At 37.1% G+C, this 101,691-nt stretch carries 77 protein-coding genes (1 of these 77 cut by a window edge); 43 read left to right on the forward strand and 34 right to left on the reverse strand.

Going from position 1 to position 101,691, the window contains the following annotated elements; all coding sequences use genetic code 11:
* A protein-coding gene (locus PP2015_RS21170; protein WP_058032466.1) for a ribonuclease Z crosses the window boundary here: on the forward strand, positions 1 to 498 show its 3' portion. It extends 450 nt beyond the left edge of the window; only the last 498 of its 948 coding nucleotides appear in the window; its start codon lies beyond the left edge, outside the window; it ends in the stop codon at positions 496 to 498.
* A gap of 70 nt (positions 499 to 568) precedes the next feature.
* Complete coding sequence (locus tag PP2015_RS21175; protein WP_058032467.1) at positions 569 to 2,665, forward strand: ATP-binding protein; 2,097 nt, start codon at positions 569 to 571, stop codon at positions 2,663 to 2,665.
* 5 nt (positions 2,666 to 2,670) lie between these two features.
* Here PP2015_RS21175 and PP2015_RS21180 read toward each other — a convergent pair whose 3' ends face one another.
* The 3 genes from PP2015_RS21180 to PP2015_RS21190 all read right to left on the reverse strand — a co-directional run bounded on the left by PP2015_RS21180 (position 2,671) and on the right by PP2015_RS21190 (position 5,833).
* Positions 2,671 to 3,474, reverse strand: a complete 804-nt coding sequence (locus PP2015_RS21180; RefSeq protein WP_058032468.1) for a DUF1338 domain-containing protein — start codon at positions 3,472 to 3,474, stop codon at positions 2,671 to 2,673.
* 95 nt (positions 3,475 to 3,569) lie between these two features.
* Complete coding sequence (gene astA / locus PP2015_RS21185) at positions 3,570 to 4,592, reverse strand: arginine N-succinyltransferase (RefSeq protein ID WP_058032596.1); 1,023 nt, start codon at positions 4,590 to 4,592, stop codon at positions 3,570 to 3,572.
* Between the two features lie 35 nt (positions 4,593 to 4,627).
* A complete protein-coding gene (locus PP2015_RS21190; protein ID WP_058032469.1) occupies positions 4,628 to 5,833 on the reverse strand; it encodes an aspartate aminotransferase family protein in 1,206 nt (401 codons plus the stop codon).
* 150 nt (positions 5,834 to 5,983) lie between these two features.
* Here PP2015_RS21190 and PP2015_RS21195 point away from each other — a divergent pair, with 150 nt between their 5' ends.
* On the forward strand, positions 5,984 to 6,412 hold the full coding sequence (locus tag PP2015_RS21195) for an Lrp/AsnC family transcriptional regulator (RefSeq protein WP_058032597.1): 429 nt from the start codon (positions 5,984 to 5,986) through the stop codon (positions 6,410 to 6,412).
* Between the two features lie 73 nt (positions 6,413 to 6,485).
* Here PP2015_RS21195 and PP2015_RS21200 read toward each other — a convergent pair whose 3' ends face one another.
* Complete coding sequence (locus tag PP2015_RS21200; RefSeq protein WP_058032470.1) at positions 6,486 to 8,402, reverse strand: putative bifunctional diguanylate cyclase/phosphodiesterase; 1,917 nt, start codon at positions 8,400 to 8,402, stop codon at positions 6,486 to 6,488.
* 386 nt (positions 8,403 to 8,788) lie between these two features.
* Here PP2015_RS21200 and PP2015_RS21205 point away from each other — a divergent pair, with 386 nt between their 5' ends.
* From PP2015_RS21205 to rluF, 10 genes are all read left to right on the forward strand, one after another.
* The gene (locus PP2015_RS21205; RefSeq protein ID WP_058032471.1) at positions 8,789 to 9,112 is read left to right on the forward strand and encodes an isoamylase early set domain-containing protein; all 324 of its coding nucleotides are present in this window, start codon (positions 8,789 to 8,791) and stop codon (positions 9,110 to 9,112) included.
* Positions 9,099 to 11,081, forward strand: a complete 1,983-nt coding sequence (gene malQ, locus PP2015_RS21210) for a 4-alpha-glucanotransferase (RefSeq protein ID WP_058032472.1) — start codon at positions 9,099 to 9,101, stop codon at positions 11,079 to 11,081. Before PP2015_RS21205 ends, malQ begins: the two co-directional genes overlap by 14 nt.
* Complete coding sequence (glgB, locus tag PP2015_RS21215) at positions 11,074 to 13,293, forward strand: 1,4-alpha-glucan branching protein GlgB (RefSeq protein WP_058032473.1); 2,220 nt, start codon at positions 11,074 to 11,076, stop codon at positions 13,291 to 13,293. Before malQ ends, glgB begins: the two co-directional genes overlap by 8 nt.
* Positions 13,294 to 13,295: 2 nt before the next feature.
* The gene (glgX, locus tag PP2015_RS21220) at positions 13,296 to 15,338 is read left to right on the forward strand and encodes a glycogen debranching protein GlgX (RefSeq protein ID WP_058032474.1); all 2,043 of its coding nucleotides are present in this window, start codon (positions 13,296 to 13,298) and stop codon (positions 15,336 to 15,338) included.
* Positions 15,328 to 17,847: a glycogen/starch/alpha-glucan phosphorylase gene (locus PP2015_RS21225; RefSeq protein ID WP_058032475.1), complete on the forward strand. Its 2,520-nt coding sequence runs from the start codon at positions 15,328 to 15,330 to the stop codon at positions 17,845 to 17,847. The genes glgX and PP2015_RS21225 overlap by 11 nt, the downstream gene beginning before the upstream one ends.
* Entirely contained in the window at positions 17,840 to 19,144 is a 1,305-nt protein-coding gene (glgC, locus tag PP2015_RS21230) for a glucose-1-phosphate adenylyltransferase (protein ID WP_058032476.1), read from the forward strand. The genes PP2015_RS21225 and glgC overlap by 8 nt, the downstream gene beginning before the upstream one ends.
* 10 nt (positions 19,145 to 19,154) lie before the next feature.
* Positions 19,155 to 20,687 carry a glycogen synthase gene (locus PP2015_RS21235; protein WP_058032477.1) on the forward strand — a complete coding sequence of 511 codons (1,533 nt, stop codon included), beginning with the start codon at positions 19,155 to 19,157 and terminating at the stop codon, positions 20,685 to 20,687.
* A gap of 187 nt (positions 20,688 to 20,874) precedes the next feature.
* Positions 20,875 to 22,092: an EAL and HDOD domain-containing protein gene (locus PP2015_RS21240; protein WP_058032478.1), complete on the forward strand. Its 1,218-nt coding sequence runs from the start codon at positions 20,875 to 20,877 to the stop codon at positions 22,090 to 22,092.
* A gap of 25 nt (positions 22,093 to 22,117) precedes the next feature.
* Entirely contained in the window at positions 22,118 to 23,194 is a 1,077-nt protein-coding gene (locus PP2015_RS21245; RefSeq protein WP_058032479.1) for an ABC transporter substrate-binding protein, read from the forward strand.
* A 51-nt stretch (positions 23,195 to 23,245) separates the two neighbouring features.
* Positions 23,246 to 24,133, forward strand: a complete 888-nt coding sequence (rluF, locus tag PP2015_RS21250; RefSeq protein ID WP_058032480.1) for a 23S rRNA pseudouridine(2604) synthase RluF — start codon at positions 23,246 to 23,248, stop codon at positions 24,131 to 24,133.
* Positions 24,134 to 24,393: 260 nt separating this feature from the next.
* Here rluF and PP2015_RS21255 read toward each other — a convergent pair whose 3' ends face one another.
* Both PP2015_RS21255 and PP2015_RS21260 read right to left on the reverse strand, forming a co-directional pair.
* On the reverse strand, positions 24,394 to 27,444 hold the full coding sequence (locus PP2015_RS21255; protein ID WP_058032481.1) for an efflux RND transporter permease subunit: 3,051 nt from the start codon (positions 27,442 to 27,444) through the stop codon (positions 24,394 to 24,396).
* 2 nt (positions 27,445 to 27,446) lie between these two features.
* Positions 27,447 to 28,526, reverse strand: coding sequence for an efflux RND transporter periplasmic adaptor subunit (locus PP2015_RS21260; protein WP_058032482.1), 1,080 nt, complete (start codon positions 28,524 to 28,526; stop codon positions 27,447 to 27,449).
* 102 nt (positions 28,527 to 28,628) lie between these two features.
* On the opposite strand from PP2015_RS21260, the gene PP2015_RS21265 reads away from it, so the two are divergent.
* The 3 genes from PP2015_RS21265 to PP2015_RS21275 all read left to right on the forward strand — a co-directional run bounded on the left by PP2015_RS21265 (position 28,629) and on the right by PP2015_RS21275 (position 30,242).
* Positions 28,629 to 29,519, forward strand: a complete 891-nt coding sequence (locus PP2015_RS21265) for a LysR family transcriptional regulator (protein ID WP_058032483.1) — start codon at positions 28,629 to 28,631, stop codon at positions 29,517 to 29,519.
* Positions 29,509 to 29,817, forward strand: coding sequence for an MGMT family protein (locus PP2015_RS21270; protein ID WP_058032484.1), 309 nt, complete (start codon positions 29,509 to 29,511; stop codon positions 29,815 to 29,817). Before PP2015_RS21265 ends, PP2015_RS21270 begins: the two co-directional genes overlap by 11 nt.
* A gap of 149 nt (positions 29,818 to 29,966) precedes the next feature.
* Entirely contained in the window at positions 29,967 to 30,242 is a 276-nt protein-coding gene (locus PP2015_RS21275) for an HU family DNA-binding protein (protein ID WP_058032485.1), read from the forward strand.
* A 47-nt stretch (positions 30,243 to 30,289) separates the two neighbouring features.
* On the opposite strand, the gene ilvN is transcribed toward PP2015_RS21275, so the two are convergent.
* Positions 30,290 to 30,787 (reverse strand): acetolactate synthase small subunit, encoded by a 498-nt coding sequence (gene ilvN / locus PP2015_RS21280; protein ID WP_058032486.1) that lies wholly within the window; start codon positions 30,785 to 30,787, stop codon positions 30,290 to 30,292.
* Positions 30,787 to 32,511: an acetolactate synthase 3 large subunit gene (locus PP2015_RS21285; protein ID WP_058032487.1), complete on the reverse strand. Its 1,725-nt coding sequence runs from the start codon at positions 32,509 to 32,511 to the stop codon at positions 30,787 to 30,789. The genes ilvN and PP2015_RS21285 overlap by 1 nt, the downstream gene beginning before the upstream one ends.
* 401 nt (positions 32,512 to 32,912) lie before the next feature.
* On the opposite strand from PP2015_RS21285, the gene PP2015_RS21290 reads away from it, so the two are divergent.
* On the forward strand, positions 32,913 to 35,873 hold the full coding sequence (locus PP2015_RS21290; protein WP_058032488.1) for an immune inhibitor A domain-containing protein: 2,961 nt from the start codon (positions 32,913 to 32,915) through the stop codon (positions 35,871 to 35,873).
* A 50-nt stretch (positions 35,874 to 35,923) separates the two neighbouring features.
* Here the strand turns inward: PP2015_RS21290 and PP2015_RS21295 are convergent, their stop codons facing one another.
* The 6 genes from PP2015_RS21295 to PP2015_RS21320 form a co-directional block, all read right to left on the reverse strand.
* Positions 35,924 to 36,931 carry an isocitrate dehydrogenase gene (locus PP2015_RS21295; protein WP_058032489.1) on the reverse strand — a complete coding sequence of 336 codons (1,008 nt, stop codon included), beginning with the start codon at positions 36,929 to 36,931 and terminating at the stop codon, positions 35,924 to 35,926.
* A gap of 206 nt (positions 36,932 to 37,137) precedes the next feature.
* Positions 37,138 to 38,820, reverse strand: coding sequence for a hypothetical protein (locus tag PP2015_RS21300; protein ID WP_058032490.1), 1,683 nt, complete (start codon positions 38,818 to 38,820; stop codon positions 37,138 to 37,140).
* Between the two features lie 7 nt (positions 38,821 to 38,827).
* Positions 38,828 to 39,217, reverse strand: coding sequence for a DUF3192 domain-containing protein (locus tag PP2015_RS21305; protein WP_058032491.1), 390 nt, complete (start codon positions 39,215 to 39,217; stop codon positions 38,828 to 38,830).
* Between the two features lie 68 nt (positions 39,218 to 39,285).
* Entirely contained in the window at positions 39,286 to 40,053 is a 768-nt protein-coding gene (xni, locus tag PP2015_RS21310; protein WP_058032492.1) for a flap endonuclease Xni, read from the reverse strand.
* Entirely contained in the window at positions 40,050 to 41,390 is a 1,341-nt protein-coding gene (gene ppnN / locus PP2015_RS21315) for a nucleotide 5'-monophosphate nucleosidase PpnN (protein WP_058032493.1), read from the reverse strand. Before ppnN ends, xni begins: the two co-directional genes overlap by 4 nt.
* 14 nt (positions 41,391 to 41,404) lie before the next feature.
* The gene (locus PP2015_RS21320; RefSeq protein WP_058032598.1) at positions 41,405 to 42,946 is read right to left on the reverse strand and encodes a GGDEF domain-containing protein; all 1,542 of its coding nucleotides are present in this window, start codon (positions 42,944 to 42,946) and stop codon (positions 41,405 to 41,407) included.
* Positions 42,947 to 43,133: 187 nt separating this feature from the next.
* Here PP2015_RS21320 and PP2015_RS21325 point away from each other — a divergent pair, with 187 nt between their 5' ends.
* On the forward strand, positions 43,134 to 44,927 hold the full coding sequence (locus tag PP2015_RS21325; RefSeq protein ID WP_058032494.1) for a M61 family metallopeptidase: 1,794 nt from the start codon (positions 43,134 to 43,136) through the stop codon (positions 44,925 to 44,927).
* Positions 44,928 to 45,163: 236 nt separating this feature from the next.
* On the opposite strand, the gene hisIE is transcribed toward PP2015_RS21325, so the two are convergent.
* The 8 genes from hisIE to hisG are packed head-to-tail and all read right to left on the reverse strand — an operon-like array spanning position 45,164 to position 52,189.
* Positions 45,164 to 45,775: a bifunctional phosphoribosyl-AMP cyclohydrolase/phosphoribosyl-ATP diphosphatase HisIE gene (hisIE, locus tag PP2015_RS21330; RefSeq protein ID WP_058032495.1), complete on the reverse strand. Its 612-nt coding sequence runs from the start codon at positions 45,773 to 45,775 to the stop codon at positions 45,164 to 45,166.
* Positions 45,766 to 46,545 carry an imidazole glycerol phosphate synthase subunit HisF gene (hisF, locus tag PP2015_RS21335; RefSeq protein WP_058032496.1) on the reverse strand — a complete coding sequence of 260 codons (780 nt, stop codon included), beginning with the start codon at positions 46,543 to 46,545 and terminating at the stop codon, positions 45,766 to 45,768. The genes hisIE and hisF overlap by 10 nt, the downstream gene beginning before the upstream one ends.
* On the reverse strand, positions 46,527 to 47,261 hold the full coding sequence (locus PP2015_RS21340) for a 1-(5-phosphoribosyl)-5-[(5-phosphoribosylamino)methylideneamino] imidazole-4-carboxamide isomerase (RefSeq protein ID WP_058032497.1): 735 nt from the start codon (positions 47,259 to 47,261) through the stop codon (positions 46,527 to 46,529). Before PP2015_RS21340 ends, hisF begins: the two co-directional genes overlap by 19 nt.
* A gap of 12 nt (positions 47,262 to 47,273) precedes the next feature.
* Complete coding sequence (gene hisH / locus PP2015_RS21345) at positions 47,274 to 47,864, reverse strand: imidazole glycerol phosphate synthase subunit HisH (RefSeq protein WP_058032498.1); 591 nt, start codon at positions 47,862 to 47,864, stop codon at positions 47,274 to 47,276.
* On the reverse strand, positions 47,861 to 48,922 hold the full coding sequence (gene hisB, locus PP2015_RS21350; RefSeq protein ID WP_058032499.1) for a bifunctional histidinol-phosphatase/imidazoleglycerol-phosphate dehydratase HisB: 1,062 nt from the start codon (positions 48,920 to 48,922) through the stop codon (positions 47,861 to 47,863). Before hisB ends, hisH begins: the two co-directional genes overlap by 4 nt.
* Before the next feature lie 16 nt (positions 48,923 to 48,938).
* A complete protein-coding gene (hisC, locus tag PP2015_RS21355; RefSeq protein ID WP_058032500.1) occupies positions 48,939 to 49,994 on the reverse strand; it encodes a histidinol-phosphate transaminase in 1,056 nt (351 codons plus the stop codon).
* A complete protein-coding gene (hisD, locus tag PP2015_RS21360; RefSeq protein ID WP_058032501.1) occupies positions 49,995 to 51,284 on the reverse strand; it encodes a histidinol dehydrogenase in 1,290 nt (429 codons plus the stop codon). It abuts the gene before it with no gap.
* Positions 51,285 to 51,289: 5 nt separating this feature from the next.
* Entirely contained in the window at positions 51,290 to 52,189 is a 900-nt protein-coding gene (hisG, locus tag PP2015_RS21365; protein WP_058032502.1) for an ATP phosphoribosyltransferase, read from the reverse strand.
* A 314-nt stretch (positions 52,190 to 52,503) separates the two neighbouring features.
* Between hisG and PP2015_RS21370 the strand changes: the two genes are divergently transcribed.
* The 3 genes from PP2015_RS21370 (at position 52,504) to tsaB (ending at position 55,420) form a co-directional block, all read left to right on the forward strand.
* The gene (locus PP2015_RS21370) at positions 52,504 to 52,731 is read left to right on the forward strand and encodes a hypothetical protein (protein ID WP_058032503.1); all 228 of its coding nucleotides are present in this window, start codon (positions 52,504 to 52,506) and stop codon (positions 52,729 to 52,731) included.
* A gap of 84 nt (positions 52,732 to 52,815) precedes the next feature.
* Positions 52,816 to 54,726 carry a DNA repair helicase YoaA gene (locus PP2015_RS21375; protein ID WP_058032504.1) on the forward strand — a complete coding sequence of 637 codons (1,911 nt, stop codon included), beginning with the start codon at positions 52,816 to 52,818 and terminating at the stop codon, positions 54,724 to 54,726.
* Position 54,727: 1 nt separating this feature from the next.
* On the forward strand, positions 54,728 to 55,420 hold the full coding sequence (tsaB, locus tag PP2015_RS21380; RefSeq protein ID WP_058032505.1) for a tRNA (adenosine(37)-N6)-threonylcarbamoyltransferase complex dimerization subunit type 1 TsaB: 693 nt from the start codon (positions 54,728 to 54,730) through the stop codon (positions 55,418 to 55,420).
* A 76-nt stretch (positions 55,421 to 55,496) separates the two neighbouring features.
* Here the strand turns inward: tsaB and PP2015_RS21385 are convergent, their stop codons facing one another.
* A complete protein-coding gene (locus tag PP2015_RS21385) occupies positions 55,497 to 56,795 on the reverse strand; it encodes an alkaline phosphatase (protein WP_058032506.1) in 1,299 nt (432 codons plus the stop codon).
* Between the two features lie 161 nt (positions 56,796 to 56,956).
* On the opposite strand from PP2015_RS21385, the gene PP2015_RS21390 reads away from it, so the two are divergent.
* The 3 genes from PP2015_RS21390 (at position 56,957) to rnd (ending at position 60,779) form a co-directional block, all read left to right on the forward strand.
* Complete coding sequence (locus PP2015_RS21390) at positions 56,957 to 57,829, forward strand: alpha/beta fold hydrolase (protein WP_058032507.1); 873 nt, start codon at positions 56,957 to 56,959, stop codon at positions 57,827 to 57,829.
* 118 nt (positions 57,830 to 57,947) lie between these two features.
* Entirely contained in the window at positions 57,948 to 59,600 is a 1,653-nt protein-coding gene (gene fadD, locus PP2015_RS21395) for a long-chain-fatty-acid--CoA ligase FadD (protein WP_058032508.1), read from the forward strand.
* Positions 59,601 to 59,651: 51 nt separating this feature from the next.
* Positions 59,652 to 60,779, forward strand: coding sequence for a ribonuclease D (rnd, locus tag PP2015_RS21400; RefSeq protein WP_058032509.1), 1,128 nt, complete (start codon positions 59,652 to 59,654; stop codon positions 60,777 to 60,779).
* 52 nt (positions 60,780 to 60,831) lie between these two features.
* On the opposite strand, the gene minE is transcribed toward rnd, so the two are convergent.
* The 3 genes from minE to minC are packed head-to-tail and all read right to left on the reverse strand — an operon-like array spanning position 60,832 to position 62,610.
* Positions 60,832 to 61,095 carry a cell division topological specificity factor MinE gene (gene minE / locus PP2015_RS21405; protein WP_058032510.1) on the reverse strand — a complete coding sequence of 88 codons (264 nt, stop codon included), beginning with the start codon at positions 61,093 to 61,095 and terminating at the stop codon, positions 60,832 to 60,834.
* 1 nt (position 61,096) lies between these two features.
* Positions 61,097 to 61,906 (reverse strand): septum site-determining protein MinD, encoded by an 810-nt coding sequence (gene minD, locus PP2015_RS21410; protein WP_058032511.1) that lies wholly within the window; start codon positions 61,904 to 61,906, stop codon positions 61,097 to 61,099.
* Positions 61,907 to 61,911: 5 nt separating this feature from the next.
* Positions 61,912 to 62,610, reverse strand: a complete 699-nt coding sequence (gene minC, locus PP2015_RS21415) for a septum site-determining protein MinC (RefSeq protein ID WP_058032512.1) — start codon at positions 62,608 to 62,610, stop codon at positions 61,912 to 61,914.
* A 167-nt stretch (positions 62,611 to 62,777) separates the two neighbouring features.
* Here minC and PP2015_RS21420 point away from each other — a divergent pair, with 167 nt between their 5' ends.
* Positions 62,778 to 63,059, forward strand: coding sequence for a YcgL domain-containing protein (locus tag PP2015_RS21420; RefSeq protein WP_058032513.1), 282 nt, complete (start codon positions 62,778 to 62,780; stop codon positions 63,057 to 63,059).
* A complete protein-coding gene (locus PP2015_RS21425; RefSeq protein WP_405127370.1) occupies positions 63,052 to 64,068 on the forward strand; it encodes a lytic murein transglycosylase in 1,017 nt (338 codons plus the stop codon). Before PP2015_RS21420 ends, PP2015_RS21425 begins: the two co-directional genes overlap by 8 nt.
* A gap of 73 nt (positions 64,069 to 64,141) precedes the next feature.
* On the opposite strand, the gene PP2015_RS21430 is transcribed toward PP2015_RS21425, so the two are convergent.
* The gene (locus PP2015_RS21430) at positions 64,142 to 64,684 is read right to left on the reverse strand and encodes a GbsR/MarR family transcriptional regulator (protein WP_058032515.1); all 543 of its coding nucleotides are present in this window, start codon (positions 64,682 to 64,684) and stop codon (positions 64,142 to 64,144) included.
* A gap of 142 nt (positions 64,685 to 64,826) precedes the next feature.
* The gene (locus PP2015_RS21435) at positions 64,827 to 65,966 is read right to left on the reverse strand and encodes a Na/Pi symporter (protein WP_058032516.1); all 1,140 of its coding nucleotides are present in this window, start codon (positions 65,964 to 65,966) and stop codon (positions 64,827 to 64,829) included.
* A 290-nt stretch (positions 65,967 to 66,256) separates the two neighbouring features.
* On the opposite strand from PP2015_RS21435, the gene PP2015_RS21440 reads away from it, so the two are divergent.
* The 3 genes from PP2015_RS21440 (at position 66,257) to PP2015_RS21450 (ending at position 70,669) form a co-directional block, all read left to right on the forward strand.
* A complete protein-coding gene (locus tag PP2015_RS21440) occupies positions 66,257 to 68,197 on the forward strand; it encodes a sensor histidine kinase (protein ID WP_058032517.1) in 1,941 nt (646 codons plus the stop codon).
* Between the two features lie 83 nt (positions 68,198 to 68,280).
* The gene (locus PP2015_RS21445; RefSeq protein ID WP_058032518.1) at positions 68,281 to 70,083 is read left to right on the forward strand and encodes a DUF885 domain-containing protein; all 1,803 of its coding nucleotides are present in this window, start codon (positions 68,281 to 68,283) and stop codon (positions 70,081 to 70,083) included.
* A gap of 88 nt (positions 70,084 to 70,171) precedes the next feature.
* On the forward strand, positions 70,172 to 70,669 hold the full coding sequence (locus PP2015_RS21450; protein ID WP_058032519.1) for a YcgN family cysteine cluster protein: 498 nt from the start codon (positions 70,172 to 70,174) through the stop codon (positions 70,667 to 70,669).
* Positions 70,670 to 70,722: 53 nt separating this feature from the next.
* Here the strand turns inward: PP2015_RS21450 and PP2015_RS21455 are convergent, their stop codons facing one another.
* Complete coding sequence (locus PP2015_RS21455; RefSeq protein WP_169792737.1) at positions 70,723 to 72,867, reverse strand: tetratricopeptide repeat-containing sensor histidine kinase; 2,145 nt, start codon at positions 72,865 to 72,867, stop codon at positions 70,723 to 70,725.
* A 216-nt stretch (positions 72,868 to 73,083) separates the two neighbouring features.
* On the opposite strand from PP2015_RS21455, the gene PP2015_RS21460 reads away from it, so the two are divergent.
* The 10 genes from PP2015_RS21460 to asd all read left to right on the forward strand — a co-directional run bounded on the left by PP2015_RS21460 (position 73,084) and on the right by asd (position 86,243).
* Positions 73,084 to 74,973: a methyl-accepting chemotaxis protein gene (locus PP2015_RS21460; RefSeq protein WP_058032521.1), complete on the forward strand. Its 1,890-nt coding sequence runs from the start codon at positions 73,084 to 73,086 to the stop codon at positions 74,971 to 74,973.
* Between the two features lie 246 nt (positions 74,974 to 75,219).
* Complete coding sequence (locus tag PP2015_RS21465; protein ID WP_058032522.1) at positions 75,220 to 75,972, forward strand: DUF3450 domain-containing protein; 753 nt, start codon at positions 75,220 to 75,222, stop codon at positions 75,970 to 75,972.
* Between the two features lie 11 nt (positions 75,973 to 75,983).
* Positions 75,984 to 77,348 carry a MotA/TolQ/ExbB proton channel family protein gene (locus tag PP2015_RS21470; protein WP_058032523.1) on the forward strand — a complete coding sequence of 455 codons (1,365 nt, stop codon included), beginning with the start codon at positions 75,984 to 75,986 and terminating at the stop codon, positions 77,346 to 77,348.
* A 2-nt stretch (positions 77,349 to 77,350) separates the two neighbouring features.
* Positions 77,351 to 77,878 (forward strand): MotA/TolQ/ExbB proton channel family protein, encoded by a 528-nt coding sequence (locus tag PP2015_RS21475; protein WP_058032524.1) that lies wholly within the window; start codon positions 77,351 to 77,353, stop codon positions 77,876 to 77,878.
* Between the two features lie 20 nt (positions 77,879 to 77,898).
* Positions 77,899 to 78,309, forward strand: coding sequence for an ExbD/TolR family protein (locus PP2015_RS21480; RefSeq protein WP_058032525.1), 411 nt, complete (start codon positions 77,899 to 77,901; stop codon positions 78,307 to 78,309).
* Positions 78,310 to 78,317: 8 nt separating this feature from the next.
* Positions 78,318 to 78,923: an energy transducer TonB gene (locus PP2015_RS21485; protein WP_058032526.1), complete on the forward strand. Its 606-nt coding sequence runs from the start codon at positions 78,318 to 78,320 to the stop codon at positions 78,921 to 78,923.
* A gap of 28 nt (positions 78,924 to 78,951) precedes the next feature.
* A complete protein-coding gene (locus PP2015_RS21490; RefSeq protein ID WP_058032527.1) occupies positions 78,952 to 80,253 on the forward strand; it encodes a tetratricopeptide repeat protein in 1,302 nt (433 codons plus the stop codon).
* 241 nt (positions 80,254 to 80,494) lie between these two features.
* Positions 80,495 to 82,132, forward strand: coding sequence for a hypothetical protein (locus PP2015_RS21495; RefSeq protein ID WP_058032528.1), 1,638 nt, complete (start codon positions 80,495 to 80,497; stop codon positions 82,130 to 82,132).
* Between the two features lie 75 nt (positions 82,133 to 82,207).
* Positions 82,208 to 84,922 carry a TonB-dependent receptor plug domain-containing protein gene (locus PP2015_RS21500; protein WP_058032529.1) on the forward strand — a complete coding sequence of 905 codons (2,715 nt, stop codon included), beginning with the start codon at positions 82,208 to 82,210 and terminating at the stop codon, positions 84,920 to 84,922.
* A gap of 211 nt (positions 84,923 to 85,133) precedes the next feature.
* The gene (asd, locus tag PP2015_RS21505; protein ID WP_058032530.1) at positions 85,134 to 86,243 is read left to right on the forward strand and encodes an aspartate-semialdehyde dehydrogenase; all 1,110 of its coding nucleotides are present in this window, start codon (positions 85,134 to 85,136) and stop codon (positions 86,241 to 86,243) included.
* Here asd and PP2015_RS21510 read toward each other — a convergent pair.
* On the reverse strand, positions 86,240 to 86,746 hold the full coding sequence (locus PP2015_RS21510; protein ID WP_058032531.1) for a DUF4240 domain-containing protein: 507 nt from the start codon (positions 86,744 to 86,746) through the stop codon (positions 86,240 to 86,242). The genes asd and PP2015_RS21510 overlap by 4 nt on opposite strands.
* Positions 86,747 to 86,939: 193 nt before the next feature.
* Between PP2015_RS21510 and PP2015_RS21515 the strand changes: the two genes are divergently transcribed.
* Positions 86,940 to 88,151 carry a tyrosine-type recombinase/integrase gene (locus PP2015_RS21515; RefSeq protein WP_058032532.1) on the forward strand — a complete coding sequence of 404 codons (1,212 nt, stop codon included), beginning with the start codon at positions 86,940 to 86,942 and terminating at the stop codon, positions 88,149 to 88,151.
* 51 nt (positions 88,152 to 88,202) lie between these two features.
* Here PP2015_RS21515 and ydiJ read toward each other — a convergent pair whose 3' ends face one another.
* Positions 88,203 to 91,238, reverse strand: a complete 3,036-nt coding sequence (gene ydiJ / locus PP2015_RS21520; RefSeq protein ID WP_058032533.1) for a D-2-hydroxyglutarate dehydrogenase YdiJ — start codon at positions 91,236 to 91,238, stop codon at positions 88,203 to 88,205.
* Positions 91,239 to 91,373: 135 nt separating this feature from the next.
* Between ydiJ and PP2015_RS21525 the strand changes: the two genes are divergently transcribed.
* Positions 91,374 to 91,577, forward strand: a complete 204-nt coding sequence (locus PP2015_RS21525; RefSeq protein ID WP_058032534.1) for a PGPGW domain-containing protein — start codon at positions 91,374 to 91,376, stop codon at positions 91,575 to 91,577.
* A 27-nt stretch (positions 91,578 to 91,604) separates the two neighbouring features.
* Here PP2015_RS21525 and ppsA read toward each other — a convergent pair whose 3' ends face one another.
* Positions 91,605 to 93,983 (reverse strand): phosphoenolpyruvate synthase, encoded by a 2,379-nt coding sequence (gene ppsA / locus PP2015_RS21530; RefSeq protein ID WP_058032535.1) that lies wholly within the window; start codon positions 93,981 to 93,983, stop codon positions 91,605 to 91,607.
* A 138-nt stretch (positions 93,984 to 94,121) separates the two neighbouring features.
* On the opposite strand from ppsA, the gene ppsR reads away from it, so the two are divergent.
* Entirely contained in the window at positions 94,122 to 94,931 is an 810-nt protein-coding gene (gene ppsR, locus PP2015_RS21535) for a posphoenolpyruvate synthetase regulatory kinase/phosphorylase PpsR (RefSeq protein WP_058032536.1), read from the forward strand.
* Between the two features lie 24 nt (positions 94,932 to 94,955).
* Here the strand turns inward: ppsR and PP2015_RS21540 are convergent, their stop codons facing one another.
* A complete protein-coding gene (locus PP2015_RS21540) occupies positions 94,956 to 96,305 on the reverse strand; it encodes a class II 3-deoxy-7-phosphoheptulonate synthase (RefSeq protein WP_058032537.1) in 1,350 nt (449 codons plus the stop codon).
* Between the two features lie 2,958 nt (positions 96,306 to 99,263).
* On the opposite strand from PP2015_RS21540, the gene PP2015_RS21545 reads away from it, so the two are divergent.
* Positions 99,264 to 100,133, forward strand: coding sequence for a DNA replication terminus site-binding protein (locus tag PP2015_RS21545; RefSeq protein ID WP_058032538.1), 870 nt, complete (start codon positions 99,264 to 99,266; stop codon positions 100,131 to 100,133).
* Between the two features lie 6 nt (positions 100,134 to 100,139).
* On the opposite strand, the gene PP2015_RS21550 is transcribed toward PP2015_RS21545, so the two are convergent.
* Positions 100,140 to 101,354, reverse strand: coding sequence for a hypothetical protein (locus PP2015_RS21550; protein WP_058032539.1), 1,215 nt, complete (start codon positions 101,352 to 101,354; stop codon positions 100,140 to 100,142).
* Between the last annotated feature and the right edge of the window lie 337 nt (positions 101,355 to 101,691).

The raw sequence follows: 101,691 nt of genomic DNA on the forward strand, positions 1-101,691 counted from the left end.
GAAAAGCTTATCCCAAAAAAACTTAAAATTGAAAAGCTAACAAGAGACGGTATCAAAAGCGGTCCTCATTATAATAAATTACAAAAAGGGGAAGATGTTTTATTGGGTACACAGCTACTTCTAAGTAAAGACTACACATTTCAAAGCTGGCAAACCCGACGTGTTATCGTTTGTGGTGATAACGAAAAGCCAACGCTTCTTTCCCCATGGTGTTCTGACATTGATGTGTTAGTACATGAGTCAACGTTTACACATACTGACCTTCACAAGATAGGTTTTCACACAGGCCATTCAGATGCGAAAAGAGTGTCTGAATTTGCACAGCTTCAGCAAATCCCAACTTTAGTTTTAACGCATTTTAGTGTCCGATATCATGGGGAGCATGGGCTTGAAAGCGTAAGGCGAGAAGCTAAACACTATTATTCGGGCAATTTAATTCTGGCAGAAGATTTTTTTACTTTTTCGGTAGAAAAACAAAAGTTGCAAATTGTACAATAATTTCACTAAATTATAGCGCATTCTTCACTTTGATATATGCTTAAAGCAACATCAACCTTTTTTAGTGAATATGCCTAATTTAAATATCAAAACACGTATCTTACTGTTTGTGGTAGTTTTCGAAATATTGGCATATTCGTCAATCGTATTATTTAGTAATGTTTATTACAGTCGTGCGCTTTCAGAGGTAAAAGAACAAGAAATCATCCAAACATTTAAATCTAGCGCAAATAAAATTGATCATACTATCCTTCTGATGGAACAGAGCGCATATAACCTAGCACAACATGGGCAATCCCTTTACCTTCAACATCAAAAAGTTAATTTTGAAAAGGATGATTTAAAGCTTAAATTCAGCTCTATTTTGAAACAACACTTTACTTTCTTTGATCTTGCATTAGGTGGGGGAGTGTGGTTTGAACCTAGTGTGGTCTTTGTTGATAGTGACTACTTTGGACCTTATGTATATCGTGATAACAAAGAAATCAAATTTAGTTGGGATTTAAGTAATGCTGAATACGACTACCACAATCAAGAGTGGTATCAATTAGGAAAGCAAGCTGCAAAAAATTTACAACCAATTATCTGGACACATCCTTATATTGATGAAGCGGGTAGTTTAGCGCCTATGATGACGGTTGATGCTCCAATTATTTTAGATAGTGGTGATATGATCGGCATGGCAACGGTAGATTGGTCATTGTCATCGCTTACTGCATTTTTAGAAACAGTAAAGATTACCGAAAACTCATCGCCAATATTAATCCATAAAGCGTCAAATAAAATTATCAGCTTTCCGTTACAAACTGACTTAGTGATGCAGACAACCCCAAAAGAAAAATGGGTTTCATCATTGTACAATAGTTCATCAGTTACTCGGTTCAATACATCCAAAAATTTAACTCTCAATGGTAAGTTATATGACTTGTACTTTCTTGAAACAACCAGCGGCTTTATATTGGGCTTTTTTAGTCCTCATAAAGACATAGACAAAGAAGTCAGAGCGGTATCTCAAGTCACCTTATTTGGGGGGGCTATTATTGGTGTTACTTTTATTATTTTAATCATTTTTATAATGAAACACCTGTTCAAACCATTCGATTTAGTTCTTAGCCAAATTAAGGGGTCAATTAAACACACAGCTCAAGATAAGGTGACAGTTCAAAAAATAGTTTATGATGAGCAAAATGAATTCACGCCAATAATAACTGAACTAAATGCTGTTTACTTGCAGGTAAACACGCATATTGCTGAAATTAACCAAGCAAATGCAGCGCTCCAAAATACACAGAATGAATTAGATAAACTCAACACTGAATTAGAACGTAAAGTAGAAACGCGCACAGATGAGCTTAACAAGAAAACCAAAGAAGCTTTGAAAGCGTTGTCAGAACTTCAAGCAATTCAGAACAAATTGATTGAACAGGAGAAGCATGCGTCTTTAGGCCGGCTGGTTGCAGGTATTGCCCATGAAATTAATACTCCAGTCGGTGTGAGTATAACAGCCTCCTCTTTTGTTGATGATGAACTCAAATACCTTGAGAGTAAACTTCAATCATGTCAGTTATCAAAACAAGACTTAGTTAAAATCATTGCTGACCTTAAAGAAGGGTGCTTTATTTTAAAAAGTAATTTGCAAAGGACAGCTGAGTTAGTTGCTAGCTTTAAACAAGTCTCTGTTGACCAGTCCTCAGAGTTATTACGTAAAATTGAGCTAAATACATACCTAAGCGATGTCATTCGAACATTGCAACCAAGAATAAACAATACCTCTCACAAAGTTAGCTTTGAATCTCATCATGAGGAAATCAATATACTTTGCAGTCCTGGAGCGATAGCGCAAGTCATAACGAATATTATTGAAAATGCCTTAGTACATGCTTTTGGAAAGCATGAGTCTGGAGAGGTAAGTATCTTATTATCTAAATCAGATAAAGAAATTACCATTTTAATATCTGACAATGGAAAAGGCATGACGAGTGAAGTGTTGAGTTGTATTTTTGAACCATTTTTTACAACTAATAGAGAAAATGGTGGTAGTGGATTAGGAATGCATTTGGTTTATAACATTGTTTCACATCAGTTAAATGGCACCATAAATTGTTCTAGTATTTTGGGTAAGGGAACTCAATTCATTATTAAGTTCCCGATAAACTTAACGCAGTAAACTGACTATCGTGCGTTAGTACTTTCAAAAATTTTGTCAGCAGAAGCGGCAACAAACCCAGTATAAATCTCACCGTCAGGCTTGTTGTAACGAAGTGCAAATTCGTAGAAACAACTTGGAATTGCAAATTCACCATCAGAGAAAAGAACCTTAGCGTGATCAGCCAAAGTAGAAGATTGCTCTAAAAGAACTTCGGGTGAACCTTTGATTTCGCCACCTGATGCATTTAATTCAAAACCTGCATCTTTCAAAGATGCATTTACAGCTTCGATAGTTTCAAAGTTTGCTAAGTGATTAATACTAACTGTGAAGTGATTTGCTCTATAACCCCATGCTGACATCCAGGCCGCATATTCACTCTCTTCAAGTAGGGCTTTGTATGTTTCATTGCTTACTTGCCAGTGAGTACCAGAGTATAAGAAATTATCCGCAGTTACTGCTGCTTCATCTATTTGCTCTACCATATCTTTAACTATCTTTTGTAAAGACTCAGAGCATTTTTCAACAAGTAATTCAGAGATGAATACTTTAGGTTTAGTTGGATCAGTATGTTCGAAGTGTTTTGCATATAGTTTTTTTGCTTCGAAATGGTACTCGCCACACTCTTTATAACCTACAGCAAGGAAGTGCGCCGCAAGTTTTTCTAAACCCACTTTCTCTAAATTAAAAGTTCGCAGTGCAATATGATCGTTGATAACGTCAGATTGTTGTGTAGAACCCAGAAGTTCATGAACTTTAATTGCTGAAGGTGTAACTTCTAAATAGTTAGACCACAGGTTATCAAATAGTGTATCAACATTGTTGTGCATAATGGTTCCTTAGTTTAACGGCTTAACCGCTTAGTTTATGTATCGATTAAGCACGACACATAATCTAGTAACAAATTGATTAAAAAGATGACGTTCTATAGTGCGAAAATTCTTACTGTATCGGCATTTTCTAGGTTAAGAGCTTGAGCCTCTTTACGATTGATTTTTAGAATTTCAGCTTTTTCATCAAACAGTACGTTATCAGTAAATACAGCTCTAAAATCATTGAGCTTTTGGTTCGAAATTGCGTAAGTCTGCCCACAGTTAATAGAGTCAACAATCTCAACGGACACAATATAAGATTCTTGTACAGTTCTTATATTTTCTAGTCTCGCCTCTATTGTTGGACCTGCGTCAAACAGATCAACATAGCCTCTATGTTCAAACCCCTCTTTTTGAAGGAGTCTAAGTGCAGGTTTAGTTTTCTCATGAACATGACCAATAACGGCTTGTGCTTCGGGACTTAGTAAGTTCGCATAGATAGGATACTTAGGCATTAGTTCACTAATAAATACCTTATCACCTAAACCGACTAAATGGTCTGCTTGAGGAAATTCAATGGAAAAAAAGTGCTCTTGTAGCCATTGCCAAAATGGCGAGTGGCCTTGTGCATCACTTACTCCACGCATTTCTGCAATCACAGTATCGCTAAAGCGACGGCTTTGGTCTGCCATAAAAGCAAAACGTATACGACTTAAAAATCGACCTGCAAGACCTTTGCGATATTGTTCACGTAAAAATAAAGTACAGATTTCAGAGCGACCCGTGTAGTCATTACACATACTCAATATTTCAACAGTGTTATACACGTTTAATGTACTTGAATGGTGAACCGTTTTACCTAGATGATAGTGGTAAAGAGGGACCTGTGTTCCAACCGCTGCTTCAATCGCTGTTGTGCCAACAATTTCATTAGTCTTTGTATCTTCTAATACAAACAAATAACCTTCATCAAAAGGTGTCTCAACTTGTTTTGAGAAACTATTTTCAGAACGTGAAATTTTGTCTTGTAGTAAGTTGTCATCAACAGGTAAAGACGTGAAGCCATGACCAGACTCTATTGCGATTTGCTTTAAAGCTGCAAAGTCAGTGTTTTTTATTGGTCTTAAGATTTGCATATTAAAGTGAGGGGCCACTAGACCCCAATCCTATTTTAGCCGTTTACAACATCTGCAACTGCAAGCTCAAAACGAGCAAGACCCGCTTTAATATCGTCTTCTTCAATCACAAGTGATGGTGTGAAACGAACTACATTTGTACCAGCTACAAGTGTCATTAGTCCATGTTTCATACTTGCAACTAGGAAGTCACGTGCACGACCTTCAAACTGTTCATTTAGAACAGCACCTAAAAGTAGACCTTTACCGCGGATTTCACTGAATACATTGTATTTTGTGTTGATGGCTTCTAGTAGTTCACGGAACATGGCTTCTTTTTGCTGCACGCCAGTAAGGACAGATTCAGTATTTACTGTATTAAAAGCCGCTTCAGCAACAGCACAAGCTAACGGGTTACCGCCATATGTAGAACCATGAGTACCAATCTTAAGGTGCTTAGCAATATCAGTTGTTGTGATCATTGCACCAATTGGAAAACCACCGCCAAGTGCTTTTGCAGTTGTTAAAATATCAGGTGTCACATTTAAACCCTGATATGCATATAAATGACCTGTACGCCCTACGCCAGTTTGCACTTCATCGAAAATTAGTAATGCATTGTGCTGATCACACAATGCTCTTACACCTTCAGCAAATTCTTGCGTCGGAGAGATGATACCACCTTCACCTTGAAGCGGTTCCATCATAACTGCACATGTGTTGTCATCTATTAGTGACTTTAATGTTTCTAAATCGTTGTAATCACAGTGAACAATATCAGCAGGTTTAGGGCCAAAACCGTCAGAATAAGCTGCCTGACCACCTACAGTAACAGTGAAAAAAGTACGACCGTGGAAGCCTTTGTTAAAAGCAATAATTTTAGATTTGTGCTCACCGTAATTATCAAGTGCAAAGCGGCGAGCAAGTTTAAGTGCAGCTTCGTTAGCTTCTGCGCCTGAGTTTGCAAAATAAACTTTATCAGCGAATGTTGCATCAGTGATTTTTTTAGCAAGTCTAAGCGCAGGTTCATTGGTCATTACATTTGATAAATGCCAAATTTTTTCGCCTTGCTCTTTTAACGCATTTACAAGATTAGGGTGACTGTGACCTAAGCAGTTTACGGCGATGCCACCTGCGAAATCGATGTACTCATCACCTTTTTGGTCCCACACTCGTGATCCTTTACCTTTAACAGGGATAACTTCTGAAGGGTTATAGTTTGGCACCATGACGTGGTCAAAAAGTTCGCGGTTTACTTGCATAATACTGCCTCTAAAACTTGTGTTTAATAATTGTTTTTTACTATCGCTTGATAGTTTTCATAATTATCACTCTGATATAGTGAAATTTGCAGTGCAATATTTTTCAAATTGATAGATAATTTTGTCAATATAACCAACTTAATGGTCATTATGATAAAAATACAAGATGAAAAGTTGATAGCACTGTTAAGAGCTAATGCCAGAACGAGCATTTCAGATTTAGCACGAATGCTCGATCAGTCTCGTTCAACAGTCCAGAATAGGCTTCTAAAACTAGAGCAAGCGGGAATAATTAAAGGTTATAGTGTTGAATTTGGAGAAGAGTATTTAGAAGGACTCGTTTCTGCACATGTTTCTGTTAAGGTAAAGCAGAAGCTAACTACTCAAACAACGGTTGCCTTAAAGCATCATAGTAACGTAACCGCATTATATGCAATAAGTGGTGAATACGACATGATAGCCATTGTGGAAGCACAAAGCTTACAGCAACTTAGTAGCATACTCGATGATATTGGAGACTTGGATGGGGTAGAACGGACAAACTCTTCTGTCATTCTTGAAACGAAATTCAAACGCTAGCTATTTAAAAACACTGAAACTAATTTTCATGCAGTAAGGAAATATATATTTAAATGCATACTTTTTATGCAATTTAGTTTTTTTGTACCTCTGGCAACCAAACGCTAGTACCAGTCGTTGCAATATGATTTACGTTGCCTGTTAAAACTTTAGAGCCAACGTTATAAGATGTTTCTGGTCTGCTAACTAAATAACCTTGAACGCAACGGATCCCTAAGTTTTTTACAAGCTCAAATTGGTCTATTTGCTCTACACCTTCGGCTACAATTTTTAACCCAAGCTGGTGGCCTAGTTCACTGATTGAATTTAAGATTTTCAAATATTTTGGATTTTCGTTTGCTTGGGTAATAAAAAGCTTATCGATTTTTATAACATCAATAGGTAAATCTGCGAGTGTACTTAATGAGCTAAAACCAGTACCAAAGTCATCAATAGCAACGCTCACACCGGCCTTACGACAAGAGTCTAATTGTTGAATGATGTCTTCACTGGCAGTTATGAGTGTTGATTCTGTAATTTCAAGCATCAAAGAACTAGCAGGGAGCCCTGTTTTGTTAAGTGAATCCATTACCCAGTTATAAATGTCCCTATGCTTGAGCTGAATACCAGATACATTGACTGATATTTTTACTTTTTTCATGCCTGCGTTGTGCCAAGCTGACATTTGTCTACATGATTCAAGCAAAATCCAATCTCCCAACTCTAAGATCAGATTAGACTCTTCTGCAATAGGTATAAATTCAGAAGGTGGAATAAGTCCTTCAATTGGGTGTTGCCATCTGATTAATGCTTCAAAATAATCGATCGCACAATCTTCAACATGAACAATTGGTTGAAAAGACATATGAAAGCTATTTGAACTTATAGCGAGCCTCAACTCTTCAAGTAGGTAGTGGTAACGACGCATTTTATTCCCCATTTCTGGAGAATAAACTCTGAAGATACCTCGACCATCAGTTTTCGCTCTGTACATAGCAACATCAGACATTTGTAATAATGCTTGAGGTTGAGATGCGCTTTCAGGGTAAGAAGCGATACCAATACTGGCACCAATTTTTACAAGTTTGTTGCCAAGTACAAAATCTCGTTCTATTTCAGTTAGGATTGCCTGAGCTAGTTCAGTGCAAAACGCGGGATCTCTTATATCTGGAACAAAGACGGAAAACTCATCACCACCAAGTCGTGATAGGTTTTGATCAATGCCGTTTTGAGGGTGAAGATCTTGGATCTTAAATTGACGGACTATATCTTTTAATCGGTTTGCAACCTGTATTAAAATTTCATCGCCAAAGCTATGCCCAAATGAGTCATTTACTTGCTTAAAGCCGTCTAAATCAATAAAGAGTAAACCACATCGAAGTTTATTTTGTTCTGCGAGTTTTAGTTGCTTTTCAAGATGCTCAATGTAAGCGTGTCTATCGATTAGTTGTGTCAGCTTGTCTTGATAAACATGGTGGTCTGTTTGTTTTTTAATTGCACCGACTTGCTCACCAATTAAATTAATTGAATGTCTAATTTGAGTAACAGTGGAACCATAATTTAAACTTTTATCATCAATCTCAAAACGCGTAAGTATGTTTTTAATGTCTTTATTGATTTCTTCTAAAGCCGTTTTTTGTCTTTGTTGTTGTTTCTGATTTCGTGTAATGCTGCTGATTACAATAATAGCAATAAGTATCGAAATTAAGGCGTAGGGCGATAAGACACTTTCTAGAAATGCGTGTTCAACTTTGATTGCAACCAAGTTGTCATTGTTTCGCATGAGGACATAAGTTTTATCTTCTAATTCAATAAACTCTTGAGAAGGCAATATGAGTCTATACCAAGCTGAAGAAGGAGTAATAATTGATGATGAGCTTAGTTTTGTTATGTTTATTTTATCTTCATTTACTATATCAATTAGAGACTTCGTGAATAGCAAGTTGAATATAAATCCTAACAGGATCACACTGAGAATGAGCAGTCCTTGTAATTTAAGCTTTTTTAACATAACAGCTGGTTCCAGCAATTCCCATGCGGAGGTATTATTTCAGACTTTAGTTTTACCATAATTAAGACATTTTTTGAAATTAAGATTTTAAATTTAGCAGTAAACTGAATGGCTATGAGTAAAAGTTACTTACTTATTAAGAATATTCACTTTACAGTGTTTAAAAGTTAGTCTAATTTTAAATTCTCTCTCACACATTCATACCGCTCAACATTATGTTGAATTTGTTTAACTTGCGCATTTTTTCTTGCGCTGATGACACTGGAGTTGTCACATAAGATAAACATTCAGTTGATTTAATAGGCAAATAATCTTAAAAGCTGAAATGCAGTTTATTTCAGAAGCAAGAACTTGATGCGTAATTTCTTTAGTAATAAGGCAAGGCAATGCTAAATAAACGATTTTTCAAGACAAAATCAGAAGCTGAAATAACTTTCGAGTGTGGGTTTAAAAATGCGGATAAGATCGAACTGGTTGCAGAGTTCAATGATTGGCAGCCTGTTGAGATGAAGTTCGTAAAATCTCGTCAAGTATTTAAAAGTAAGTTCAGGTTACCTACAAACAAACAATACCAATTCAGATATCTCATAGATGGTGAAGTTTGGGAAAACGATAATCAAGCTGATGGCTATACAGCTAATGGTTTTGGTTCAGAAAACAGTTTAGTGTCTACCATAAAGGAAGTTGGTATTCAGAATGAGTCCATTTGAGCAGCTTTGTTATTTATATGGAATAGGTTCAGAGTTTACAAAATATACGGGTGAAACGGTTAATTTCTCTTATCAAGTCAGAGAAGCAGCTCTTAAAGCTTGTAATGTAGACTTTTATTCAAACGATTCAATTAATGCACTAAATTACGAGCTAGATATCAAACCATGGCATAATTTGGTACCTGCTGTTAGTCTTGTGGACGAATCTGAACCATATTTAAAGATTAAGATCAGAGACGGTGAAGATAAAGGGCTTATTTCTCTGGAAGTGCCAGAGATAGATTTCAGAGCTGAGTTATCTTTGGAAAATGCTGTAATCTGTGGTGATTATGTTGATGCTGATACACGTTACATCGAGCTGAAATTACCAATTTCTAAACACCTACCTGTAGGATACTTCTCAGCAGAGGTCACTCTGAGAGAGGAAGTGTTTATCACAGAGCTATGGGTGACACCTCAACAAGCAGTTCCTTTTTCAGAAAAAAAGCAATTAGGTATAAGTGTTCAGCTTTATACTCTTACGTCATCTTCAAATTATGGCTTTGGCGACTTTTCTGATTTACAACAGCTCATTAGAAAAAGTGCCTGTTTTGGTATTGATTTTATTTTATTAAATCCTTTACATCTGCTATTTGAAGATCAGCCTCAAAGAGCAAGCCCTTATAGTCCAAGTCATAGAGGATTGATCAATCCACTTTATATTTCTGTTAATGATTGCTTAGCGCAATCAACTTTTAGTCAATTATTAGATGAACATAAATCGGCTTTATCAATCTTACAGTCTGAGAAGCAGTCTCAATACATTGATTACGATCTGGTATCCAGAACAAAATATAAGTTATTGAAGTCGCTTTATCGTCAATTCAAACAAAATGCTAGTTTGAAGTCACAAAGGAGCTTTCGCCGCTTTTGTCAAACTAAAAGCAATTTACTAAGCGCTTTTGCAGAAGATGAACGGGCAAAATTCTGGCAGTGGCTTGCTCATGAGCAACTAAATCATTGTCAAAAGCTTTGCTTGTCTCTGGGGATGCAAACTGGTTTGATCAATGATTTAGCGGTCGGTTGTGCAAAAGATGGTCTTGAATTCTTAACAAATGAATCAGTGTTTGCTCTAAATGCTGAAATAGGTGCTCCACCTGACCCTTGGGCAGAGCAAGGACAGAATTGGGGCTTGCCTGTCATTGATCCCAAAAAAATGGCTGATAACAACTTCGCATACTTCAGGCAACTATTTAAAGAGAATATGCAATATTTCGGCGCCTTAAGAATTGATCATGTTATGTCACTCAGGCGTCTTTGGTGGTGTTTAACAGTTAATCAACAGCAAAATGGTTGCTATGTCTACTATCCATTCGAGCACCTACTGGCTATTTTAAAGATTGAATCTCACTCAAATAATACTTGCTTGGTTGGGGAGGATTTAGGGGTTGTACCTCCTGAGGTTACTTCCGCATTAGCGTCAAGTGGCATTTTTGGCAACACACTTTTTTACTTTGAAAAAAATCATATTGGTGAATTCAAACACGGCAATGATTATAGAGATAATTGTATGCTGATGCTTTCTAACCATGATGTACCACCTTTTGCAGCTTGGTGGTTTGGTGAAGATATTGATCTAAAGGTCAGTCTTTCACTTTGCTCAGATCATGAGGCAAGCAATTTAAAAGACCAAAGGCAAATTGATAAACAGCGAGTTTTAAATTGGCTCAATAAGTCTGAACTTACATTAGAAAGTGACGTAAACATATTATTCAATGAGCTAGTAAAGACACTTATACAAACTCCACCAAAGCTTTTTAGTTTGAACTTCGATGATTTAGCAAAACAAACTCTGCCCATTAACATTCCAGGTACTGATAGAGAGTACCAAAACTGGCGACGTCGGATTTTGACTACGATAGAAGATGTGTTTTCTTCACAGCAGAGTTTACTAAATGATTTAACTGATTTAAGGAAAGATAATGATTGATTCTTTAGCTCGTAAAGGAACTATTTATGACGCGCAAATAAATGCACTCCAACAAGGTAAATTTGGTGACCCTTTTTCTTTTTTAGGTTTACATTGTAATTCTGAACAGAAACTTGAAATAAGAGTTTTTATTCAAGGTGCGTATTCTGTTCAGTTAGTTACCTCTCCAGAAGTTATTGAATTTTCAAATATCAATGATTCAGGGTTATTTATTCTTACTTTGAATAAAATGATTTTCTCCACGCCTTATAGAATCAAAGCGACTTTTAGTGATGGTTCCGACTATACATATTATGATCCGTATCAGTTTAAATCTTCTTTAAACCAAGATGATATGTACCTTTTTAATGAGGGAACACTTGAGCATGCTTATCGTTTATTAGGTGCGCATTGTGTTGAACAACAAGGTTTATCAGGTGTTAGGTTTGCTGTTTGGGCACCAAATGCACAGTCAGTGTCTGTTATCGGTGAGTTTAATCACTGGAATGCTAGTCAGAGCTTCATGCGCAAACACCCTGCAAGTGGCATTTGGGAACTGTTTTTACCTGAACTTGAAACGGAACAATGTTACAAATACGCTATTACAGATTGTCATGGTAATCAGTTTGAAAAGTCTGATCCATTTGCTTTTAAAACACAACAATCTCCTGGGACAGCTTCAGTAATCCAAAGTGGAATTCCCCAAATTTCATTAGATAACCGTCAGGTTAAAAAAAACCTTAATAGGGTTGATGCTGCAATTAGTATTTATGAAGTTCATTTAGGTTCTTGGAAAAGAAGAGAGGATGAAGGTTCGCGCTACCTTACCTATCGTGAGTTAGCAGATGACCTTGTGGGTCACGTAAAAGAACTAGGGTTTACTCATATTCAATTAATGCCAATCAGTGAGTACCCTTTTGATGGTTCGTGGGGGTATCAACCAGTCGGTCTATTTTCTCCTTCAAGCCGTTTTGGTTCGGTTGGTGATTTTGCTTATTTCATTGAGTCATGTAAAAAATCAGGTCTTGGTGTTTTACTCGACTGGGTACCAGGTCATTTTCCTTCAGATCCTCACGGTTTGCATTGTTTTGATGGTACTCATCTATTTGAGCATGCCGATAAACGTCAGGGGTTCCATCCTGATTGGAATACATACATTTATAATTATAGCCGCCCTGAAGTTCAGTCTTATTTACTTTCAAACGCCGTCTATTGGTTGGAGCAATATCAATTAGATGGATTACGCGTCGATGCCGTCGCCTCAATGTTGTATTTAGATTACAGCAGAGAAGAGAATGAATGGGTTCCTAATCATTTAGGTGGGCGAGAAAACTTTGATGCTATTCATCTATTACAGAAAGTAAACACTCGAACTTACGCAAGGCAAAACGACATAATGATGGTCGCAGAAGAATCGACAGCTTGGCCTGGTGTCACAAACACTGTTGAGAACAATGGCCTAGGTTTCGGTTATAAATGGAATATGGGATGGATGAACGATACGCTAAATTATATGAAGCGTGATCCAATTCACAGGCAATATCATCATCATGAAATGACTTTTTCAATGGCCTACGCGTATTCAGAAAATTATATTTTGCCTCTCAGCCATGACGAAGTGGTTCATGGAAAAGGCTCTTTGTTATCTAAAATGCCAGGTGACGATTGGCAGCAATTTGCTAATCTTAGAGCGTATTATGGCTTTATGTATGCTCATCCGGGTAAAAAACTTCTCTTTATGGGGGCTGAACTGGCACCAAGAAATGAATGGGATCACAATTCAGGGCTAGATTGGCAATTATTAAACTCTGAGTCACACCATGGCATTTTCAAAACGATACAGAAATTAAATCAAATCTATAAAACATCACCAGCACTTTATGAATTAGATCAAACACCTGATGGCTTTAGGTGGATTGATAGCGATAATAATCAGCAAAGTATTTTCAGTTTTATTCGTTTCTCAAAAACCAGAAATGAGCATCTCGTTGTAATTTGTCATTTTACTGGACAAGTCCATCACCAGTTTAGAATGGGTGTGCCAGAAAAAGGGGTCTACCAAGTCGTTTTGAATACTGATGATAAAAGTTTGTGGGGGAGTGGCGTTAGTGCAGTTGCGCATAGCCAACAGTTAATAGAGACGCAAAACGAAGCGAGTCATGGATTCGATCAAAGCATTCAAATAACAATTCCACCTCTTTCTACTTTATATTTGAAGTTTGTAACGGGGTGAAAATGTTGAACTCGTGTAAAGGAGTAAGTTCACCCCTAGGCGCCTCCAATTTAGTTAATTCAGTTAATTTTGCCGTTTATGCGCCGCAGGCGAACGATGTTCTACTTTGTATATTCGACGAAACTGGTTTTGCTGAAATAGAACGTATTTCAATGTTCTTACATGAGGGCGGTGTTTGGTCAGTGAATGTTGAAGGCTTACCAGATTGTTGTATTTATGGTTACAGGGTCAATGGCAGTTATGACTTAATAACCGGTCAATTGCATAATGAAAATAAGTTGCTCTTAGACCCTTATGCAAAAGACCTCCATGGTCACTTTTACTGGAGTGAACGACATTTTTGCCATTTACCAGTTGGACATTTCAATGAAGCCGATAATGCGTTTGATATGCCTAAGTCTAAGTTAAGCACTCTAAAAAAATACGAGGGCATAAAGCCTAATATTGCTTGGGGTGAAACTGTGATTTATGAGTGTCATGTAAAAGGTGCAACGAAACTAAATGACAAAATACCATCACCATTGCGAGGTAAATTCCTTGGGCTTGCACATGATGATTTTATTACACATTTAAAAAATATGGGGGTGAATGCAATTGAATTGCTTCCCGTCCATAGCTTTATTAGTGAGCAATTTTTAACGACCAAAGGTTTACAAAATTATTGGGGGTACAACACACTTAACTTCTTTACTCCGCATAAAGAATACCTTGTTGATGATTGTGTTGAAGAGTTTCAACAAATGGTTGAAATATTTCATAAAGCGGGAATAGAGGTGATTATTGATGTTGTTTTTAATCATACCGCCGAAGCTGGCTTAGAAGGTCCAACCTTATCTTTCAAGGGATTAAATAACTCAGGTTATTATAGATTGCTATCAGATAGTTGTGATTACATTAATGATACAGGCTGTGGCAATACGATTAATATTGATGACCCCTATACGCTGAAGCTTATATTAGATAGTTTACGCTATTGGGTAGAGTATTATGGTGTTGATGGTTTTAGGTTTGATCTTGCAAGTATTCTTGGTCGAGGAAAAGATGGTTTTAATGAAAACCACGCTTTTTTCCAAGCAATTCATCAAGATCCTATTTTAAGCCAGTGCAAACTCATTGCTGAGCCCTGGGATATTGGGCCAGGCGGTTATCAATTAGGCGCATTTCCTTCTCCTTGGCATGAATGGAACGATAAATACAGAGATACAGTTCGTCAGTTTTGGCAAGCAAAGCAACATGTGTTACCTGATTTGGCAAAACGCATTCATGGTTCGAATGATCTGTTTGAGCATAATTTACGTGGTCCTTTAAATTCAATCAATTTTATTACAAGCCACGACGGTTTCACGCTTCGAGATTGGGTGAGTTATGAAGTAAAAAATAACCTTGCCAACGGAGAGAACAACCAAGATGGTCATAATGAAAATCACAGCTTTAATTGCGGTATTGAGGGAGAAACTCAGGATGTTGAAGTAAATGCATTGCGATTAAAACAGCAAAAAAATGCACTTATCACGTTATTCATGTCTTGTGGTGTTCCAATGATTGCTGCAGGTACCGAGCTTTGCCATTCTCAGATAGGAAATAACAACGCCTATTGCCAAGATAATAAAATTAATTGGTTAAATTGGGGGAGTCTTGAAAGTACAAAATTAGTTGACTTCATTTCAAAGTTAATTCAATTAAGAAATAAGTTTCAAATTTTCAAACATACATTTTTTATACATCAAGAAGATCAGGACTTTTCAGTACATTGGCTTGATGAACATGCTCTACCCATGGATGCCATCAAGTGGCATGACCCGACATCTCAATTTCTGATGTGTCGTTTAGACGATAACAATAAAAATACCTCGTTATTACTTCTCTTGAATGCTAGTGCGCATTCTTTGAATGTCAAATTGCCAGATACAGCTAAAAAGTGGCATCTGCAAATGACTTCTGAGCCAGCAACAAAGCTGAACCAAATAGATAAAGTATTAGATGTTTCAGCTCAATCAAGCTGGGTTTTTTCTGCTAATTTTGAAGGAAATGATTATGAGTCGTAAAAATTCAAACGGACAATTGCCTGATACAGCAAAGGTAGAAACCTTATTAGCTAATGTCAGTGAAGATCTAAACAGGCATTTTTACTACACCCTAGGGCGTGATAAGAATGTCGAGTCACGGCTCTACTTGTATCATGCTTTAGCCTTAACTATTCGTGACCGTCTAGTTGCTAAATGTAGAAAAACCAACGAGCAAAGAGATAAACAGTCTACAAGAAAGGCTGCTTATATCTCGTTAGAGTTTCTGATGGGTCGTGCACTAGGTAATGCAATACTCAATTTAGACCTGGAAGATGATGTAAAAAAAGCGCTTGAGCAATATAGTGCTGAGTTAGAGTGTGTAAGTAGTGCAGAGCATGATGCAGGTTTGGGCAATGGAGGTTTAGGAAGACTTGCAGCGTGTTTTTTAGATAGTTGTGCCAGTCTGGCACTTCCGGTTGTTGGTTATGGCATTCGTTATGAATATGGCATGTTCAATCAATCTATTGAAAACGGTTATCAAGTTGAACATCCGGACAATTGGCTACGAGAAGGGCATCCCTGGGAGCTAAGCGCACCTGAACAGTCAAAGAGAGTTAAGTTCTTTGGGCATGTTGAGTCATATGTCGATAAGCATGGTAGGACACATAGAGCTTGGGTTAATACACAGGATGTACTTGCTGTTCCTTATGATGTGCCTATTCCTGGTTATAAAAATGACATTGTCAATACATTGAGACTTTGGAAAGCCGAAGCAACAGATGAATTCAATTTAAGAGAATTCAATGAAGGCAGCTATTCAGATGCAGTTGCGCAAAAGAACTTGGCAGAACAAATTTCAATGGTGCTTTATCCAAATGACAGTAGTGAAAATGGTAAAGAGTTAAGACTTCGACAACAGTATTTTTTAACTAGTTCGAGTTTACAGGACATTATCGACGATTGGGTTACAGAGAATGATGAAAACTTTGATGATTTTGCCAAATTTCATGTATTTCAGTTAAACGACACCCATCCCAGTATTGCTGTAGCAGAACTTATGCGCTTGCTCATTGATGAGTATGAAATCGAGTGGGATAAAGCATGGGAAATCACCTCAAGTACTATGGCATACACGAATCATACATTATTACCGGAAGCTTTAGAGCGCTGGTCTGTCCCTTTATTTGAAAGACTTTTACCTCGCTTACTAGAAATTATTTACGAAATTAATGCTCGTTTCTTAGCGCAGGTTGCCATACATTGGCCTGGAGATGTTGCAAAACAAAGAGAGCTTTCTTTAATTGAAGAAGGAGATGTGCCACAAATTCGTATGGCATATTTGGCAATCGTCGGAAGTTTCTCCGTTAATGGTGTTGCTGCGCTTCATACAGAATTATTGAAAAGTGGTCTATTCAACACTTTCTATCAGCTTTGGCCTGAGAAATTTAATAACAAAACCAATGGTGTAACCCCTCGTAGATGGCTTGCGCATTGCAATCCTGATTTAAAATCATTAATCACTGATTATATTGGAGATGAATGGATTGCTGATTTTAGCAAAATTAAAGATTTGCGTCGCTACTACGATGATAAGCAGTTTCAAACTAAGTGGTTTGAAGTTAAGAAAGCGAACAAAGACAAGCTAGTTGCTTTAGTCAAAACACAATGTGGTGTTGAGTTTGATTCCGATATGATGTTCGACGTGCAAGTGAAACGTATTCATGAGTATAAACGTCAATTATTGAACATCCTTCATGTCATTCATTTATACATTCAGATTTGCAAAGGTGAAACAAAAAATCTAACACCACGATGTGTATTGATCGGTGGAAAAGCGGCTCCTGGTTACTATATGGCTAAGCAAATCATTAAGTTGATAAACAATGTTGCAGAAGTCATCAATAAAGATGAAAGGGCTAAACCTTACTTAAGAGTCGCATTTATTCCTAACTACAATGTTACAGCGATGGAGACTATATGCCCTGCAACCGATTTATCAGAGCAGATCTCAACGGCAGGTAAAGAGGCCTCAGGAACCGGCAACATGAAATTTATGATGAACGGTGCAATTACAATCGGAACTCTTGATGGTGCAAACATTGAAATTTTAGAAAATGTTGGTTCAGATAACTTCTTTTTGTTTGGTGCAAAAGCGGAAGAAACCAGTGCAATCAAGTCTAGTTATAACCCTCAGAAGGTTATTCAAGACAGTGAACATTTGAGCGCTGTATTTAAATTGCTAGAAAGTGGGCACTTTAATTTATTCGAGCCTAACATCTTTGACGACATCATTAATGCCGTTAAATGCCCAAGCGACCCTTGGTTAACAGCTCATGACTTCGATAGTTACTGTGAAGCTCAAAGTAATGCGGCTAGAGCATATCAAGACAAAACTCATTGGACACAAATGAGTATCTTAAACACCGCTGCAAGCGGAAAGTTTTCAAGTGACAGAACTATTTCACAATATAGTGAAGAGATTTGGCAGATAGAGCCAGATCTTAAACAGATTAAAGACAAGGAACAAATGGAGAAGCAACATGCCTAGTTATGAAAATCGTTATATTAGTAATTTAACCAGAGAGACTTACGCACTGATCCTTGCTGGTGGTCGTGGCTCGCGTTTGCATGAATTGACTAACTGGCGTGCTAAGCCTGCAGTGTATTTTGGAGGGAAGCACAGAATTATTGACTTTCCACTTTCTAACTGTATTAACTCTGGCATAAGACGAGTGGGTATTGCTACACAGTATAAGTCACACTCCTTAATTCGGCATGTAAATCGAGCATGGGGTCATTTCAAAAAGGAACTCGGTGAGTCTGTTGAAATATTACCCGCATCACAGCGTTATGGTGATGAATGGTATTGTGGTACTGCTGATGCAGTATTCCAAAATATGGACATTATTCGCCATGAATTACCTAAATATGTCATGATTCTATCAGGTGACCATGTTTATCGAATGGACTATGGTGCACTCCTTGCTAAACATGTTGAGACCGGTGCAGATATGACGGTTTGTTGTATTGAGGTGCCATGCGAAGAGGCTGCTAACACTTTTGGTGTTATGACTGTTGACGACAATAACCGTGTACGACGCTTTGATGAAAAACCAGCTGAACCTTCTTCAATCCCAGGTAAAGATGGCACTTGTCTAGCCTCAATGGGAAATTATGTTTTCAATACTGAGTTTCTTTTCGAACAATTAAAGAATGATGCTCAACGAGAGGGGTCAGGTCGAGACTTCGGCCATGACATCATTCCAGCAATTATAGAAGAGCATAATGTCTTCGCTTTCCCATTTAGAGAGCCAACTCAAAAAGGTCAAGCTTACTGGCGTGATGTTGGTACGATCGACTCATTCTGGGAAGCTAATATGGAACTGGTTTCCCCTGAGCCGCAATTAGATTTGTATGACCCTAGTTGGCCGATATGGACTTATCAAGAACAGCTTCCACCGGCGAAATTTATTTTTGATGACGAAGAAAGGCGTGGAATGGCTGTTGACTCAACAGTTTCTGGTGGTTGTATTATATCTGGTTCTGTGGTTCGAAAATCATTGTTGTTTTCAAATGTTCATGTTCATTCTTATTGTACAATCGAAGGCTCAGTGATTTTGCCTGGTGTTAAAATCGGTAGGAATTGTAAAGTAAGGAACGCCATTATCGATCGTAGTTGTGAATTACCAGAGGGCATTGTTATTGGTTATAACTCTAAGATTGATGAAGAAAATGGCTTTAGAGTATCAAAAAAAGGTATCGTTCTGGTGACTAGAGATATGCTTGCTGCATATAATCAGAAACAACAAGCAAATCAAGAAAAACAAAAACTTTCAGTTGTTTAAAAGGCAGGATATGCATATTTTAATGGTCGGTGCAGAAAATGACCGATTGCCAAATTGTAAAGTAGGGGGCGTCGCGGATGTAATCCGTGACATTCCCTATGCGTTAAGTGAGCATGGTTTAACGGTATCTGTTGTAGTACCAGATTACGGACAAGATAATTTGAATAGGCACTTTATAGCAGATATAGCAGTGCCATTTAGACAACATCTAGAAACTGCTAGCTTGTGGCTAGTTGAATCAGATGAAGGTGTTAGTCAGTATGTCATTTCTCACTCATTGTTTTCTGACAACGGCGGGAAGATATATTGCGATGATGGGGCAAATAGACCGTTTGCATCTGATGCAACAAAATTTGCTTTTTTTAGTGCGGCTGTATGCGAAATTATAGAGCATAGAATCATTGACGATATCAATGTAATCCATTTACATGATTGGCATGCTGCGGGGGTGTCTGTTCTTGCGAGGTTCAGTCCACGTTTCGTTTATTTGAAAACATTAAAACTTGTTTATACCGTTCACAATCTTGCACTGCAAGGGATCAGGCCATTCAATCATGATGAATCAAGTCTAGAGGCTTGGTTTCCTACCTTAAATTATGATGGGCACCAAATATGTGACCACAAATATCCACATTGCTATAACCCCATGCGAAGCGGTTTAAATCTTTGTGATGTGGTTCATGTTGTCTCACCAACATACAGTTCTGAAGTTCAAGAAACTAGCAGACCTGACGAAGGTTTTTTTGGTGGTGCAGGTTTAGAGCATGATATGCGTTTAGCCTCAAGTCAAAGGCGTCTATTTGGTATTTTAAATGGTTGTAATTACACCTCGATAGATAACTCGGCTGTCTCTTATCATACCTATTTGAATGAAGCAGAGAAATGTATATTCAAATGGATGTCAAAATCTCCTCTGGTTGAAACGAAACATTATATTGCTCATCAAAGAGTAACTAAATGGAAATCATTTGATAAAAAGCCAATTATTTCTAGTATAGGTCGGATAACAGATCAGAAGGTGCTTTTACTAATTCAAAAATCTTCAAATGGTATAGTTTTAGATGACTTAGCGTTAATTGCAGATAAATATAAGAGTAATATTGTCATTCTAGGCAGTGGTGACCCGTATATAGAGTCGCAATTTATGCAGGTTATGGCTAGAAGAGAAAATGTGTTGTTCTTGAATGGGTATGATCAAAAACTAGGTGATTACCTTTATCCTTTAGGTGAATTATTCCTTATGCCTAGTTATTTTGAGCCATGTGGTATAAGTCAAATGCTTGCAATGCGTGCTGGACAACCTTGCTTGGTGCATGGTGTCGGAGGATTAAAAGATACAGTTACTCATAACGAAACTGGGTTTGTTTTTAATGGAGATTCGCTATTTCAGCAAATCGAGCAATTAAAATCGGTATTTGAAGACGCCTTGATGTTGCAATCTAAGGACCGTAGTAAATATTTAAACATTGCTGAAAATGCTAGAACAGAACGTTTTGAATGGAAGGGAATTGCTAAACAATACATTTCTAAACTGTATAATTAACCTTCATTCAGTCGGCTGAAACTATATTCTATATTTATTTCAGCCGAACACTTCTTTGTATTTTGCTATAATTCTAAATTAAAGACTTAGTTTTTAATTATTTAGTTGGGTTTCTTTGCATTGCTATAGTGCTATTATATTAATAATTTCATATTAAGATGTTGTAATTGGGAAAAGGAGCTTTTGCTTGAAAGTTTTTGTAGCAAGACAAGCTATTTTTAATAGGAAAAAGCAGGTCGTTGCGTATGAGCTACTTTTTAGAGATGGCTCTAGCAACAGTTTTCCCGATATTGCAGAAGACAAGGCAACGGCAAAACTTATATTAGACAACCAATTAAATCTGGGTACTAGATATTTAACATCAGGGAAGAAAGCACTGATCAACATAGGTCCTGAGTCTTTAAAACAAGAGCTCGCTACTTTTCTTCCTGCCAACGATGTTATCCTCGAGCTTCTTGAAACTATTTCACCAACAAAAGAAAACTATGAGCATGTTAGAAGCTTGTTTCATCAAAACTATAAGTTAGCATTAGATGACTTTGTATATGAAGATGCATGGCAGCCATTTTTAAAGCTTGTACGCTTAATAAAGTTTGATGTGATGCAAAGCCCTCTTGATACCATTGGACCATTTGTAGAAAAATTAAAACAACAAAAAAATATAAAACTTTTAGCTGAAAAAATAGAAACTGAAGAAGAGTTCGAATTAGCTAAGAAAATGGGCTTCCATTTTTTTCAAGGTTATTTTTTCGCAAAACCACGTCTCATTGAAGAAAATGATATCGAATTTAACTACACCATAGTAATGCTCATTTACACAGAGGTGTTAAAACCAAATTTAAATATTACTAAAATTGCGCAATTATTTTCACAAGATACAGCGCTTGCTTATAAGTTACTTCGCTTAATTAATTCAGGCGTATTTCCAATAAAAAGTAAAATAGAATCAATTAAGCAAGCCTTGGTATATTTAGGATATGAACGCACAAAAAAATTTGTTGGTCTAATCATGACAGCCCATGTAGCAAAGGGCAAACCAACAGAATTAACAAGAATGAGTATAGTCAGGGCTCGTTTTTGTGAGTTAATAGGGAATAAAGTTCAACCAAACTCAGGTTCATCGTGCTTTTTGGTAGGCCTTTTCTCATTGCTTGATGCGATATTAGATAGGCCGATGATTAAACTCATAGACAAACTTCCTTTTCCTGAAGAGCTTCAAAAAGCGTTGCTAGGTGAAGCTAACTTTCATTATTACGTATTAAACATTGTTATAGCCTATGAATCTGGTAGTTGGTGGAAACTTCAAAAAGCATGTCAGTATTTAAACATTAATGATGATTGCTTACCTGAATTTCACGCCGCAGCTATCCTTTGGGCAGATATGTATAAAGATAAGGCATTTTAGAGTTAACTAAGGTAAAAGAGTATAAATGCGCTTGAAAATTAGATTGATACTTTTGATGTTATTGACCTTGCCGTTTATGACGATTGCGAAGCAAACCGTTTTATTCGTTAACCCCTCGGTTGTTGATGATCCTTTTTGGAGTAAAGTTCAATCAATTAGCCAACATGCTGCTCAACAGCTCGGTTTTAAACTAGATGTAATATATGGAGAAGGAAATCGCCATATTCAATTTCAAGAATTAAAAAAATACCTTGAATATCAAAAGACCCCTGATTATGCCATTTTAATTCTTTATCCTGGTGCCGCAGTTGAATCGTTAAAGATTCTTGAAAAATTTGAAGTACCGGCAATCACTATGGAACAAACTATTTCGGGAGAAGAAAAAAGTCAAATTGCTGGTCCAGGTGAAGATTATAAATATTGGTTAGGGGAGGTTTATCATGATAATTATCAGGCTGGATATGACCTTGCAAAAGCTTTGCATTCAGTTAGTAATAAAAAAAGCAATTTAACAGCAGTACTGATAAATGGTCATTACGGCTCTGAGTCTGATATGAGAGCGAAAGGGGCTGCGGATTATTTCTCTTCTCAAGGAATTGAAGTTGCACAAGAGGTACATGGCTCTTGGTCTGAAACCCTTTCAACGGAGCAAACATTAAAGCTTCTTAAAAGACACGCAAATATTGATATTGTTTGGGCCGCTTCTGACTTAATGGCTATAGGGGCAATGAAAGCTTGTAAAATAGCTTGCGCGGATAAACAAAATATTGTTTTTGGCGGTTTTGATTGGTTGTCTGTTGGGCTTGAAAATGTAGCTAGAGGCGATACTCATGCAAGTGTTGGCGGACATTTCATGATGGGCGCTTGGGCATTGGTCAGTTTGTTTGATTACCATCACAAACACTCATATTGGTCTGAGCACAGAGAGTTAGTAATACCAATGGGCGTTATTACCAAGCAGAATGTGAATAACTACAGTTGGATGAAAAATAGCCCCAACTGGGGATTGATTGACTATAGATTGAAAAGCCTTCATTTAACTGACCAATCACAATACCAACTTTACTTAATCCCAGAGATTTGGCAGAAAAATAAGAGATAAATTAATACTAATCCTTTAAAATACGCACAATTGAATTTTAAGGATTGTCTTTTGACTGCTACAACACGTTTAAATAAGTACATTAGCGAAACTGGTTTTTGCTCAAGAAGAGAAGCTGACAAACTAATTGATGCCGGGCGCATTAAGGTTAATGGTCAGTTGCCTGAAATGGGTGTTAAAGTGTCTGACGCCGATACAATTCTTATTGATGGTAAACCGCTCAAAGCCAAGCCTAAACGTGTCTATATTGCCTATAATAAGCCTGTTGGCGTGACGTGCACGACTGAGAAAAAAATTAAAAGTAATATTGTAAGTGCAATAGATTACCCTGAACGCATATTTCCGATTGGTCGCCTAGACAGACCTTCAGAGGGGTTAATATTTCTTACTAATGAAGGTGACATCGTTAATAAAATTCTTCGTGCTGGTAACAATCATGAAAAAGAATATGTCGTAACTGTAGACAGAAAAATTAATAAACGTTTTGTTGAAAGAATGGCTGGTGGTCTACCAATCTTAGATACGGTGACAAAGAAATGTTATGTGAAACAAACCGGTGATAATACATTTACTATCATTCTCACTCAGGGCTTAAACAGACAGATCCGAAGAATGTGCGAATATCTTGGTTATGAAGTTACTACTTTGAAGCGCGTACGTATTATGAATGTCAATCTGAATGGTTTAAGGCCTGGGCAATGGCGACATTTAACTGAGCAAGAAATGTCTGAGATAAACAAAGCAATTGAAGGCTCAGCAAAAACAGAAGAAGGTTCTGTAGATAAAAATAAGAAAATAAGAAAACCGCTAGATAAGAAAAATGAAGCCCATAGAATCGATCACTCTTCAAAAAGATATAAGCAGCAACCAAAAAAGAATTCAAGAAAACCCGCAGAAAGAAAAACAGGCACTTTAACTTTAAATCGCAATTCAAAATAAAGTAAATCGATTTAAATAAGCATGCAAATACACCATTATTTGCATGCTGTCATTTTCACTTATCTATTAGCTAGCAAGTCGTTTTGGTAGACAATAAAACAACTGTCTTAGTGTAAAATTTTCATTAAAATAAATTATATATTAAACCATATAGCTGCTATTGCCCTCTCTACTAATCAGATATCGCTTACTGTTGTTTTATTGCTTATAGAACCACAAACTTAACGAAATAGGCATAAAGTGGCCAATTAAGGCCAATTTTATTTCTGCTTAATTGAGTAAAATAAACAATAAATTACTGGTAAGACAATCAAAGTGAGTATCGTTGCAAACCCCAACCCAAACATGATGGTTACCGCCATCGATTTAAAAAATACATCAAATAGAAGCGGGATCATGCCTAAAATTGTTGTGACGGCTGCCATCGACACAGGTCTAACACGACTCACACCTGAATCAAAAACTGCTTGGTAGGGAGCTTTACCTTCACTCAGCTCTAAATTTATTTGATCAACTAAAACGATCCCGTTTTTAATAAGCATGCCTGATAGACTTAATAACCCTAGTAGCGCCATGAAGCTAAATGGTGCTTGGAAAACTACAAGGCCAGCGGTTACTCCAATAATTGCAAGTGGGACTGTTGACCAAATTACGAGGGGTTGCCTTACGGAGTTGAACAAGCAAACAGTAACAATAAACATGACTAAATACCCTAGCGGGAGCGAACCGAAAATCGCTTTTTGCGCTTTGCTAGAAGCTTCAAATTCACCACCCCAATCTAAACTATAGCCTTTTGGCAGTGAAATAGCTTCTATATCACTTTTCACTCTTGCAAAGAGCTTTGCCGGTGTTTCATTTCCAATTACATCATGATCAGCCATAACTGTAATAGTGCGTTTTCTATCTTTACGCATTATCAGTGGGTCTTCCCAAGTAACCTGAAAGTCATCTACCACAGTTGTGATTGGTACAAACACATTGAGTATTGGACTGTATATTTGTAAGTCCGACAGGTTATTTACTTGATTACGTTCATCTGCCGGAGAGCGGGCAATAATGGGAAGAAGTTCTGTACCCTCACGGTATAAACCAACAGTTTTTCCAGATACGGAGGTAAGTAAAAGGTCATCGACATCAGTTTTACTTATTCCAAGTCTTCTGGCTTTTTGTTCGTTAAACTGGGGTCGAATAACTTTAGTCCTTTGGCGCCAATTGTCTCGAACATTAAAAGCTCCTTCATCTTTATGAAGGATTTGTTTTGCTTGTTCAGCTAGCTGCCTCAAAACAACTGGGTCGCCACCGGAAAAGCGAGCTTCTATCTTTGCGCTGGTTGATGGGCCAATCTCCATACGTTTGACTTTAATTTTGCCATCAAATGGCATAGTCATTTCAAACGCTCTTAGCCTATCGATCAAAATTGCAACTGATTCACGATCTTTCACTCTGACGATAAGTTGACCATAAGCATTATATTGCTTTTCAGGTTCGTAAGTTAACATAAACCTAGGTGCGCCTTGCCCAACAGTTGTAGTTACATCTTCTACTAGTTTATCTTTTAAAAGAAAACGCTCGATTTTACCTATATTTTCGGCTGTACTTCGAATATCAGCACCTTGATAATGCCAATAATCGACATAGAACATAGGGGTGTTTGATGCTGGGAAAAACGACTGCTTAACCTGACTGAAGCCAATTATTGATGAAATTAATAGCGCAATCATGAGTATGACTGTAGAAATACGGTATTTTAGGGCTGTACTTAATAACGTTTTATAAACTGTAAAAATAATACCTTGATAGGGGTCTGCTTGCTGAACTTTGTTAGTCTTTGCTTCTTTAAACATTAAGTCAGCAAAAAATGGAGTTAAGGTAATCGCCGTTACCCAGCTCAACATTAATGAGATTAAAAGCACCCAGAAAAGAGAGCCAGCGAATTCTCCGCTTGCGTCACTGCTTAAACCTATTGGAGCAAATGCGGTGATACCAATAACTGTTGCCCCAAGTAGAGGCCATTTTGTTTGAGCGACAATATTTACAGCAGCTTGAACTTTAGTTTGCCCACGTTTTAGATTTATTAAGATCCCCTCTGTTACAACAATAGCATTATCTACCAGCATACCTAATGCAATAATCAGTGCACCTAGAGAAATTCGTTGCAAATCGATTGCAAAGAATTTCATAAATATAAATGTACCTAGAACAGTAAGAAGTAGAACTCCACCTATCAAAATACCACTTTTTACACCCATGAAAATTAGTAAAACAACAATAACAATCGCGACTGCTTCAACTAGGCTAACAATGAAACCATTGACAGATTTCTGAACTTCATTTGGTTGGTTATAGATAGTAAAAACATCCATACCATGAGGTCGTTGATACTCTAAATTATGAAGATGTTGATCAATTGCTTTACCAACATCAACGACATTTACGCCAGAATTAAATGAAATACCAAGGAGCAGAGCTTGTTTCTCATTATACTTAGTTAAGTGAGAAGGTATCTCAGCAAACTCTCTCTTAACTTTTGCCACATCTCGTAAATAAATTAATTCTTTTGCTCCTGGGCTTGAGATTAGTAAGCTTTCTAATTCTGAGACATCGTGAAACTCACCTGTTGGGTGAAAACGTATTGATTCATCACCAACACGTATTTTTCCAGCATTAGAAACATGGTTTTGAGATTGTAATAATGAAAATATCTGAGTAGGAGGTATACCAAGTTGAGACAATTTCTGAGTTGAAATTTCGACGATTACTTGAGATTGCTGAGTGCCTGCAACAGTTATTTTACTCACACCATCGACAAGGACGAGCTCACGTTTCAAATAATCAACATAATCTTTTAATTCACTGTACGAGTATCCATCGCCAGTAATGGCATACAAAACACCATAAACATCGGCAAAGTCATCAATAATATTTGGAGAAGAAACACCTTTGGGAAACCTACCAGAAAGATCATTTACTTTTCTTCTGAGTTCATCCCAAATTTGTTGAAGATGTTGCTTTCTATAAGTGCTCTTCATTTCAACTGTAATTTGTGATTTTCCAGCAGAGGATATTGAAGAAATAGTATCTACGTAGGGTAATTGTTGAATGGCATTTTCTATAACAAAAGTTACTTCTTCTTCTACCTGTTCAGGAGATGCACCTGGGTAATAGGTAATAACCATTGCCTTTTTTATTGTAAATTCAGGATCTTCTAACTGTCCTAAATCTAAATAAGACGCTGCCCCTGCAATTAAAAGTAACAGTGCGAACATCCAACTAATGACTTTATTATCAATTGACCACTTAGCTAGACTCATTATTATAAGCCTCTCTCTTTAACCCAAGGTTTCACAATTAAGCCTTCAGAGAGGTGGTAAACTCCAGCTGAAACAACTTTATCGCCTACTTTGAGGCCATCAAGCACATCAATTTGATCTTGATAAATCTTACCGACAGTAACTTTTCGTTTGGATAAAACTTGTGTTGATGGGTTATATACCCAAACGTATGAATTATTATTTAGGTGTTCTGTATCAGTCGAAAAAACGGCTGATAAAGGAACTGTTATTGTATTATTTTGCTGTTCTGTAATCTTAGAAAGGTCGATAGATACTTGTCCGGTCATCCCTTCAAATAAGTTAAAGTCGTTTGGGATGGGTAAAGAGAAAACCACTTTATAGCTCAAAGTGGCTGCGTCTGCTTGAGTATCCCATTCTTTAATTGATAATTTGTAAGTCTTATTGGGGAATCCATCGAAAGTAACAGTTGGCTGGTAATCTAATTCTCTTTTGACTCTTGCGACTAGTCTTTCAGGCACATATATTACTACGTCCATCATGTCTCTACTTTCTAAACGAAGAATATTTTGCTTAGCGACGATATTTTCGAAGTTCTTAACAAATACCTTTGCAACAGTGCCTGAAAATGGAGCTCGTAGCTCACTGTTTTCTAGGTTTGTCTTTGCTATTTTAAATGCAGACTCAGATACTTGCTTGTTAGCAAGCGCTTGATCAAATTCAGCCTTGGTCGCAATAGAGCGGTTAAATAATGATTCGACACGCTTTAGTTGCGCACTTGCAAGTTCAAATTGTGCCTTGCGTTGTTCATATTGTAATTGAAAGTCTTCAGGGTCTAATTTAGCCAGAAGATCATTTTTACGTATAGTTTGACCTGCTCTAACAGGAAATTCAATTAGTTCTCCACTCACTCGAAAAGCAAGGTAGGAACCTTGATTTGCAACAACCTCTGCTGGAAAACTTCTTACATTGTGAGCGGTAGGATCTTGGACTTCAAATAATTTAACAGGCCTAATAACGTCAACTTTTTCCGTATTCTCATTCTCTTGATTACAGCCTAATGTAAAAATAGTAAGCAGTGCGATAAAACTTAACCTCAACATGGGTTACTCCATTTATTTAGCTCTGAAAAATTTCGATAAGAATAAGAAAAAACCTGATAAAATTAAAATTATTAAAAATTGTAAAGTTTATAAGATTATTTTATGAAGTTGGCAGATCTTGAAATACTCGATGCTGTTGCAAATTCAAAGAGCTTACAAGAGGTTGCATCAAAGATGCATAAGACCCAACCGGCCATCTCTCAATCAATTAAAAGGTTAGAACAAAATTTAGGTTTTAGCATTGTTGACAGAGAAGCCTACAGGTTAAAGCTTACTGAACAAGGAAGACATTTTTATCTTGAAGCTACAAAATTACTTGCAATAAGAGATGATTTAAAAATTCTTGCTAATGAATATGCAGAAGGGAATGAAGCAAAATTTAGTATTTGCTATGAACCTATTTCTTATCAAAGTAAATACAATGAAGCAATTGGTGACATTTTTAAGGCATACAAGTCTACAGAGTTTTCTATTACCAGTGGTCCGAGATTTGAAGCTTTACAACAAGTAAACAGTGGACGAGCTGAACTTGGTATAGGTCCTTGGTTTGACTTGTTTCATGCTACAGGCGAATTAGAAACAATGAAAGTAGGGGAGATTGAACTTGGAATTGTCGCGAGACAAGGGGTTTTACCTACAACTTTAAATTATGAAGCATTAAAGTCATACCCATGTATTGCCATGTTTGAAAGCGCCTTTGCTTTTGATAGTGAAAGACTTGCATATACATTAAATACAAACCGCATGAAAGTTGATGATTTAACTTCAATGAAGTCATTTTTATTGTCTGGTTTAGGTTTTGCGTTAACAAGTCTAGCTCACTGCAAAAATGAATTAGAAAGTGGCGAACTTGAGCGTATAAGAATCTTAGACAGACAAGACAGTTTCACTGCTAATATTCATGTGTTCAGAAAACATACTCAACATCATGGGCCGGTTGCTAGAGCCATATGGGATAGATTCAAAAAGTTAGGCGAAAAATATGCAGGATGATTTCGAGTTACGTGTACATACTATAATTGGAGCAATTCCATTTGGCCGAGTTGCGACTTACGGGCAAATAGCTAAACTTGCAGGGCAAGCGAATTATGCAAGGAAAGTTGGCTATATTTTAAAAAGCTTACCAAAAGAGTCTAATTTACCTTGGTATCGAGTTATAAATTCGCAAGGAAAAATTTCATTCCCGGCACAAACAAGTAAGTTTATTGAGCAGAAAGAAAGGCTTGAAAGTGAAGGAGTGATTTTTCTTTCTAATAGGGTGCGGTTAAAAGAATTTCAATGGCTTGATTAAAATTAGCTCTAAAACTGCGACGAAGGCCTGTAAATACGGTATTTAATGCGATTTTTCATAAAAATATGTAGTAAATAGTTGCACTAAGCCGAAAAATACATAAACATAGGTTTTGCTTAGGCAAAATTACAATAAATAGGAATTAAACAATGAATAAAGCTCAACTAGTTGAAAAGATGGCAGCTGATGCTGAAATTTCTAAAGCCGCTGCAGCAAGAGCGCTTGAATCATTCACTGGTGCTGTAACAGACTCTCTTAAAGAAGGTAATTCAGTAGCACTTGTTGGTTTTGGTACTTTCTCAGTAAAAGAGCGTGCAGCTCGTACTGGCCGTAACCCTCAAACTGGTGCTGAGATTCAAATCGCAGCAGCAAATATTCCTAGCTTCAAAGCAGGTAAAGGTCTTAAAGATCAAGTAAATCAATAATATTTGCTTATATCGAATTAGGTAAAAAGGGGCTTAAGCCCCTTTTTTTATGCTTTTAACGCTTTGTCACCTCGACCTATCCCAACAGCTCCAGAACGGACTAACTCAATAATATCGCTTTCATGTCTCAACATATCTAAAAAAGATTCAATTTTTTCAGAGCTGCTTAATAACTGAAGCGTATAGCTTTGTTTTCCCATGTCTATTATCGCGCCTTGGTAAACATCAGCAATACGTGTCACTGCAGCCCGCATTTTTTCATCTCTTGCATACACTTTGACTAATAAAAGTTCTCTTTCAATATGTTGTACTTCAGTTAAGTCCTGAACTTTTAACACATCAACAAGCTTGTTCACTTGTTTGGTGATCTGTTCTACTACTCTATCGTCGCCGTGTGTGGTTATTGTTATCCGTGATAAGGTGTTATCGTCGGTAGTGCCTACGGTTAGACTATCAATGTTGTAAGCACGCTGTGAAAAAAGACCAACGATTCTGGATAATGCACCTGGCTCATTCTCTAAAAGGATACTCAAGATTCTTCTCATTACGCTTTTACTCCTTTTTTCAACCACATATCATCTACAGCTCCTAATTTTATTTGCATAGGATAAACATGCTCTTTTTCATCAACGCGGATATCTAAAAATACCAACCTGTCTTTTATTGCAAAAGCACGCTCTAATGCTTCATCAAGCTGCTCTGGTTTATCAACTTTAATGCCGATGTGACCATAGCTTTCTGCTAAGGCAACAAAATCCGGAAGAGATTCCATGTATGAGCTAGAATGACGACCACCGTATTGCATATCTTGCCATTGTCTTACCATACCTAAAGAGCGATTATTTAGAGAAATTATCTTCACTGCTAGTCCATATTGAAGACAAGTAGATAACTCTTGAATATTCATCTGAATAGAACCATCACCTGTAACGCATAGTACTTCACTATTAGGAAAAGCCATTTTGACGCCCATCGCTGAGGGTAACCCAAAACCCATCGTCCCTAGGCCACCTGAGTTAATCCATTGCCTCGGTTTTTTGAAGGGGTAGTGCTGAGCGGCAAACATTTGATGCTGACCAACATCAGAACATACATAAGCATCTCCATTGGTAATTTTGTAAACCTTTTCTATTACAGTCTGTGGTTTCAATACTTCAGTGCCTTTATCATAATCTAAGCACTTTTGAGCTCGCCATTTAGTGATTTCTTGCCACCAAGTTTCTTGTGCTGCTCGGTCGATACGTTCTGAACTTGCATTTATGGCATTAAGTAATTGATCCAACACTGTAGCAAGGCAACCTACAACTGGTATATGTGCTTTTATGGTTTTAGAAATAGATGTTGGGTCTACATCTACATGAACAATTGTAGCGTTCGGACAGAATTTTTTAACATTATTAGTCACACGGTCATCAAATCGAGCACCGAGTGCTAAAATAACATCAGCATTAGCCATTGCTTTATTAGCTTCAACATTACCGTGCATACCAAGCATACCAATAAAATTAGGGTGAGTACCGCTTATACCACCTAACCCCATTAACGTGTTTGTGATTGGCGCGTTTAAGGTTTCTACCAGTTCTTTAAGTTTCTCAGAAGTGTCAGATAAAACAACACCACCACCAGAATAGATAACTAAACGTTTTGCATTTAAGATTGCTTCAACAGCTTTTTTGATTTGCTTTCCATGACCTTTAACACTTGGATTATAGGTACGCATTTCTATATCAGAAGGCATTTTAAAACCAAACTTTAGCTGCGGATTTAGAATATCTTTTGGTAATTCTACAACCACAGGGCCAGGGCGGCCTGAATTAGCAAGATAAAATGCTTTAGCTAAAATCGATGGGATCTCATCTGCACTTCTACAATTGAAGCTATGCTTTACAATAGGTCTTGAGCAGCCAACAATATCTGTTTCTTGGAACGCGTCGTCACCTATTAGATTAGAAGGTACTTGACCTGATAAAACGACCATTGGAATTGAATCCATATAGGCAGTTGCAATACCTGTTATACAGTTTGTTGCACCTGGACCCGATGTAGCTAGAACTACACCAACTTCCCCAGTTGCTCTTGCATAGCCATCAGCCATGTGGGTAGCAGCTTGTTCATGTCGAACCAAAATATGTTCTATATCGCTTTGTTGAAACAATGCGTCATATAGATCTAGGACTGAACCACCTGGATAACCAAATATGTATTTAACCTCAAGTGCCTTTAAAGCTTTTACGACTAACTCAGAGCCGTTAAATTGCGTTTGTACCATCCTCATTCCTCGGTGCAATCGTAAAATTGAACAAAAAAAAACCCCGCATTTGCGGGGTTTCATCGTAAATCAAGTTAATACGTCCCCGCTGAGCTTATTATTAAGACCAGTACGAGTACGACATTTACAATTAAATTAGAAATCATAACTTGAAATAATATTCTATTAAAAAATTAACAAAATCATTAAAGGTTTTTTGTATGCATAAGTCAAGGTTGTTTACACTAAAGTTGCATAAATACTTCTAAAAAATCTTTATTTGTCTGTTTTGCGTGTTTTTATGGTCTATTTTTAAAGTTATAGAGAATAAACTATTTTATATTTGTTGGTTGTGCGTGTTTAAAGACGACAATCTCAAGTAGTGATACCATCTTAATAATTAAATGATTCTGGTGTTCTATATGAATTTAATGCGTTTTTCTTTACTCAACTTTGGTATTTTTTTAAGTCTACAAGTTAATGCTATGCCTGACTTGTTACGCTTAGATGAAGATAGAATTGTTTATTGGCAAGAAAAAAAACTTGGTCGTACTTTGAGTGAGTATGAAAAGCAGCAACTTTTGAATAGCTATATTTTAAAAAGTGGAAAACCAAGAGCTGAAATAATTAATTTACCATTAGACACAATAAAACCGAATTTAAAGCATCGAATGCAGTTTGTACAAAAGAGTGTGGTAGATACTTTAGAAAAAGTTAAGATTTTAGGAATACTTGTTGACTTTCCTGACCTACAAGCAAGTTCACCTGGATTGGAAACAACCGACACGGATATGTTTTACGATGATTACAGCGCAGATCATTATCGTTCACTACTTTATTCCGTTAATGGTTTTAGTGGCCCAAACGGTGAAAATTTAACAAGTGTGAGGCAATTTTACCGGAATGTAACTGGTGATAACTTTGACATAACAGGCAGTATTTATGGGTGGGTCAGAGTAAGCAATGATGCGAGTTATTACGGTGAGCAAGACGGCGATATTCGAGATAAAAATGCGACTGAACTAGTGATAGAAGCAGTAGAAAATCTTGTTAAACAAGGCGTTGATCTCTCTGATTACGACTTAACAGATTTAAACGACATTGATGGTGATGGCATCATAAATGAGCCCGACGGCATAATTGATCACATTTTATTATTTCATTCAAGTATCGGCCAAGAAGCTGGTGGTGGGTTACTTGGTGAAGACGCAATATGGTCGCATCGATTTTTCGTTACTAACAGCTCTAATCAGCCTGCTTCAGTTACAGGCTCTAATATTAAAGCTTACAATTATACTATCAATCCAATAGATGCAGGTATTGGTGTTGTTGTGCATGAGTTTGGCCATGATCTTGGTTTACCGGATGAGTATGATCTAAAAAATATTGAAATCGGTGAACCGGTTGCAAATTGGTCAGTAATGTCAAGTGGTAGTTGGATGGGAGAGATCAGAGGTTCTGAACCTGTGATGTTTAGTCCTAAAAACCTAGATTATTTACAGAATCGTTTTGGCGGTAGCTGGGTAAATCAGCAATCTGTCGAATTAAGTACAATTAATGAAAATGAAACTATAAATCTGGCTCATGCAAGTGTTTTTAGTGAAGCAACAAATCAAGTTAAAGTTAACTTGCCTCCTACACTTGAGGATTTCATTGTTCCTAATTCTGGTTCTTTTCAATACTATTCTGGTGATGGTAACAATCTAAATAATCAAATGTCATTTACGATAAAACTACCTGAATCAGAACAATTAATACTTAGAATGAAAAGTAAGTTTAACATTGAATCTGATTACGATATTTTCCAAGTTTATGTAAATTCAATCCCTTTAGCTGGAAATTCAACAAAAGCTAATCATCCAAATTATCCTAATGTGACTCATTATTTAGATGGGAGCTCAGCTTCAAGTGATGTAGAAAATTCTGATTTTGTTGATCTTACTTACGACATTTCGGCCTTTTCTAATCAACAAGTTACCATCACATTTGTTTACCAGACAGACTCAGCTGTCTCATTCTTCGGTATTGTTCTTGATGACATCAATGTCACTTCTGAAGATCAAATATTTTTAACAGATAATGCTGAAAACACTAACAGCAACAGTTTTAATGGGTTTAGAAAAATAGGGCGTTACAAGTCAGGTAATGAACATGCTTACTATCTTCAGTTAAGAAGTCACAACGGGTTAGATTCAGGGCTAAAATTATCACAGTATCCTGCAGGTTTAACTTTATGGTATTCAAATGACAACTACGAAAATAATAACACCTCAGAGCATCAAGGATTTGGTGACTTACTTATAGTAGACACAGATCAGAGGCCTATATTTAAATCTAATGGGGATGATGTTGCGAACTCTATGATACAAGTTCGAGATGCTGCTTTACGATTAAGTGAGCAATCTTCTGGGCTTGGCGATGAAGACCTTTCAGCAATTAGTGTTTTTGATGATAGCCTTGATTATTCTTTCAAAGTACAGCCTGAGTCTGGGGTGAAGATACCTAAATACGGTTTGAAAATTGAGCTAGTTGATGTATCAGATTCATTCGACAACGCAGAAGTATTAGTGAGCTACATACCAGACCAAACAAGTATCAGCTACGAAGTTGAAGATAAGCAAGTTCAGTTTTTTGCAGATGGTTTCTTGTTATCTGAAAGCGATCAATTTCTTTGGGAGTTTTCAGATGGTCAGTCGAGTGATGAATTGACCCCAACCATAGAATTTGAAAAGTATCAGAACTATTCCGTCAAATTTACTCAAAAAAAAGAAAATGGACAGATCATCACTGCTGATGCAGAAATCAACTTGAGTAAGCCCTTAGAGATCTCTGAGATAGATTTAGCGCATGCATCAGGCATACTAACAGGTGAAGTTAAAATAATTGGTGGGGTTGAACCTTACTTAATTACTTGGGACTTTGATGATGGCAACACCTTAAATGGTAGTGAAATTTCGCACCGTTATTCGATGAATGGTACATACACAGTAAAGGTTGAAGTTACAGATGATAGCGGTATTTCAATTTCTAAATCTGAACAGGTTACTTTAACGGTCCCTCTCCTTATTACGACTTCATTTACTACAAATGGTTTGCAACTTAGTGCCAATGCAATCTCATCTGGTGGGAGTGGAAATTATAATATTACTTGGGATTTTGGCGATGGGAACCAAGGAAATGGAGAAAATGTTACTCATACTTTCAATTCTAGTGGGCAATTTAATATTTCGGTAACCCTCACTGACACAGACACTAATAAAACTAAAACAGAAACTAATACATTAACAATAACACAGGCTGAAAATGAAAACTCAAATTCAGGTGGAAGTCTGTTTTTTTTATTGTTCTCTTGTATTTTCATGGCGCGTAAATTCAAATTATAAAGAAAAAAAGAGCTACCCAAGGTAGCTCTATTACAAATTCTTAAATTGAATTACAGACGATCGATCACAGCTTGTGTGAAATCTGTAGTGCCATGGCTACCACCTAAATCACGTGTAGTTCTGTCACCTGTTTTGATCACATCAGCTACAGCATTACGAATACGATCTGCTGTTTCACCCATTTCTAAGTACTCAAGCATTTGAATTGAAGCTAGGATAACTGATGTCGGGTTAGCAAGGTTTTTGCCTGCAATATCAGGTGCACTACCGTGAACTGCTTCAAAGATTGCAGCATTTTCACCAATGTTCGCACCAGGTGCCATACCAAGACCACCAACTAAACCAGCGCATAGGTCTGATAAGATATCACCAAATAAGTTAGTTGTTACGATCACATCGAATTCTTCCGGTGTCATAACAAGTTTCATACACGTCGCATCAACAATCATTTCTGCTGATTCGATATCTGGGTAACGTTCACCGACTTCACGTGCAACTTTAAGGAATAAACCTGAAGTTGATTTTAGGATATTTGCTTTGTGAACAGCAGTTACTTTTTTGCGACCTTCGCGACGAGCGAGTTCATAAGCAAAAGTTACGATTTTCTCTGCACCGTCTCGAGTAATTTTTGACATAGCTTCAGCTTCGTTACCGTCTTCAGACACAACTTGACCAAGGCCAGAATACATACCTTGAGTATTCTCACGGATCGTAATGATATCTATGTCGTCATAACGTGCTTTTGTGCCTGCAAAAGATTTTACCGGGCGTACGTTTGCGTATAAACCAAACTGCTTACGTAGTGTTACATTGATAGAAGTGAAACCTTCACCTACAGGTGTAGTTAATGGGCCTTTTAAAGTGATCTTATTTTTTTCGATTACTTCTAGCGTTTCTTTAGGTAGAAGCTCACCCGTTTTTTCTAGGGCAGTTAGGCCTGCATCAACAAATTCGTAATCAAAATCACAACCGGCAGCGTTAAGGATCTCAATTGCCGAGTCAATAATGCTTGGACCGATACCATCGCCCTTAATCACCGTGATAGTTTGCTTTGCCATTATGGTTTCCTTTATCAATATATTTTTTCACACCTGCCTCTTGGGCACTAAATATTGAGTGTAGTAAACAAAGAAGAAAGGTGTGTGTTCGCTTGAAAAATTAAGCGCGTTTTATAACAATTTATGCAGACTTATGCCAGTAAGGAATGAAAATTAGGCATAAGCACAGTTTATATTTGTCATTGATAATATTTATAGAATAAATATTACTCAATGACACACTGTGGTGACAACTCAAGTAAGGCACTATTAAATGCGTCAATACTTGACCATTCAAAATACTGTAACACGTCTGATGTTATTTGCTTCTGCCATGGTGTGGCTATATCAATGTCATATAAAGATGAAATAACTAAATATTTTATTGCAACAAACTCTTTATCTACATCGTTTAACTGACTTTTTGTTTTGATTTCTGTATTTAACAATGCTCGATGTGAAAATGATTCAGAAAAGTAATTTTCTATATATTCAGATAATGAATCATCTTGAATATCCTTAAGCCCGAATAAATGGGCAATAGAAACCGGTTTACTAGAAAACTCATCTTCAGGAGTTTGGATAAACCTCATGAGCTTTTCGGAATGATGCTCGAGTAGAAAATAAATAAAAGCAGCAAAAGGGCATAAATAAAATTCAAACTTTTCACTGTGTTTTTTGCTAATGAGTAGGGTGATAACTTTATTTATGTGTGCGTATTTGTTGATAATATCGATAGAAAAGGGGTGAGGTACATTAGAAATCATAGTTTCTAATAAAACTCGTTGGCAAAGTAGTGCCGCGGTATCTAACCCTACCATAGTTAAACTGTGTCTCAAGCTACCAGCTTTTTGAGCCTGTCTATTATATTGTTTGGTTGCAGTTCTAAGAGCATGCTCAATATGTTCAGAATCAGAAATAACTTTTTCTAATTGTTTAAAGTCAGGGTATTTCGTATTTCCAAGTTTTGCTATCTTGTCAAAGTTATTACTTACATCATCAGGTTTGGTTGATAACACGGGTAATTGTTCATTAAACCATATTTTATAAAGGAGAATTGGGTCATCAATAATCTGCGTTCTATATTCACCTAAAATAGGCTGTGATGTTCTAATAATTCTTCTTGCCTGGTTTTCAATAATTAATGCTAAGTAATGTATATTTTCATGCTTTGTTACAACCAGACATTGCTCGTTTTTGTATGTTACTGACAACCCTGATGGGTAGTTAACGAGCTGCGCACCCAGTTCAGCTAAAGCATTTTGGGCAAATTCGTTGTAACAACTTAGATAAAGTGACTTAATTGCTTGATTGATACTAAATGTTTTTATTTTGGGCCTAGGGGTGATTGCTTTTGCAATTCGCATGGCAATTGCAACAATGATGCTTGGGTTGTCATAAAGCGGAACCGCATTGATACCTGTTATTGCTGATGCGTATTTGTTTAATCGAGCAAGTACTCTTTGAATTTGTCCAGTTGGTACATTACCCTTATTAAGCATTTTAACAGCCAAGGCATGTCTATTTTGAACTAACCTTTGTGCTTGTTCAGATAGCGGCTGTCCTGCTGCTAATTTATTGGTTTCGTTTGATGTACAAATCTGATCAGAAATAGCGGCAATCACCAAAGATTCAGTTAATTCCTTATTGAACTTTAATGCCTGACACATAGCTGTGACTAGAATACATTGATTCACAACTAGATTAGTAGTGTAACCTTGATGTTTAGCATAAAAGTGAAGGTGGGCATGCAAAGCGCCTGGTTGCTGCGAATAACATTGAACAAACCTTTCTGCTAATTGCGTAATACTCGGGAATATAACAGGCCATTTTTCTTTATTGTAGTATAGCCTTAGAACCTGATGAGTATGCTCGAACAGTTTTTTTAATTGTTTAGGAGACGCTTTCACGCTTGTATTACTCTCCGTTTAATTTTGCGTATTCAAGGCTTGCATTTTCACCCCAAACTAGCAATTTTCCATTTTTAAATAAAAGCCCTGTGCACTCATCTTGGGTAGTAATTCCATCAGACTTTACCAACTGTGTTCTGTAATAAACAATCTGATAAACATTTTCACTTTTTTTTGAAACATAAGTCAGATCAGGGCTACCCAGAGTCTCAAGCACTTCTTCTAGTGGCATTACCTCAGACTCATCCAATTTTGAAATAAAGCGATTGTTAAATGCTTCCCTATCTTGCCAAATCATAGCTTGAGGATCATCTTTATAGAAATTGATTACTAGCATGACAATACTTGCATATACAGCTAGGCCAAGAATAATGTATTGCAATACTTTTTTGATCATGACAAGTCCAAAAATTAAATCTCGATCAGTATATCAAAGTCTTCGAGACTTAAAACTTTCTTAGACAATTAACGTTTAATTCGTAAATCTTGTAAGTTAAAACCCAAATGTATATCAGTTCTCAACGTAACTAGGTTCTTACTTTTTATGAAATCGTCTATGCCAGTTTGAATTTTCTTTTTTTCTGATGGTTTTAGAGAATTAGAATTCAATATAAATTCAAATTTACCATATTCGCCTAATAATTTTTGCGCTGTTTTTAAACCAATTCCAGCAATACCGGGTATATCATTGGTTTTATCTCCCGCCATTGCCCAAAGTTCAGTCAGTTGATTTTGATTTACTCCAAATTTTATTTCAACTTGCTCTTTATCAATCCAAGTCTTTTGAAAGTAATCGTATAAACGAATGTTTTGAGTAAGATGCGGTAGAAAGCCTTTATCTGTAGAGATAATGACTACATTTACGTTTGCAGTTGCCGCTTTGGTAGCAAGAGTTGCAATGATATCGTCTGCTTCATCGTGCTCAGGTTTATAAACGGGTATACCGCATTGCTCGAATGACTGTTCGATGATTTGCATATTTTCAGACAACGTAGCGGGCATTGGTTTTCTAGTCGCTTTATATTTGTCATAGTAATGATATCGCCAGCTTTCATTGCCATCGAAAACAGCTACAGCATGAGATGCTGAAGTTAAACGAAGTAACTTTATGGCGGCAGATGAAACGCGTTGAGCTGTATTGTTTACTGAGGTGATGTTTTCTTGATTTGATTCAATTGCAAAAATGCGCCGAACAAGATTCAGCGCATCGATTAGTACTAAGGTTTTACTCATTTATTCACTACATAACAAGGCGTATATTTACTGCCTGGTAACTTCATACGGCCTTGCTCTACAAATGCTTGTAACAGGGTGTCCATTTTTTCCATTAACGATGTTTCACCATGAAGCTGGTAAGGGCCATGCTTTTTGATTTCTCTAATGCCTTCATCCTTAACATTACCGGCGACAATACCTGAAAATGCTCTACGCAAATCAGCTGCAAGAAGCTCTTTATTTTGATTTAAGGATAAGTTCAAATTCGCCATGTTTTCATGAGTTGGGTCAAATGGCATTTGGAACTGGTGCTCAATTTTTAGCGTCCAGTTAAAATAATAAGCATCACCTTGAGATTTTCTATACTCTCTTACTTTAGGCATGGCCTGTTTCAAGGTCGTTGCCACCTTCTGCGGATCACCAACAATTACTTCAAACTTATTTAAGGCTTCCTCACCGAGTGTTTCTTCAACAAACTGACAAATTTCCTTGAAATAATCGGCTGAAGATTCTGGGCCAGTTAAAATAACGGGTAGGCATTGTTTTTGATTATCAGGATGTAAAAGTATACCTAATAGATATAGCAGTTCTTCTGCCGTACCTGCACCACCAGGGAAGATAATAATGCCGTGTGCTGTACGAACAAATGCCTCTAAGCGCTTTTCTATATCGGGTAAGATCACGAGCTCGTTTACGATGGGATTAGGTGGCTCAGCAGCGATAATACTTGGTTCTGTTAGGCCTAAATAACGATTGTTTGTAATACGCTGTTTTGCATGACCAATGGTAGCACCTTTCATTGGGCCTTTCATTGCACCTGGTCCACAGCCTGTACAAATATTTAAACCTCTTAAGCCAAGTTGATAACCTACTTCTTTGGTATATTTATATTCAATTTCGCTGATAGAGTGTCCGCCCCAACAAACGATCATATTTGGGTCTGTATTCACAGGTAACGCAGAGGCATTTCTAAGCATATCAAAAACCATATGGGTAATTTGAAGCTCGTCTTCAGTTGGTTCATGACGTTGATAGATAAATAACAAATCGCGTATGACTGAAAATATATGCTCGTGAATACCTGTGATAATACCACCATCAACAAATGCCGTTTCAGGTGGGTTGTCTAACTCAATCTTTATGCCTCGTTCACGTGAAATGAGCTTTACATCAAAGTCTTGATATTTATCATAAATTTCACTGCTAGAATCGGTATGACTACCAACGTTTAATACCGCTAATACACAGTTTCTAAAAAGTTTATATCTCTCTGTACTAGAAGAGGCTTGTAGTAAGTCAACTTCTAATTTTGACAGTAAATTAAGTACACCAGTTGGGTTTAGTTGGACTTGCATAGGCATTCTCCTTGTTATTTACGAATGCAAAGGCGATCTCTACCACTATTTTTTGCTTCGTAAAGTGCATCATCAGCTCTATCAAAAGCTGCCAAAGGTGTGTCACCTTTCTTAAATTGTGTCGCTCCTAAAGACACAGTTATTTGAACTTGCTTATCTTTAAACTTAAATGGAATAGCTTTAATGGTATTTCTAATTTTTTCTAATGGTGGCTGAGCATGTTGTAATGCCATACCAGGCATAAGCAGCACAAATTCTTCACCGCCGTATCGAGCAATGAAATCTGATTTTCTTATTGCTTTTTTCAAAGCACGCGCGATAACTTGAAGGGTTTTATCTCCAGCACTATGACCATATTGGTCGTTAATCGATTTGAAGAAGTCGACATCAATAACAACCAAAGTCGTTTCATTATCATGCTGCTCGAACATGTGAAATTCTTGGCTAAACCTATCATCGAATGCAGCACGATTTGGTAATTTGGTTAAACCATCAAGTAAGCTTTTGAATTGTTGTTCAGAGAGCCTTTTCTTATATGTATTAACTTTAGTCTCTAAAACATTAATACGAGAATTAATTTGATCAAAACTCTCTAGTAAATCAGCTTTATCTTTTTGCTCTAACTGTTCTCTTTTGACTAAATCTTGCCTTAATAGTTTGAGCTCACCATCAACGAGCTCTTTTAAATCAGAAATAGACGTCGCTTTTTGAGTCTGTTCATTTAGCAGCTTAATTTTAGTTTCAATTTGCTTATTTAAACCTGAAAGCTCAGCGCTCATATGCTTAGTCGAATTAGTCGTACTGAGTATTGAAGCGTGCAATTCTTCTAGTGTTTGATTAAGAGAAACTAAAAAGCCCTGTGCTGATTGACGTTCTCTAGCTATGCTATTAGCGATAATTTGTATTATCGCAATCGCACAATCAAGTAAAACATCGACTTCTGCAGATTGAGATAGTGTCGTTTTAATATCGATGACTTCTTTTGCTACATCATCTTCGAAAGTGATTTCATTGGCCAGGGTCAATAACTCGCTGGCTAGTTCAGGTTTTTGTGAAGTTGTTGAATCATGAGCTTCCTTCACTTTCGTTTTAACTGCTAAAACTTTTTGATAAATACCAATGAGCTTTTCAAAAACGGGCAAGAATTCATAACTGACATTTACTTCATTGAGTTCGTGATCTAATAAGTTGCGTAATTTACGGCGAGTATCATCTGGGATACCTTTAAGTTTTTGCAATTGTCTACCAGCATCAGAAATACTGGTCGAAAGCTTTTGATGGTTTTCTGCGTTTACAGACTCTTGATTTTTTAGGGATTGTGTAATGGTATTGATGAGGGGAGCTAAATCATCAAAACTCACTCCTTTACTCAAAGCTTGTCTGAATTTTGCTAAAAGGTTATCTAGCGCAACATCCTGACCTTTACTGCTAACCGCCAGTTTTGCAGCAAAATTACTCAATGTTTGTATTTGATCTTTATGCGCATTCTCGAGCTCAGCTCGTGCTTTAACTGCTAGTTTTAATTTTTTCTCAATTAGCGCATCTTTATTGGTCACAAATTTTGCCATCTTTAAATTCATTAACGCTTTAAGTTTACAACAATTATCTCATTTTTGAAGGCAATTTGTTTGTTACATATCATAAGAAACCTGAGGATATGCAGTTTATCTCTTTTATTAAACTTTAAATTGCGAGTTTGTTAGCCTTTCCTCATACATTCCTATGATAAGTATAAATACAAGTATGAATAAAATTACGCTTTCCCTTTTGGCTGCTTTATCAGCAATTCCCGCATTTGCAGACGTTGAGTATAAACTTTCTATAGATCAGCCAGCTCACCACCTTGGTGATGTTAAAGTTATTTTTCCAAAAACATCTCAAGCACATTTAGATATTCATTTACCTGATTGGCGAACGGGACGTTACGAAATTTTAGACTTAGCTAATGGTATTCGATTCTTTGAAGCAAAAAGTGAAAATGGCGAAAATCTTCAATGGAAAAAGATTGATAAAAATACATGGCGCATACATTTAGATGAGCCAACAGAAGTCAACGTTTCTTACCAAGTCTATGCGAATCAATTGGGTATGCGTTCTCGTCATATTGATGATAGCCATGCATTTATTGATGCATCAGGCTTTTTTATGTTCAGTGATTCATTTAGACAAGAGCCAGTAACTGTAGATCTAGATGTACCAAAAGGGTGGCGTTCAGTCTCTGGGATGGATTTTGCTGATGATAAGCATAGTTTTAAGGCGGATAACTACGATATTTTATTAGATTCTCCTATCGAAACAGGTATTAATGACTTATATAAATTTGAAGTGGATGGTCGTAAATATGAACTCGTTATTTGGGGCGAGGGTAATTACGACGTTGAATTAATGCTTTCAGATCTTAAAAAGCTCGTTAAAACAGGCAGTTTAATTTGGCATGACTACCCATATGAGCGTTATGTATTTATGGTACATGCAACCAGCGGTGCTCGTGGTGCGACAGAGCATTTAAATTCTACCATTATCCAAAGGCATAGAGATTCGTTTGCAAAGCGTGATGATTATATTGGTTTCATTGCAACGGCTGCACACGAATTTATCCATACTTGGAATGTAAAAAACTACCGTCCTGCTGGCTTAGTACCTTACGATTACATTGCACCAAATTACTCTGATTTATTGTGGTTGTCTGAAGGCTCAACCAGTTATTTAGAAAACTATTTATTGTTAAGCGCAGGTATAACAAGCAACGAAGAGTTTTATAAAGATCTGAATAAAACCATTTCGCGTCATTTAAAAACACCGGGTAGAGAAGTACAGTCAGCTGCTGAAACCAGTTTTGATAAGTGGATTAACGCTGGTGGCGATCATGGACGTAACTTCAGTACCAATATTTACTCAGAAGGGTCATTAGTGTCACTAGCACTTGATATTGACTTACTAGATAAAAGTGAAGGTAAAGTAAGTTATAGAGATGTGCATTCAGAGCTATATAAACAGTTTAAATTACCTAAAAGCTTTAATAGCCAAGATGTTCAAAATATTTTAAAGCAAATTTCTGGTCGTGATTATTCAACCTGGTGGAAAGAGAATGTTGAATCACCGCTAAGCATTGACTTTGATGCACTGCTTGCAACTGTTGGCTTAGAATATACACGCCCAGACAATAGCAAAGCCGTTGCTGGTTTGGATGTGATGGCAAAATCTAATGGCGAGCTACTTATTTTAAGTCATGTAGCGAGAGAAAGCTCTGCATGGCAAGGAGGTTTAACCGCCGGTGATAAATTGGTAGCTTTAGATGGACGTCAAGTACGTAAATCATTAAAAGATTCGTTGGCTTTGTTTGAGCCTGAGCAAGAAGTTTCAGTGAGCTTTATTAGACGTCATCAACTCATGACCACAAAAGTAAAGCTTACATCTGACTTTGATAAACCTAAAAAGGTGAAAGCAGTTAAAGCACCGACTGAACGTCAGGCTAAATTGTATAAAGCATGGACGGGTGTAGAACATCCAAATGCAATTTATACCAATCCTCAATAATACTTAATCATTTAGAGGGACTAAAACTGACGTTAGCTTCGTTGAAAATTTCTTATTTAGAACAACTAATTGCAAAATTTTCGCCTTGATACCTACAAGTTTTACTTGCCTCAAAATAGATTACTTAATTAAGAGGATTGGTATTAATTTTTACTTTTTAAAGTAATAAAAAAGCCCAAGTTATTTTAATCACTTGGGCTTAATATTTTCTATGATTTACCCTGAGTTGTGGTTAACTACTTATGACGCTGCTCAAGTGTATCAATCACATCCTTTAAGTTTAACTCGCTACGTTGCAATAAAACCGTTAGGTGATAAAGCAAGTCAGCTGATTCATTTAGCAACTCTTCATTGTCTTTTTTCATGGCGGCTAGTGCGACTTCAACACCTTCTTCGCCCACTTTTTGGCAACTGCGGCTTAAGTCTTTTGCAAACAATGACGCTGTATAACTTGATGCTGGATCTGCATCTTTACGTTCAACAATCACATTCTCAAGCTCAGCTAAAAAAGCTAAATGAGGTTTTGCATCACCAAAGCAACTTGTTGTACCCAAGTGGCAGGTTGGGCCTTTCGGGTTGGCAAGTACTAAGATCGAGTCAAAGTCACAGTCTGTGTGTGCTGACACAAGCTCTAAATAGTTTTCTGAGGTTTCACCTTTAGTCCATAAACGCTGTTTAGAGCGAGAATAAAAGGTTACAAGGCCTTTCTCAAAAGTCATTTCAACGGCCGCTTGATCCATAAAACCTTGCATCAGAATTTGGCCGGTTGCTGCATCTTGAATGATCGCAGGTAGCATATCGGACTTTTTAAAATCAAGTTTTGATAAGTTTTCTTTAGTTAGTTGCATAATCTCGCTGCGACCCCATTGTTTGCTAGGAATTGTTTAAGTTCGTTTATGTCTATGATGTTTTTGTGGAATACGCTTGCAGCAAGAGCACCGTCAACTTGGCTTTGCTCAAATACATCAACAAAGTCTTGCATGGTGCCTGCACCGCCAGATGCGATAAGCGGCACGTCACAAATTGCTCTAATTTCAGATAATTGCTTATTGTCGTAGCCTTTACGCACACCGTCTTGGTTCATGCAGTTTAAAACAATTTCACCAGCGCCTAAATCTTGCACACGTTTAACCCATTCTTGTGTTTTATAACGGGTCCTTGAAGACGCATTTGGATCACCAGTGAGCTGATAAACAAGATATTGATCTGTTTCAGCGTCATAAAAACTGTCGATACCGACGACAACACATTGTTTACCAAACTCATCGTGCAATTCTTTTATGAGTTCAGGTCTGTGTATTGCGGGGCTATTGATACTGATTTTATCAGCTCCACTTTCAAGCACTTTTGCTGCATCTGCAACAGACTTTATACCACCAGCGACACAAAACGGAATGTCGATGTGACGGGCGATTTGCTCTACCCAAGTGACATCTAATAAACGTTTTTCTACACTGGCAGAAATTTCATAGAACACCAGCTCATCAGCGCCGGCCTTACTGTAAAGCTCGGCAAGTTCTAGAATGTCACCGACAACTTCATGACCTTTAAATTTGACGCCTTTTACTACTTGACCATTTTTTACATCAAGGCAAGGAATTATGCGTTTTGATAACATGCAAGTGCCTCCTCAACTGTAAAAGCGCCATCAAGAAGAGATTTACCTAATATGACACCGCCTACACCAATTTCAGCGAGTCGTTTAATGTCATCCAATGAGCTCACTCCACCAGAGGCTTGCACTTTTATGTTGTTATTGTGTGCAACGATTTCTTCATACAGGGCAAAAGAGGGGCCTGTCATTGTGCCGTCTTTACTGATGTCCGTGCATAAAAAGTCAACAACTCCTAATTCCACATAAAAGTCGAGTAGGGTGAATAGGTCTTTGTCCGCATCGCTTAACCAACCATGTGTTGCAGGTGCCCAACCAGATTCGGTTTTGTTCACATCCAGTGCAATGACAAATTTTTCAGGGCCAAACTCTTTGATCCACTCTGCAACTTGCGTTTGTTGATCTACTGCCATTGAACCAATAACGACTTGAGCTGCACCAGCTTCAATCCATTGTTTTACATCTTCATAGCTGCGTACGCCGCCACCGACTTGGTAGGGGACGTTTAATGCTTTTGTTGCTGCTTGAATTTGTTGCCATTGCTTTTTTTGCGGATCACGAGCGCCTTCTAAATCTACTAAATGTAATTTTTCTGCGCCTGAGTTCTGATAGGCAAACAGACGTTCACCTAATTCAAATGGATAGAACTGAGCTGTGTCGTATTTACCTTGGTAGAGGCGAACAATTTGATTTTGTAGTACATCTAAAGCTGGAATTATCATGTTAACCTCTGCCTATACATTCCAATTTAAAAAGTTTGTTAAAAGCTTTGCGCCGACTTGTGCACTTTTTTCAGGGTGAAATTGCATCCCTGCGTAGTTGTCTTTACAGACGATGGCAGAAAAGGTTTGACCATATTCGCCAGATGCTAAGGTGAAGTCATTCACACTGTGTGCAAAGCTATGCACAAAGTACACTTGATCTTTTGTAGTGATCCCTTGAGTTAACGCGTGAGGTTTTTCAATTACCAAATTATTCCAGCCCATGTGCGGTGCAGTTAAATTGCCTACTTCAAGCTCAGTTACAGCACCAGGGATCTTGTTCAAGCAGTTAACGTCACCTTCAGAAGTCTTTTCACACAAAAGCTGCATACCTAGACATATGCCCATTAATGGCTTTTGATATTCATCGATGGCTTGCTGCCAACCATTATCAAGTAAACGCTTCATGGCAACAGACGCGTGGCCAACACCAGGCAAAATTGCTCTGTCAAATTGTGCTAATTGTTCAGGGTCTGTAATAATTTCTGGATTAGCGCCTAGGCGGTCAAACGCAAAACGCACAGAGTTAATATTGGCACAGCCGGTGTTTATAATGGCTATCATAAACACCCCTTAGAACTTGCTGTTAACTGGCTTGCATCCTTTTGGATTGCCACACGTAATGCTCTTGAGAAAGCTTTAAATAACCCTTCTACTTGGTGGTGACAATTACCCTCTGATACGGACAAGATCAAACTCACAGCAGCATTATCAGAGAAAGACTTAAAGAAGTGCTCGACCATTTGTACATCTAAGTCCCCGACTTTTTCACGAGAGAAATCAGCATTGAGTACAAATGAGGCGCGGCCCGATAAATCAATCTGACATTCAGCTTTGCATTCATCCATTGGCAGCGCAAAACCATAACGGTTAATTTGCGTTTTTGTACCAAGGGCTTGTTTTACAACTTGGCCAAGCGCGATACCGATGTCTTCAACCAAGTGGTGCTCGTCTATGTGTAAGTCGCCAGAGGCTTTAATATTAAGGTAGATATTGGCGTGGGTTCTTATTTGATCCAACATGTGATCAAAGAAACCTAACCCTGTAGAAATTTCTCCGCTAACGCCTCGGTCAAGATTAACAGCAACATCAATTTGTGTTTCTTTGGTGTTGCGCGTTACTGATGCTTCACGATTCTGAGTGGTTAATTGAGTAACAATTTGCGGCCAGTCACCTTCGTACAGAATACCTTGAATACACAAGTTATCAGCAAGGCCTAAATCAGTTTGACGGTCACCAATGACATATGACTTAGCAAGATCGACTTTTCCTGAGCGCATTAATTCTGTAAGTAATCCCGTTTTCGGTTTTCGACAATTACAGTTATCTTCATCGAAGTGTGGGCAGATTAAAACGTCATCGAACTTGATCCCTTGTGATGAAAAAATTTCCATCATCTTGTCTTGTGCAACATCGAAGTCAGCGGTTGGGAAACTATCAGTGCCTAAGCCATCTTGGTTTGACACCATTACTAAGCGGTAACCTGCAGCTTGAAGTTGTAAAAGCGCAGGAATAACATTTGGCAGTAGTACTAGCTTTTCTAGGCTGTCGACTTGTTTATCCGTGATTGGCTCATCAATTAATGTGCCGTCTCGGTCGATAAATAGATATGGTTGACTCATTTTTATTCCTTACTACTTATAGGCCATTAAGCCAGTCGGTGACTTGTTGTAATTCTTGCTCTGTGCCGATCGAAATTCTAATCCAATCATCTTGGTCGAATAATACAAATGGGCGCATTATCAAACCAGATTGCATGGCAACATCAATGGCTGCTTTGTCTTTTAAACGGATAGTGACAAAGTTTGCATAGCTGTCTAACACAGCGGCTACTTGCTTGCTGTTTTTAAGTGCTAATGAAAGCTCAGCTTTCGCTGCATTTAAAATTTGCACTTGGCGTTTTACTTGAGTGATGGCATCTTTACTTAATGCTTGTGCTGCTATGGCAGCAACCAAAGTCGAAACTGGGTAAGGTGCGATGACCTTTCTGACGATATTCAATAGTTCGCTGTTAGAAAGCATGAAACCCGTTCTTAGACCTGCTAAAGCAAAAGCCTTAGAAAGTGTTCTTAAGACAACAATATTATTGAAATCTTGTAACAGACTGACAGAAGAATATGCTTCACAAAATTCAATATAAGCTTCATCTACAACAACAATAGCCTTACCAGACAATTCATCCGCGATTTCAGCAATTTTCTCTACAGGTAAAATTGCGCCGGTCGGATTATTTGGATTACAAATAAAAACCAGTTTTGATAGCGCACACGCTTCGCTAATTGTGGTTTTATCGTCATTAATTAGTTGCTCTTGGCTCAATACATTCAATGCGACGTTGTGTGTATCAGCCGTGACTTTATACATGCCGTAAGTTGGTGCAAAAATACTGATTGAATCTTTGCCCGGCTCGCAGAAAGTTCTAACTAACAGCTCTATTCCTTCGTCAGCACCGCGTGTCATTAATACATTTTCTTCGCTTACGCCTGCATAATCAGCGTATGCATCAATCACTGCTTGCGGTTGAGGATCAGGATAACGATTCAAGTTATCTAGACTTACGTCAAAAGTCTTAGCATACGGGCTTTCATTTGCATTTAACCAAGTTGAACCCGTTAGTTTCATGCTTTTAGCTGAGCTATACGCTTTTAGCTCATTGATATTCTTTGGTAACAGCGTGGTGATCACATCACTCATTTACAAATTCTCCAAACGCACTTTAACGGCATTGGCGTGTGCGTCTAATCCTTCTGCATCAGCAAGCGGTAAAATCGCTTTGCTTAAATTCACTAAACCCGAAGGGGTAATACTTTGCACAGTATATGTTCTATAGAAGTCCATTAAATTAAGACTTGAGTAGACTTTACTGTAGCCATAAGTTGGTAATACGTGATTTGTACCAGAGGCATAGTCTCCCGCAGACTCAGGCGTATAATCACCAACAAACACAGATCCTGCATTTTTAACTAACCCGACATATTGGTCGGCTTGGTCAATTTGTAAAATAAGGTGTTCAGGACCATATTTGGCAGAAACGTCAAACGCCTGTCCCATGTCATCGACTAATATCAAGGCACTGTTCTCTAGCGCCGCACGTGCGATATCTGCACGAGATAAGGCTTCAAGTTGAAGCTCAATTTGCTGCTGTGTTAGGGCAATGATTTCTTCGCTATTACATACAAGCAACACTTGAGAATCACGGCCGTGCTCTGCTTGAGAGAGTAAATCAGCGGCGATAAAAGCTGGATTTGCACGCTCATCAGCAATGACCATAACTTCAGAAGGGCCTGCAGGCATATCAATCGCAAACCCAGGTACAGACTGACTAAGCAGTTGTTTGGCCATGGTTACATAGCTATTACCAGGACCAAATACTTTATTTACCTTAGGGACAGACTCGGTGCCATAGGCCATAGCCGCGATAACACCTGCGCCACCACTTTCGATGATAGTGGTGATCCCGCATAGTTTAGCTGCATATAAAATGGCAGGGTGGATGCGCTCATTACCATTCACTGGCGTTGCTAATACCACAGTTGTGGCACCAGATAGCTGTGCACACACGCCTTGCATTAAAACAGAAGAAGGCAGTGGCGCACTGCCACCGGGTACATAAAGGCCTATAGCATCAATCGCTTCAAATTTTAATTCACACACCACGCCCGGTGCGGTTTCAATCTTTTTAGACACCGGTTGTTGCTGTTGGTGAAACGCTTTGATGTTGCTATAAGCTAAATCAATGGCTTGCTTTAAAGACGGCTCAAGCAAGTCTTCACTTTGCGCTATTTCTTCGCTCGGCACACGTAAACGAGGCTGTTCACGTTTGTCGAACTTTTTAGCAAACTCAAGTAATGCGTTGTCACCGTTAGCAATGACATCATTAATTATCGCTTGTGTTTGCTTCTCAATCGACTCACTGGCTGTAACTGCAGGTCTTTCTAAAATTGCTGCCTGTGCTGATTGAGAACCCTCATTCCATTTAAACACAGTTGTTACTCCATCATTTTTTCAATTGGCATAACGAGGATAGAGTTTGCACCAAGTGCCTTTAGCTCTTCCATGGTTTCCCAGAATAGTGTTTCGCTGCTAACCATGTGTAGCGCCACATAATCGTCAGAGCCAGCAAGTGATAGTAGGGTAGGCTGACCAGTACCTGGCAGTAGTTCACACACTTCGGTTAATTTTGCTTTAGGCGCGTGAAGCATGATGTACTTACTTTCTTTGGCTTGCTTAACACCTTTTAAGCGCGGCATTAATTTATTGATTAGTGCCAGCTTATCTTCATCGTTAAGTTTTGGGTTTTGAATAAGGCATGCATTTGATTCAAGAATAGTATCACCTTGCATTAAGCCGTTTGCTTCAAGTGTTGCGCCAGTAGAAACGAGATCACAGATTGCATCAGCAAGTCCAGCACGAGGAGCGACTTCTACAGAGCCTGTTAGCATTACCGCGCTTGCGTTAATGCCTTCACGTTTTAGGTAGCCTTTTAGAATTTCAGGGTAAGTTGTTGCAATACGCTTGCCTTCAAACCATGACTTATCTTGCGGACCAAGCTCTTGTGGCCATGCAAGTGCAAGGCGGCAATAACCAAAATCTAACTTAGACAGTTTCAGTACTTCAGAATATTGGTTTAGACTCTGACGCTCAGCTTGTGTTTCTTCGAGTACGTTTTCGCCAACGATACCTAGGTCACATACACCGTCCATAACAAGACCTGGAATATCGTCATCACGAACACGTAAAACATCGATTGGCATATTGGTTGAGTGTGCAATTAAGCGTTGTTCACGAAGGTTTAATTTAACACCTAGTTGCTTGAGAAGTTCTTGGCAATCTTTTGAAAGTCTGCCTGATTTTTGAATTGCGATTCTTAAACGATTGTTAGTACTCATAATTTATATCCTTTGTTCTAAAACGAAAAACCCCGAGGGAACCTCGGGGCGATATAAATTCTGAGCTGAGTCGCCGGGAGGTTCCTTTTAGGAATAACCCACCAGCGAAAGACCTGACAGGCTATTCGGGTGTATGATGGTGATGATGAATAGTTGTCAGTGTAATAAACATGTAAATTCTCTTAATCAATTTTGATAACTTAATTAGAAGAACATATTTTACGGTTTCAGTGCAACTAAAATTTTGAATTTTTTAAAGTATAAATTATAACTGTCGATAATAAGAAGTAGGTACAGACATTCTGGAGAACGAGATGGATGTGTTTAAACCATTGTTAAATAACATAATTAGACTTGAGGTGTCACATAAGCCGACCTTTTATGTTGCAGGTGTTATAGATAATAAAGTTGAAAAAATAAAACTCGATAAAGCCAAAAAAGAAGACGTAAAAAGAAAACTCAACGAGCAATCAACCAATAAAAAGCAAAAACAAAATGAAAACGACGTGGAAGACGGTAAGCATTTAGATATATGGGCGTAACATATTCTTTATGTTTTAAAACACTCGGTTGCTCATCTAAACACTTAACCGTACAATTGCAAAAAACACTGCCGTAGTCATTTCTTGCAAATTAAAACGCTTTTTTCAGAATCAGGTCCATTAGCTTTAAATATTCCTGGATACATACCTAGACAGCCACAAATTGAGATGGCTGAGATGGTGCATGCCGCAATAGAAAATAAATCTCAATGTGTAGTCGAGGCAGGGACTGGTACGGGTAAAACATTCGCGTATTTAATTCCAGTGTTACTCAGCGATAAAAAATCGATCATCTCAACAGGGTCTAAAGCACTGCAAGAACAGCTTTACCATCGAGATTTACCGCAACTTGCTAAAATTCTGAATAAAGGACGAAAAGTTGCTCTGTTAAAAGGGCGAGCAAACTATCTTTGCACCTATCGGCTTGATCAGCATGTTGCACATGTACCAACCGATGATCCTGATGTGATGCACCAACTTGCCATGGTTGCTAAGTTTGCCTCACAAACTAACACGGGTGATTTAGCCGATTGTGTTGGTATTGAAGAAGATGCCAAAGTATTACCTTACGTAAACTCTACGGCGGATAACTGTTTAGGTAAAGAGTGCCCTGATTTCGCTGAATGCTACATAAGAAAAGCGCGTATTAAAGCCATGGAAGCTGATATTGTGGTGATCAATCATCACTTATTCTTCGCAGATATGGCGGTGAAAGATTCTGGCTTTGCTGAACTTATGCCTGACGCTGATAATTATATTTTTGATGAAGCACACCAAATTCCCGAAATTGCCAGTGATTACTTTGGTGACAGTATAAGTACCAAACAGCTGGTGGCTTTGATCAATGATCTGCGTTTAATCTACCGTTCTGATATTCCAGACATGTTGCAATTGGGCAATACACTCAATAAGTTAGAAACGGCAGTTGCCGATCTTCGACTGGCTTTTGCAGGCGAAAGTTCTCGGGGAGATTGGCGAGAATCTTTAACCAGCAAAACCATTTGCGATGCGCTGCACCGTGTCATTTCAGATTTAGATTTCTTGTATAAAGTCTTAAAACTTTGCCTGGATAGAAGCGACAAAATTGAACATCCATTTGAAAAAGTGTTGCAGTTCAAAAACCAATTAGAGCGCGCATTTGATACCACACAGACGGGTTACAGCTATTGGTACGAGACAACGCGACGTTTCTTAACAATTAATATCACACCCTTGAACGTCGCAAATAAATTCAAAGAAATTATAGAGCGTACGCAAGCGAGTTTTACTTTTGCATCTGCGACCCTATCAGTAAATGACTCGTTAGATCATTTTAATAAGAGCTTAGGTTTAAAGCCGAAGCATCAATTATTGGTAGAAAGTCCGTTTGATTATGAAAATCAGGCGGTGTTATGTATGCCTAGATATTTGCCGGAAACCAGTGATGATATGATGCCTCATAGCTTGGTAAAACTCGCCAAAGAGCTTATAAAGGCAGCAAAAGGGCGTACATTTTTACTTTTCACAAGTTATCGAGTCATGCACTTAGTTTATGAGGGGTTAAGTACAGCTACTGAATATCCCGTGTTTATGCAGGGACAATCGTCTAAGCGGATCATTCTTGAACAGTTTATTCGACACGGAAACGCGGTATTAATGGGCACGGCTTCTTTTTGGGAAGGGGTTGATGTTCGTGGTGATGCACTCAGTTGTGTTTTAATCGATAAACTGCCTTTTACATCACCTGACGACCCATTATTACAAGCTAGAATGAAAGATTGTGAATTAACAGGTGGTGAGCCTTTTGAAGACATCCAATTACCCCAAGCAATCATTAACCTTAAACAAGGTGTCGGTCGCTTAATTAGAGATCACAGTGATAAAGGTGTACTTGTCATTTGCGATAACCGTCTAGTTACGCGAAAATATGGGCAGACATTTTTACAAAGCTTACCTAATATGCGCCGCACAAGAGATTTTCAAAGCGCATTACAGTTTTTAGAGAACATAGAATAATATGACTTATAACCTTTTAGCGTTAGATGCTTCAACTGAAGCGCTAAGCATTGCCATTCAATTTAATGGTCAAACAGTTAAACATTTTGAGGTTTGTCCTCAGCAACATAGCCAAAAGGTCTTGCCTTTAGTTTCTGAGTTATTAGACGAAGTTGGGTGTAAGTTACAAGATTTAGATGGCATTGTATTTGGTCGCGGACCGGGCAGTTTTACTGGTGTTCGTATTAGTGTTGCCATTGCACAGGGTCTGGCGTACGGTGCTAATTTACCGCTGGTTGGGATCTCAACATTACAGGCAATGGCACAGCAAGCACTCGAAGAAAAAGAACTAGATTCAGTCATTACGGGAATTGATGCGAGAATGGGTGAGATTTATTTCGCTCATTATTTTAAATCTGAAACTGGACTCGCTGAATTAAACATAGATGAAAATGAAGTAGTGTGTGCGCCTGCTGATTTACCAGAGTCGATTAAAGGCTTAACTGCGGTAGGAACCGCATGGGAGCCTTATGCAGAGCAAGCCGCCGATTTAAATTTAGATGTCATCTCTGAAATTACCTTACCCGATGCCGCATACATGCTAAAAATTGCAGAAGTTGAGTTTGATAAAGGTAACACAGTTAAAGCTGCCGATGCGCAGCCGCACTATGTAAGAGATACGGTAACTTGGAAAAAACTGCCTGGCAGAGAATAATCCCCGTTATCAAGCTTAAATATTTAAAAGCCAGAACAGTGTTCTGGCTTTTTACTACTGATTATTTATCAATAAATTACTTTTCGATAAAGTTAATTAGTTTTTCTGCAATTTGAGTGTTGTTTTGTGACCCGATAAATTGCTCATAGCCTTTGCCATAAGCAAAAACTTGTACATCTATCGCAGTATGACCGCTTGTTGTCCAGCCAGTATAAGTCGCTGTATTGATCACTTTGTTGATGGCTTTGTAAAGCGCTTCATCACCGTCTTGTTTTGCTTTAGAAAGTGAATCTAACGCATCTTTACTCAGCGCTAAACTTGTATGTTGATTCCATGCGGTTTTTAAATCATCAGCTTCAAGTAGTGATTTGGTCATTGTCATTACAGACGAGTTCACTTTTTTCACTTCATCAGGTAACCAAGTGTATTTGCCATTTGCACCTAAGGTTAATCCCCCCGTAGAATGGTCGGCGGTTACAACTAACAAAGTATCAGGGTTTTGGTCAACATAGGCCTTAGCAAGTTCAATTGATTTGGCAAAGTCGTGCATTTCTTTCATCGCACATGCAATATCATTTGCGTGACCGCACCAATCAATTTGGCTGCCTTCTAGCATGATAAAGAAACCTTTATCATTGTTTTTAGATATTAAATCTAAAGACTTAAACGTCATTTTTTCTAAGCGGTTTGGATTCTCATCTATTGCATGCGGAAACGCTTTGTCGGCAAATAGCCCCAGAGCAGGTAATTGTTCAATTTGATTTAATTTTTGCCAATCAGACGTATATTGATAACCCGCTTTTTCAAATTCTTTAATTAAATCTCTGTCGCTGCGTTTAAAATATTGCACGCCGCCACCAAGCATTAAATCGACGGGTAGCTTTCCTGCAATTTTTACGTCGAAATAATCATCAGCGATTTCATCATAGTTACGACGTGATTCATTATGTGCTGCAAAACTTGCTGGTGTTGCGTGATTTATTTGAGAAGTTGATACTAATCCAGTACGCATGCCTTTTTCTTTCGCCACTTGAAGCATGGTTTTTAAAGGCTTTTTGTGAGTATCGACCGCAATCGCACCATTGTAGGTTTTGATAGCTGTGCTGAGAGCTGTGGCACCAGCGGCACTATCAGTAACATAAGTATCATCGTCAGGGTAGGTGTGTGCCATACCAACGAGTATCTGGTCGAAAATAGTGGGTTCTACCAGTTTAGTATTCGGATTGTCCGAGTAATAGCGATATGCGGTGGTAAAAGCAGGACCCATACCATCACCTATCATATAGATAATATTTTTTGGTGCTTCAGCAGCCAAAGATTGATTAGCGAATGCCAATAAGCACGATGCAGTTACTGCACTCATCGCGTACTTCATATGTATTCCTTATTTCTTCCCGTGTGTTCAACAAGATAAACCTTAAAATAACTATTTATTATTCGACTCAAGGCATAGCAAATGATTGTTGAATTGTTTTGCTTTTAGTTTTAAGTAAGTGGAAGATATTACCAGTTAAGCGATTAATAAATAATTAAAATATGACAAGTGACGAAAAAAATACGCTAAGTGTTTTAAAAAAACTCGGTTTATCAGGGAAAATTGTAGGTAATGGAAAAAGTTTAGTCCTCTGTGTTCATGGCTGGCTGGATAATTGCGACAGCTTTAAACCCATGCTGAATGAGAAAGTGAATACTAAGGACTATACTTGGCTTGCTATAGATTTACCGGGTCATGGTGAATCTAAATGGAAAAGTTCAGATGCACATTATTACTTCATAGATTACATATATGATTTAGATGTTTTAATTAATGAACTTAATTTTGAGAGAATATTCTTGATTGGCCACTCTATGGGCGCAATGATTTGTAATCTATATGCCGCTTGTTTTCCGCTTCGCATTGCGGCATTGGCACTTATAGATGGAATTGGCATTGTAACAACAAAGCCGAGCGAAACAAAAAAACAGTTATTGAATGCTTTTAGGCAGCGAAACAAACTTATTGAAAGCAAAGAAGCAAAATTCTTTAGTAGTTTTGAGGATGTCATCAATGCAAGGATGAAGGCTTCTGATTTAGATTATAAAAACGCTGAAATCTTAATGAATAGAAATTCGACTGTTTTTAAATCTGGTGTAAAACTTAAAACCGACCCCAGATTAAAACAGCATTCTGGCTTTAGGTTTTCTAAAGCTCAAGCTTTGTCTTGTCTAGAAGATATTGAAACACCAACACTATTTATTAAGGCAAAGCAGGGATATCCAATGGTAGATGCTCAATTTAATTTATTTAGATCATGTTTTATTAATTTAAAAGTCGAAGAATTGTCGGGTGGTCATCATTGTCATATGGAAAATGCAGCGCAAACTTTACAATCAATTTCATCTCATTTCGACGCATATAATGAAACTTGATTGTACATTATCGAAAAATATGGGAATATCGGTAAATTAGAGTTTTTGCTCAATTGTTAAAGTGCCTTAGATAGATTAAGGTTAATATTAAAATAAGAACGATAAACGAGGAGTTACTGTGGATAAAATTTGGTTAAAGCGTTACCCAAAAGGTATGCCTGAAACAATTGATCCAGAGCACTACAACTCACTGCTTGAATTATTTGACAAAAGTTTTACAGAGTATGCGTCTTTACCTGCATACAGCAATATGTCAAAAACGATGACATATCAACAAGTTGATATTGCAACAAAAGCAGTTGCTAGCTATCTGCAAAATACATTAGGGTTGGGCCGAGGTGATAAAGTTGCGGTAATGATGCCAAACTTATTACAAACACCGATCAGTATTCTAGGTGTGCTCCGTGCTGGTTGCACTGTGGTTAATGTGAATCCTTTATACACAGCGCGTGAATTAGAGCACCAATTAAATGACTCTGAAGCTAAAGCAATCTTCATTCTAGCAAACTTTGCAAATACACTTGAGAGCGTGATTGATAAGACAAACGTAAAGCACATAGTACTTACTCAAATTGGCGATATGCTAGGTGGCGTAAAGAAGCATTTAGTCAACTTTGTAGTAAAACGTGTCAAGAAAATGGTCCCGCCTTTTTCATTACCAAGTGCAATTCCTTTTAATGAAGTTGTGAGCGCTGACCCAGGTGCTTACAAAGCCCCAGATATTCATAGAGATGACTTAGCATTTTTGCAATATACAGGTGGCACTACTGGTGTATCTAAAGGTGCAATGCTCTCACATGGCAACATGGTTGGTAATTTAGAACAAGTTTCTGGCTGTTTAGATAATGTACTTGATAAAGGTAAAGAAGTTGTGATTACTGCATTGCCTCTCTATCACATTTTTGCATTAACAGCGAACTGCTTAACATTTATGAAGTATGGTGGTCATAATATTTTGATCACAAATCCTCGTGATATGGCCGGTTTTGTTAAAGAGCTAGCTAAGTATCCGTTCACGGCTATTACAGGGGTGAATACTTTATTTAATGGTCTATTGAATACACCTGGATTTTCTGATTTAGACTTTTCTAATTTGAAAATGTCTCTAGGTGGAGGAATGGCAGTACAACGTCCGGTGGCTGAAAAGTGGCAGGCCGTTACTAAGAGTAAGCTAATGGAAGGTTATGGTCTTACGGAGTGTGCACCACTTGTAACAATTTGTCCTTATGATCTCGACGGATACAATGGGTCTATCGGTCTACCTGCACCAAGTACAGAGTTAAAAATTATTCTTGAGAATGGTGACGAAGCGCCTAAAGGTGAAGCTGGTGAACTTTGCGTAAAAGGGCCTCAGGTAATGCAAGGCTATTACAATCGCCCAGAGGCAACAGCCGAATGTCTAAATGATGGTTGGTTTGCTACGGGTGATATCGCGACTTATGATGATGAAGGATTCTTCTATATTGTAGATCGTAAGAAAGATATGATTCTAGTTTCAGGTTTCAATGTGTTCCCTAACGAAATCGAAGAGATTGTTGCTATGCACGAGGGTGTACTTGAGGTTGCCGCAATTGGGGTACCGCATGAAGTAAGCGGAGAACAAGTCAAAGTATTTGTTGTTAAAAAAGACCCATCTCTTACAGAAAAAGATATAATAAGTCACTGTCGAGATAATTTAACCAATTATAAAGTACCTAAACTAGTAGAATTCCGAGACGAGTTACCGAAAACTAACGTCGGAAAAATTCTTAGACGTGCTTTAAAAGATTGATAAAAACCGGCGAAAGCCGGTTTTTTTATAACCCAAGACTTAGGAGTGAAAGTGCAGTACCAAGTCATTACAGAGCAACAACAACTAGATGAATTTGTAAGCGCAATTGGTGGCGCAACAGTATTGGCTTTAGATACTGAGTTTATGCGTCGTCGTACTTTATATCCTGAAGTTGCACTAATCCAAGTTTATGATGGAGAAAATTTAGCATTAATAGATCCATTAGCAGCTTTAGATTATTCTAATTTTTGGGAAGTTTTGAAATCAGAAGATGTACTAAAAATACTTCATTCACCTTCCGAAGATATAGAAGTTTTCAACAATTTTGCAGGCTTTGTACCAACTCCTATGTTCGATACCCAATTCGCGTTGCAATTATTAGGTGAAGGCAATTGTGTTGGTTTTGCAAATATGGTGAAACAAATCCTTGAAATAGAGATTGATAAAAGCGAATCACGGACAAATTGGTTACAGCGACCATTGACTACAAAGCAGTTAGATTATGCAGCGAGTGATGTGTTTTATTTACTGCCATGCTTCAATCATATTTATAAACAAATTTCTGAAAAGGGCTTAACAGAAATTGTGCTTGAAGAAAGCCAATTGGTCATTGAAAAGCGTTCTTACGAACTACCCGACAAGTTACTCTATCAAGATATAAAAAATGCATGGCAGCTTAAACCTAGAGACTTAGCAACTTTGCAGCTGCTTGCTCCTTGGAGAAGAAGTAAGGCAAAAGATAAAAATCTCGCTTTAAACTTTGTTTTGAAAGAGCAGAACATGGTCGAGATTGCTAAACGTCGACCAACAAACATCTCATCTATGAGAAATATTCCTGGTGTTGAGGCAATGGAAGTTAATCGTTCTGGTAAGGAAATTTTGAAATTAGTAGAACAAGCTAAATCTGTTGATATTGAGCAGTGTCCTGAAAAATTACTTCGTTTAATTGATTACCCACAATATAAAAAAGCGGCAAAAGACATTTCTTCTAAAATCAAGCAAGTTGCTTGTAAAACTGAAATACCCGCAGAAGTTTTCGCATCAAAAAAACAAATCAACCAATTAATAAGTTGGAAATGGAAGCATACTGACAAAAGCAGAAGTGAGTTACTCAAACCCGATTTATTAAAATCATGGCGTTGGGAGTTTTTAAAAGATGCTCTTGCTGAGTGGCAATAGTTATATAAAAATTTTGAATTAAAAAAGCCTAGGCAATGCCTAGGCTTTTTTATTAAGATTTTTCATCATCTGGCAGGGTAACATTGAGTTCTAGTACTGCCAGATCATCCTCATTTTGTTCAAATTGGACATTAACTGCATCAGAGTCTACCTTCACGTACTTTCTGATGACATCTAAGATATCTTGTTTTAATTGTGGTAAGTAATCAGGCGTACCGCGTTTAGATCGCTCATGAGCAACGATAATTTGAAGGCGCTCTTTAGCTAGCGATGCGCTTGATTTCTTTTCTGATCGAAAATAATCGAGTAATGACATTCTATCCTCCAAATATGCGTTTGAATAAGCCTTTCTTTTCTACTTGTAAAAACCGGAAATCAACAACTTCGCCAAGTAGACGGTTTATCGCATCAGCATATGCTTGACCAGCATCTGATTCATTATCAAGGATAACAGGCTGTCCAGAGTTTGACGCATTTAATACAGCGGTTGACTCTGGGATTACACCTAATAAATCAATTGCAAGTATTTCTTGTACGTCTTCTACAGACAACATTTCACCCGAATTTACACGCTCTGGGTTGTAACGTGTAAGTAGCAGGTGCTCTTTAACAGGCTCAAGGCCTTGTTCAGCTCGTCGTGACTTACTTTGTAAAATGCCTAAGATACGGTCTGAATCTCGTACAGATGACACCTCAGGGTTTGTAGTTACAATCGCTTCGTCAGCAAAATAAAGTGCCATCATTGCACCTGCTTCGATACCTGCAGGCGAGTCGCAAACAATGTAATCAAATTCTTCTTTCAACTCATTTAAGACTTTTTCGACACCTTCTTTCGTTAAAGCATCTTTGTCACGTGTTTGAGACGCAGGAAGTATGTAAAGTTTTTCAACTCGTTTATCCTTAATTAGTGCTTGATTAAGGTTAGCTTCACCGTTAATAACATTTACAAAGTCATAAACAACTCTGCGTTCACACCCCATAATTAAGTCGAGATTTCTAAGGCCAATATCAAAGTCAATAATGGCTGTTTTGTATCCTTTAAGCGCAAGACCTGTACCAATTGCAGCGCTAGAGGTAGTTTTACCTACACCACCTTTACCTGAAGTTACGACAATAATTTTTGCCATCTGAATTATCCTTTGACCAAAGCTGTTATTTCTAAAGATTCGTTACGTTGTGTAATTTGTGCTGGCTGCTCCCAGTATTCACCTTGAAGTGATTCACTTAACCAATAGCTACCATTGATTGAAACTAGCTCAGCTTTTAATTGTTGACAATAAATTGCCGCGTCTTGAGCACCTGAGGCGCCAGCTATTGCACGTCCTCTTAAAGTACCATAAATATGGATGTTACCATCGGAAATGACTTCAGCACCGTGACTTACCGCACCTAAAACAATTAAATCTCTACCTTTTGCATAAATTTGTTGCCCAGAACGCACCGTTGTTTGAATGACTTGCGGTGGAAGATAAACCTCTTTTTCTACAACTTCAGTTGAATTGTTGTGCTTAGGTTTTTGTATATCTTGGCTGTAATTCAGCACAGATAAACCAACTTCTTTTGCAGCAACATTTTGCTGATCTGAGCCATTACAAACACCAACAGGGTTAAGTTGTAATGCAGACAAGGAATCTTTTAATTCTGTAAAATTAACTTGCTCTTCTTGAACTTGAGCTAGATTTACGACAATTGGTGCGCCTTCAAAGAACTTTGGGGCTTGAGATATTTTTTCATCCAGCTCTTTGCGTAATTGAGCTAAATCGATAGTAAATAGATGTAATACAGAAAGAGTAAAAAGGTTGCCTTTTAACTCGAATGTTTGTTCAGACATATTACGCAGTTCTTATAATTATCCAGTTTATAAAATTAGAAAGAGTCAGCGCAAAGGTAATGATGAATGCAGCTTGAGTGTATGCCATTACTCGCTAAACTTTCCAATTATATTTTTAGTCATGTTATAGTGCTGTCAAGATATAAGCAAGAATTTATAGGGTTATAATGCTTACTGCGGTCTACAAAAGCTCAAAAAGAGCAGATACTTATCTTTTTATAGAAAAACGAGATGATTTTAGCAAAATTCCTGAACCTCTTATGGGTATGTTTGGCACACCAATTTACGTCATGATGTTCGATTTAGCTAAGAGAGAACGCTTAGGTGTAGCTGATATCAATCTTGTTCAGTCTGAGTTAACTGAAAAAGGGTTTTATTTACAATTACCACCAAAAGAAGACAATCTTTTAGATGAATTAAAAAAACAAAACGGAGTAGATAGTGTCTAAATTCTTTCTTCCTGTATTAATTGCTTCAAGTCTTTCGTTTTCAGCATTTGCAAATACACAAGCAAAATTCGATGAGTATGTTTCAAAGTTAAAAGTTGAGGCACTTGAGAAAGGTTATAGTCAAACCTTAATTGATGAGGCTTTTGCAACTGTCAAATTCAAAAAGAAAGTCATTAAAGCGGATAAAAACCAGCCCGAAGTGGTTGAAACCTTAGAGACATACCTACCTAAACGAGTACCGCAATGGAAAGTTGATAGAGCGAGAAGTCTTTATGCAAAACATAAACCTGTTCTTGAAAAAATAGCGAATGAATATGGTGTACAAGCAAGATTCATCGTCGCTCTATGGGGTCTTGAAAGTAATTTTGGTCGTATTCAAGGCGGTCACCCAGTGATCAGCTCAGTGGTGACATTAGCATTTGATGGTAGACGAGAAGCTCTATATAAGCGTCAACTTTGGGCTGCACTAGATATTTTAAAAGATGGCCATATCAGCTTGGATAAATTCAAAGGATCTTGGGCCGGTGCTATGGGTCAAACGCAATTTATGCCTACCTCTTTTAATGCGTATGCAGTTGATTACGACGGCGATGGTCGAAAAGATATATGGACGACTGAAGTAGATGCTTTTGCTTCTATTGCAAATTATTTAAAACAAGCTGGTTGGAATGACAACCTTACTTGGGGACGCCAGATTAAGTTACCTGAAAATTTTGACCACAAATACGTTTTGAAGCGTGGCACTAAAACACGTAAGCAGTGGTTGGAATATTGGAAGGATTCAGAGCGTTCGTTAGACGCATGGCAAACACTTGGGTTGAGAAGAACAGATGGCTCAGATTTGCCTAAAGTAGATATAACAGCAGCATTGGTTATGCCTGATGATATCAATGGGCGCATGTACCTAGCCTATGATAACTACAAAGCTTTAATGCATTGGAATCGTTCTTACTATTTTGCAACAAGCGTTGGTTATCTATCAGATAGAATAGGGTACCCGAAAATCTAGTACTATTTTGTTATAAAAAAGGCAGCTTCAATGCTGCCTTTTTTGATTGGGCATAATGCCTGCAAGTGTGAAATTATTTCTTAAGAAGCTTATCTTTTAAGTCAATTACTTTACTGACTGAAGAGCCTAGTTTCATAAGCGTCTGTAATTGCTCAGGTGAGAGTCGTTGTAACTCAGCAGACCATTTAGTGACAGTTTCTAATAAATCATGTATTTGCTGCATCTGCTCTTGTGCATAAGCCTCTTCATTAGACTCAGCCGGTTCAATAATTGAATCTCTTAGTAAAGTAAGCGTTGGATCGATTTCTCTTTTTCTTCGTTCTTCAAAAACTTTATTAGCTAAGTCCCAAATTGATCCATTTGGTGCATAGTATTCTTTTCTATCACCAGGCACATGAATGACTTTAACCAGTTGCCATGATTGTAGCTCTTTAATACCCATACTGACATTACCACGGCTGACCCGAAGCGCTTCAGCAATCTCATTTGCACTTAAAGGTTGCTCACTAATCACTAACAAGCCAACCATTTGACCAATAGTTCGGTTAAAACCCCAACGACTGCCCATTTCACCACAGTGCAATACAAAGTTTTCTAGTTTCTGAGATAAAATCATTTTTAAAGTTTCAGTAAAATTTGAAAGTCAATTTAGACTTAGCAGAATTTAATTGCAAGGAAATTATTGAATAAATATGAAGGAGATCAATAAAAACAAAAAAGAGGAGCAGGGCTCCTCTTTAAAATATTAAGATAATTAATTATCTTACTGCGAACATGATTAGGCCAGGCAGTACGAAGAAAGAACCAAGTACATAACCTAGAGCTGCAGGTTTATTTTCTGCGCCAATCTTAGCAAGTTTATCAGCAAGCTGTAATGGAATTTCACGTAGAAGTGGCATACCGTAGATAAGTGCTACTGCGAATACATTAAACATTACATGAACAAGGGCAATAGTCAGTGCTACTTCTGCTGCAGGGCCAGTGATAGAGGTCGCTGCTAGAAGCGCTGTAATAGTTGTGCCAATGTTTGCGCCTAGTGTAAATGGATAGATTTGACGTGTTGTAAATACACCGCTACCTGCTAGAGGGATCATTAGACTAGTAGTAGTCGATGATGACTGAACCATTACCGTAACTGCAGCACCTGAAGTGATACCTGCAATTGGACCTCGACCGATTGCACCATGTAGTAAATCTTTTGCCTTTCCTACCAGTGCTTTTTTCAATAATTTTCCTAAGGTCGTTACTGCAAATAGGATCATTGCAATACCGATAATAACCATAGCAATACCAACTGCTTTACCGTCTAAGAAGCTTACTGCATCTTTTACTAAGCCCACAGCTGGTTTTACTAGTGGCTTAATGAAGTTATAGCTTTTAAGCGAAAGGTCTGCATCACCGACAAATAAATGTGCCAAGCTTGATGCGAATTTTTCTAATAAACCAAACATGATTTCAAGCGGTAAGAAAATTAGTACAGCAAGTAGATTAAAGAAGTCATGAACTGTTGATGCTGAAAATGCGCGTTGAAATTCTTCTTTAGAACGAATATGGCCAATAGAAACCAACGTATTAGTGATTGTAGTACCAATATTTGCACCCATTACCATTGGGATTGCAATGCTGATAGGTAAACCACCTGCAACTAAACCAACAATTACAGATGTTACAGTCGATGAAGACTGAACAAGTGCAGTTGCGAGTGCACCAAGTAATAATGCAACAAATGGGTTGGTTGCGAATGAGAAAATTTCTTTAGCGCCAGCACTACCGCCAGATGCTAATTTAAAACCACCACTGACTGTACCAACGGCAACTAATACTAAATAAACCAAGAAAGCAATTGCTGCCCAGTTTAAGATTTTATTGAAAAGTGTTTGCTGATTAGAAGCACTCATAATGTTCTCGTTTTGTTTATGCCTTATATGGCATTTTCATGAAGTTTTTGTTTCAGGCGGCATTAGAACAGAGAAATATTACAGAAATATTTCATTTTGGTGGAGTATTAAACAAACGACAGAGTAGCTTGTAACATAGTAGTCTTAATGCTTATGAAACAGTTAGTTACATATGATGAATTTTACATTTGTTTACAACGTCATTAATGTATTATTTTATACAATCCATATTTGATCCATAGTTGGTTCATAAATTGTAAATATTAATAATTCTTAATTTGTTTTCTTTGATGCGTTTTTGTTATTTTTTTGTTTTAAGTATTTTTTGTTTGCTTTGTAGCTTTACTACAAAAGCACATCAACTTGTCCTCGATAAGCAAAACTCTGTCTATGATCTTAAAGACTTTAGTTTAATGTACCTCAACTATGATGGTAGGGATTTTGATATTTCTTCTGTTATTGATAAATCTAATTGGCGCCATGCAGGTACTTTAAAACAAAAACCACAGATTGAGAATTACAGCAAGTGGTTGAAATTGGAAATCGATAATAAGTCAGAATTTGAAGATTGGTTTGTATCATTCGGTTATGCAAGACTTCCACTTCTAAGAATTTATGAAGTGAATAACGAAAGCTTAAATATAAAGTTTGAATTGAGTGCTGATAATTCATTCTATGATAGGCCAATTTACGACCCTCAACTTTATATACCTTTAAAATTCGAAGTTGCTACCAAACGTACTCTATTAATTGAATATCGCACATTCGCAAATGCACCAGCTAACATTAGGCTGCATAATTATAATCATTACTTAGCGACTTCACAAAAAAGCACACTTATAAATGGTGCAATCGCTGGTATTGTAGTAGCTATACTTCTGATTATTTGTGTCAATTTATTCTTTAATCCGAATAAAACCAACATCTTTTACGCACTATGGACATTCACCTTTTTTATGATTGTGCTTGATATGTCTGGTTTTACTTCTAAGTACTTTTGGCCGATGTTAGGTGGGGAATCAAGTATTTTCTCTACGTTACTGATGACATCAGTCCCCATTTTTCATTTGCTATTTATAAAAAGTTTTTTACAGTTAAGGCAATTTAATATCAGGCTTCATAAAATCTACACTAATATACTGTATCTTTATTGCCTCTTAATTCCAGTCTCTCTTTGGTTCAATACAGTATTTTTCAACTTAGTATTAAGTACTCTTATCATACCTTTGTTTTTATTCACAGCCTACTGGAGTTGGTTCCAAAGTGCGCCTGGGATAAGAGTTTTTTCATTGAGCCTTTTCAATCATGTTTTGTTTGTGAATGTATTGACCATAGTTGGTGCAAGCTACGGTAATATTTTTCCTAGCCTTGAGATTTCAGACTATATAAAAATTGGTTATCTACTTGAAGTCGCTTTATTCACAGTTGCTCTGGCCATGCAAAATAAATCTGTACAAAATCAATTGGTGACATACTTGCAAAGACAGGTGGATGTACTTAATAAAAACCTGTCGGAAGAGAAAATTCAACAAGCGACAAGTATAGAAGCGGTTAAGCAAAAAGAGGAAAAGCTCTTCGCTGATCTGTCTCATGAATTAAGAACGCCACTGACAGTTATGAAAATACAAGTTGAGTCTTTGCAACATAATATTGTTGATAATGTGCATACAAGTTATGGAAAATTAATGAATAAGATTGATGAGCTTAATTCGTTTATAGATCATTTAATGCAAGTATCGCCAAATGCAAAACCTGTTAAGGTTACAGTTCATACTATTGAAGACTTAATATCGGATGTAAAATCCATCGATGTTGACCCAAATGAGCTAATTCTTACATTACCAACAATCAAACATTTTACTTCTGAACAGCTTAAGATGTTAGTTGAATACGATCCACAAGGCTTGTCAACAGTCTTTAATGAGTGTTGTCATAATGCCATTTCACATGGTGGCTCAGAAATGAATATTTCTATAGATATTGATGATGAGTCTAATTCTGTTGTGATAAACCTAGATAACTCTGGTGAAGCAATTTCAGATAACGTTTTTAAAGACATATTTAACCCACTTGTTCGTTTAGACGATGCTAGACAAAACTCCAGTAAGCATAAAGGGGTTGGCTTAAGCCTGTGTAAGCAGATTATTGCAGCGAATAATGGGCAAGTATTTGCGTCAAATGGCGTACTTGGGGGTTTGAGTATTCACATTGTTTTACCGTTAAAAATGTAACAAAGCATTTAAACTTCAATTTACACATGGTTTTTTTATTAGGCTCTGGCAAACTGTCAAAAATATCTTTATTTGGATAAATCATGTTTAAATACTCTCTCATCGCAATGGCATTAACAGCTTCTTTAGTCGGTTGTAGTGCCACTAGTACGAATACTTCGAATATTAATGAAACTCAACAACAGATTAATCAAAATGAGTTAGTTAACACATTAAGTGAAGAATATTTCAATTCAATGGTGGCTCTTAGTCCTATATCTGGCACCTATATGGGTAAACCTGGTGTCAATGATAAGTTTGACGCCGCTGCTACAAATGCAAGCCTTAAAAAAACACAAAACCTTTTGACATCTTATCAACAGAAGCTAGATAAAATTGATAAAAATAACTTATCTGGTCAAGCCTTACTAAGCTATGAAATTCTAAAACGCGATCTAGCATTCTCAAAACGAGGTTTTGAATTTCCTAGTTATATGATGCCCATAAATCAAATGTCTGGTTTGCACAATGTATTTGCCGGATTAGGTTCAGGTCAGAGTGCCCAACCATTTAACACAGTTGAAGATTACAATAATTTCATTTCTAGGGCTGATGGTTTTGTAAATTGGCTGTCAGGTATAGAGTCAAACATGCGTCTTGGTATAACAAAAGAGGTTGTTTTACCTAAAGCACTTACCAAAAAGCTAATACCTCAATTTGAAGCACACATTGTTGAAGATGTGACTCAATCTGTATTTTGGGGACCTATAACTAACTTCCCAGATTCTTTCACACTAGAAGATAAAAAAGCACTAAAGGATAAGTATAAGTCAATGATCCTTAATAAGCTTGTGCCAGCTTATACTAAAATGACAACATTCTTGAAAGAAGAATACTTACCTAATAGTCGCAATTCAGTTGGGTATAGCGCATTACCGAATGGTGAAGCTTGGTATGAATATCAAATAGCAACTCACACAACTTTAGATTTAAGTGCCGATGAAATACACAAGATCGGTCTAAATGAAGTTACTCGTATCAGGAACGAAATGGAGTGGGTGAAAGAGCAACTTAATTTTAAAGGCGATCTTCAGGCGTTCTTTAAGTTCTTACGAGAAGATGAACAGTTTTACTTTAAAAATTCAGAAGATCTTATTGCAGCTTACGTAGAGGCAAAAGAGAAAATTGATTCTCGTGTTCATTTACTATTTGATGTCGCTCCTAAAGCTGATTATGAAGTGAAGCTAGTTGAAGCTTTTCGTGCTGAGTCTGCAGCTGGTGCATCTTATGCCGCTCCTGCACCGGATGGTACTAGGCCAGGTGTATTCTATATCAATGCACATAATTTAAAAGCTCAGCCTAAGTTTTTAGTAGAAACTCTTTCTATACATGAAGCAGCGCCAGGGCATCATTTTCAAATTGCACTTCAACAAGAAGTAAAGGGACTACCAAGCTTTAGGAAGTTTGGTGGTTATACAGTTTTCGCGGAAGGGTGGGCACTTTATGCAGAAAGCTTGGGTAAAGATTTAGGGTTATTCACTGATCCATTGATGTGGTACGGTCGTTTGGTTGATGAGCAGCTTAGGGCAATGCGTCTAGTTGTTGATACTGGTTTGCACTCAAAAGGTTGGTCTCGTGATCAAGCTATAAAATTTATGTTAGACAATTCGTCGATGGCCGAATCTGATGTGACAGCAGAAGTTGAAAGGTATATAGGCTGGCCTGGTCAGGCAGTATCCTATAAAGTCGGACAGTTTAAAATTCAAGAGTTAAGAGATTATTCAGAGCAAAAGCTAGGTGACAAATTTGATATTAAAGCATTTCATACGCAAATTTTGATTGATGGCGCATTACCAATGCCGATACTAGAAAGTAAAATTAAAAAGTGGGTTGAAAAACAATTGTAATCAAAGCAAGGGTCAATATTTTTTGGCCCTTTGCTTGTTCTACGCCCTTAAAGTAAAATTTAGCAGTTAGAAGTAATCTGAGAATAAAATGGGCGCAGAACAATTTTGGCAAACTACATCACTAGAGCAAATGACTGACCAGGAATGGGAGAGTATCTGCGATGGTTGCGGTAAGTGTTGCCTACACTCTTTTATAGACAGTGATGAAGAAGACTTCACAAGCACTGATCATTTGCGTGAGGGTGAAACACTTATTTACTCAAGTTTAGTATGTCAGTATATCGATGAAAAAACTTGTGCATGTACACGTTATTCGGAAAGACAAACACTTGTTCCTTCCTGTGTAAAACTCACTAAAGAGAATCTAAAAGATATTTTCTTTATGCCAAATAGCTGTAGCTATAGACGTTTACACGAAGGCAGGGGGTTAGCGAGCTGGCATCCTTTGTTAAATCAAGGAACGAAAGACAAGATGAACGAACTCGGTATAAGTATTCAAGGTAGAGTAACTAAGGACAATACGGTAGATATAGAAGAATACTTCGAAGATTTTATAGTAGACTGGCCTGAATTCGATTGTGATTAGCTATCACTTAAAGAGCTAGCTTATTAAGCTGGCTCTTTTATTATTTCAGTGTTTCAGCTTATTGGTAAGTTAACCTCGATTTTAAGTCCACCTAATTCACTTTCAGAAGCTTTAATCTCACCACGATGTAAATCAACAATTTGCTTCACAATTGACAAGCCTATACCGTGTCCGGGTGTTTCCGTATTTGTTATGGTTGGAACTCGAAAAAGGTGATCAAATATTTTCCCTAAATGCTCTTTTGGAACGCTTGGGTGACTATCTTGAACAGTTATTCTGAAACGTGTATCACTAACATCAAAGTACACTCCAATTTGACCATCTTTATGAGTGTATTTTTTTGCATTACTGAATAGGTTTGCAATTAACTGTTTTATTCTAAGCGGGTCTATATTTGCAAAGGTTTTTTGTAATTGACTGTTAGCAACTGTGAGTGTTTGCTCAGTAGGTTGGGTTGTTAATTCATCATGAATATCCTTCACAAATTTCTGAAGATCAATTTCTTCGGTGCTCAGTGTAAAGTTAGCTGTCTCAAGTTTTGCTAGGCCAGCCAAGTCTTTAACTAAATGGTTAAGATCAGTCAGTTTTTCGCTTATTTTTGTCAGGTTTTCTGGTTTACACTCAATTATTTCATGCTGCATTGCTTCAATATGCAAACTAGCTACTGTAACAGGGTTACTGAGATCATGCGCTATTTGTGAAAATAATTGGTTTCTTTGTTCTAGTAGTTTATTAAGGTGTAAGCCTTGTTGTTGTTCTAATACACGCCTTTGCCTTATTTTAATATATATAATGAGTGTGAAAGATATGAATACAATAAATAGTATGACGAAGACCATTTGTTGGTTTTGCTGACGCGCTAGTGCGTTACTTATGATTAGATTTTCTTGCTCTTTCTCAGCGAGTTTTTGTTCTTTTTTCTTAGTTTCTATCGTATTTTGTAAATATGCCAATCTTTTCGCATAGTTTTCTTTATGCGCTGCAGTTTGTAATTCGAGTAAGTTAGACTGGATCTGATAGGCATTTTCGAAATCTTTGAGCTTTGAGTAAGCTCGGTGCATAATACTTAGGCTGATTTTCCTTCTATCTTTGAGTGTGCTTTTATCACCAAACTCATATGCTTGCTTGGCATAACTTAATGCAAGTAATGGTTTATTAATTGAGAGAGACAACTCTCCTAAGTGATTCCATACAGAAGTTTTTAAATGGAAATCTTTTTTAATAGTTTTAAGAAATGTTAAATTTTCTTTTTCAAGTGAAAGAGCTTTTTTCAGCTCACCTTTTCCTGCATAGTTTAAAGCCATATTATGCTTAGACCACGCAATATTTCGCGTATTACTTATGGCGCTAAATACCGAAATAGCTTCTTGCGCATGTTCAATTCCATCGTCGTAAAGCTTTAGTTTATAAGCTTGATATGCAAGCTTTGTAAGACTGTGACCAATATCCTGTTTATTATCTGTTTTTCTGTCTAGTGTCAGTGCTTGCTGAAATTTGTTATAGGACAGTTCATGTTCACCGATCTTATCGTAAGAGTCAGCTATACCATATAAAGTACTTGCCATTTTACTTTGCGACACTTTTAATTTGGTATTTAGTTCATAACCTTTCAATTTGTATTCTAAGGCAGTTTGAAACTCTCCAAGATGGTCATAAGCGCGTCCATAAAAGTAATAAATTGAAGATAAATTTTTTGAACTGAGTTTATTTTCATTTTCGTTATGAAAAGATTGAACAATCTCAATGCCTTTACGGTAATGACTTGTTCTCAATTCAATCGACGCTTGCCTTGTGATAGCACCAGTTAAGATTGATAAATTTGGTGTTTTTTTGAAGTGATATATCGCTTTTTTGATTGTCCTTCGCGAATCCTCATAATCATCATTGTGGTACTGAACGTCAGCTAACTCTCTATATAAACGACCTTTATTAATATGATCATAATTAAAACTTGGTTCTCTGATTTCGTTCAGTAATTTCTGTTTTGCTTCATCTATACGTCCTGCATTACTAAGGGCTCTACTAAAATTAACAAAGTATTCGCATGCAGAAGCTTGATCTAAAAGATTTGAAGGCACAATTTCTTCAAGTGCAGTTAGTCGCATTTCATTATTTGCAAAGTTTTGTATAGCTTTGATTTCGTCAATACTAGTTGCTTTAGCTTGTGTTGAAAATATAGCTAGAAAATATAAGAACATAAGCATTCTTGACGTGGGCACTTTTATTCGCTCCTTGCAAAAAAATTGCGTATTTTACATTTTAGTTCTTAAGGTGCAATCGCAAAAAACACATGTTCTATACTAATTACACTTAAGATTTTTATTTTTTGGTCGAATATATAAAGCGTAACACTAAAAAATTTGTTAAAAAAGAGTTGCAAAGGTTGCGTTCATATAAAAATAAGTAGGATCCACATGCTCCAATCATTACGTTTTTCGACCAAAGTAACTGCTGCGGCGTCTTTGGTTTTGGTGATCATCTTAGGGCTGTTCACAATCAATAACTTCATTGTTATGAGAGCCCAAACACAAGAACAACTTACCGCTGTTTTGCACGAAATATCAAATTCAGTTTCACAAAATATCGCGAATTGGCTCAATGACAGACTTAAGATTATAGAATCTGTTGCAAAAGGCCATAAACAAACAGACACTGAAGCACAAATTTTAAGGCGTCTTAAAACAGCAGATATTGCCGGTGAGTTTAAAAATACTTATATCGGCATGCCTGATGGCACATTCGTCCTAGACGACCCTTCTATTCAATTGCCACCAGATTACGATGCCACAACTCGGCCTTGGTATAAGCTTGCTGAGCAAAAACGTTCTACTGCATTCACTACACCTTATATTGACGTAACGACAAATGAGTTAACTATCTCTGCTGTGGTGCCCTTATTTGAAAGTGGCCGACTAAGCGCTGTTGCTGGTGGTGATATTGATATGGCCACCATTACAGACATCATAAACGAAATTGACTTCTTAGGTTTTGGTTACGGCTTTTTACTTGATAGTGAAGGCAGAATTCTTTCTCACCCAAATACGAGATTAAATGACAAACCAATGACTGACTTGTTTGGAAAGCGTCTTTCTTTACAAAGTGAATTCGTTGAAATGCAGTTAGAGGGTGTAGAAAAAATAGTGTCTTTCGTACCAATGAAAGGCATTAATAACGTTAATTGGTATCTAGGTGTCGTAATTAATAAAGAGATTGCCTACTCATCGGTGTCTTCATTTAGAAATATGGCATTGATTTATCTTGTTATCGGTGTGTTGGCAATTGTTGTGATGCTTCAGTTATTGCTTAAATACTTGATGAGACCTGTAAAAGAATTAAATGATGCGATCAAAAATATTGCTCAGGGTGAAGGTGATCTTACTCAACGATTAAGTTGTTCTAGTGAAGATGAATTTGGTGAGTTGTCGACTCAATTTAATATCTTTGTAGACAAAATTCATGACTCTATCAAGCAAGTGCGAGAGTCTACCCTTACTCTACAACAATCCATTACCAGTATGAATGAGCAAGCGAATGATGCTTTGTCATTATATAACGACCAAACAAAGCGTACTGATAGTGTTGCAACTGCTATTAATGAATTATCTTCCAGTGCACAAGAAATAAGTAGTAATGCGCATAATGCTTCAGAACTTGCTTCTGAAGCAAACAAACTCAGTGCAGATAGCCAAGATGTGCTCAATTCAAATATTTCCGGTATCTCTTCTTTGAGTGACAAGATGGCTCAAGCACAAGACACAGTAACCAGTCTTGATCAACATTCAGCTAGCATCGGACAAGTACTTGAAGTGATAAAAGGTGTAAGTGAACAAACTAATCTCTTGGCGCTTAATGCCGCAATCGAAGCTGCAAGGGCGGGGGAAGCTGGTAGAGGCTTTGCAGTCGTAGCTGATGAAGTAAGACAACTTGCACAACGTACACAAGAATCTACCCAAGAAATAGAAAATACTATTTCAGACCTTCAACTTGGCTCAAGTACAGCTGTTGCCGTTATGGTTGAAGCACTGAAGGATTCATCAGAAAGTGCAGATAAAGCTGCTGCTGCAGGTGATAAAATGCAATCTGTTACATCTGCCATAGATGCTATTGATGGCGTAAACCATGCTGTAGCTAGTGCCACACAACAACAAAACGATGTCATACATAATTTAGATTCTGATATTCACCACATCAGTGACATTAGTAAACAAGGTGTAGATAACCTTCATCAGACTTTAGAAGAATGTAGAACACTTCAAGCTCAATTTAGAAACTTAGAAGAGATGTTATTAAAGTTTAAAGTTTAAAGTTTAATAACATTAAAACTCTAATATAAAAGCTCCTGTTGGAGCTTTTATATTTTTAGCAATGATAGGGTATAAGTAAAACTAAAGAAGCAGCATAAGTCGAAATTAATTATATCATTATCTTGTAAGTCTATTTAAATCAATTATTACACCTGTAATAAAATTGTATTTTTTGCGCAACACCACTGTCATTTTACCTATTTAAACTGCACGCAATTTCATAACAATCAATCTAAGGTGTATGCGATGAAGTGCATTAACCCTCTGCTTCTTGCAGGTGTTTTAGCAACAGCAACTGGTGTTCACGCCAATTCTTTAAATCCTGTTGTTGAAAAAAGTGCAGCGATTAATGACTCTGCTTTAAAAACTCAGGGAAAAATTGACTCTATTTCTGACTCTATGCAGTCGAAATTGCAACAATTCAAAACATTAAATAAAGAAATTGATGGTTTGATGGTTTACAACAGTCAATTAGATAAACAAATTCAAAACCAATTAGCAGAGATGGCTGACATCAATGCATCAATGGACCAAGTGTCAGTTATTGAACGCCAGATCACCCCGTTAATGCTTAAAATGATCACAGGTCTTGAGCAGTTTGTTGCTCTAGATGTGCCTTTCTTATTAGAAGAGCGTAAGCAGCGCGTTTCAAAACTTCGTGAAATGATGGAACGTGCAGATGTGACATCAAGTGAAAAATTCCGCCGTGTACTTGAAGCTTACCAAGTTGAAGTTGAATACGGCCGCACCATTGAAGCCTACCCAGCGTTAATTAACGTTGCAGGTCAAGAGCGCGAAGTTGACTTCTTACGTATCGGCCGCCTAGAGCTGATGTATGTGACTAAAGATGGAAAAACGGCAGGTATTTGGGAAAAAGAAACAAAACAATTTAAAGAATTACCAGATACGAATATCAGCCAAATTAACAAAGCACTACGCATAGCTCGTAAGCAACTAGCCCCAGATATGTTAACGCTACCAATCAACGCTGCGAAATAAGAGGTCTTAAAATGAAACTGTTAAAGAAATTTAGTCAAGCTGCGATTTTAGCGACGACATTCGGTTTATCAGGCGCAGCAATGGCTGACGAACTTAACTTGGATGCGTTACTTAAAACACTAGAGCAAGGTCAGGTTGCACAAACTGCCGAAAATAAAGCGAGAGAAGCAGAGTTTGTTGCAAAACGTAATGAGCAAGATGCGGCACTTCGCAAGCTTACTTCAGACAGAAATGCGCAATTAACTCGTTCAGAACGTTTAGAAACGTCATTTGAAGAGAATGAAATTAAGTTACAAAACCTGTCTGATACGTTGAGTAAACGTATGGGGACACTAAAAGAGCTATTTGGTGTGCTTCAGCAAGTATCAGGCGATGCTAGCAATAAATTCCAAACATCAGTTGTTTCTGCTGAAATTGCTGGTCGTAGCGCGTTCATGGATGAAATGGCAGCAAAAATGGGCTCAAGCTCAAAGCTCGCATCAATTGAAGATATTGAAAAGGTTTGGTTTGAACTACAACGTGAAATGACAGAGCAAGGTAAAGTTTCTCGTTATAACGCAGAAGTCATTGTTGCTGGTGGCGAGAAAGTAAATAAAGAAGTTCTTCGTGTTGGTGCGTTTAACTTAATTGCTGATGGCAAATATTTAACTTTCAACCCGGTTACAAACACAATTTCAGAGCTAACAAGACAACCGGTTGCACGTTATCAGACTTCAGCTGCAGATTTACAAGCGGCAAATAGCGGTGTAGTTGATTTTGCACTAGACCCAACAGGCGGTTCAATTTTAGGCCTATTAGTTCAAGCGCCGAATACAGAAGAGCAGGTTCATCAGGGGGGGTCTGTTGGTTATGTGATTTTAGCAACTGGTGTTATTGCTTTACTTATCGCACTTGAACGCTTCATTAGTTTAATGCTTATGAGTGCTAAAATTCGTCGTCAACTTAAAGACACGACACCGCGTGAAGATAACCCACTTGGGCGTGTGATGAAAGTCAAAGATCAGTATCCAGATGTCGCTTACGACACGTTAGAGCTAAAGCTAAGTGAAGCAATCCTTCGTGAAATGCCTAAGATCACTCGTAATCTAACCCTGATTAAGATTATCTCTGTTGTAGCACCACTACTAGGTCTACTAGGTACAGTAACGGGTATGATTAACACCTTCCAGGCAATTACATTATTCGGTACAGGTGACCCTAAGCTGATGGCTGGTGGTATTTCGCAGGCACTTGTTACAACTGTACTGGGTCTAGTTGTTGCTATCCCAACGGTATTCCTATACACGCTTTTAAATACGCGTTCACGTAACTTGTTACTTATTTTGCAAGAACAAAGCGCTGGCATTATTGCTGAGCGTAGCGAGAAAGGAGCGTAAACGTGGTTTTATTGCTAGATGCAATTAACGCACTACGCAGCTTTCTTGATACAGGTGGCCAGGTACTCCTGGTCATCGGTGTCCTTATCTTCGCAATGTGGTTACTTATTTTAGAGCGCTTTATTTATCTATTCGGTTTATACCGTCAACAGCGTAAAGAGGTAATCGCTAGCTGGAAAGCACGTTCAGAGCGTAATAGCTGGAATGCGGAACAAATTAAACAAGCTCAGATTTCACGTATTGGTATTAAGTTAAATACAAACCTGCCATACATTGGTGTCATGGTTGCCTTGTGTCCTCTATTGGGTTTATTAGGCACAGTCACAGGCATGATTGAAGTATTCAATGTGATGGCAATTACAGGTACAGGTAGTGCACGTTCAATGGCTGCGGGTGTGTCGAAAGCAACCATTCCTACCATGGCCGGTATGGTCGGTGCACTATCTGGTGTATTTGCAGTGACATTTTTACAACGCAAAGCAAAGCGCGAAGTCGAGTTATTAGAAGATAAATTGTTGCTAGACCATTAAGCGACACGAGGTAAAGAATTATGAGAGCACCATTAGCAAAAGTTTTTCAAGAAGAAGAAGCAGAAGAAATTAATATGACACCAATGCTAGATGTTGTATTCATCATGCTTATATTCTTCATCGTAACCGCTTCTTTCGTAAAGGAAGCAGGTATTGATGTAAACCGACCTGAAGCAGCGACTGCGGTTAAAAAGCAACGTGCAAACATTCTAGTTGCGATTTCAGACAAAGGCGAAATTTGGATAAACAAACGTCAGATTGATATACGAGCGGTTCAAGCAAATATCGAACGTTTAAAAGCTGAAAACCCGCAAGGTAGTGTAGTTATCCAAGCTGATAAGAAGGCGACAACTGAGCTACTTATCAAAGTAATGGATGCTTCAAGAGCTGCAGGCGCGTTTGATGTATCAATTGCTGCGCAGGAATCATAGGAGCAAAAATGCGTTACTTAACCGCTTTATTAATTGCTGCCACTATCACCTTTTTCCTATTTCTAGGAATGCAGGCTTTGATCCAAAGTGGCGAAGGTGCAATGACTGAGCCTGCAAAAGGTCAAGTACTTGACTTTGTAAGGTTAAAGAAAGAAGAAACGGTTCAAAAGAAAGAACGTAAACCACAAAAGCCACCTACACCTAAGGAGCCACCACCACCAATGGAGGCGCCTCAAATGCAGGCAAATAATCTAGATGCTGCTGGCACTGATTTTGATTTTAGTGCTGATGTACAAGCAGATGTTGATTTGGGTGGTGGTTTAGCTTTGGAATCAAGTGATGGTGAGTATCTTCCTATCGTTAAAGTAGCACCAGTCTATCCTAGACGTGCTCTTTCAAGAGGGATTGAAGGATACGTGATTGTTGAGTTTATAGTAACTAAACAAGGCACTGTTCGTGACCCTAAAGTGATTACTGCTGAACCACAGAGCATTTTCGACAGAGCCGCATTGGATGCAGCCTTGAAATTTAAGTATAAACCCCGTGTTGTGAACGGCGAAGCGGTTGAGGTGGCCGGTGTTCAAAACAAAATCTCTTTCCAGATCAATGGATAGGTTTTGTGTGTGTTGCGAGGAAATATAAATGAATATTAGAAAGTTAACTTTAACCGTTAGTATTGTTTTATCAGCGTCTGTTTTACCAAGTTTATTATCGGTTACGCCTTTAACTGACATCAATACAGTTTACGCTGAGACTAAAACAAAGCGTGTGCCGGCACTTAGGAATAAAGTGTATAGCCAATTGGCGAGAGCTCAGAAACTGGCTGATGATGGTAAGGTTCAAGAGGGTCTAGAAGCGTTAGATAATATCAAAGCAAGAGCTAGCAGCATGAATGCTTACGAAGTTGCGATGATGTATAACTTCTACGGTTTTATTTACTACAACGAAAATCAGTTAGACAAAGCGATTGAATCTTTTGAACAAGTGATTTCCGAAGAGCAAATTCCAGAATCATTAAGACAGTCTACGACTTTTAGTCTTGCTCAGCTTGCCATGGCGAACAATGATTACCCAAAGGTAATCTCTTATCTTGATAAATGGAAACTGGGTAACAACAAGCCGATTGCAAACAGTTATTATGTTTTACGTGCAAACGCACATTACCTTCAAAAGCAATACAATGAAGCGCTTGAAAGCATTAATGTCGCGATTAGCTACGCTGAAAGCAAGAGCGAACAACCTAAAGAAAACTGGTTGGTTTTACAACGTGCGCTTTATTATTCTTTGAATCAACCTAAGCAAGTTGTTCAAGTGCTCGAAAAAATGGTGAAGCTTTTTAATAAACCTGAGTATTGGGTGCAACTTGGTGGCATGTATGGCGAAGTTGGGGATGGAAAAAAACAATTAGCTATTCTCGAAGCGGCTAAGCAGCAAGGCTTTATACGCTCTAAAAATGAAATCATGCAGTTAGCCCAAGTTTATATGTACAACGGTCTGAACTATAAAGCTGCGTCACTCTTAAAAGAAGGGGTTGCGAGCAGTAAAATCGAAAATAGCGCGAAAAATCAGGCGTTTATCGCAGAGGCTTTCGTACAAGCTAAAGAGGATGAAAAGTCGATTGAACACTTTAAACAAGCTGCTGCTAAGGTTGAACATGGCAATTACTCTCAAAGGTTAGCTGAGGTTTATTTAAATTTAGAGATGTTTGAAGAAGCTGCTGATTATGCAAGAGAAGCGCTTGATAAAGGTGAACTTAATTTTGAAGCTAATGTGTACGTTGCACTGGGCATGGCACAGTACAATCTTGAAAACTTTGATGCTTCAATTTTGGCTTTTGAACAAGCTGAAAAGCATAAAAAATCTTCAAGATTAGCTAAGCAATGGATTAAGTTTGTAAAAAAAGAAAAATTACATTCTGAGAGTTTAAAACAAGCTCTTTTATAATGTGAAAAAAATCGCAACACCAAAGCCGTCGTTAGTTTATCTATCACGGCTTTTTCGATTTTATAATCAAAGTAAAATCATAGTTCTGAATATTTTTTACTGTTGATTATATTCATAAAGATGTATTAATACTGTCATCTAACTTTATATTTAATGTAACCCAATAGTAACAAAACTCCATTACTTTATGCATCAAGCTTTTTTGCGCTTATAACGACTTATTATATTTTTGGAGATTAAAATGAAACTTTCTGGGTTTTTTAAAGCTAGCCTAATTACTTCAGCTCTTGTACTTGCCGGTTGTGGCGGTGGTGATATCAACGTTACGCCAACAACAAACGATAACAGCGTTGACAATACAACAAACAACGTCACAAACAATACAGGCGGTACTACTAACCCAACAACTCCTGTTACACCGACATTAGATTGTGCTTCTTACACAATGGACGGTGTTGAATTTAAAGGTAAACCTGACTCAGCAAATAAAAACTGTGTTTATAGCCAAGCGTTTGCAAGCAATGCAAAAGATATCACTGCTTCATTCTTAATCCCTGCATTGGAAGATGGTGGTGCTCACATCTTTGAAGGTGAACTATTTATCGGTAAAGATGTTGATACGTCTAAAGGCGGCGTTATTGATGTTAATGGTCCTACATTGACAATTGAAGCCGGCGTAAACATTGCCTTTACTAAACCAGAAAGCTTTATCCGTATTGCGCGTGGTGCAAATATTGAAGCAATCGGTGAAATTGACGAACCAATTGTTTTCACAAGTATCAGCGACATTGATGGTGATGACTCAACAACTGCTCAAATTGGTGACTGGGGCGGGATCCAAATTAATGGTATGGGTCAATCAATTCGTTGTGCTAAAGCTGATGCTGAAGCAGGTCAATGTAATCATAAAGCTGAAGGTATTGTATCTTACTACGGTGGTAATGATGCAGCCGATGACAGTGGTACTTTAAAGCATGTTGTTATCAAATACGCAGGGTATGAAGTAACACCTGATAACGAACTAAATGGCCTAACGCTTAACGCTGTTGGTTCAGGTACTGAAATTGAATACATTCACGTTCATAACGGTGCTGATGATGGTATCGAATTATTCGGCGGCTCAGTAGACATCAAGCACATCGTAATTACAGAATCAGTTGATGATGGTATCGATTGGGATGAGGGTTGGAAAGGTAATGGCCAGTTCATTTTAGTTCATTCTAAAGAGCACGGTAACCACGGTTTTGAAACTGATGGCGCCAAGAAAGCACCAAGTGCTGATTCTGAGTTAGTAACTTCTGTTTCTTTCCCGACAATTGCAAACGCAACCGTTGTAACTAACGGAAAAATAGATGCTGAGGCACGTAAGAACACTGGTGCTGGTATGGAAATGAAAGAGTGGGGTAAAGCTAAATTAGTCAATATGCTCTTTGTTAACTCTTCTACTCAATCAGGTGCAGGTTGTTTTGATTTATTTAATGATAAAGACCAATCACATGAAGCTGGTGTTCATGCAAATGCAAAATCGGGTGATATTTCTTTCTCAAACTCAATTTTCGCTTGTGGTTTAAACTTTGAAGAAATAAATACTGAGCTAACTGGTGACCTTGCTGGTTTCGATATTGAACAGTGGTTCTTAGCAGGTGAAATGAACAAACTTATTGGTTTCGCTGATTTCTCAAATGTGCTTGCAGAAGATGGTGTTACAACTAAAGGTGCTATTACAGACAAAGACGGTAACACAGTTGCGATTGAGTCTGCAAAATTGAATGCAGATAACTCATTCTTTGACGATGTTGCATTCATCGGTGCAATCGGTGAAGGTGCAAGCAACGAGTGGGTTGAATTTGTAAAAGCGTCAATGGCACGCAAAAACTAATCTAAACCACAAAATATACTTATAGGGCGCACTTTTGCGCCCTTGTTGAATCAATTTGGTTTAGAGGAATTAAAAATGAAACCAATAAAGCAATTTAAGGCAAATCTTATTACCTTATCTTTACTTTCTTTATTGGCACCAGCATCACAGGTTTTCGCTGCAGATGAAACTGCACAGGAAATAGAAGAAGTTGTTGCTGTTGGTAGTCGCCTTAAGGGAAGTGCGAGCGCTGTTATTGAAGAACGTAAAAATCAAGCGTTCGTTGCAGATATTATGGGTTCTGAGCAGATTTCAAGAACTGGTGATAGTGATGCTGCTTCAGCACTTCGACGTGTTACTGGTTTAAGCTTGGTTAACGATAAATTTATTTATGTTCGCGGTTTAGGTGAACGCTATTCAAGTGTTCGTTTAAACGGAGCAATCGTACCTAGCCCTGATTTAACACGTAATGTTATACCTCTTGATATTTTCCCGTCTAGTGTAATTGAATCGCTTGCTGTCCAAAAAGCCTACTCACCTGATATGCCAGCTGCATTCGGTGGTGGTGATGTAAATATTCGCACTAAAAGTATCCCATCAGATCGTGTATTCAAAATTGAAGTAGGTGCTGCTTATAAAGATACCAATGATACGGGCCTGGTTTACAACGGTAGTGATGATGACTGGCTAGGTAAAGACGATGGTCTGCGCAAAATGCCAGCAGAAATCCAAATGGCATTAAACAAATACATTAACGGACTTTCAGATCTATCAATTCGAAACATTCGTCAAGTTGAGTCGAAAATTCAAGGTTCTGATATTGGTCAAGAAGCGGCAATTTCGTTAAACAAAGATCTGATAAAATCTCTACCTCGTGATTTTGGTATGGTTGAGAAAAGCATAGATCCAGACTTTGGTGCGAAAATAGTGTTTGGTGACCGATATGACGATGTATTTGGTTTTGGCGGTCAATTAGGTTTCTTAACTTCTGTTGCCTATGATAATGAATGGTCTAATAGCACAGAGTTCAACTCAGTTTTGGCAACAAAAGACACTGAGGAACTAGAGTGTAGTAAAGATACATTCACTTGTTATTCTGCAAAAGAAGAAAAACAGTCTACCAAGAATAATATCAAACTAAATGCCTCATTAAATGTTGGTTACAAACTTGACGGACACGATATTAATGCAGGTTATATGATGCTTCGTGACACCGAAAATGAGGCTTCTTATGCAATGTATCAAGAACCATCAAAGTCATTAAGCATCGAGAGTGGTCAAGTTACACGTAAAAATCTGACTTCTTTTGAACAACGTGAACTAGAAATCCTTCAGGTTAGAGGTACACATAATTTAACTTGGTCATTACTAGATGGTGTCGGTGTTGATTGGCACTACACTGATTCAACCGCAACGACTGATATTCCAAGTGAACTAGAAATATCAGTTCGTGATCTATACGTAAACGGTGAGTACTCAGAAACGGTTTATACTGGTAGTTCAGGTGGTAACCCCTATTTGTATCGTTATGTAGCGATGGAAGATGAAGTAGAAAACTTTGGTTGGAATGCCAGTAAAGCTTTTTACTTTGATGGCTCTGAGATAGAGCTAAAAGGTGGTGGTTTCTTTGTCGATAAAACGCGTGATTACCGAACAGACTTCTTAAAATATCGCTTTGGTCAAAATGAAAGCCTTTCACTTGCTGACACACCAGCTCAGGCATTGGGTATAGGCTCTTATTTCAGAGATGATTCTACTGTTGATATGACTGATGTTGAGCTTCTTTTTCAAGAGCCGGCTGCTGATGATTACCTAGCAGCTCAGAAAATTGATGCATATTTTGGCAGCTTTGATTATCTAATGGGCGAAAAATGGCGCTTTTCTGGTGGTGTTCGTTATGAAGACTTCCGTCAGGTAGCATTAGCTTACTCTCGTTCGATATTTGATCCTGCATTGCTTGCTGACAAACTTAGCGAAGAAGCTATTCAACAAGCGAGTGTTATGGAAGATGATTACTTTGGTTCATTCTCTGTCACATATAGCGAAAAGTCTTATCAGTTGCGATTTGGTTATGGTCAAACAATTGTTCGCCCAGACTTGCGTGAATTAACACCAGTTCAGTACCAAGATCCATTAACAGATTATCGTACACTCGGTAATCCAACGCTTGAATCAAGCTATTTAGATAACTTTGATTTCAGAGCTGAGTTTTATATGGAAAATGGTGACAATTATTCAATCGGCGCCTTCTATAAAGATATCGATAAACCAATTGAAGCCTTATTAACAGAAGCAGATGGTCGTTTCACTTTAGAGTTCGACAACGCTGATACGGCTTTTGTTTATGGTATTGAAGCTGAGTGGTTGCTTGAATTATCTGCTGATGCGTTAGGCGGTGCAATATTTACTTCTGGTAACGTTACATTGAGTGATTCAGAAGTTGAAATATTAGAAGCTGACAAGGGTGATCTGACAAACTTGAAACGAAGAATGACAGGTCATTCTAAGTATGTTGCTAACTTCCAACTTAACTATGATTCACACAATGGAAATCATCAAGCATCAGTAATTTATAATGTATTTGGTGATCGTATTTTGGCGGCAGGCGTTAATGATTTTGATGATGCTTACGAGCAACCTATAAATTCATTAGACCTTGTCTATAGCTATTATCCAAACTTTAATACAACGGTTACATTCAAAGTTAAAAACCTTCTTGGCCAAAACTTTGAGGTACAGCAGAATAATGTTGTTATTCGTGAAAAGGAAATGGCTCAACAAATCAGCTTAGATGTTTCAATGGAATTCTAAATACAGCTAGCTAATCTAAATAAGCCTATATAGATATAGGCTTATTTTTCCAAACGCAAAGAACACATCTTACTAGATAAAATGAATATGAAAAAATTTGGAGTTTTAGAATTTATCAAGATAAAGCTAGTGAATTTAGAGTAAGTTTGATAGTTTTAGACGTCTAGACTCACGCAATGATTCTAAATAATTTGATACAAGGTAAAAGACTATGAATAAAGTAGGACTCGTTGGTTGGCGTGGTATGGTTGGCTCCGTCTTAATGGAGCGTATGCAGCAAGAGAATGATTTTGATAATATAGAAGCGTATTTTTTTACAACTTCTCAAACTGGTCAATTAGGACCTGATATTGCTGGCACACCTAAACCTTTGCTTGATGCAAGTGACGTGACTGCTTTGTCCCAAATGGACATTATTATTTCTTGCCAAGGTGGTGATTATACAAAATCAGTTTATCCACATTTGAGAGAGTCGGGTTGGACTGGTTATTGGATTGATGCAGCTTCTGCACTTCGAATGGAAAGCGACAGTATAATTGTTTTAGACCCGGTGAATAACGATGTTATCAAGCAGGGGCTAGAGCAGGGTGTTAAAACGTTTGTTGGTGGAAACTGTACCGTATCATTAATGTTATTAGCTCTAGGCGGTCTATTTGAACGAGATTTAGTAGAGTGGGTTTCTCCAATGACTTACCAAGCTGCATCCGGTGCTGGCGCCCGCAATATGCGAGAGCTGATCACACAAATGGGTGAAATTAATTCGGAAGTTAAATCACTGTTAGATGATCCAAGCTCTGCAATACTCGAAATAGATAAACTCGTCGCAGAGAAAATTAAATCGGATTCTCTTCCTAAAGACCAATTCGGTGTGCCGTTAGCTGGAAGCTTAATTCCTTGGATTGATGTACCAATGGGATCTGGTCAGTCAAAAGAAGAGTGGAAAGCACAAGTAGAAGCAAACAAAATACTAGGGTCTAGTCGCTCACCAATTCCAATTGATGGTTTATGTGTAAGAGTTGGTGCAATGCGTTGTCATTCTCAAGCAATGACCATTAAGTTAAGAGAAGACTTGAGCGTCGAAGAGATCGAAAGTATTCTTGCTACTCATAATGAATGGGTACGTGTTATTCCAAATGATAGAGATATTACAGCAGAAGAATTAACACCTGTAAAAGTAACAGGTACTTTAGATATACCCGTTGGTCGTATTAGAAAATTAACGATGGGTCCGAAATATATTAGTGCATTTACTGTGGGTGATCAGCTACTTTGGGGAGCAGCTGAGCCATTAAGAAGGATGTTAAGAATTATTATAGATTAATTCTTTTTCCAAAATTTATTAAATAGATTTGGATAGTTTTCTTTGAGGGATTTAGGTTTGTCTTTAAACCTTTTTCCCTTTGGTTGAAAGTTAACTACTTGATGGTATGGTAATTCTTGACCTGTAATTTCTTCGAACAACAGACCTGGTACTAAATCTAATTCATCAACATACGGATAAGGTAAATGGTCTTTAATTGGATAATTATAATCGAAGAGTTCATCGGGTTTATTACTTAGTTTTATATTAAACTCTTTTCCTTGTAATAAGCACCAATTACAAAAGTCCAAGAAATCATACTCTGTATTACAGCCACATATAATATATGCAACTGCCCAGTTATTCCAATGCCAAAGATTTTTAAGTTTTTCTGTATAAATTGCATCAAAATCTTCAATATCTTTACTTGAAGAATTAGCTAAAATAGATTTTAGGACTTCATTTGAATCCTCTGGAGATTGTTTTACTTTATCTAAAATTTCCCAAAAGCTTTGTTCATTCATTTTTCATTGACCAACTTATAAGTGAAGGCTGATTTTAGCATCTTTTATTTATAGAGTTAATTTCTTATAATTTATATTATGTTAAATAAGGATTTAATTTAATTATTACCCATATTTCCTTTAAAAACTTTAATTTACTTAGACCTACTAAAGTTCTAAACTATGTCCAATACTAACCAATATCGGACTTTATATGATTTTCCCGTTAGTCGATACTGTTAAGCAATTAAGATATATGATTGCGCATGTTGAAGATGCTACCCTTAAAACTGAATATCCTGAATTAGAGTCTCAACTTGCAGTTTTAAACTCTAAACATGACTTTATAAATTCAGATTATGAATTTTTATTAAAGTTTTTATATGTTTATGGTAGAAAATCTGAAGCAACATTTAATCGTTTTCGAAATGAAATTGAACGATTCTATCTATGGTCTTGGCATTTTACAAAATCATCAGTTTTCAATTTAAAGCGCGAAGACATAGAGGCTTACGTTGATTTTATGGTAAAGCCTGAAAAAACTTGGTCTACAAATTCTGTACAATGGCGCTTTAAAGACAAAAACGGCGTAAAATGCATTAATGAAAAATGGCGCCCTTTTATAGAAAAAGATAACGGTGTCAGTCAACAAACGCTTGCAGCTATGTTTACTGCGCTAAATGTATTCTATAAATTTGCACAATTAGAAGAAAAATCAGCTTTTAACTATGTGCCTGTAGTGAAAAAAAATTCTCCATATCTAGTTGTGCAATCACAAATCAATATGCCGGATACACTTAGTGACCTTCAATGGGAATATGTCTTTGGTGTTACAAAAGACAAATGTGAAATAGAGCCGAAATTTGAAAGGAATTTATTCACCTTAGCTTGTTTGAAAGGTTTATATCTTAGAATTTCAGAATTATCAGATAGGCCTCAGTGGTCACCAGTTATGAGTCATTTTTGGCAAGATTCTGATAATTATTGGTTCTTGCGTGTTATGGGTAAAGGTAACAAACTTAGGGATGTTACGCTGAGCGAAGAGTTTTTAGAGTATTTGAAAAGATATCGTATTCATAGAGGATTCGAAGCTTTACCTCGAGCAGATGACCCATCCCCTATCCTTCATAAATTACGTGGTCAAGGTGGGATGAACGTCAGGCAGATCCGGAGAATTGTCCAAGAAAGCTTTGATCTTGCGATAGAAAAACTAGAAAAAGATGGTTTTGAAGATGAATCAGAACAACTTAAAGCAGCTACTTCACATTGGCTTCGTCATACAGGTGCAACGCATGATGCAAAACATCGACCACTGAAACACCTTTCTGAAGATCTTGGTCATTCAAAAATTGCTACGACAGATCAAATATACATACAAACAAATGTGTCAGACCGTGCTAAATCAGGTTCAAAAAGGACATTGTAATTATGTTAAATTAAGTGTGGTTGATTAATATCAACCACATTACTCATGTTTTTAAAGTTTAGAAGCAATAAATTCAATTGGATGAAGTGGTTTTTTGCCTTCAAATCGTTTAACTTGTGAACGACAAGAAAAACCAGTCGATAAAACTGTTTCAATATGTTCGTTCTCTATCTTCTTTTTCCAAGATGCCTCATATAATAACTTTGATTTTTCAAAATTCTGCTTTTCGTGTCCATATGTACCAGCCATACCACAACAACCTGTTGTAGGCGTATTTAAGTCTAAACCTAATTGAGAAAAAATATCTTTCCAAATTTTGGACGCTGAAGGCATAGCAGTTGTCTCTGTACAGTGTGATAACAAAGTTAGACTTGAACTATTGGTGATTTTGATATTGCTGAAGTCAAATGATTCAAACAATTCATGAGCAAGTTTAACTTCAAAATTACCTCTATCTTCAGAATTTAAAATTGTTTTATATTCATCTCTATATACCATTACTAAAGACGCATCTAAACCAATCATAGGAATATTTAGTTCTGCCACTTGGTTCAAAAACTGACTTGAATTTTTCGCAGTCGTTTTAAATTGCTTAAGAAAACCTTTTACATGCTGTGGCTTACCATTTGGAATAAATGGTAGTACATAAACATTTTTACCTAGCGCTTCGATAAGCTTTATGGTTGCATCTACAAGTTCTGCTTCATAGAAACTAGTAAATGGATCTTGCACGATTAAAACTGAATTTCTTCTTTCAGATTCAGAAAGTGAATTAATTTTTTCTAAATCAAATTTGTTTTCTGTTTTTATACGTTCAGATATTGAAGGAACACTTAAATTAGGTGTATCTACGTATCCAATAATATTATTTATAAATTGCTTTCCTGGGAAATTATTTACAATAAAATTATTCAATCTAGGAAATTTAGCCATAAGTGGCGCTGTTGCTTCTACATTTCCTACAAGTAAATCTTTAGCTGGTCGTAAATAAATACTGTGATAAAAATTTAAGAATCGTGATCTAAATGTAGGAACATCTACTTTGATTGGGCATGCTGAAGAACATGCTTTACAAGCCAAGCATTCATCCATCGCTTCTTTGACTTCATGGTTAAAGTCGTAATTATTCGAACCAGAATTTCGATATCTTTCCCACCAGGTAATATCACTTTCTTTATTAATTAATTGTTTTTCAACTTCGAGTAGATTAACGCCCTGCTCTTCTTGAAGTCTTAGCCATTCTCTAAATAATGATGCTCTTCCTTTAGGTGAATGTCTTCTATCTTTTGTAACTTTATAAGATGGGCACATTGGTGTGTCATCATCATAATTAAAACAAAGTCCATTACCATTACAATTCATTGCATTGTCAAAACTGTCTTTTACGGTGACATCTATTTTACGGTCAAACCAACTTCTTTTTTGTCCATCAACTGAAACAAGTGAGTCTTTACTTTCTATTGGCGTACAAATTTTTCCAGGATTTAGTCTATTATTTTTATCAAAAACTGCTTTTATCTTTCTAAGTTCGTTAAACAGTTCATCACCAAAAAACTCTGGGCCATATTCACTGCGATAGCCCTTACCATGCTCGCCCCACATCAATCCATTGTATTTTGCAGTAAGCGAAACGACTTGATCAGAAATCTTTCTGAGTAACTTTTCTTGTTCTGGATCGCACATATCGAGTGCTGGTCTAACATGCAAAACTCCTGCATCTACATGACCAAACATACCGTAATGTAGATTATGGCTATCAAGTAATGTTCTAAATTCAGAAATAAAGTCTGCTAAATTTTCAGGCGGAACTGCTGTATCTTCAGCAAAAGCGAGCGGCTTTTGTTTTCCTTTTGTATTTCCAAGCAAACCTACTGCTTTTTTTCGCATTGCGTAAATTTTTAGAATTTCGGATTTATCGGTTGTCAGTTGATAACCAATAACACCTGCTTGTTTTTTTTCGATTAGCGCGTCCAGCTTATGACAAAGATTATTAATTTTGTCATCCATTTCATTAGCTGTCTCTCCATTGAATTCAACCATGTTTAAACCTAACATGTCTTGGCCAGGTACATCTTGAATAAGATCTGAAACCGAATGCCAGATAATATCTTCTTTTGCTAGATTAAGAACTTTGCTATCTACTGTTTCTACGGATGTTGCTTCTGCATCTACTAAAAATGGAGAATTTCGTAATGCTGAATCAAAGCTGTCATATTTTATATTTATTAGAGTTTTAAATGGAGCAATGGGTGTTATATTTAGTTTTGCCTCAGTTACAACAGCAAGTGAGCCCTCACTTCCAGTTATAACTCTTGATAAATCGAATGTTGTTAATTCATTATTGAATACATTTTCTAAATCGTAACCAGTCAAAAATCTATTTAGTCTGGGAAATTTTTGAAGGATTAACTCTCTATTATTTTCACAAGAAGTAAGTACTTGCTTATAAACAGGGGAAGTATTTGTCTGCTGCTCTGCTAGTATCTCAGCCTGTTCTTTCGTAATTTTACTTGTATTTAGTTCTGTACCATCAACCAAGAATGATTTTAAACCTAAAACATGATCACTGGTTTTTCCATATACCAACGAACCTTGGCCAGAAGCATCGGTATTTATCATCCCGCCAATTGTTGCTCTATTACTCGTTGATAAATCTGGGGCGAAGAAGTATCCATAAGGTCTTAAAAAATCATTTAGCTGATCTTTAATGACACCCGCTTGAACTTTGACCCATTTTTCTTCTTCATTTATTTCTATAATTTCACGCATATGTCGTGATAAATCTAGAATGATACCGGGAGTAAGTGACTGCCCATTAGTGCCAGTGCCTCCACCTCTTGGTCCAAAAGTTAAAGACAAAAAAGGATCTTGGTTGGCTGTTTGAAGTGCAATTTGAATATCTTTATTTGATTTAGGGAAAACGACAGCTTGAGGGACTTCTTGATAAATACTGTTATCAGTTGAATTAACAATACGTGTCGCATAACTGGTATCAAGATCACCAGTAAAGCCTGAACTTTTAAGCTTATCTATATAGTTATTGATTAATTCACTTGCGTTATCTTGTTGAGAAATTTGAGCAATCATGACGGTTTTTACTTATTACTTATGACTATATTGTATCACGGTAAAATGTTAAGAAAATTGAGTTTTATATTCTTTGTTACAGTTAGAAACAGAAAATTATATTTAACTTGCTATTATTTAATACAGGAGGCTGCTATGAAGAAATTTCTTACTTTGAGTTTAGGTTGTCTATTTGTAATATTAGCAATTATCTTTTTTGTTGTGCCTGGCCCTTCAATCATATTTGGTTTGGCTGCGCTAATGTGTTTTTCTTTTTATTACCCTAAAGCAAGAGTTTATTTGAAGAAATTACAGCGTATTTTTAGAGATGTTTGCTATAGATTAGACAAAGTAAAATGAAAAAGCCGGCTGATGCCGGCTTTATAATTAATTTGCTTTAAGCTTATCAGCTAAATACAACCAAGTTTCTAGTACTGTATCAGGATTTAAAGATACAGAATCAATCCCTTGTTCAACAAGCCAAGCAGCAAAATCTTCATGATCTGAAGGACCTTGACCACAGATACCTACATACTTGCCTTTCGCTTTAGCTGTTTGAATAGCCATAGATAAAAGTTTCTTGATTGCAGGATTTCTTTCATCGAAAAGGTGTGCGATTAAACCTGAATCACGGTCAAGACCTAATGTTAACTGAGTTAAATCGTTAGAACCAATAGAGAAACCGTCGAAGTATTCTAAAAACTCTTCAGCTAGTAATGCATTTGATGGTAATTCACACATCATGATTACTTTTAAGCCATTTTCACCACGTTTTAAGCCATGTTCTTCAAGTAATTGTATTACTTGTGCAGCTTCTTCTAAAGTACGTACGAATGGGATCATGATTTCAACATTCGTTAAATCCATGCCATTTCTTACGCGTTTGATTGCTTCACATTCTAGTGCAAAACATTCGCGGAAGTCTTCAGAAATATAACGAGATGCGCCACGGAAACCAATCATTGGGTTTTCTTCTTCTGGCTCATATTGCTGACCGCCAATTAAGTTCGCGTATTCATTCGACTTAAAGTCTGACATACGTACAATAACGCGTTCTGGTGCAAATGCTGAACCTAAAGTTGCAATACCTTCAACTAGCTTCTCGATATAGAATTCAACTGGAGAAGCATAACCAGCGATCATTTCTTTGATTTCAGCTTGTAAATCAGCTGGTTGAGTTTCAAAGTTTATTAAAGCTTTAGGGTGAATACCAATCATACGGTTGATAATAAACTCTAAACGCGCAAGACCAATACCAGCATGTGGTAATTTAGCAAAGTCGAACGCACGATCTGGATTACCAACATTCATCATAATTTTCATTGGTAAATCAGGCATAGAATCAATTTCAGAAGTAATTACTTCATAATCAAGTTTGCCTTCGTAGATATAACCCGTATCACCTTCGGCACAAGAAACGGTTACTTCTTGATTATTTGTGATTAAGTCTGTTGCATTACCACAACCAACTACTGCTGGAATACCAAGTTCACGAGCGATAATTGCTGCGTGACATGTACGTCCGCCACGGTTTGTGACGATCGCAGCTGCGCGCTTCATGATTGGTTCCCAATCTGGATCTGTCATATCAGTAACTAATACATCACCAACTTGTACTTTATCCATCTCGTCGATTGAGTTAAGTACGCGTACAACACCAGAACCAATTTTATGACCGATAGCACGACCTTCAGCAATAACATTAGATTGTGCTTTAAGTTGGAAACGCTCCATTACGTTTGCATCTTCATTCGAGCGCACTGTTTCTGGACGTGCTTGAACGATATAAAGTTTACCGTCATTACCATCTTTAGCCCATTCGATATCCATCGGACGGCCATAATGTTTTTCAATGATTACAGCTTGCTTTGCTAGTTCTTGTACTTCTTCGTCTGTGATTGAAAAACGATTTGATAGTTCAGGTTCCATATCTACAATTTCAACTTGTTTACCGTGTGACTCGTCACTTGAGTAAACCATTTGAATTGCTTTAGAACCAAGGTTTCTTCTAACTACAGAAGGTTTACCTTTGGCCAAAGTTGGTTTGTGAACATAAAATTCGTCAGGGTTAACAGCTCCTTGAACAACCATTTCACCAAGACCATAACTTGAGGTTACAAACACAACATCTTCAAAACCTGATTCGGTATCGATACTGAACATTACACCTGAAGATGCTTTGTCTGAACGAACCATGCGCTGTATACCTGCTGAAAGCGCAACGCCACGGTGGTCATAACCTTGGTGCACGCGATAAGAAATTGCGCGGTCATTAAATAAAGAAGCGAATACGTGTTTTATTGCGACCATTACTGCGTCAATTCCACGTACATTCAAAAATGTTTCTTGTTGGCCTGCGAAAGAAGCATCTGGCATATCTTCAGCTGTAGCAGATGAACGAACAGCGAATGAAACATCTGCAGAGGCATCACCATGGAGCGTGTTGTATGCGTTGCGAATTGCTTTATCTAGTTCTGGTTGGAAAGGTGTGTCGATAATCCATTGACGAATTTCAGCGCCCACTTTTGCTAAAGTGTTGACATCATCAACGTCTAATGTGTCTAGAATATTGTGAATTTTCTCGTTTAAGCCAGATTGCTCTAAAAATTCATTAAAGGCTTCGGCGGTAGTAGCGAAACCGCCTGGTACTTGAACACCAGCGTTAGAAAGGTTTGAAATCATTTCCCCAAGTGACGCATTTTTGCCACCCACTCGAGGTACATCTTGCATACCTAACTCTTGATACCAGAGAACGTAGTCTTGCACGGAACTGTCTCCATAAACAAATTGTAATAAATGTGAGAGATTGTTTGACCATAAGTATAGTCAAGTGCATTCTACACTGGCAAAGCTAGTCGCGTAAACCGCGATAAGGAAAATAAACAAATTTCATTAGGCTTAATTATGAGAACCGCTTTTTATATTTCTGATGGTACCGCCATTACTTCCGAGGTCTTTGGTCATGCAACTCTTTCTCTTTTTCCTGTTGAATTTCAACATAAAACGATTCCTTTTGTAGAAACTGTTAACCGAGCACATGAAGTAAAAGAACTGATCAATAAAACAGTTAGTGCTGAAGGTGAAAAGCCATTAGTTTTTTTCACGTTTGTAAACCCAGAATTGTCCGATATTATTTTATCTAGTAACGCTGTTTGTTATGATTTTTTAACACTGGCAAGTCATGTATTGAAGAAAGAGTTAAAAACTGAACCTGTTCCGAGAATTCACCGAACTCATTCGATTCATGAATCAAGTTACGATTTCAGAATTGATGCTGTTAACTATGCGCTTGCAAATGATGACGGTGCAAATATAAAGAATTATGAAGAAGCTGATATTATTCTTGTTGGTGTGAGTAGAAGTGGAAAAACACCTACAAGTTTGTATTTAGCACTTCAATATGGCATTAAAGCAGCAAATTACCCAATGACTGAAGACGATCTAGAAAAAGGCAATTATCCCAAATGTTTGTTACCTTTTAAAAATAAACTTTTCGGGTTAACAATTGATCCTGAGAGGTTGTCATTAATTCGACAGGAGCGAATGGCTAATTCAAAATATGCTTCAATTCGTCAATGTCGAATTGAAGTAAGAGAAGTAGAAATGTTATTTAAAAAACATAAAACATCTTACTTAAATTCGACAAAACATTCCGTTGAAGAGATATCAGCTAAAATTATATCCGAAGCTGGCTTAGTAAGGCGAAAATATTAAAAGGTCGCATTGCGACCTTTTTGTTTATTTTCTTGCGTCTTTTAATAAATCAGCAACTAGGAAACCGAGTTCTAATACTTGGTCAGCATTAAGGCGTGGATCACATTGTGTTCTATACCTTTGTGCTAAATCTTCATCTGAAAGACCATAAGCACCACCAGTACATTCTGTAACGTGTTGACCAGTCATCTCCAAATGAACACCACCTGCATATGAACCTTCTGATTTATGAACAGCAAAGAATTGACTGATTTCACGAAGAATGTTGTTGAAGCTTCGCGTTTTATATCCTGTTGTTGCTTTCTCAGTATTACCATGCATCGGATCTGATGACCAAATTACCTTGCGACCCTCTTCTTGCACTTTTCTCACAAGCGCAGGAAGCTTTTCTGGTAAAATATCTGCACCCATTCTGGTTATTAATGTTAAGCGTCCAGGTACGTTTTCTGGATTTAAAGCATCAATTAACTTAATTAATTCGTCTGGTTTCATACCTGGACCGACTTTCACGCCGATAGGGTTCTTGATTCCTCTGAAAAATTCTATGTGCGCATGATCGAGTTGTCTAGTACGTTCACCGATCCACACAAAATGTGATGAACAATCGTACCAATCACCAGTTAAATGGTCTCTTCTAGTAAGTGCTTCTTCATATCCTAATAACAATGCTTCGTGTGAAGTATATAGGGATGTTTCTTTTAAGCTTGGTGCTACTGAGGAGTCTATACCACATACTTCCATAAACTGGAGTGCATCTTGTATGCGATCCGCTAACTGCTGAAACTTATCTTTAAGAGGATTTGCTGCGACAAAACTCATGTTCCAACGGTTTACTTGATGTAAATCGGCAAGACCGCCCTGTGCGAATGCTCTAAGCAAGTTCAATGTTGCCGCACTATGATGGTAAGCAGTCATCAATCTATTTGGGTCTGGGATACGCGCTGCTTCAGTAAATTCAAAACTATTTACAATATCTCCTCTGTAAGAAGGTAGCGATTTTCCATCAATTGTTTCATAGTCTGAAGATCTTGGTTTTGCGTATTGACCTGCCATTCTAGCAATTTTTACTACTGGGCATTTTCCGCCATAAGTAAGTACAACGGCCATCTGAAGGATTGTCTTAAATGTATCTCGAATATTAGCTGCACTAAAGTCAGAAAAGGACTCTGCACAATCTCCACCTTGTAACAAGAAAGCTTTTCCTTCACATACATCTGCTAAGTTTTTAAATAAGCTTCTTGTCTCTTCTGCAAAAACCAAAGGTGGCGCTGAGTTTAGCTGTTTTTCTACTTGTTTCAGTTGAGCCTGATCTGGATATTCAGGCTGCTGGACGATTGGTAAGTCTCTCCAGCTATTTGGGTTCCAGTTTTTCATTCCTCATTCCCATTCTCTAAATTAGAACAAAATAAACTTACAATATTACAGTGTTGACTACAAGCTATATTAAGGGTCATAGGAACACAACATACTAATAAATGTTTGGCACGTAAACACTGCTATACGGGAAATATACTGTTTGTCACCTATGTTTAAGTACACATCATAAGATTGAATAACGAGCCCTCAAGAACACATCATACAATAATATTGTTTTAGCATTGGCATTGTTGATATGAAGTAATCGAAGAAAAAGCTTTTGTGAATTTTATAACTTATAATAGTAATTCTATTTATGTCGTTTTTCGGAATCGACAATAGATATCTAATTTACATCACAGCAATAAACAAGATTTAGAAGACTGGGAGTTTTCTAGGGATATATGGTTAAAGTTTTTCAGTTAATCAGCTCAAGTAGTTATAAATTTACATTCTTTTAAAAAAGTTTTGTTTTACAAATTTAAATTTGTCATCTGAGCTAAGTACTAACAAGATTCGAATTCATAATTTTTAAATTGCTATTCGCATAAATAGTTAAAATAAATTTTAGATCACTATCTTCTTTTACATTTTCTGAAAATGCTTTGTCTTAGTATCACACTCAATCGTTAGCCTATTTCAACATCTATTAGTTAATTAGTATGTTTATCTTATCTAAGAGATAAACTTTCCTTTTAGAAAACTCTGAACATTCATTGTGTAAATTCAACCAATTTATTACAGTACATTCGTGTGTTTTCATACCGCTTCGAGTTAAACAAAAGGTGTAACAGCAACAACAATTTATTGAGTCATAATCTTAACTATATATATCTAACCGACATATTTAAGGAAATCTCCGTTCCTTCTGCAAGGAATCAAAACACTTTAGATCTATCCAACTTAGTGGTAACTTTATTAAACCTTTACTCAAAATTGTTTTGATAAAGGTTGGTAGATTTTATAAATTATTGATTTTCAATAGCTTAAGGTAAAATCGAACTGAAGTAATCTATTCGCTCTTATCTATTCTAATTTATTACCTTTTATTATGACGAGCGCTCCCCTTTTTAATGTCTTATCCACACTTACAATGGCAAAAATGGAGCAGCTTAAGGAACCATAAAGTTTTACATAACCTTATGTTTCATTAATGAGTTTTTGGCATGTTTGTTATTCACTTAATGTATCTTTTATTAGTGTGAAGCTTTTAAAAGTTCCTACATCCTTAAACACCATAGTAACTTTATAATTAGTTCGTTGTTTGCATTCGTAATAATAAGTGTGCGGCTCATTTAGTCCTCCAACTTCGCATCTAAATGCTACGCTAACGTTTCAGCCTAAGTTCTGCACTTATTTTTAATTATTAAATTCTGACGTAGCAGAACACCGAGTGCTTGAAGCTATGCCTTAAAACATAAATTTAATCCGTTCCACTTAATATTTGTCAATGTAATCATAATTTGAGCGCCATTAGTAAAAAGCTTAAATAAATATGATAGTTTTGTAGATGTTCAACGATTGCTCTTACAGATTCATTTTCTTTTATTATTATTTGAAAAAATTGATTTTAGTTTTGTTAGTTCACTTAGATAGATGCTATCTGTTTATTGGATTTCTTATTCAATAAATCCTGTCTGAAGATAATTGCTCTTGTTGTAAATTGGAGTACGTTGTGTTTGATTTAAATTAAGTTATGAATTTGTGAAATCATGCAAATGGATGTTCTGCAATTTTGATTTCTTAGTTACTTTTCTCTGTAAAATGATTTCGACACAGATAAAATTTTACTAGGTACACTAGGTTTGTTTCTATTTGTATCCTGAAAAATTAAGTTGTATTAGTTTTAATAGCTAAAAGACATACCTTAACAAAGGCCTAATTTCATAAATATTATTTTGTAATTACAGATTTAACGTTTTTCAATGTAAGCTATATTGTAAAATTGATTTCTAATTTAATTTTCGACTTTTTATTTCTTAGCTATATAAGCCCTAAGAATCTTAGCTTTGAAAATTTTAAATTCCACCTTAAAAAATTTATATCAAAATTTTTTCCTAGATTTCAAATAATGAGAGATATATTGGCTTGATTGCTTATCATTAACTATCTAACTTTAAAGTTACATGAAAGTTTAGAGTTAGTTCTTAGAAATTAGTCCCGAACGCTTTAATTTTTATTAGTAGTTCGCACAACACTGTATTAATACTCTATCTACAATTTGAGCGATGAATCGTTTTATTTCTAATTTGAACATTTTAATATCTTTTCTTTTGATAGATAGAGTTTGTTGGTTATTAAAAATACTTCTTTCTAATTACTTTTGCAGAGACCTGTCTAATTTTCTTCATCGGTTGATTTAACATAACTTATTTTGTGCATAAATCTATACTTACATGTTTAACAATCTGATTGGACAAACAGGTTATTTTTATGGTAATGAGGGGAACACATCATACTATAAAAAGTTTATAATAGAGCGAGGTTTAATTATCTTTCTCACAGACAAAATATCGTGGTTACAGTTAATCACTAAGCTAGCCATATTTATGGTTTCGATTTGCTAAACAAAAATCTTTAGCTCTGGCTAAATTGTATGTGTTACAGAAAGTAACTATTTCTTCTCACATGTTTTTATCAACGTTACAAACAAACAGAATTTGTTTGAAGTTGTATACTGAAATTCAAATATCTACACCAAAAAATGCATGGTTAATTTAAAAACTGTGTGTTTTCTGATGATTTTCAAAATTTCTAGTGGATATGAATTTGACCAGTTTTTATTCTAGATTTAAGGTTTATAGTAAATCAATTTTACTTCGAAAATTACTTACTCATCATGTTCACTCTAAGTTTTTGAATATTTATATGTTGCGGTGCTTTAATCTAAAGATTGAACTTAAATTCAAACTCTAGAAAATTTGTGCTAAAATAAAGGAACACATCATACTTAAATGAAACTTTTATTGCACTTAAATGAATATAAATTTTTTAATCAAAGCACAGTTTGATTTGCTACAAAACCATCTTGAACTGTTCTCAAAAGAACTTGAAACAGCTGATGTCATTGCAGCTAATTATTACGATCTACCTAACTATGAGAAAGACCAAGAACATACTGCACCTGAGGAAATACTTGTTCATGAAATAACAGGTCAAGAGGCGCTAAAAAAAATTGTTTTTGCTTTTAGCGATTTATTTCTAAGTAGTGAAAAAAGTGGCAAAGTATTAACACGTCATCCAGGTATTGTTTTAGTAAATGACAAATTCAAGCATCTTCAAAACAGAATCAATTCAATAAATATTGAAAAAGCAAAATTTAAAGAACTAATATTAAGTATTCCAAATAACGATGCTCGTTTTGAAGCTGTTCACTCAGCTATACCAAATTTAATTACTTTAGCAGCATATAGAAAAATTCATTTTGAGTCTGAATCCCCCTATTCTATTCGGTTTTCATGGATGAAGAAGCATGCGACGAAAACACTAACTAAAGACACTGCGCTAGAAATGCTTGAGCGCTCATCTAAATATTCAAATCCAAGAGCTATCGATCAAGAATCTTGGCTAAAGGCTGTTGAATCTGAAAGAATGAGAGTCGCGAGTTTAGGCTCAGATTCTAAACTAAGAATAAGAAGGCCAACTAGAGTTACCCCGGAAGTTAATGTACGATTTACAGCAACAAATAGATATCACGTTAGTGGTGCACTGCCATTTGTTATGTTAAATCCAAATAAAAAATTAAAAGTTGGTAGTCTTCCCAACTATGATTCAAAAGTGAACGATCCAAGGAAAAAAGAGTATAATTTTCTGGTTGATAGAATCTATTTAGAAAGAAAAGAGTAATTAATTTTACTCTTTTACAATTTCTTCTAATACATCTTCATCGATTACTTCAACGGCTTCAACTAGACGCTTACCACCTTGAATTTCAATGCGTTTGTTTTGTTTATTTAATGTTAAAATCTCATCACAAAACTCTTCTGAAGGATGCATTTCATAAACATAATCAATGATTTTGCCCGTCTTATCATCCTTAACATTGGTTATATCATATTCAGAAATAGCGCCTTTTTCTATCAAATCTTTCATAGTGGTGGTCATATCACGGCGTAATGCTTTCAATTTATTTTCAGTAATTTCATCAGTAGAGTAAATTGAACCATACTTTTCCATAATTGATAGCAGTCTAAAGTGGTAGGTCTTGCCTGGCGCTGCATATCTCCACAAATGATAAAGACGGAGCATCATCCATCTAGATAAACCACGTTTTAACTCTTGTGCCCTGTTGAAATAATAACCTTTATACTCTAAGTTATCGATCATGTTGTGTACAAAAGCGTTTAAACAAGCAACACATTTAACATTTCCGCCTTGACCTTTTTTTCCACTAAAATGAAGTGATGAGAGGAAATTCATATTGGATTCGTAGAAAGAATCATCAATATCTGTGTTTTTTGTGTCTGTTGCTGAGTATTTAAATGATAATTTTGAGCCTTGAAGTGCTTCCAATGATTCTTTTATCTGAGGATAAGGCATCGATTGACCAACAGCTTTTAGCTCTTGAGCCAATTCATTCATCGAAAAAATAACAGCATATTGAATACCGGACTTAAAATTAATTTTTACGATTTTACCTTTTGAAGCAAGCCGTATTAACGCTCTTTCTACTTTTTCTTCTCTGTCTGAAGGCCAAACTAAGCACTCAACTTCTTCACCATCAAGTTTTGTACTGACAACTGCCGGCGTAATTTTAATCTCGCCTTCATAAAGAATGCCGTCGACTTTTTCGGAAATCCGCCGTGTAATAATGGTTTTTTTAGGCGCCTCTTCAAGAGGTAGTTTTTTGTGACCTGAGCGAACGAACCTGCCCCAAAGATCATAATGATTGAAGGTATTTGAATATGCTCGTAACTCATGTGCTGCACTATCAAGTGTAATACGAACATCTTTGTTATCTGTAAATAGCGCTAAATTTTCATTGTCAGTTGCACTTTCTACTCCATGAATTTGCCCACGCAATGAATCAGGTAGATTATCTACTGAGATGTTCACCTTTCGGCTCATTATTTTATTTCCAAATTTCGACGACATGCTATAACAACATATTCCACAGCAAAAGTTAATAATTAATGTTAGTAAAAAATTGATCTGAAGCTGATTTTTATTGAGATCATTATTTTACTAAGTGATTGTTCAAATCAAAATTTTACTAACTCAGACTGCCAAATATTACTATTTATTAAGTATTAATTGAATGTTTTCATGATTCAGCTGTGTATAACTCATTTTTAATTGATAAAGATCTGATCTGTACTAGGAATAGATCAGATCTTTATTAAGTAATTCATTACAGTCATGATGTCGTGTGTGTATAAGTAGCTGATATAACTTAGTAAAAAGT

Origin of the sequence: Pseudoalteromonas phenolica (assembly GCF_001444405.1) — a bacterium.
GTDB lineage: Bacteria > Pseudomonadota > Gammaproteobacteria > Enterobacterales > Alteromonadaceae > Pseudoalteromonas > Pseudoalteromonas phenolica.

Bases quoted from the DNA above. Each gene is read 5' to 3' on its own strand.
- PP2015_RS21175 (WP_058032467.1), top strand. From the start codon at position 569: ATGCCTAATTTAAATATCAAAACACGTATCTTACTGTTTGTGGTAGTT.
- PP2015_RS21180 (WP_058032468.1), bottom strand. From the start codon at position 3,474: ATGCACAACAATGTTGATACACTATTTGATAACCTGTGGTCTAACTAT.
- astA (WP_058032596.1), bottom strand. From the start codon at position 4,592: ATGCAAATCTTAAGACCAATAAAAAACACTGACTTTGCAGCTTTAAAG.
- PP2015_RS21190 (WP_058032469.1), bottom strand. From the start codon at position 5,833: ATGCAAGTAAACCGCGAACTTTTTGACCACGTCATGGTGCCAAACTAT.
- PP2015_RS21195 (WP_058032597.1), top strand. From the start codon at position 5,984: ATGATAAAAATACAAGATGAAAAGTTGATAGCACTGTTAAGAGCTAAT.
- PP2015_RS21200 (WP_058032470.1), bottom strand. From the start codon at position 8,402: ATGTTAAAAAAGCTTAAATTACAAGGACTGCTCATTCTCAGTGTGATC.
- PP2015_RS21205 (WP_058032471.1), top strand. From the start codon at position 8,789: ATGCTAAATAAACGATTTTTCAAGACAAAATCAGAAGCTGAAATAACT.
- malQ (WP_058032472.1), top strand. From the start codon at position 9,099: ATGAGTCCATTTGAGCAGCTTTGTTATTTATATGGAATAGGTTCAGAG.
- glgB (WP_058032473.1), top strand. From the start codon at position 11,074: ATGATTGATTCTTTAGCTCGTAAAGGAACTATTTATGACGCGCAAATA.
- glgX (WP_058032474.1), top strand. From the start codon at position 13,296: ATGTTGAACTCGTGTAAAGGAGTAAGTTCACCCCTAGGCGCCTCCAAT.
- PP2015_RS21225 (WP_058032475.1), top strand. From the start codon at position 15,328: ATGAGTCGTAAAAATTCAAACGGACAATTGCCTGATACAGCAAAGGTA.
- glgC (WP_058032476.1), top strand. From the start codon at position 17,840: ATGCCTAGTTATGAAAATCGTTATATTAGTAATTTAACCAGAGAGACT.
- PP2015_RS21235 (WP_058032477.1), top strand. From the start codon at position 19,155: ATGCATATTTTAATGGTCGGTGCAGAAAATGACCGATTGCCAAATTGT.
- PP2015_RS21245 (WP_058032479.1), top strand. From the start codon at position 22,118: ATGCGCTTGAAAATTAGATTGATACTTTTGATGTTATTGACCTTGCCG.
- PP2015_RS21255 (WP_058032481.1), bottom strand. From the start codon at position 27,444: ATGAGTCTAGCTAAGTGGTCAATTGATAATAAAGTCATTAGTTGGATG.
- PP2015_RS21260 (WP_058032482.1), bottom strand. From the start codon at position 28,526: ATGTTGAGGTTAAGTTTTATCGCACTGCTTACTATTTTTACATTAGGC.
- PP2015_RS21265 (WP_058032483.1), top strand. From the start codon at position 28,629: ATGAAGTTGGCAGATCTTGAAATACTCGATGCTGTTGCAAATTCAAAG.
- PP2015_RS21270 (WP_058032484.1), top strand. From the start codon at position 29,509: ATGCAGGATGATTTCGAGTTACGTGTACATACTATAATTGGAGCAATT.
- PP2015_RS21275 (WP_058032485.1), top strand. From the start codon at position 29,967: ATGAATAAAGCTCAACTAGTTGAAAAGATGGCAGCTGATGCTGAAATT.
- ilvN (WP_058032486.1), bottom strand. From the start codon at position 30,787: ATGAGAAGAATCTTGAGTATCCTTTTAGAGAATGAGCCAGGTGCATTA.
- PP2015_RS21285 (WP_058032487.1), bottom strand. From the start codon at position 32,511: ATGGTACAAACGCAATTTAACGGCTCTGAGTTAGTCGTAAAAGCTTTA.
- PP2015_RS21290 (WP_058032488.1), top strand. From the start codon at position 32,913: ATGAATTTAATGCGTTTTTCTTTACTCAACTTTGGTATTTTTTTAAGT.
- PP2015_RS21295 (WP_058032489.1), bottom strand. From the start codon at position 36,931: ATGGCAAAGCAAACTATCACGGTGATTAAGGGCGATGGTATCGGTCCA.
- PP2015_RS21305 (WP_058032491.1), bottom strand. From the start codon at position 39,217: ATGATCAAAAAAGTATTGCAATACATTATTCTTGGCCTAGCTGTATAT.
- xni (WP_058032492.1), bottom strand. From the start codon at position 40,053: ATGAGTAAAACCTTAGTACTAATCGATGCGCTGAATCTTGTTCGGCGC.
- ppnN (WP_058032493.1), bottom strand. From the start codon at position 41,390: ATGCAAGTCCAACTAAACCCAACTGGTGTACTTAATTTACTGTCAAAA.
- PP2015_RS21325 (WP_058032494.1), top strand. From the start codon at position 43,134: ATGAATAAAATTACGCTTTCCCTTTTGGCTGCTTTATCAGCAATTCCC.
- hisIE (WP_058032495.1), bottom strand. From the start codon at position 45,775: ATGCAACTAACTAAAGAAAACTTATCAAAACTTGATTTTAAAAAGTCC.
- hisF (WP_058032496.1), bottom strand. From the start codon at position 46,545: ATGTTATCAAAACGCATAATTCCTTGCCTTGATGTAAAAAATGGTCAA.
- PP2015_RS21340 (WP_058032497.1), bottom strand. From the start codon at position 47,261: ATGATAATTCCAGCTTTAGATGTACTACAAAATCAAATTGTTCGCCTC.
- hisH (WP_058032498.1), bottom strand. From the start codon at position 47,864: ATGATAGCCATTATAAACACCGGCTGTGCCAATATTAACTCTGTGCGT.
- hisB (WP_058032499.1), bottom strand. From the start codon at position 48,922: ATGAGTCAACCATATCTATTTATCGACCGAGACGGCACATTAATTGAT.
- hisC (WP_058032500.1), bottom strand. From the start codon at position 49,994: ATGAGTGATGTGATCACCACGCTGTTACCAAAGAATATCAATGAGCTA.
- hisG (WP_058032502.1), bottom strand. From the start codon at position 52,189: ATGAGTACTAACAATCGTTTAAGAATCGCAATTCAAAAATCAGGCAGA.
- PP2015_RS21370 (WP_058032503.1), top strand. From the start codon at position 52,504: ATGGATGTGTTTAAACCATTGTTAAATAACATAATTAGACTTGAGGTG.
- tsaB (WP_058032505.1), top strand. From the start codon at position 54,728: ATGACTTATAACCTTTTAGCGTTAGATGCTTCAACTGAAGCGCTAAGC.
- PP2015_RS21385 (WP_058032506.1), bottom strand. From the start codon at position 56,795: ATGAAGTACGCGATGAGTGCAGTAACTGCATCGTGCTTATTGGCATTC.
- PP2015_RS21390 (WP_058032507.1), top strand. From the start codon at position 56,957: ATGACAAGTGACGAAAAAAATACGCTAAGTGTTTTAAAAAAACTCGGT.
- minE (WP_058032510.1), bottom strand. From the start codon at position 61,095: ATGTCATTACTCGATTATTTTCGATCAGAAAAGAAATCAAGCGCATCG.
- minD (WP_058032511.1), bottom strand. From the start codon at position 61,906: ATGGCAAAAATTATTGTCGTAACTTCAGGTAAAGGTGGTGTAGGTAAA.
- minC (WP_058032512.1), bottom strand. From the start codon at position 62,610: ATGTCTGAACAAACATTCGAGTTAAAAGGCAACCTTTTTACTCTTTCT.
- PP2015_RS21420 (WP_058032513.1), top strand. From the start codon at position 62,778: ATGCTTACTGCGGTCTACAAAAGCTCAAAAAGAGCAGATACTTATCTT.
- PP2015_RS21430 (WP_058032515.1), bottom strand. From the start codon at position 64,684: ATGATTTTATCTCAGAAACTAGAAAACTTTGTATTGCACTGTGGTGAA.
- PP2015_RS21435 (WP_058032516.1), bottom strand. From the start codon at position 65,966: ATGAGTGCTTCTAATCAGCAAACACTTTTCAATAAAATCTTAAACTGG.
- PP2015_RS21440 (WP_058032517.1), top strand. From the start codon at position 66,257: ATGCGTTTTTGTTATTTTTTTGTTTTAAGTATTTTTTGTTTGCTTTGT.
- PP2015_RS21445 (WP_058032518.1), top strand. From the start codon at position 68,281: ATGTTTAAATACTCTCTCATCGCAATGGCATTAACAGCTTCTTTAGTC.
- PP2015_RS21450 (WP_058032519.1), top strand. From the start codon at position 70,172: ATGGGCGCAGAACAATTTTGGCAAACTACATCACTAGAGCAAATGACT.
- PP2015_RS21455 (WP_169792737.1), bottom strand. From the start codon at position 72,867: ATGTTCTTATATTTTCTAGCTATATTTTCAACACAAGCTAAAGCAACT.
- PP2015_RS21460 (WP_058032521.1), top strand. From the start codon at position 73,084: ATGCTCCAATCATTACGTTTTTCGACCAAAGTAACTGCTGCGGCGTCT.
- PP2015_RS21465 (WP_058032522.1), top strand. From the start codon at position 75,220: ATGAAGTGCATTAACCCTCTGCTTCTTGCAGGTGTTTTAGCAACAGCA.
- PP2015_RS21470 (WP_058032523.1), top strand. From the start codon at position 75,984: ATGAAACTGTTAAAGAAATTTAGTCAAGCTGCGATTTTAGCGACGACA.
- PP2015_RS21480 (WP_058032525.1), top strand. From the start codon at position 77,899: ATGAGAGCACCATTAGCAAAAGTTTTTCAAGAAGAAGAAGCAGAAGAA.
- PP2015_RS21485 (WP_058032526.1), top strand. From the start codon at position 78,318: ATGCGTTACTTAACCGCTTTATTAATTGCTGCCACTATCACCTTTTTC.
- PP2015_RS21490 (WP_058032527.1), top strand. From the start codon at position 78,952: ATGAATATTAGAAAGTTAACTTTAACCGTTAGTATTGTTTTATCAGCG.
- PP2015_RS21495 (WP_058032528.1), top strand. From the start codon at position 80,495: ATGAAACTTTCTGGGTTTTTTAAAGCTAGCCTAATTACTTCAGCTCTT.
- PP2015_RS21500 (WP_058032529.1), top strand. From the start codon at position 82,208: ATGAAACCAATAAAGCAATTTAAGGCAAATCTTATTACCTTATCTTTA.
- asd (WP_058032530.1), top strand. From the start codon at position 85,134: ATGAATAAAGTAGGACTCGTTGGTTGGCGTGGTATGGTTGGCTCCGTC.
- PP2015_RS21510 (WP_058032531.1), bottom strand. From the start codon at position 86,746: ATGAATGAACAAAGCTTTTGGGAAATTTTAGATAAAGTAAAACAATCT.
- PP2015_RS21515 (WP_058032532.1), top strand. From the start codon at position 86,940: ATGATTTTCCCGTTAGTCGATACTGTTAAGCAATTAAGATATATGATT.
- ydiJ (WP_058032533.1), bottom strand. From the start codon at position 91,238: ATGATTGCTCAAATTTCTCAACAAGATAACGCAAGTGAATTAATCAAT.
- PP2015_RS21525 (WP_058032534.1), top strand. From the start codon at position 91,374: ATGAAGAAATTTCTTACTTTGAGTTTAGGTTGTCTATTTGTAATATTA.
- ppsR (WP_058032536.1), top strand. From the start codon at position 94,122: ATGAGAACCGCTTTTTATATTTCTGATGGTACCGCCATTACTTCCGAG.
- PP2015_RS21540 (WP_058032537.1), bottom strand. From the start codon at position 96,305: ATGAAAAACTGGAACCCAAATAGCTGGAGAGACTTACCAATCGTCCAG.
- PP2015_RS21545 (WP_058032538.1), top strand. From the start codon at position 99,264: ATGAATATAAATTTTTTAATCAAAGCACAGTTTGATTTGCTACAAAAC.
- PP2015_RS21550 (WP_058032539.1), bottom strand. From the start codon at position 101,354: ATGAGCCGAAAGGTGAACATCTCAGTAGATAATCTACCTGATTCATTG.